General features: G+C 53.1%; 115 protein-coding genes and 16 pseudogenes (1 of these 131 only partly in view). 69 read left to right on the top strand and 62 right to left on the bottom strand.

Translation table 11 applies throughout. The annotated features are described in order from the left end of the window. A protein-coding gene (istA, locus tag HV340_RS23835) for an IS21 family transposase (RefSeq protein ID WP_032237994.1) crosses the window boundary here: on the top strand, nt 1–754 show its 3' portion. The gene continues 371 nt to the left of window position 1, outside the view; the window shows 754 of its 1,125 coding nt (coding positions 372–1,125); its start codon lies beyond the left edge, outside the window; its stop codon occupies nt 752–754. Nucleotides 755–1,023: 269 nt separating this feature from the next. Here istA and HV340_RS24370 read toward each other — a convergent pair. Then, nucleotides 1,024–1,093, bottom strand: a pseudogene (locus tag HV340_RS24370) (hypothetical protein). Nucleotides 1,094–1,229: 136 nt separating this feature from the next. Here HV340_RS24370 and fecI point away from each other — a divergent pair. From fecI to HV340_RS23790, 9 genes and pseudogenes are all read left to right on the top strand, one after another. Continuing rightward, nucleotides 1,230–1,751 carry an RNA polymerase sigma factor FecI gene (gene fecI / locus HV340_RS23830; protein WP_001572456.1) on the top strand — a complete coding sequence of 174 codons (522 nt, stop codon included), beginning with the start codon at nt 1,230–1,232 and terminating at the stop codon, nt 1,749–1,751. Next, on the top strand, nt 1,748–2,701 hold the full coding sequence (gene fecR / locus HV340_RS23825; protein WP_017146590.1) for a ferric citrate uptake sigma factor regulator FecR: 954 nt from the start codon (nt 1,748–1,750) through the stop codon (nt 2,699–2,701). The genes fecI and fecR overlap by 4 nt, the downstream gene beginning before the upstream one ends. Before the next feature lie 86 nt (nt 2,702–2,787). Further along, nucleotides 2,788–5,112, top strand: a complete 2,325-nt coding sequence (gene fecA, locus HV340_RS23820; protein ID WP_045354824.1) for a TonB-dependent Fe(3+) dicitrate receptor FecA — start codon at nt 2,788–2,790, stop codon at nt 5,110–5,112. 44 nt (nt 5,113–5,156) lie between these two features. Next, nucleotides 5,157–6,059 (top strand): Fe(3+) dicitrate ABC transporter substrate-binding protein FecB, encoded by a 903-nt coding sequence (gene fecB / locus HV340_RS23815; protein WP_004118241.1) that lies wholly within the window; start codon nt 5,157–5,159, stop codon nt 6,057–6,059. After that, entirely contained in the window at nt 6,056–7,054 is a 999-nt protein-coding gene (fecC, locus tag HV340_RS23810) for an iron-dicitrate ABC transporter permease FecC (RefSeq protein ID WP_004118243.1), read from the top strand. Before fecB ends, fecC begins: the two co-directional genes overlap by 4 nt. Next, a complete protein-coding gene (fecD, locus tag HV340_RS23805) occupies nt 7,051–8,007 on the top strand; it encodes a Fe(3+) dicitrate ABC transporter permease subunit FecD (RefSeq protein ID WP_004118246.1) in 957 nt (318 codons plus the stop codon). Before fecC ends, fecD begins: the two co-directional genes overlap by 4 nt. After that, nucleotides 8,008–8,775: a Fe(3+) dicitrate ABC transporter ATP-binding protein FecE gene (gene fecE, locus HV340_RS23800; protein ID WP_004152282.1), complete on the top strand. Its 768-nt coding sequence runs from the start codon at nt 8,008–8,010 to the stop codon at nt 8,773–8,775. It abuts the gene before it with no gap. Nucleotides 8,776–8,873: 98 nt separating this feature from the next. Next, nucleotides 8,874–9,167, top strand: a complete 294-nt coding sequence (tnpB, locus tag HV340_RS23795) for an IS66 family insertion sequence element accessory protein TnpB (protein ID WP_004118251.1) — start codon at nt 8,874–8,876, stop codon at nt 9,165–9,167. Between the two features lie 49 nt (nt 9,168–9,216). Then, nucleotides 9,217–9,468: pseudogene (locus HV340_RS23790) on the top strand (IS66 family transposase); the annotation flags it as partial. A 28-nt stretch (nt 9,469–9,496) separates the two neighbouring features. On the opposite strand, the gene HV340_RS23785 reads toward HV340_RS23790, so the two are convergent. Further along, a complete protein-coding gene (locus HV340_RS23785) occupies nt 9,497–9,694 on the bottom strand; it encodes an EAL domain-containing protein (protein ID WP_072050298.1) in 198 nt (65 codons plus the stop codon). Between the two features lie 135 nt (nt 9,695–9,829). Here HV340_RS23785 and HV340_RS24565 point away from each other — a divergent pair. The 5 genes and pseudogenes from HV340_RS24565 to HV340_RS23765 form a co-directional block, all read left to right on the top strand. Beyond that, nucleotides 9,830–9,912: pseudogene (locus HV340_RS24565) on the top strand (hypothetical protein); the annotation flags it as partial. Between the two features lie 35 nt (nt 9,913–9,947). After that, the gene (lacI, locus tag HV340_RS23780; RefSeq protein ID WP_024195772.1) at nt 9,948–11,030 is read left to right on the top strand and encodes a DNA-binding transcriptional repressor LacI; all 1,083 of its coding nucleotides are present in this window, start codon (nt 9,948–9,950) and stop codon (nt 11,028–11,030) included. 121 nt (nt 11,031–11,151) lie between these two features. Next, the gene (gene lacZ, locus HV340_RS23775; RefSeq protein WP_045354819.1) at nt 11,152–14,226 is read left to right on the top strand and encodes a beta-galactosidase; all 3,075 of its coding nucleotides are present in this window, start codon (nt 11,152–11,154) and stop codon (nt 14,224–14,226) included. Between the two features lie 51 nt (nt 14,227–14,277). Further along, the gene (gene lacY / locus HV340_RS23770) at nt 14,278–15,531 is read left to right on the top strand and encodes a lactose permease (protein ID WP_049134063.1); all 1,254 of its coding nucleotides are present in this window, start codon (nt 14,278–14,280) and stop codon (nt 15,529–15,531) included. Between the two features lie 65 nt (nt 15,532–15,596). Next, nucleotides 15,597–15,737: pseudogene (locus tag HV340_RS23765) on the top strand (maltose acetyltransferase domain-containing protein); the annotation flags it as partial. A gap of 14 nt (nt 15,738–15,751) precedes the next feature. On the opposite strand, the gene HV340_RS23760 reads toward HV340_RS23765, so the two are convergent. After that, a protein-coding gene (locus HV340_RS23760; RefSeq protein WP_100214959.1) for an IS1-like element IS1A family transposase occupies nt 15,752–16,449 on the bottom strand; the annotation gives its coding sequence in 2 pieces (ribosomal slippage) (nt 15,752–16,200 and nt 16,200–16,449; 699 coding nt in all). Nucleotides 16,450–16,541: 92 nt separating this feature from the next. Between HV340_RS23760 and HV340_RS23755 the strand changes: the two are divergent. Next, a pseudogene (locus HV340_RS23755) lies at nt 16,542–16,906 on the top strand (Tn3 family transposase); the annotation flags it as partial. 32 nt (nt 16,907–16,938) lie between these two features. Here HV340_RS23755 and repA (HV340_RS23750) read toward each other — a convergent pair. The 10 genes and pseudogenes from repA (HV340_RS23750) to HV340_RS23700 all read right to left on the bottom strand — a co-directional run. Next, nucleotides 16,939–17,559: pseudogene (gene repA / locus HV340_RS23750) on the bottom strand (plasmid replication initiator RepA); the annotation flags it as partial. Nucleotides 17,560–18,143: 584 nt separating this feature from the next. Next, the gene (locus HV340_RS23745; RefSeq protein ID WP_181216574.1) at nt 18,144–18,932 is read right to left on the bottom strand and encodes a DsbA family protein; all 789 of its coding nucleotides are present in this window, start codon (nt 18,930–18,932) and stop codon (nt 18,144–18,146) included. Nucleotides 18,933–18,960: 28 nt separating this feature from the next. Further along, complete coding sequence (locus tag HV340_RS23740) at nt 18,961–20,346, bottom strand: conjugative transfer relaxase/helicase TraI domain-containing protein (RefSeq protein ID WP_226876276.1); 1,386 nt, start codon at nt 20,344–20,346, stop codon at nt 18,961–18,963. Continuing rightward, complete coding sequence (locus HV340_RS23730; RefSeq protein ID WP_181216573.1) at nt 20,339–20,698, bottom strand: hypothetical protein; 360 nt, start codon at nt 20,696–20,698, stop codon at nt 20,339–20,341. Before HV340_RS23730 ends, HV340_RS23740 begins: the two co-directional genes overlap by 8 nt. After that, a pseudogene (locus tag HV340_RS23725) lies at nt 20,688–21,779 on the bottom strand (TraC family protein); the annotation flags it as partial. The pseudogene HV340_RS23725 and the gene HV340_RS23730, both read right to left, overlap by 11 nt. 193 nt (nt 21,780–21,972) lie before the next feature. Continuing rightward, on the bottom strand, nt 21,973–22,908 hold the full coding sequence (locus tag HV340_RS23720) for a hypothetical protein (protein WP_226876278.1): 936 nt from the start codon (nt 22,906–22,908) through the stop codon (nt 21,973–21,975). Continuing rightward, nucleotides 22,905–23,645, bottom strand: coding sequence for a type-F conjugative transfer system secretin TraK (gene traK / locus HV340_RS23715; protein ID WP_047366158.1), 741 nt, complete (start codon nt 23,643–23,645; stop codon nt 22,905–22,907). Before traK ends, HV340_RS23720 begins: the two co-directional genes overlap by 4 nt. An 11-nt stretch (nt 23,646–23,656) precedes the next feature. Next, entirely contained in the window at nt 23,657–24,238 is a 582-nt protein-coding gene (locus HV340_RS23710) for a type IV conjugative transfer system protein TraE (protein WP_181216572.1), read from the bottom strand. A gap of 5 nt (nt 24,239–24,243) precedes the next feature. Continuing rightward, nucleotides 24,244–24,546: a type IV conjugative transfer system protein TraL gene (gene traL, locus HV340_RS23705; RefSeq protein ID WP_045343954.1), complete on the bottom strand. Its 303-nt coding sequence runs from the start codon at nt 24,544–24,546 to the stop codon at nt 24,244–24,246. Between the two features lie 2 nt (nt 24,547–24,548). Beyond that, nucleotides 24,549–24,902, bottom strand: a complete 354-nt coding sequence (locus tag HV340_RS23700; RefSeq protein ID WP_045343953.1) for a type IV conjugative transfer system pilin TraA — start codon at nt 24,900–24,902, stop codon at nt 24,549–24,551. A gap of 196 nt (nt 24,903–25,098) precedes the next feature. Here HV340_RS23700 and HV340_RS23695 point away from each other — a divergent pair, with 196 nt between their 5' ends. Continuing rightward, nucleotides 25,099–25,740 carry an Arc family DNA-binding protein gene (locus HV340_RS23695; protein ID WP_111969600.1) on the top strand — a complete coding sequence of 214 codons (642 nt, stop codon included), beginning with the start codon at nt 25,099–25,101 and terminating at the stop codon, nt 25,738–25,740. A 38-nt stretch (nt 25,741–25,778) separates the two neighbouring features. Here the strand turns inward: HV340_RS23695 and HV340_RS23690 are convergent, their stop codons facing one another. Further along, nucleotides 25,779–26,165: a relaxosome protein TraM gene (locus tag HV340_RS23690; protein ID WP_023338043.1), complete on the bottom strand. Its 387-nt coding sequence runs from the start codon at nt 26,163–26,165 to the stop codon at nt 25,779–25,781. Between the two features lie 598 nt (nt 26,166–26,763). Between HV340_RS23690 and HV340_RS23685 the strand changes: the two genes are divergently transcribed. Further along, nucleotides 26,764–27,303 (top strand): lytic transglycosylase domain-containing protein, encoded by a 540-nt coding sequence (locus HV340_RS23685; protein WP_045890596.1) that lies wholly within the window; start codon nt 26,764–26,766, stop codon nt 27,301–27,303. A 28-nt stretch (nt 27,304–27,331) separates the two neighbouring features. On the opposite strand, the gene HV340_RS23680 is transcribed toward HV340_RS23685, so the two are convergent. From HV340_RS23680 to relB, 5 genes are all read right to left on the bottom strand, one after another. After that, a complete protein-coding gene (locus tag HV340_RS23680; protein WP_015572081.1) occupies nt 27,332–28,153 on the bottom strand; it encodes a DUF932 domain-containing protein in 822 nt (273 codons plus the stop codon). A gap of 16 nt (nt 28,154–28,169) precedes the next feature. Continuing rightward, on the bottom strand, nt 28,170–28,463 hold the full coding sequence (locus tag HV340_RS23675; RefSeq protein ID WP_040119777.1) for a hypothetical protein: 294 nt from the start codon (nt 28,461–28,463) through the stop codon (nt 28,170–28,172). An 879-nt stretch (nt 28,464–29,342) separates the two neighbouring features. Beyond that, nucleotides 29,343–29,501, bottom strand: a complete 159-nt coding sequence (locus tag HV340_RS23670) for a type I toxin-antitoxin system Hok family toxin (protein ID WP_008325141.1) — start codon at nt 29,499–29,501, stop codon at nt 29,343–29,345. 71 nt (nt 29,502–29,572) lie between these two features. Next, nucleotides 29,573–29,860, bottom strand: a complete 288-nt coding sequence (gene relE, locus HV340_RS23665) for a type II toxin-antitoxin system mRNA interferase RelE (protein WP_000323025.1) — start codon at nt 29,858–29,860, stop codon at nt 29,573–29,575. After that, nucleotides 29,860–30,099 (bottom strand): type II toxin-antitoxin system antitoxin RelB, encoded by a 240-nt coding sequence (gene relB / locus HV340_RS23660; protein WP_000534858.1) that lies wholly within the window; start codon nt 30,097–30,099, stop codon nt 29,860–29,862. The genes relE and relB overlap by 1 nt, the downstream gene beginning before the upstream one ends. Nucleotides 30,100–30,123: 24 nt before the next feature. Between relB and ydfV the strand changes: the two genes are divergently transcribed. Together ydfV and HV340_RS23650 are read left to right on the top strand one after the other, a co-directional pair. Next, on the top strand, nt 30,124–30,429 hold the full coding sequence (gene ydfV, locus HV340_RS23655) for a protein YdfV (RefSeq protein WP_001326990.1): 306 nt from the start codon (nt 30,124–30,126) through the stop codon (nt 30,427–30,429). Between the two features lie 202 nt (nt 30,430–30,631). After that, nucleotides 30,632–30,964: a FlxA-like family protein gene (locus tag HV340_RS23650; RefSeq protein WP_001317460.1), complete on the top strand. Its 333-nt coding sequence runs from the start codon at nt 30,632–30,634 to the stop codon at nt 30,962–30,964. A 436-nt stretch (nt 30,965–31,400) separates the two neighbouring features. Here HV340_RS23650 and HV340_RS23645 read toward each other — a convergent pair whose 3' ends face one another. From HV340_RS23645 to HV340_RS23565, 17 genes are all read right to left on the bottom strand, one after another. Beyond that, nucleotides 31,401–32,741: an IS1202-like element ISEsa1 family transposase gene (locus HV340_RS23645; protein ID WP_181216571.1), complete on the bottom strand. Its 1,341-nt coding sequence runs from the start codon at nt 32,739–32,741 to the stop codon at nt 31,401–31,403. Nucleotides 32,742–32,809: 68 nt separating this feature from the next. Beyond that, nucleotides 32,810–32,875, bottom strand: a complete 66-nt coding sequence (locus HV340_RS23640) for a DUF5431 family protein (protein WP_157844161.1) — start codon at nt 32,873–32,875, stop codon at nt 32,810–32,812. A gap of 169 nt (nt 32,876–33,044) precedes the next feature. Beyond that, nucleotides 33,045–33,419 carry a hypothetical protein gene (locus HV340_RS23635; RefSeq protein ID WP_181216570.1) on the bottom strand — a complete coding sequence of 125 codons (375 nt, stop codon included), beginning with the start codon at nt 33,417–33,419 and terminating at the stop codon, nt 33,045–33,047. A gap of 56 nt (nt 33,420–33,475) precedes the next feature. Beyond that, complete coding sequence (locus HV340_RS23630; protein ID WP_033488164.1) at nt 33,476–33,802, bottom strand: hypothetical protein; 327 nt, start codon at nt 33,800–33,802, stop codon at nt 33,476–33,478. Beyond that, entirely contained in the window at nt 33,799–34,527 is a 729-nt protein-coding gene (locus tag HV340_RS23625) for a plasmid SOS inhibition protein A (protein ID WP_033488163.1), read from the bottom strand. Before HV340_RS23625 ends, HV340_RS23630 begins: the two co-directional genes overlap by 4 nt. Further along, a complete protein-coding gene (psiB, locus tag HV340_RS23620) occupies nt 34,524–34,958 on the bottom strand; it encodes a conjugation system SOS inhibitor PsiB (RefSeq protein WP_033488162.1) in 435 nt (144 codons plus the stop codon). The genes HV340_RS23625 and psiB overlap by 4 nt, the downstream gene beginning before the upstream one ends. Before the next feature lie 37 nt (nt 34,959–34,995). After that, nucleotides 34,996–37,008, bottom strand: a complete 2,013-nt coding sequence (locus HV340_RS23615; RefSeq protein ID WP_181216569.1) for a ParB/RepB/Spo0J family partition protein — start codon at nt 37,006–37,008, stop codon at nt 34,996–34,998. 67 nt (nt 37,009–37,075) lie between these two features. Continuing rightward, nucleotides 37,076–37,441: a hypothetical protein gene (locus HV340_RS23610; RefSeq protein WP_015572064.1), complete on the bottom strand. Its 366-nt coding sequence runs from the start codon at nt 37,439–37,441 to the stop codon at nt 37,076–37,078. Nucleotides 37,442–37,484: 43 nt separating this feature from the next. Further along, nucleotides 37,485–37,757 carry a hypothetical protein gene (locus HV340_RS23605; protein ID WP_047353215.1) on the bottom strand — a complete coding sequence of 91 codons (273 nt, stop codon included), beginning with the start codon at nt 37,755–37,757 and terminating at the stop codon, nt 37,485–37,487. A gap of 279 nt (nt 37,758–38,036) precedes the next feature. After that, nucleotides 38,037–38,387, bottom strand: a complete 351-nt coding sequence (locus HV340_RS23600; protein ID WP_181216568.1) for a hypothetical protein — start codon at nt 38,385–38,387, stop codon at nt 38,037–38,039. A gap of 139 nt (nt 38,388–38,526) precedes the next feature. Further along, nucleotides 38,527–38,724 carry a hypothetical protein gene (locus HV340_RS23595; RefSeq protein ID WP_023345621.1) on the bottom strand — a complete coding sequence of 66 codons (198 nt, stop codon included), beginning with the start codon at nt 38,722–38,724 and terminating at the stop codon, nt 38,527–38,529. Between the two features lie 49 nt (nt 38,725–38,773). Then, complete coding sequence (locus tag HV340_RS23590; protein ID WP_033488160.1) at nt 38,774–39,184, bottom strand: DUF1380 family protein; 411 nt, start codon at nt 39,182–39,184, stop codon at nt 38,774–38,776. Nucleotides 39,185–39,226: 42 nt separating this feature from the next. Next, the gene (locus HV340_RS23585) at nt 39,227–39,655 is read right to left on the bottom strand and encodes an antirestriction protein (RefSeq protein ID WP_033488159.1); all 429 of its coding nucleotides are present in this window, start codon (nt 39,653–39,655) and stop codon (nt 39,227–39,229) included. 355 nt (nt 39,656–40,010) lie between these two features. Further along, nucleotides 40,011–40,433 (bottom strand): DUF1380 family protein, encoded by a 423-nt coding sequence (locus HV340_RS23580; RefSeq protein ID WP_181216567.1) that lies wholly within the window; start codon nt 40,431–40,433, stop codon nt 40,011–40,013. A gap of 55 nt (nt 40,434–40,488) precedes the next feature. Beyond that, complete coding sequence (locus tag HV340_RS23575) at nt 40,489–40,710, bottom strand: hypothetical protein (protein WP_013087144.1); 222 nt, start codon at nt 40,708–40,710, stop codon at nt 40,489–40,491. Continuing rightward, on the bottom strand, nt 40,707–41,399 hold the full coding sequence (locus HV340_RS23570; protein WP_033488157.1) for a DNA methylase: 693 nt from the start codon (nt 41,397–41,399) through the stop codon (nt 40,707–40,709). The genes HV340_RS23575 and HV340_RS23570 overlap by 4 nt, the downstream gene beginning before the upstream one ends. A 530-nt stretch (nt 41,400–41,929) precedes the next feature. Further along, complete coding sequence (locus tag HV340_RS23565) at nt 41,930–42,397, bottom strand: hypothetical protein (RefSeq protein ID WP_033488156.1); 468 nt, start codon at nt 42,395–42,397, stop codon at nt 41,930–41,932. On the opposite strand from HV340_RS23565, the gene HV340_RS23560 reads away from it, so the two are divergent. Next, nucleotides 42,396–42,590 carry a hypothetical protein gene (locus HV340_RS23560; RefSeq protein ID WP_074162140.1) on the top strand — a complete coding sequence of 65 codons (195 nt, stop codon included), beginning with the start codon at nt 42,396–42,398 and terminating at the stop codon, nt 42,588–42,590. The genes HV340_RS23565 and HV340_RS23560 overlap by 2 nt on opposite strands. 182 nt (nt 42,591–42,772) lie before the next feature. On the opposite strand, the gene HV340_RS23555 is transcribed toward HV340_RS23560, so the two are convergent. Genes HV340_RS23555 through parM form a run of 4 tightly spaced genes read right to left on the bottom strand, consistent with a single transcriptional unit; the run spans nt 42,773 to nt 44,908 of the window. Continuing rightward, the gene (locus HV340_RS23555) at nt 42,773–42,976 is read right to left on the bottom strand and encodes a hypothetical protein (protein ID WP_033488155.1); all 204 of its coding nucleotides are present in this window, start codon (nt 42,974–42,976) and stop codon (nt 42,773–42,775) included. Nucleotides 42,977–43,004: 28 nt separating this feature from the next. Then, a complete protein-coding gene (locus tag HV340_RS23550; protein WP_181216566.1) occupies nt 43,005–43,268 on the bottom strand; it encodes a hypothetical protein in 264 nt (87 codons plus the stop codon). A 3-nt stretch (nt 43,269–43,271) separates the two neighbouring features. Further along, nucleotides 43,272–43,934, bottom strand: coding sequence for a plasmid partitioning/stability family protein (locus HV340_RS23545; protein WP_033488153.1), 663 nt, complete (start codon nt 43,932–43,934; stop codon nt 43,272–43,274). A gap of 2 nt (nt 43,935–43,936) precedes the next feature. Beyond that, nucleotides 43,937–44,908: a plasmid segregation protein ParM domain-containing protein gene (parM, locus tag HV340_RS23540; protein ID WP_162489785.1), complete on the bottom strand. Its 972-nt coding sequence runs from the start codon at nt 44,906–44,908 to the stop codon at nt 43,937–43,939. Nucleotides 44,909–45,139: 231 nt separating this feature from the next. On the opposite strand from parM, the gene umuD reads away from it, so the two are divergent. The 3 genes from umuD (at nt 45,140) to repE (ending at nt 48,040) form a co-directional block, all read left to right on the top strand. Continuing rightward, nucleotides 45,140–45,571: a translesion error-prone DNA polymerase V autoproteolytic subunit gene (umuD, locus tag HV340_RS23535; RefSeq protein WP_033488151.1), complete on the top strand. Its 432-nt coding sequence runs from the start codon at nt 45,140–45,142 to the stop codon at nt 45,569–45,571. After that, the gene (locus HV340_RS23530) at nt 45,571–46,842 is read left to right on the top strand and encodes a Y-family DNA polymerase (protein ID WP_181216586.1); all 1,272 of its coding nucleotides are present in this window, start codon (nt 45,571–45,573) and stop codon (nt 46,840–46,842) included. The genes umuD and HV340_RS23530 overlap by 1 nt, the downstream gene beginning before the upstream one ends. A gap of 442 nt (nt 46,843–47,284) precedes the next feature. Beyond that, nucleotides 47,285–48,040, top strand: a complete 756-nt coding sequence (gene repE, locus HV340_RS23525) for a replication initiation protein RepE (protein WP_008502210.1) — start codon at nt 47,285–47,287, stop codon at nt 48,038–48,040. A 299-nt stretch (nt 48,041–48,339) separates the two neighbouring features. Here the strand turns inward: repE and HV340_RS23520 are convergent, their stop codons facing one another. Beyond that, nucleotides 48,340–49,698 (bottom strand): hypothetical protein, encoded by a 1,359-nt coding sequence (locus HV340_RS23520; RefSeq protein WP_181216585.1) that lies wholly within the window; start codon nt 49,696–49,698, stop codon nt 48,340–48,342. A gap of 232 nt (nt 49,699–49,930) precedes the next feature. On the opposite strand from HV340_RS23520, the gene HV340_RS23515 reads away from it, so the two are divergent. Next, nucleotides 49,931–50,557 (top strand): ParA family plasmid-partitioning AAA ATPase, encoded by a 627-nt coding sequence (locus HV340_RS23515; RefSeq protein WP_008502208.1) that lies wholly within the window; start codon nt 49,931–49,933, stop codon nt 50,555–50,557. Further along, on the top strand, nt 50,554–50,859 hold the full coding sequence (locus HV340_RS23510; protein WP_071530977.1) for a hypothetical protein: 306 nt from the start codon (nt 50,554–50,556) through the stop codon (nt 50,857–50,859). Before HV340_RS23515 ends, HV340_RS23510 begins: the two co-directional genes overlap by 4 nt. Nucleotides 50,860–50,931: 72 nt before the next feature. Here HV340_RS23510 and HV340_RS23505 read toward each other — a convergent pair whose 3' ends face one another. The 4 genes from HV340_RS23505 to HV340_RS23490 are packed head-to-tail and all read right to left on the bottom strand — an operon-like array spanning nt 50,932 to nt 53,252. Then, entirely contained in the window at nt 50,932–51,708 is a 777-nt protein-coding gene (locus HV340_RS23505) for a site-specific integrase (RefSeq protein WP_033488148.1), read from the bottom strand. After that, on the bottom strand, nt 51,708–52,526 hold the full coding sequence (locus tag HV340_RS23500) for a hypothetical protein (protein WP_033488147.1): 819 nt from the start codon (nt 52,524–52,526) through the stop codon (nt 51,708–51,710). The genes HV340_RS23505 and HV340_RS23500 overlap by 1 nt, the downstream gene beginning before the upstream one ends. A 48-nt stretch (nt 52,527–52,574) precedes the next feature. Then, on the bottom strand, nt 52,575–52,904 hold the full coding sequence (locus HV340_RS23495; protein WP_033488146.1) for a hypothetical protein: 330 nt from the start codon (nt 52,902–52,904) through the stop codon (nt 52,575–52,577). A 45-nt stretch (nt 52,905–52,949) separates the two neighbouring features. After that, a complete protein-coding gene (locus tag HV340_RS23490; RefSeq protein ID WP_033488145.1) occupies nt 52,950–53,252 on the bottom strand; it encodes a hypothetical protein in 303 nt (100 codons plus the stop codon). Nucleotides 53,253–53,928: 676 nt separating this feature from the next. Between HV340_RS23490 and HV340_RS23485 the strand changes: the two genes are divergently transcribed. Then, on the top strand, nt 53,929–56,139 hold the full coding sequence (locus HV340_RS23485; RefSeq protein ID WP_023327687.1) for an AAA family ATPase: 2,211 nt from the start codon (nt 53,929–53,931) through the stop codon (nt 56,137–56,139). A gap of 631 nt (nt 56,140–56,770) precedes the next feature. Here HV340_RS23485 and HV340_RS23480 read toward each other — a convergent pair. After that, entirely contained in the window at nt 56,771–57,745 is a 975-nt protein-coding gene (locus HV340_RS23480; RefSeq protein WP_023327686.1) for a sensor domain-containing diguanylate cyclase, read from the bottom strand. Nucleotides 57,746–58,381: 636 nt separating this feature from the next. Between HV340_RS23480 and HV340_RS23475 the strand changes: the two are divergent. The 3 genes and pseudogenes from HV340_RS23475 to HV340_RS23465 form a co-directional block, all read left to right on the top strand. Continuing rightward, nucleotides 58,382–58,606, top strand: a pseudogene (locus HV340_RS23475) (HNH endonuclease); the annotation flags it as partial. A 33-nt stretch (nt 58,607–58,639) separates the two neighbouring features. Beyond that, the gene (locus tag HV340_RS23470) at nt 58,640–59,608 is read left to right on the top strand and encodes an IS5-like element IS903B family transposase (RefSeq protein ID WP_000654804.1); all 969 of its coding nucleotides are present in this window, start codon (nt 58,640–58,642) and stop codon (nt 59,606–59,608) included. Nucleotides 59,609–59,663: 55 nt separating this feature from the next. After that, nucleotides 59,664–60,356: pseudogene (locus tag HV340_RS23465) on the top strand (HNH endonuclease); the annotation flags it as partial. 387 nt (nt 60,357–60,743) lie between these two features. Here HV340_RS23465 and HV340_RS23460 read toward each other — a convergent pair. After that, complete coding sequence (locus HV340_RS23460; RefSeq protein ID WP_000694953.1) at nt 60,744–61,094, bottom strand: DUF305 domain-containing protein; 351 nt, start codon at nt 61,092–61,094, stop codon at nt 60,744–60,746. A gap of 143 nt (nt 61,095–61,237) precedes the next feature. Then, nucleotides 61,238–61,669: a silver-binding protein SilE gene (silE, locus tag HV340_RS23455; protein ID WP_000790483.1), complete on the bottom strand. Its 432-nt coding sequence runs from the start codon at nt 61,667–61,669 to the stop codon at nt 61,238–61,240. A gap of 321 nt (nt 61,670–61,990) precedes the next feature. Here silE and HV340_RS23450 point away from each other — a divergent pair. Then, nucleotides 61,991–62,688 (top strand): IS1 family transposase gene (locus tag HV340_RS23450; RefSeq protein WP_226778077.1). Its coding sequence is split into 2 segments (ribosomal slippage): nt 61,991–62,240 and nt 62,240–62,688, totalling 699 coding nucleotides; the frame shifts between segments, so codons are not numbered across the junction. Nucleotides 62,689–62,698: 10 nt separating this feature from the next. On the opposite strand, the gene silS is transcribed toward HV340_RS23450, so the two are convergent. Both silS and silR read right to left on the bottom strand, forming a co-directional pair. Further along, a complete protein-coding gene (gene silS / locus HV340_RS23445; RefSeq protein WP_033147116.1) occupies nt 62,699–64,171 on the bottom strand; it encodes a copper/silver sensor histidine kinase SilS in 1,473 nt (490 codons plus the stop codon). Further along, nucleotides 64,164–64,844, bottom strand: coding sequence for a copper/silver response regulator transcription factor SilR (gene silR / locus HV340_RS23440; protein WP_001572351.1), 681 nt, complete (start codon nt 64,842–64,844; stop codon nt 64,164–64,166). The genes silS and silR overlap by 8 nt, the downstream gene beginning before the upstream one ends. 189 nt (nt 64,845–65,033) lie before the next feature. Between silR and silC the strand changes: the two genes are divergently transcribed. From silC to HV340_RS23405, 7 genes are all read left to right on the top strand, one after another. Continuing rightward, nucleotides 65,034–66,419 carry a Cu(+)/Ag(+) efflux RND transporter outer membrane channel SilC gene (gene silC / locus HV340_RS23435; protein WP_000475512.1) on the top strand — a complete coding sequence of 462 codons (1,386 nt, stop codon included), beginning with the start codon at nt 65,034–65,036 and terminating at the stop codon, nt 66,417–66,419. 28 nt (nt 66,420–66,447) lie between these two features. Next, the gene (gene cusF / locus HV340_RS23430; RefSeq protein ID WP_001246153.1) at nt 66,448–66,801 is read left to right on the top strand and encodes a cation efflux system protein CusF; all 354 of its coding nucleotides are present in this window, start codon (nt 66,448–66,450) and stop codon (nt 66,799–66,801) included. Nucleotides 66,802–66,914: 113 nt separating this feature from the next. Beyond that, nucleotides 66,915–68,207, top strand: a complete 1,293-nt coding sequence (gene silB, locus HV340_RS23425; RefSeq protein ID WP_001485328.1) for a Cu(+)/Ag(+) efflux RND transporter periplasmic adaptor subunit SilB — start codon at nt 66,915–66,917, stop codon at nt 68,205–68,207. Between the two features lie 10 nt (nt 68,208–68,217). Beyond that, entirely contained in the window at nt 68,218–71,364 is a 3,147-nt protein-coding gene (gene silA / locus HV340_RS23420; protein ID WP_000574021.1) for a Cu(+)/Ag(+) efflux RND transporter permease subunit SilA, read from the top strand. An 86-nt stretch (nt 71,365–71,450) separates the two neighbouring features. Continuing rightward, nucleotides 71,451–71,891: a DUF411 domain-containing protein gene (locus tag HV340_RS23415; RefSeq protein WP_008322815.1), complete on the top strand. Its 441-nt coding sequence runs from the start codon at nt 71,451–71,453 to the stop codon at nt 71,889–71,891. Nucleotides 71,892–72,017: 126 nt separating this feature from the next. After that, entirely contained in the window at nt 72,018–74,465 is a 2,448-nt protein-coding gene (silP, locus tag HV340_RS23410; protein WP_181216584.1) for an Ag(+)-translocating P-type ATPase SilP, read from the top strand. 40 nt (nt 74,466–74,505) lie between these two features. Then, on the top strand, nt 74,506–74,703 hold the full coding sequence (locus tag HV340_RS23405) for a DUF2933 domain-containing protein (protein ID WP_004388331.1): 198 nt from the start codon (nt 74,506–74,508) through the stop codon (nt 74,701–74,703). 33 nt (nt 74,704–74,736) lie between these two features. Here the strand turns inward: HV340_RS23405 and HV340_RS23400 are convergent, their stop codons facing one another. Further along, the gene (locus tag HV340_RS23400) at nt 74,737–75,474 is read right to left on the bottom strand and encodes a peptidoglycan DD-metalloendopeptidase family protein (RefSeq protein WP_004388332.1); all 738 of its coding nucleotides are present in this window, start codon (nt 75,472–75,474) and stop codon (nt 74,737–74,739) included. A gap of 288 nt (nt 75,475–75,762) precedes the next feature. Then, entirely contained in the window at nt 75,763–76,212 is a 450-nt protein-coding gene (locus HV340_RS23395) for a copper resistance protein (RefSeq protein WP_001023257.1), read from the bottom strand. Between the two features lie 234 nt (nt 76,213–76,446). Between HV340_RS23395 and pcoA the strand changes: the two genes are divergently transcribed. From pcoA to HV340_RS23360, 7 genes are all read left to right on the top strand, one after another. Beyond that, the gene (gene pcoA / locus HV340_RS23390; RefSeq protein ID WP_000925242.1) at nt 76,447–78,264 is read left to right on the top strand and encodes a multicopper oxidase PcoA; all 1,818 of its coding nucleotides are present in this window, start codon (nt 76,447–76,449) and stop codon (nt 78,262–78,264) included. Between the two features lie 5 nt (nt 78,265–78,269). Then, on the top strand, nt 78,270–79,160 hold the full coding sequence (gene pcoB, locus HV340_RS23385; RefSeq protein WP_001378118.1) for a copper resistance outer membrane transporter PcoB: 891 nt from the start codon (nt 78,270–78,272) through the stop codon (nt 79,158–79,160). Between the two features lie 39 nt (nt 79,161–79,199). Then, nucleotides 79,200–79,580 carry a copper resistance system metallochaperone PcoC gene (pcoC, locus tag HV340_RS23380; protein WP_000025662.1) on the top strand — a complete coding sequence of 127 codons (381 nt, stop codon included), beginning with the start codon at nt 79,200–79,202 and terminating at the stop codon, nt 79,578–79,580. Between the two features lie 55 nt (nt 79,581–79,635). After that, nucleotides 79,636–80,514: a copper resistance inner membrane protein PcoD gene (gene pcoD, locus HV340_RS23375; protein ID WP_080821469.1), complete on the top strand. Its 879-nt coding sequence runs from the start codon at nt 79,636–79,638 to the stop codon at nt 80,512–80,514. A gap of 54 nt (nt 80,515–80,568) precedes the next feature. Next, nucleotides 80,569–81,249 carry a copper response regulator transcription factor PcoR gene (pcoR, locus tag HV340_RS23370; protein ID WP_001188930.1) on the top strand — a complete coding sequence of 227 codons (681 nt, stop codon included), beginning with the start codon at nt 80,569–80,571 and terminating at the stop codon, nt 81,247–81,249. Continuing rightward, a complete protein-coding gene (gene pcoS, locus HV340_RS23365; RefSeq protein ID WP_002436614.1) occupies nt 81,246–82,646 on the top strand; it encodes a copper resistance membrane spanning protein PcoS in 1,401 nt (466 codons plus the stop codon). The genes pcoR and pcoS overlap by 4 nt, the downstream gene beginning before the upstream one ends. Nucleotides 82,647–82,861: 215 nt before the next feature. Further along, entirely contained in the window at nt 82,862–83,296 is a 435-nt protein-coding gene (locus tag HV340_RS23360; protein WP_004118347.1) for a hypothetical protein, read from the top strand. 74 nt (nt 83,297–83,370) lie between these two features. On the opposite strand, the gene HV340_RS24645 is transcribed toward HV340_RS23360, so the two are convergent. The 4 genes from HV340_RS24645 to HV340_RS23345 form a co-directional block, all read right to left on the bottom strand. Continuing rightward, the gene (locus HV340_RS24645; RefSeq protein WP_305956163.1) at nt 83,371–83,610 is read right to left on the bottom strand and encodes a hypothetical protein; all 240 of its coding nucleotides are present in this window, start codon (nt 83,608–83,610) and stop codon (nt 83,371–83,373) included. After that, nucleotides 83,592–84,572 carry an IS5-like element ISKpn26 family transposase gene (locus HV340_RS23355; protein ID WP_015065606.1) on the bottom strand — a complete coding sequence of 327 codons (981 nt, stop codon included), beginning with the start codon at nt 84,570–84,572 and terminating at the stop codon, nt 83,592–83,594. Before HV340_RS23355 ends, HV340_RS24645 begins: the two co-directional genes overlap by 19 nt. A 252-nt stretch (nt 84,573–84,824) precedes the next feature. After that, a protein-coding gene (locus HV340_RS23350) for an IS3-like element ISKpn38 family transposase (protein ID WP_120785296.1) occupies nt 84,825–86,356 on the bottom strand; the annotation gives its coding sequence in 2 pieces (ribosomal slippage) (nt 84,825–86,059 and nt 86,059–86,356; 1,533 coding nt in all). Nucleotides 86,357–86,477: 121 nt separating this feature from the next. After that, a complete protein-coding gene (locus tag HV340_RS23345) occupies nt 86,478–87,446 on the bottom strand; it encodes an IS5 family transposase (RefSeq protein ID WP_181216583.1) in 969 nt (322 codons plus the stop codon). Nucleotides 87,447–87,605: 159 nt separating this feature from the next. Between HV340_RS23345 and HV340_RS23340 the strand changes: the two genes are divergently transcribed. From HV340_RS23340 to HV340_RS23260, 17 genes and pseudogenes are all read left to right on the top strand, one after another. Beyond that, nucleotides 87,606–87,869 (top strand): hypothetical protein, encoded by a 264-nt coding sequence (locus tag HV340_RS23340; RefSeq protein ID WP_001295708.1) that lies wholly within the window; start codon nt 87,606–87,608, stop codon nt 87,867–87,869. A gap of 221 nt (nt 87,870–88,090) precedes the next feature. Next, nucleotides 88,091–88,372: a helix-turn-helix domain-containing protein gene (locus tag HV340_RS23335; RefSeq protein WP_004118205.1), complete on the top strand. Its 282-nt coding sequence runs from the start codon at nt 88,091–88,093 to the stop codon at nt 88,370–88,372. 34 nt (nt 88,373–88,406) lie between these two features. Further along, the gene (hsp20, locus tag HV340_RS23330) at nt 88,407–88,976 is read left to right on the top strand and encodes a small heat shock protein sHSP20 (protein WP_000350436.1); all 570 of its coding nucleotides are present in this window, start codon (nt 88,407–88,409) and stop codon (nt 88,974–88,976) included. A 105-nt stretch (nt 88,977–89,081) separates the two neighbouring features. Then, a complete protein-coding gene (clpK, locus tag HV340_RS23325; RefSeq protein ID WP_004118202.1) occupies nt 89,082–91,931 on the top strand; it encodes a heat shock survival AAA family ATPase ClpK in 2,850 nt (949 codons plus the stop codon). After that, nucleotides 91,931–92,122 carry a hypothetical protein gene (locus tag HV340_RS23320; protein ID WP_017146640.1) on the top strand — a complete coding sequence of 64 codons (192 nt, stop codon included), beginning with the start codon at nt 91,931–91,933 and terminating at the stop codon, nt 92,120–92,122. The genes clpK and HV340_RS23320 overlap by 1 nt, the downstream gene beginning before the upstream one ends. A 60-nt stretch (nt 92,123–92,182) precedes the next feature. Next, nucleotides 92,183–92,922, top strand: a pseudogene (locus HV340_RS23315) (ATP-dependent metallopeptidase FtsH/Yme1/Tma family protein); the annotation flags it as partial. Beyond that, nucleotides 92,873–93,013, top strand: a complete 141-nt coding sequence (locus HV340_RS23310) for an ATP-dependent metalloprotease FtsH (RefSeq protein ID WP_023205099.1) — start codon at nt 92,873–92,875, stop codon at nt 93,011–93,013. The pseudogene HV340_RS23315 and the gene HV340_RS23310, both read left to right, overlap by 50 nt. Before the next feature lie 87 nt (nt 93,014–93,100). Next, a complete protein-coding gene (gene hsp20-GI / locus HV340_RS23305; protein WP_001275372.1) occupies nt 93,101–93,559 on the top strand; it encodes a small heat shock protein sHSP20-GI in 459 nt (152 codons plus the stop codon). 22 nt (nt 93,560–93,581) lie between these two features. Then, nucleotides 93,582–94,496 (top strand): heat resistance protein YfdX1, encoded by a 915-nt coding sequence (yfdX1, locus tag HV340_RS23300; RefSeq protein WP_023326112.1) that lies wholly within the window; start codon nt 93,582–93,584, stop codon nt 94,494–94,496. 102 nt (nt 94,497–94,598) lie between these two features. Next, entirely contained in the window at nt 94,599–95,486 is an 888-nt protein-coding gene (gene yfdX2, locus HV340_RS23295) for a heat resistance protein YfdX2 (RefSeq protein WP_004118195.1), read from the top strand. An 89-nt stretch (nt 95,487–95,575) separates the two neighbouring features. Then, a complete protein-coding gene (gene hdeD-GI / locus HV340_RS23290) occupies nt 95,576–96,187 on the top strand; it encodes a heat resistance membrane protein HdeD-GI (RefSeq protein ID WP_001090779.1) in 612 nt (203 codons plus the stop codon). Between the two features lie 79 nt (nt 96,188–96,266). Continuing rightward, on the top strand, nt 96,267–97,412 hold the full coding sequence (locus HV340_RS23285; protein ID WP_023326111.1) for a hypothetical protein: 1,146 nt from the start codon (nt 96,267–96,269) through the stop codon (nt 97,410–97,412). Beyond that, nucleotides 97,402–97,842 carry a heat resistance system thioredoxin Trx-GI gene (gene trx-GI, locus HV340_RS23280; protein ID WP_000786816.1) on the top strand — a complete coding sequence of 147 codons (441 nt, stop codon included), beginning with the start codon at nt 97,402–97,404 and terminating at the stop codon, nt 97,840–97,842. Before HV340_RS23285 ends, trx-GI begins: the two co-directional genes overlap by 11 nt. Nucleotides 97,843–97,845: 3 nt before the next feature. Then, entirely contained in the window at nt 97,846–99,555 is a 1,710-nt protein-coding gene (gene kefB-GI, locus HV340_RS23275; RefSeq protein ID WP_023326110.1) for a heat resistance system K+/H+ antiporter KefB-GI, read from the top strand. 2 nt (nt 99,556–99,557) lie between these two features. Next, nucleotides 99,558–100,055: a heat resistance protein PsiE-GI gene (gene psiE-GI, locus HV340_RS23270; protein WP_001514138.1), complete on the top strand. Its 498-nt coding sequence runs from the start codon at nt 99,558–99,560 to the stop codon at nt 100,053–100,055. Next, a complete protein-coding gene (locus HV340_RS23265; protein WP_033147119.1) occupies nt 100,033–100,980 on the top strand; it encodes a zinc metalloprotease HtpX in 948 nt (315 codons plus the stop codon). The genes psiE-GI and HV340_RS23265 overlap by 23 nt, the downstream gene beginning before the upstream one ends. A gap of 24 nt (nt 100,981–101,004) precedes the next feature. After that, the gene (locus HV340_RS23260; protein ID WP_032629948.1) at nt 101,005–102,156 is read left to right on the top strand and encodes a trypsin-like peptidase domain-containing protein; all 1,152 of its coding nucleotides are present in this window, start codon (nt 101,005–101,007) and stop codon (nt 102,154–102,156) included. Nucleotides 102,157–102,380: 224 nt separating this feature from the next. Here HV340_RS23260 and HV340_RS23255 read toward each other — a convergent pair. Beyond that, nucleotides 102,381–102,770: pseudogene (locus HV340_RS23255) on the bottom strand (transposase); the annotation flags it as partial. A gap of 230 nt (nt 102,771–103,000) precedes the next feature. On the opposite strand from HV340_RS23255, the gene HV340_RS23250 reads away from it, so the two are divergent. From HV340_RS23250 to HV340_RS23235, 4 genes and pseudogenes are all read left to right on the top strand, one after another. After that, nucleotides 103,001–103,996 carry an IS110 family transposase gene (locus HV340_RS23250; protein WP_033147120.1) on the top strand — a complete coding sequence of 332 codons (996 nt, stop codon included), beginning with the start codon at nt 103,001–103,003 and terminating at the stop codon, nt 103,994–103,996. A 193-nt stretch (nt 103,997–104,189) separates the two neighbouring features. After that, complete coding sequence (locus HV340_RS23245) at nt 104,190–104,618, top strand: GFA family protein (RefSeq protein WP_001554382.1); 429 nt, start codon at nt 104,190–104,192, stop codon at nt 104,616–104,618. A 29-nt stretch (nt 104,619–104,647) separates the two neighbouring features. Beyond that, nucleotides 104,648–105,220: pseudogene (istB, locus tag HV340_RS23240) on the top strand (IS21-like element helper ATPase IstB); the annotation flags it as partial. A 68-nt stretch (nt 105,221–105,288) separates the two neighbouring features. Then, nucleotides 105,289–105,609 (top strand): annotated as a pseudogene (locus HV340_RS23235) (DDE-type integrase/transposase/recombinase); the annotation flags it as partial. A gap of 137 nt (nt 105,610–105,746) precedes the next feature. Here the strand turns inward: HV340_RS23235 and HV340_RS24560 are convergent. Together HV340_RS24560 and HV340_RS23225 are read right to left on the bottom strand one after the other, a co-directional pair. After that, nucleotides 105,747–105,917: pseudogene (locus HV340_RS24560) on the bottom strand (tannase/feruloyl esterase family alpha/beta hydrolase); the annotation flags it as partial. Continuing rightward, nucleotides 105,915–106,085 (bottom strand): annotated as a pseudogene (locus HV340_RS23225) (IS3 family transposase); the annotation flags it as partial. The pseudogenes HV340_RS23225 and HV340_RS24560, both read right to left, overlap by 3 nt. A gap of 250 nt (nt 106,086–106,335) precedes the next feature. Between HV340_RS23225 and HV340_RS24555 the strand changes: the two are divergent. Further along, nucleotides 106,336–106,437, top strand: a pseudogene (locus HV340_RS24555) (integrase); the annotation flags it as partial. A 488-nt stretch (nt 106,438–106,925) separates the two neighbouring features. Here the strand turns inward: HV340_RS24555 and HV340_RS23215 are convergent. Beyond that, a complete protein-coding gene (locus tag HV340_RS23215) occupies nt 106,926–107,684 on the bottom strand; it encodes a diguanylate cyclase (protein ID WP_049015821.1) in 759 nt (252 codons plus the stop codon). A 405-nt stretch (nt 107,685–108,089) separates the two neighbouring features. Between HV340_RS23215 and HV340_RS23210 the strand changes: the two genes are divergently transcribed. After that, the gene (locus HV340_RS23210) at nt 108,090–109,379 is read left to right on the top strand and encodes a PAS domain-containing methyl-accepting chemotaxis protein (RefSeq protein WP_049015823.1); all 1,290 of its coding nucleotides are present in this window, start codon (nt 108,090–108,092) and stop codon (nt 109,377–109,379) included. Nucleotides 109,380–109,890: 511 nt separating this feature from the next. Further along, nucleotides 109,891–110,217, top strand: a complete 327-nt coding sequence (locus tag HV340_RS23205; protein ID WP_023327699.1) for a hypothetical protein — start codon at nt 109,891–109,893, stop codon at nt 110,215–110,217. Here the strand turns inward: HV340_RS23205 and HV340_RS23200 are convergent. Next, nucleotides 110,192–110,998 (bottom strand): DUF4225 domain-containing protein, encoded by an 807-nt coding sequence (locus HV340_RS23200; RefSeq protein WP_023327700.1) that lies wholly within the window; start codon nt 110,996–110,998, stop codon nt 110,192–110,194. The genes HV340_RS23205 and HV340_RS23200 overlap by 26 nt on opposite strands. A gap of 950 nt (nt 110,999–111,948) precedes the next feature. Next, nucleotides 111,949–112,962, bottom strand: a complete 1,014-nt coding sequence (repA, locus tag HV340_RS23195) for a plasmid replication initiator RepA (RefSeq protein WP_181216582.1) — start codon at nt 112,960–112,962, stop codon at nt 111,949–111,951.

The raw sequence follows: 112,962 nt of genomic DNA, 5'->3' as shown, positions 1-112,962 counted from the left end.
GCAACGATGCAGGGTTAACTTCGCGGTTAACACGCTGGGGTTCTCACGTCGCTTCCATGTCTTCGCGGCACCAAAGCAGGATGCTGAACATACCTATGAGTCACTGGTCCGCGCCTTCCGCTACTTCGGCGGCAGCGTGAAAACCGTGCTGGTCGATAATCAGAAAGCCGCAGTGCTGAAAAATAACAACGGGAAGATGGTGTTCAACTCCGGGTTCCTGCTGCTGGCCGATCACTATGGCTTCCTGCCACGGGCATGCCGTCCACGAAGGGCCAGAACCAAAGGTAAGGTGGAGCGGATGGTGAAATACCTCAAGGAGAACTTCTTCGTCCGGTACCGCCGGTTCGACAGCTTCGCCCAGGTTAATCAGCTACTGGAGCAGTGGATGGCTGACGATGCCGACAGGCGAGAACTTCGCCAGTTCAGGCAGACACCGGAACAGCGCTTCACGCAGGAACAGGAGCATCTGCAGCCGTTGCCGGATACGGACTTCGATACCAGCTACTTCGATATCCGTCATGTCTCCTGGGATGGCTATATCGAGGTTGGCGGAAACCGTTACAGCGTGCCGGAAAGCCTGTGTGGCCAGCCGGTATCAATACGGATCTCGCTGGATGATGAACTGCGGATCTACAGTAATGAGCAGCAGATGGCATCGCACCGTCTCTGTTCGGCTGCATCCGGCTGGCAGACCGTGCCGGAGCATCACGCCCCGCTCTGGCAGCAGGTCAGTCAGGTGGAACCCGAAATCTGATTTATTCAACAAAGCCGCACCAAATCATCACTCGAAGATATTCAGGCATGGTACATCCGCGGCAAGCCCCTAATTTGTACTGAGGGGCAAAGTGAAAAAAGTTACTTTTTGTTGAAACGACAGTTAGCAATAACCCCCGCTTGCGGGGGCCATACCCACCAGGAGCAAACGCAGAAAGCCCGAGATACTTCTGCTGTACCGGGGGCTGGCGACATTTCAGGCAACACTCATAGTTGACATCCTCCCCGCCCTAAAGGGCGGGGAGGATGTCAATAATAGCAGACCACATCATGATGTCATTCTGACCGACAGATGCCAGAAGCAGAGGATCCATCCCATTTTATACCTACCTTATAACACTTAGAAAAACAACATGTTAAAAATGTTTATTGGAAACAATTTTATTTCCAATTGTAATGATAACCATTCTCATATTAATATGGCTACGTGATAATTAACTTTTGATGCACTCCGCATGTCTGACCGTGCCACTACCACAGCTTCCTTAACGTTCGAGTCGCTTTATGGCACCCATAACGGCTGGTTGAAAAGTTGGCTGACGCGCAAACTCCAGTCTGCTTTTGATGCAGATGACATTGCCCAGGACACTTTTTTGCGGGTAATGAGCAGCGAAACGCTCTCGACGATCCGCGATCCTCGCTCTTTCCTGTGCACTATCGCCAAACGCGTGATGGTGGACCTGTTTCGCCGAAACGCGCTGGAAAAAGCGTATCTGGAGATGCTGGCGCTTATGCCGGAGGGGGTAGCGCCTTCACCTGAGGAACGCGAAAGCCAGCTCGAGACCCTACAACTCGTCGACAGCATGCTGGACGGGCTAAACGGAAAAACACGTGAAGCGTTTCTGCTTTCGCAACTGGATGGCCTGACATACAGCGAGATTGCGCACAAACTCGGTGTTTCCGTCAGCTCCGTGAAAAAATACGTGGCGAAAGCCGTCGAGCACTGCCTGCTGTTTCGTCTGGAGCATGGGTTATGAATCCTTCGTTAACCGATTCCCGCCGTCAGGCGCTGCGTTCAGCTTCCCACTGGTATGCCGTGCTAAGCGGCGAGCGCGTCAGCCCACAACAGGAAGCGCGCTGGCAACAGTGGTATGAACAGGATCAGGATAACCAGTGGGCCTGGCAGCAGGTTGAAAACCTGCGCAACCAGCTTGGCGGTGTGCCTGGCGACGTTGCCAGCCGGGCGCTGCACGATACCCGCCTCACCCGCCGTCACGTGATGAAAGGATTACTGCTGTTGCTCGGCGCTGGCGGAGGCTGGCAACTCTGGCAGTCGGAAACCGGCGAAGGTCTGCGGGCAGATTACCGCACCGCCAAAGGCGCAGTCAGCCGTCAGCAACTGGAAGATGGCTCCCTGCTCACGCTGAATACCCAAAGCGCGGCGGATGTGCGTTATGATGCGCATCAGCGCACCGTCCGGCTCTGGTACGGTGAAATCGCCATTACTACCGCGAAAGATGCGCAGCAACGCCCCTTCCGCGTCCTGACCCGTCAGGGCCAACTCACCGCTTTAGGGACAGAATTTACCGTCCGCCAGCAGGATAATTTCACGCAGCTTGACGTGCAGCAGCACGCCGTGGAAGTGCTTCTCGCCAGTGCCCCCGCGCAAAAACGCATCGTGAACGCTGGTGAAAGCCTGCAGTTCAGCGCCTCTGAGTTTGGCGCAGTGAAACCGCTGGATGACGAGAGTACAAGCTGGACGAAGGGCATCCTGAGCTTCAGCGATAAACCGCTGGGTGAGGTGATAGCCACGCTAAGCCGTTACCGCAACGGCGTGCTGCGCTGCGATCCCGCCGTTGCCGGGCTGCGCCTGAGCGGGACGTTCCCGCTGAAAAATACCGATGCGATCCTGAACGTTATCGCTCAAACGCTTCCCGTTAAAATTCAGTCTATTACGCGGTACTGGATAAACATTTCACCGCTGTAAGAAAAATAATTCTCATTTCGATTGTCCTTTTTACCCTTCTCGTTCGACTCATAGCTGAACACAACAAAAATGATGATGGAGAAGGTATGACGCCGTTACGCGTTTTTCGTAAAACAACACCTTTGGTTAACGCCATTCGCCTGAGCCTGCTGCCGCTGGCCGGTCTCTCGTTTTCCGCTTTTGCTGCACAGGTTGATATCGCACCGGGATCGCTCGACAAAGCGCTCAATCAGTATGCCGCACACAGCGGAATTACCCTCTCGGTTGACGCCAGCCTGACGCGCGGCAAGCAGAGCAACGGCCTGCACGGAGATTACGACGTCGAGAGCGGCCTGCAACAGCTGCTGGACGGCAGCGGACTGCAGGTAAAACCGCTGGGAAATAACAGCTGGACGCTGGAGCCCGCGCCCGCGCCAAAAGAAGATGCCCTGACCGTGGTCGGCGACTGGCTGGGCGATGCGCGTGAAAACGACGTATTTGAACATGCTGGCGCGCGTGACGTGATCCGCCGTGAGGATTTCGCCAAAACCGGCGCAACCACCATGCGTGAGGTGCTTAACCGCATCCCTGGCGTCAGCGCGCCGGAAAACAACGGCACCGGCAGCCACGACCTGGCGATGAACTTTGGCATCCGGGGCCTGAACCCACGCCTCGCCAGCCGCTCGACCGTCCTGATGGACGGCATCCCCGTCCCCTTTGCCCCTTACGGTCAGCCGCAGCTTTCACTGGCTCCCGTTTCGCTCGGCAACATGGATGCCATTGACGTGGTGCGCGGTGGTGGTGCGGTGCGTTACGGACCGCAGAGCGTGGGCGGCGTGGTGAACTTTGTTACCCGCGCCATTCCGCAGGACTTTGGTATCGAGGCGGGGGTGGAAGGTCAGCTCAGCCCAACCTCTTCACAAAACAACCCGAAAGAGACGCACAACCTGATGGTGGGCGGCACAGCGGACAACGGTTTTGGCACCGCGCTGCTCTACTCCGGCACGCGCGGCAGTGACTGGCGCGAGCACAGCGCCACCCGCATCGACGACCTGATGCTGAAAAGCAAATATGCGCCGAATGAGGTGCACACCTTCAACAGCCTGCTGCAATATTACGATGGTGAAGCCGACATGCCCGGCGGCCTGTCCCGCGCGGATTACGACGCCGATCGCTGGCAATCCACCCGCCCGTATGACCGCTTCTGGGGCCGTCGCAAGCTGGCGAGCCTGGGCTACCAGTTCCAGCCGGACAGCCAGCATAAATTCAACATTCAGGGGTTCTACACCCAGACCCTGCGCAGCGGCTACCTGGAGCAAGGCAAACGCATCACCCTCTCGCCGCGTAACTACTGGGTGCGCGGTATTGAGCCACGCTACAGCCAGAGCTTTATGATCGGCCCTTCCGCGCACGAAGTGGGCGTGGGCTATCGCTATGTGAATGAATCAACGCATGAAATGCGTTACTACACCGCCACCAGCAGCGGGCAGTTGCCGTCCGGCTCAAGCCCTTACGACCGCGACACGCGTTCCGGCACCGAGGCGCACGCCTGGTATCTGGATGACAAAATCGACATCGGCAACTGGACCATCACGCCGGGTATGCGTTTCGAACATATCGAGTCATACCAGAACAACGCCATCAAAGGCACGCACGAAGAGGTGAGCTATAACGCACCGCTTCCGGCGTTGAACGTGCTCTATCACCTGACTGACAGCTGGAATCTTTATGCAAACACTGAAGGCTCGTTCGGCACCGTACAGTACAGCCAGATTGGCAAGGCTGTGCAAAGCGGCAATGTGGAACCGGAAAAAGCGCGAACCTGGGAACTCGGTACCCGCTACGACGACGGCGCGCTGACGGCGGAAATGGGGCTGTTCCTGATTAACTTTAACAATCAGTACGACTCCAACCAGACCAACGACACCGTCACTGCACGTGGCAAAACGCGCCATACCGGGCTGGAAACGCAGGCACGTTACGACCTGGGTACGCTAACGCCAACGCTTGATAACGTTTCCGTCTACGCCAGCTATGCGTATGTGAACGCGGAAATCCGCGAGAAAGGCGACACCTATGGCAATCAGGTGCCATTCTCCCCGAAACATAAAGGCACGCTGGGCGTGGACTACAAGCCGGGCAACTGGACGTTCAATCTGAACAGCGATTTCCAGTCCAGCCAGTTTGCGGATAACGCCAATACGGTGAAAGAGAGCGCCGACGGCAGTACCGGCCGCATTCCCGGCTTCATGCTCTGGGGCGCACGCGTGGCGTATGACTTTGGCCCGCAGATGGCAGATCTGAACCTGGCGTTCGGTGTGAAAAACATCTTCGACCAGGACTACTTCATCCGCTCTTATGACGACAACAACAAAGGCATCTACGCAGGCCAACCGCGCACGCTGTATATGCAGGGGGCGTTGAAGTTCTGATGTGTTAACGCCCGGCTTGCCGGGCTTTTAGCTGGAATGTGACTATGTTGGCATTTATCCGTTTTCTTTTTGCAGGCCTGCTGCTGGTGATCGGCCACGCCTTTGCCGCCACGGTTCAGGACGAACACGGCACGTTTACACTCGATAAAACGCCACAACGGATTGTGGTGCTGGAACTCTCGTTCGCCGATGCGCTGGCCGCCGTGGACGTCAGCCCGATCGGTATTGCCGACGATAACGATGCAAAACGCATCCTGCCCGAAGTGCGTGCGCACCTGAAACCGTGGCAGTCCGTCGGAACGCGCGCGCAGCCGAGCCTGGAAGCCATTGCTGCCCTGAAACCAGACCTGATCATTGCCGACAGCAGTCGCCATGCGGGGATTTACACCGCCTTGCAGCAAATCGCGCCGGTACTGCTGCTTAAGTCCCGCAACGAAACCTACGCTGAAAATTTGCACTCAGCGGCTATCATCGGCGAAGTGGTAGGTAAAAAACGAGAGATGCAGGCGCGTCTGGAACAACATAAAGAGAAGATGGCGCAGTGGGCCAGCCAGCTTCCCACAGGGACACGCGTGGCCTTTGGCACATCACGCGAACAGCTATTCAACCTGCATACCCAGGAGACCTGGACCGGCAGCGTGCTGGCTTCTCTGGGGCTGAACGTTCCCGCTGCGATGGCGGGCGCGTCCATGCCGTCCATCGGCCTGGAGCAACTGCTGGCGGTCAATCCTGCCTGGCTGCTGGTTGCCCACTATCGCGAAGAGAGCATTGTTAAACGCTGGCAACAAGATCCGCTCTGGCAGATATTAACCGCCGCGCAGAAGCAGCAGGTTGCTTCAGTCGACAGTAACGCCTGGGCGCGGATGCGCGGTATTTTTGCCGCAGAGCGTATTGCCGCTGACACGGTAAAAATCTTCCACCATCAGCCGCTTACCGATGTGAAATGACCGCGCTAAAACACCCGGTGCTGCTGTGGGGGCTTCCCGTTGCAGTACTTATTATTATTTTCTGGCTGAGTCTGTTTTGCTACTCGGCCATTCCTGTTTCCGGAGCAGACGCAATCCGCGCCCTGCTGCCTGGACACACGCCAACGCTACCAGAAGCGCTGGTGCAAAACCTTCGTTTGCCGCGAAGCCTGGTCGCCGTTCTGATCGGCGCAAGCCTGGCGCTCGCGGGCACGCTGCTGCAAACCCTGACCCACAACCCAATGGCCTCTCCTTCACTGCTCGGCATTAACAGCGGCGCGGCGCTGGCTATGGCGCTTACCAGCGCGCTGAGTCCGACGCCGGTTGCAGGCTATTCCCTGTCGTTCATCGCGGCATGCGGGGGCGGCGTGAGCTGGCTGCTGGTCATGACCGCAGGAGGCGGGTTTCGTCATACCCAGGACAGAAACAAACTGATCCTCGCGGGTATCGCGCTGTCGGCCTTTTGTATGGCCCTGACCCGCATCACCCTGCTGCTGGCCGAAGATCATGCTTACGGCATCTTTTACTGGCTGGCAGGCGGAGTGTCCCACGCCCACTGGCAGGATGTCTGGCAGCTCTTGCCGGTGGTGGTCACTGCAGTCCCTGTCGTGTTGCTGCTGGCGAATCAACTGAACCTGCTCAACGTCAGCGACAGTACCGCCCATACGCTGGGAGTGAACCTGCCGAGACTACGTTTGATCATCAATATGTTAGTGCTGCTTCTGGTTGGCGCGTGCGTCAGTGTGGCAGGTCCGGTGGCGTTTATCGGCCTGCTGGTGCCACATCTGGCGCGCTTCTGGGCAGGCTTCGATCAGCGCAACGTACTGCCGGTGAGCATGCTGCTGGGGGCCACGCTGATGCTGATGGCAGATGTACTCGCACGCGCGCTGGCCTTCCCCGGCGATCTGCCCGCAGGCGCAGTGCTGGCGCTGATTGGCAGTCCTTGCTTTGTCTGGCTGGTGAGGAGGCGAGGATGAAAATTGCGCTGGTCATTTTCATCACCCTTGCCCTGGCAGGCTGTGCGCTGTTATCACTCCATATGGGGGTGATCCCCGTGCCGTGGCGCGCGCTGCTGACCGACTGGCAGGACGGACGCGAGCATTATTATGTATTGATGGAGTACCGACTGCCGCGCTTGCTGCTGGCACTGTTTGTCGGTGCAGCCCTCGCCGTAGCGGGCGTGCTGGTACAGGGGATTGTGCGTAACCCGCTAGCATCACCGGATATTCTCGGCATTAACCATGCCGCCAGCCTTGCCTCTGTGGGAGCACTGCTTCTTATGCCATCACTATCCGTGATGGTGCTGCCGCTGCTGGCCTTTGCGGGCGGTATGGCGGGGTTGATCTTGCTGAAGATGCTGGCAAAGACCCACCAGCCGATGAAGCTGGCGCTCACCGGCGTGGCGCTTTCCGCCTGCTGGGCGAGCCTGACGGATTACCTGATGCTCCTGCACCCGCAGGATGTAAACAGTGCCCTGCTGTGGCTGACGGGTAGCTTATGGGGGCGCGACTGGCACTTTGTGAAGATTGCCGTGCCGTTGCTCATTCTGTTTTTGCCGCTGAGCCTGCGCTTTTGTCGCGATCTCGACCTGCTGGCGCTGGGCGATGCACGAGCAGCCACGCTCGGCGTGTCGGTTCAGCGCACCCGGTTCCAGGGGCTGATGCTGGCTGTCGCGATGACAGCAACCGGCGTGGCCGTCTGTGGCCCGATAAGTTTTATTGGTCTCGTCGTGCCGCACATGGTGCGCAGGATCGCCGGCGGGCGTCACCGCTGGCTGATGCCCGTTTCGGCCCTGACGGGCGCGTTGTTGCTGGTCATTGCCGATCTGCTGGCACGAATCATTCATCCGCCGCTGGAGCTTCCGGCAGGCGTGCTGACCGCCATTATCGGCGCACCGTGGTTTGTCTGGCTGCTTGTGAGAATGCGATAAATGAGATTACGTACTGAAAATCTGACCGTCAGCTATGGCGCACAAACCGTGCTGGATGGACTTTCTCTCGCCCTGCCTGCCGGAAAAATCACGGCCCTGCTCGGCCCTAACGGTTGCGGGAAATCGACGCTGTTGAACTGTTTTTCTCGCCTGTTAACACCAGACTCTGGCGAGATATTGCTTGATGAAAAACCCATAGCCGGTTTTTCCGCCCGCCAGCTGGCTCGCCGCCTGGCTTTACTGCCGCAACACCATTTATCCCCCGAGGGGATCACTGTACGGGAACTGGTTTCCTACGGCCGCAGCCCGTGGCTGTCGTTGTGGGGGCGACTCTCCGCGGAAGACAACGAGCGGGTCAACGTGGCAATGAGTCAGACCCGGACGCGCAATCTGGCTGACCGCAGGTTAACCCAGCTTTCCGGCGGCCAGCGCCAGCGTGCGTTTCTGGCGATGGTGTTGGCACAGGATACCCCACTCATTCTTCTTGATGAGCCTACGACCTACCTCGATATCAATCATCAGGTTGAACTGATGCGCCTGATGGTTGAACTCAAAAGGCAGGGGAAAACCGTAGTGACGGTACTCCACGATCTGAATCAGGCCAGCCGCTATTGCGATCATCTGGTGGTACTGGCAAGCGGTCGCGTGATGGCGCAAGGTGCTCCGGAAGCAGTGATGAAACCAGAGCTTCTAAAGACGGTGTTCAGCGTAGAAGCGGAAATCCATCCCGAACCGGTATCTGGCAGACCCATGTGTGTGGTGAAGTAGTCTGGCGAAGTCATAAGGATCATCACAGGACAGATAAAGGAAGTGATAACCACCTGCCAACAGGCACCAAAATCTGGCTGGTTGCCGGTATCACCGACATGCGCAACGGCTTCAATGGTCTCGCCGCAAAGGTGCAGACGATGCTGAAAGATGACCCGATGTCCGGCCATGTCTTCATCTTCCGGGGCCGCAGCGGCAGTAAGGTCAAACTGCTGTGGTCCACCGGCGACGGGCTGTGCCTGCTGACCAAACGGCTGGAACGCGGCCGCTTCGCCTGGCCCTCTGCCCGCGATGGCAAAGTGTTCCTGACCCCGGCGCAGCTGGCAATGCTTCTGGAAGGCATCGACTGGCGGCAGCCTAAAAGACTGCTTACGTCCCTGACCATGTTGTAGGCCTCTTTATCCTGGTTGTCGTTGAATAAGCCTGGTAAAATGCGGGCTTATGAACAACACCTACCCTGACGACATCCTTCTGCTGAAACAGCGCCTGTCCGAACAGGAAGCGCTGAACCGCGCCCTGCTGGAAAAGCAGGCCGACCGGGAGCGCGAAATAGACCATCTGCAGGCGCAGCTGGATAAGCTTCGCCGGATGAACTTCGGCAGTCGTTCTGAATAAATCTCCCGCCGCATCGCGCAGATAGAAGCCGACCTGAACCGGCTTCAGACAGAAAGCGATACGCTGACGGGTCGGGTTGCCGATACGGGCCGGGCCCCGTATCGTTTTAACCCTGAATATTCATCGCAGATATTGTTTCGGGTTTTCCGGTATACCAGCCCTGAACTAGGTAACCGGGGCCAAGAGAACGGACGAATTCAAACTGTCCTGGCGTTTCCACCCCTTCAAACACCAGTGGTTTGCCAGTACCACGTAACCCTTTCACCACAGAAACAAGTAGCGCTCGCTTCACCGGGTCATCAATATTGGCAATAAAAATACGGTAATGCTGTCAACCTGTTGATGACTATTTTAATCTGTAGTCATTCAATCCTTGTAACATCAGGATGATCCTGGTGTCAGTGAAAATACGAAATCAACACGTTGGTATCATTACCCACCTGTGAACTGACGTCGGCATTTTGAATCTCACTTCGGCGTGCCCCCTCCGAATGGCGCAAAACATTTCGTGGTATGGCATGATAGCACCCGAAGAGAGTCAATTCAGGGTGGTAAATGTGAAACCAGTAACGCTATACGATGTCGCAGAGTATGCCGGTGTCTCTTATCAGACCGTTTCCCGCGTGGTGAACAAGGCCAGCCACGTCTCTGCGAAAACGCGGGAAAAGGTGGAAGCGGCGATGGCGCAGCTGAACTACATTCCCAACCGCGTGGCACAACAACTGGCGGGCAAACAGTCGTTGCTGATTGGCGTTGCTACCTCCAGTCTGGCCCTGCACGCGCCGTCGCAAATTGTCGCGGCGATTAAATCTCGCGCCGATCAACTGGGTGCCAGCGTGGTGGTGTCGATGGTAGAACGAAGCAGCGTCGAAGCCTGTAAAGCGGCGGTACATAACCTTCTCGCGCAACGCGTCAGTGGTCTGATCATTAACTATCCGCTGGATGACGAGGATGCCATTGCTGTGGAAGCTGCCTGCGCTAATGTTCCGGCCCTATTTCTTGATGTCTCTGACCAGACTCCCATCAACAGTATTATTTTTTCCCATGAAGACGGTACGCGACTGGGCGTGGAGCATCTGATCGCATTGGGTCACCAGCAAATCGCGTTGTTAGCCGGTCCATTAAGTTCTGTCTCGGCGCGTCTGCGTCTGGCGGACTGGCATAAATATCTCACACGCAATCAAATTCATCCGATAGCGGAACGGGAAGGCGACTGGAGTGCCATGTCCGGTTTTCAACAAACTATGCAAATGCTGAATGAGGGCATCGTTCCCACTGCGATGCTGGTTGCCAACGATCAGATGGCGCTGGGCGCAATGCGCGCTATTACCGAGTCCGGGCTGCGCGTTGGTGCGGATATCTCGGTAGTGGGATACGACGATACCGAAGACAGCTCGTGTTATATCCCGCCGTTAACCACCATCAAACAGGATTTTCGCCTGCTGGGGAAAACTAGCGTGGACCGCTTGCTGAAACTCTCTCAGGGCCAGGCGGTGAAGAGCAATCAGCTGTTGCCCGTCTCACTGGTGAAAAGAAAAACCACCCTGGCGCCCAATACGCAAACCACCTCTCCCCGCACGTTGGCAGATTCCTTAATGCAGCTGGCACGACAAGTTTCCCGACTTGAAAGCGGGCAGTGAGCGCAACGCAATTAATGTGAGTCAGCTCACTCATTAGGCACCCCAGGCTTTACACTCTATGTGTCCGGCTCGTATGTTATGCGAAAATGTGAGCGGATAACAATTCACACAGGATACAACTATGACAATGATTACGGATTCACTGGCCGTCGTATTACAACGTCGTGACTGGGAAAACCCTGGCGTTACCCAACTTAATCGCCTTGCGGCACATCCCCCTTTCGCCAGCTGGCGTAATAGCGAAGAGGCTCGCACCGATCGCCCTTCCCAAGAGTCGCGCAGCCTGAATGGTGAATGGCGCTTTGCCTGGTTTCCGGCACCAGAAGCGGTACCAGAAAGCTGGCTGGAGCGCGATCTTCCTGACGCCGATACTGTCATCGTCCCCTCAAACTGGCAGATGCACGGTTACGATGCGCCTATCTACACCAACGTGACCTATCCCATTGCGGTCAATCCGCCGTATGTTCCCACGGAGAATCCGACGGGTTGTTACTCGCTCACATTTAATATTGATGAAAGCTGGCTACAGGAAGGCCAGACGCGAATTATTTTTGATGGTGTTAACTCGGCGTTTCATTTGTGGTGCAACGGGCGCTGGGTCGGTTACGGACAGGACAGTCGTTTGCCGTCTGAATTTGACCTGAGCGCATTTTTACACGCCGGAGAAAACCGCCTCGCGGTGATGGTGCTGCGCTGGAGTGACGGCAGTTATCTGGAAGATCAGGATATGTGGCGGATGAGCGGCATTTTCCGTGACGTCTCGTTGCTGCATAAACCGACTACGCAAATCAGCGATTTACATGTAGCCACTCACTTTAATGATGATTTCAGCCGCGCTGTACTGGAGGCAGACGTTCAGATGTACGGCGAGCTGCGCGATGAGCTGCGGGTGACGGTTTCTTTGTGGCAGGGTGAAACGCAGGTCGCCAGCGGCACCGCGCCTTTCGGCGGTGAAATTATCGATGAGCGTGGTGGTTATGCCGATCACGTCACCCTACGTCTGAACGTCGAAAACCCGAAACTGTGGAGCGCCGAAATCCCGAATCTCTATCGTGCAGTGGTTGAACTGCACACCGCCGACGGCACGCTGATTGAAGCAGAAGCCTGCGATGTCGGTTTCCGCGAGGTGCGGATTGAAAATGGTCTGCTGCTGCTGAACGGCAAGCCGTTGCTGATTCGCGGCGTTAACCGTCACGAGCATCATCCTCTGCATGGTCAGGTCATGGATGAGCAGACGATGGTGCAGGATATCCTGCTGATGAAGCAGAACAACTTTAACGCCGTGCGCTGTTCGCATTATCCGAACCATCCGCTGTGGTACACGCTGTGCGACCGCTACGGCCTGTATGTGGTGGATGAAGCCAACATTGAAACCCACGGCATGGTGCCAATGAATCGTCTGACCGATGATCCGCGCTGGCTACCCGCGATGAGCGAACGCGTAACGCGAATGGTGCAGCGCGATCGTAATCACCCGAGTGTGATCATCTGGTCGCTGGGGAATGAATCAGGCCACGGCGCTAATCACGACGCACTCTATCGCTGGATCAAATCTGTCGATCCTTCCCGCCCGGTACAGTATGAAGGCGGCGGAGCCGACACCTTCGCAACCGATATTATTTGCCCGATGTACGCGCGCGTGGATGAAGACCAGCCCTTCCCGGCTGTGCCGAAATGGTCCATCAAAAAATGGCTTTCGTTGCCTGGAGAGACGCGCCCGCTGATCCTTTGCGAATACGCCCACGCGATGGGTAACAGTCTTGGCGGCTTCGCTAAATACTGGCAGGCGTTTCGTCAGTACCCCCGTTTACAGGGCGGCTTCGTCTGGGACTGGGTGGATCAGTCGCTGATTATATATGATGAAAATGGCAATCCGTGGTCGGCTTACGGCGGTGATTTTGGCGATACGCCGAATGATCGCCAGTTCTGCATGAACGGTCTGGTCTTTGCCGACCGCACGCCGCATCCGGCGCTGACGGAAGCAAAACACCAGCAGCAGTTTTTCCAGTTCAGTTTATCCGGGCAAACCATCGAAGTGACCAGCGAATACCTGTTCCGTCATAGCGATAACGAGCTCCTGCACTGGATGGTGGCGCTGGATGGCAAGCCGCTGGCAAGCGGTGAAGTGCCTCTGGATGTCGCTCCACAAGGTAAACAGTTGATTGAACTGCCTGGACTACCGCAGCCGAAGAGCGCCGGACAACTCTGGCTAACGGTTCACGTAGTGCAACCGAACGCGACCACATGGTCAGCAGCCGGACACATCAGCGCCTGGCAGCAGTGGCGTCTGGCGGAAAACCTCAGCGTGACACTCCCCTCCGCGCCCCACGCCATCCCGCAACTGACCACCAGCGAAACGGATTTTTGCATCGAGCTGGATAATAAGCGTTGGCAATTTAACCGCCAGTCAGGCTTTCTTTCACAGATGTGGATTGGCGATAAAAAACAACTGCTGACGCCGCTGCGCGATCAGTTCACCCGCGCACCGCTGGATAACGACATTGGCGTAAGTGAAGCGACCCGCATTGACCCTAACGCCTGGGTCGAACGCTGGAAGGCGGCGGGCCATTACCAGGCCGAAGCAGCGTTGTTGCAGTGCACGGCAGATACGCTTGCCGACGCGGTGTTGATTACCACGGTCCACGCGTGGCAGCATCAGGGGAAAACCTTATTTATCAGCCGGAAAACCTACCGGATTGATGGAAGTGGTCAAATGGCGATTACCGTTGATGTTGAAGTGGCGAGCAATACGCCACATCCGGCGCGGATTGGCCTGACCTGCCAGCTGGCGCAGGTAGCAGAGCGGGTAAACTGGCTCGGATTAGGGCCGCAAGAAAACTATCCCGACCGCCTTACTGCGGCCTGTTTTGACCGCTGGGATCTGCCATTGTCAGACATGTATACCCCGTACGTCTTCCCGAGCGAAAACGGTCTGCGCTGCGGGACGCGCGAATTGAATTATGGCCCACACCAGTGGCGCGGCGACTTCCAGTTCAACATCAGCCGCTACAGTCAACAGCAACTGATGGAAACCAGCCATCGCCATCTGCTGCACGCGGAAGAAGGCACATGGCTGAATATCGACGGTTTCCATATGGGGATTGGTGGCGACGACTCCTGGAGCCCGTCAGTGTCGGCGGAATTCCAGCTTAGCGCCGGTAGCTACCATTACCAGTTGCTCTGGTGTCAAAAATAATAATAACCGGGCAGGCCATGTCTGCCCGTATTTCGCGTAAGGAAATCCATTATGTACTATTTAAAAAACACAAACTTTTGGATGTTCGGTTTATTCTTTTTCTTTTACTTTTTTATCATGGGAGCCTACTTCCCGTTTTTCCCGATTTGGCTACATGACATCAACCATATCAGCAAAAGTGATACGGGTATTATTTTTGCCGCTATTTCTCTGTTCTCGCTATTATTCCAACCGCTGTTTGGTCTGCTTTCTGACAAACTCGGGCTGCGCAAATACCTGCTGTGGATTATTACCGGCATGTTAGTGATGTTTGCGCCGTTCTTTATTTTTATCTTCAGGCCACTGTTACAATACAACATTTTAGTAGGATCGATTGTTGGTGGTATTTATCTAGGCTTTTGTTTTAACGCCGGTGCGCCAGCAGTAGAGGCATTTATCGAGAAAGTCAGCCGTCGCAGTAATTTCGAATTTGGTCGAGCGCGGATGTTTGGCTGTGTTGGCTGGGCGCTGTGTGCCTCGATTGTCGGCATCATGTTCACCATCAATAATCAGTTTGTTTTCTGGCTGGGTTCTGGCTGTGCACTCATCCTCGCCGTTTTACTCTTTTTCGCCAAAACGGATGCGCCCTCTTCTGCCACGGTTGCCAATGCGGTAGGTGCCAACCATTCGGCATTTAGCCTTAAGCTGGCGCTGGAACTGTTCAGACAGCCAAAACTGTGGTTTTTGTCACTGTATGTTATTGGCGTTTCCTGCACCTACGATGTTTTTGACCAACAGTTTGCTAATTTCTTTACTTCGTTCTTTGCTACCGGTGAACAGGGTACGCGGGTATTTGGCTACGTAACGACAATGGGCGAATTACTTAACGCCTCGATTATGTTTTTTGCGCCACTGATCATTAATCGCATCGGTGGGAAAAACGCCCTGCTGCTGGCTGGCACTATTATGTCAGTACGTATTATTGGCTCATCGTTCGCTACCTCAGCACTGGAAGTGGTTATTCTGAAAACGCTGCATATGTTTGAAGTACCGTTCCTGCTGGTGGGCTGCTTTAAATATATTACCAGCCAGTTTGAAGTGCGTTTTTCAGCGACGATTTATCTGGTCTGTTTCTGCTTCTTTAAGCAACTGGCGATGATTTTTATGTCTATTCTGGCGGGCAATATGTATGAAAGCATCGGTTTCCAGGGCGCTTACCTGGTGCTGGGTCTGGTGGCGCTGGGCTTCACCTTAATTTCCGTGTTCACGCTTAGCGGCCCCGGCCCACTTTCCCTGCTGCGTCGCCAGGTGAATGAAGTCGCTTAAGAAATTAATGTCGGATACGGCGCGAGCGCCTTATCCGACCAACTTATCAGGACGGAATGTTAAAAATGAACATGTCGATGACAGAAAAAATAAAAGCAGGCAAGCTATTTACCAATATGTGCGAAGGCTTACCTGAAAAAAGACTTCGTGGGAAAACATTAATGTATGAGTTCAATCACTCGCATCCATCAGAAGTTGAAAAAAGGGTAATGACTCCAACTTATTGATAGTGTTTTATGTTCAGATAATGCCCGATGACTTTGTCATGCAGCTCCACCGATTTTGAGAGCGACAGCGACTTCCGTCCCAGCCGTGCCAGGTGCTGCCTCAGATTCAGGTTATGCCGCTCAATTCGCTGCGTATATCGCTTGCTGATTACGTGCAGCTTTCCCTTCAGGCGGGATTCATACAGCGGCCAGCCATCCGTCATCCATATCACCACGTCAAAGGGTGACAGCAGGCTCATAAGACGCCCCAGCGTCGCCATAGTGCGTTCACCGAATACGTGCGCAACAACCGTCTTCCGGAGCCTGTCATACGCGTAAAACAGCCAGCGCTGGCGCGATTTAGCCCCGACATAGCCCCACTGTTCGTCCATTTCCGCGCAGACGATGACGTCACTGCCCGGCTGTATGCGCGAGGTTACCGACTGCGGCCTGAGTTTTTTAAGTGACGTAAAATCGTGTTGAGGCCAACGCCCATAATGCGGGCGGTTGCCCGGCATCCAACACCATTCATGGCCATATCAATGATTTTCTGGTGCGTACCGGGTTGAGAAGCGGTGTAAGTGAACTGCAGTTGCCATGTTTTACGGCAGTGAGAGCAGAGATAGCGCTGATGTCCGGCAGTGCTTTTGCCGTTACGCACCACCCCGTCAGTAGCTGAACAGGAGGGACAGCTGATAGAAACAGAAGCCACTGGAGCACCTCAAAAACACCATCATACACTAAATCAGTAAGTTGGCAGCATCACCCATTTTTGTGCATTACGTCGCATGTATATTCCTCGTTAAAATACAGGCGGGGCTGAATAAAGGTGAGGCTCGCAATGCCCTTGCGCGAGCGGTCTTTATGCATCGGCTGGGTGAAATCAGAGATCGGGGGCTGGAGAATCAGAGCTATCGAGCCAGCGGTCTGACGTTGCTGACTGCGGCGATCTCACTGTGGAATACGGTATATATAGAAAGAGCGATAGATTCTTTGAGACGAAAAGGGATCCCGATTAATGAGCAACTGATTACCATCTGTCACCACTGGGATGGGAACATATCAACCTGAGCGGGGATTACGTCTGGAGAACGAACCTCAAACTGGGACAGGGTAAATACCGCGCATTACGCTCAGTGAATAGTAATATGTACAAAAAACAGGCTTAGCGTAGGATAATTTCCGTTTTCCAAGCGGACCCCATATAAACATACGTTGGCAGCCAGGAGCGGGATTCACGATCCCAGGTGCGTTCTTCCGCAAGGCCCAGAACGCCAAACCGTACCTGTTCCTCAATAAGCCGTGAAAGGCGTGACACCGTCACCTCCGTTTCAGGAATGACATTGCCTTTTGCGTCCTTTGCACTGAGTTCTTTTGCAAGACGGGTGATACACATGCCAACGGTATGCTTGCCGGCATCACAGAAGCTGATGAGCACTGGCCAGAGCGCATCGAGCAGGCGCTGACGTTCCGGACGGAAGCCATATTTACGTCCCGCTTTACGGCGGCCGGCAACATAGAGAGGGTGACGGGAAACATGCATGCGCAGGCTGACCTGCCCCGTTTCTTTGTCTTTTTTCACCAGGCGATTGTAGGCATGACCGAGCTGTCCGGAGAGCTTTTTATAATGCTCAGGACGGAACCAGGACGGGTTTTCACATTTGGCTTTTGTGGAGTGTTCACCGCGCTTACGGCGGGTCCGCTTTTTGACCGGCTCAGTAAGAAAATTATCCTGTGTGCCGGCATCGACGTCCTGCCAGAAACGGATTAACTCTTCGGCCGGAAGCTCAGACCAGTGAACAGAAATCTGATTGTCATTCACGGCGGCCTGTTCTTATGGCGGCCGGGTGTTGTTTTCTATGGTGCATGCGTTATAATCCTTCACAGGCAACGCGCCTGCTTTTGGACCCCCTGATACCTGTTTCTTCCGCCAAGTTGATGACAGTTATCGGGGGGTTTGTGCATTCAGGCTCCGGGAAATATCCCGTCACCTGCTCCTGAACGTTTTAACGGACACGTCCTGTCCCTGTCTGTTTCCGGAAGTCCGCATTTCTTCCGTAAAACCATCTTCTGCCACCTACCTGCCTCACCACAAAGCAGTCAAACCGTCAGTTTGAGTTAGGTCACAAAAGTAATCTGAATCAACAATCTGTCCCACCACAAGACGATCGCTGACGATCCGAATACTACCTTCTCGCAGGCAATATTTCCAGATGTCAGGCCAGATTAGCGTTCATTGTTTGCGTGCTAATTGTCCTGAAGGGACGTTTAACCGGCAGCGCTCGCCGCAGCATCAGGCCGGCAGGCCTGATCGAGGAAGCGCAGGGGAACGGAACGGGAAGATGGCATTTACGCGCGGAACATAAAAAAACAGTCTCTGGCGGGAGACGTTCTTCGGACTGAGGATCATTTCGCCCTGGTGGCTTTCCGGATTGCAGCCTGGAGTTTTTCAGCGGTAACGGCTTCCGGGAAAACCGTGATGGTGTCAGGAGTGGCTCCGCTAACGGGCATGACGATGATCCCCGGCGTTCCGGTGAGTCCCAGCGCCTCTGCCAGGTTACTGTTTTTCTCAAGGGACGCGGTATGGTCGCCAGGAGCTGGAGTGGCCAGCCCCGCCTTTGACGCTGCCCCGTGAATATCCTCCGCCGTCAGTTTGCCTTCATTATGACCTGTGCCGTAGATGGCATTGTGATAGGTGACATAGGCCTGCGGCCCTTTCTTTTGCCAGACCGTCAGCCCCTGCTGTGCAGCCTGAAGTGAAGCTTCCCAGCGGCCTCCAAATATTGGCCACTCCTTAAAGAGGTAGCGGACGTCCGGCTGCGCTTTCATGACCTTCTCCAGCTCCGGCGCGAAGCGACTGCAGAACACGCACTGGTAATCAAAGAATTCAATCACCGCGACCTTTGCATTATCAGGCCCGTAAGCCGGTGTGTCCGGATCATGCAGAAGGTTCGCCTGATTCTCCATCACGCTGAGTGCAAACATCTTCTGCTTACGTGCCTCCTGCTGTTCCTGCAGCTTATGACTGACCGTCACCAGTATCTCCGGGTGGGACACCAGGTAGTCTGCTGCGATTTCCCCGATACGGGCCTCCTGTTCCGTGCTGAATAAGGGCTGAGGGGCCGAAGCGTGTGCCGTTGAAATAAAGCCAATGTATGTTGTAACTATAAATACTGCTAATTTGTTTGCTTTCATCGTCTGATTCTCATTGTTAAATGGGGGATTAGCGTTCTTTCTGAATGGTACGGGTGGGGGTCTGTTCTTCACGCTCCGGCATGCGGCCACGCTCACTATTTTCGGGTTGCCGGATAATATCCCGCTCGGTATTGGCCAGCTCATTCACAATGCGGCTGACTCCCGCACGTTCCGAAGCGACTTTGCTGGCCAATGGTTCCTTTTCTGCCCTGATATGACGGCTAATCTCATCGTGGCTAACGCTGTCCGAGCTGGCAACCTGAATGAGCACTTTTCCGTCAGGAATCGTCGGCTCATTCCGGTCGTCAACCTCGAGCATCCCGGGCATAATACGCACCGCGTCCTCCACCGGCACAACAATACGCTCCTGAGTCTCACTCTTTTCTTTTTCCGCTTTAGCGGCTTTGTTAAGCATATCTTTTTCTGTCTGTCGTGTGGTTTCCTCCTGGTCACGGATCAGTTTGTGTTCTGATGCGGCCTCCGTAACGATACCTCCGCTGACTTTCAGCAGATGTGCTGATGGTGGCTCATCGCCGGTCTGCCAGACCACACCGTCCTTCGGGTGATGTCGTACTGCATCAAGTGCGGCCGTCAGGTCGCTGGCCACAATCGTGTTTCCGGACTGACTCCGCTGCAGCACGGCTCCACGGGCACGCTCTGTCATGACCATTCGGGTCTCCCCCTGAGTCATCCGCCCCTCCGGGCTGGCGACCAGGGAAACCAGGGCCAGCCCCGCACTCCTGCCATTGTTGTCATACACCGGCAGCGCCAGCGCCGGTTCAGGAAAGCGCCGGGTGGCCGGGATGATTTTTGCCGTCAGTGACGCCTCCTGCATACCCTGATGGCGCACCCAGGCGCGCCCGATGGCCGTTTTATTCACCGGCTGCCCCATTGCCCAGATGGCTTTCGCCTGTTTACGCTGCGTTTCTGGTGCCAGCGCATCGTGCGCCGTTTTAATATCACGCTCCGGCGTTTTTATCGCCTTAACCCAGTCCGCTTTCCCGTCGGTGTAAATCTGGACGTGCTCCTTGACGCGTGAGGTTGAGATGTAGAAGGCACGACGTGTGGCAAGTGCCTTACGCCCGCCTTCCGTGCCTTCAAGCGCAATGACGTAATCGGTACTGGCCCCCTGTGCACCGTACCCGGTGACGGCCCAGCCGTAGTCAATATGCTGCTGAGAAGGCAGCTGCATCGAGATCAGCTGGACGTTTTTGACGGGGTTGCGGAGATAAACAGAACCGCCGGAGAAGTACCCGGCCGCCTGTCCCTGCCATGCCTGAGCCTGAGAGACGTTACCGCTGTAGCCCAGCTTGCCAAAGAAGCCGTTCAGGTCGCCGTTAACGTCTGCCTGAGCTGGCAGAGCTGCCAGACCTGAGAAGAACACAACCCCTGCCGTAATAAGCGCCTTAATCATTTGGCACCTCCGCAGCTTGCGTATCCTGACCTGTCGGGCTGTCAACCCGGCTCAGTTTGCGGCAAAGATATCTGGCCAGACTGAGCCAGCTACAGACGAGTACATTCACCGCAATAAGCACACAAATCGCGCCCATAACGCCCCACAGCAGGTACTGCGGATAGTGGATGAGAAGTGAAAGCGTAAACTGTTCGGAGCGGTCAATAGTCACCGGCTCTACCATCGTACTGAGTGTTGTACCGGCACACTTCACGTATACCCTTTCGACCACAGCGGTAAAAATTAAGGCATAAAACAGTTTCAGCGTTAACAGGTCAGTCCATTTTCGGGCTTCTGCAGTGTGCAATTTCATTGCTGTTCAGCTGTTCACGCGCCCGACGCCACTCTTCGGCTGCTTTTTTGGTGCCAGGAAAGAGTGCGGCGTAGGCTGAGTTGGCCTTTTTGGACAGGTCCGTATCTTTACGAAACGCCTCACTCTGGCTTTTGGTCTGTTCTTCCAGCTCAGTGGTCCAGGTCAGCATAAACGGACAGGGAATGCCGAGGTCAGGGAAGCGCAGATTTTGCAGATTATCTGCGCCCTGCCAGAGCGCAAAGCGGCGCGGGTTTTTGGCGAGCTGCATATTGATGATGCGGCATGCCGATGCCGGCAGGCGCGTCCCGCGCGCGTCGATAGTCTCCGGCAGCACCATCCGGATATGCGATGGATGAACCTTAAGGTCAATCCCCGGATCAACCACCTGGCGGTTGAGCCTCTCGTCCTCGCTGTAATCTCCGGAAGACATCAGCACCTGTTCCTGGCGGTAGTTCATGACTTCACGTACCGCAGACAGGAAGGCGTGAACATCAATGTTCATGCTGTCGATACGTGCGGCGCCCAGGGAGACGCGGATGGTGTTGCGTATCTGAATCAGCTCGTCAATGACCCGCTGCATCTGGGAAGAACGTTTTACCTCTTTGCCGTACACAAAAAAGATACGGTAGTTACGCAGGTAGAGCGGATATTCACGTTCGTTGGCCAGACCGTGGAGCGCGGAGCGCTGCCAGAAAGCGCGGGTGATTTTATTGAGGTGCTCAGCCATCCCGCCTTTCCACATATCATTACTCACGCCGCGATCGATACGCTCTCCGACACATTTGCTTGCGACCAGAATAACGGTGACGGGCGTCTGGCGTGGCAGCTTCTTGCGGAGCATGTCATCGAGCGCGGCCATCACCTGCTCGTTCGCGCCGGGAAGCGGGGCCGCTTCCATAATGAAACCTGCGGAGCCGGCATTGACGAAAATCTCATTCGTATCGTCGTAATACCGGTACGGCAGCGCGGCGACCAGAGAGGGATAGTCCCAGGTCTGGGAGAGGTTGTTGCGGGCCGTGGCGGCTCCGTCTTCCTGCTTCCCGTTTTTCAGCATATCCATCAGGCTGTCGACAAAACTCATTTTCGACCCTCCGCTGCGGCCCGGATTAACTCCAGGCGACGCATCTTCTCTTCGTTCATTTGCCCGGCGTGCAGCGCGTCACCGGCAGTTTTAATCTGCCAGTCACAGTTCACACTCAGAACGGCCAGCGTTTCATCGTCGGTATCGACTGACGGTGTGGCGGTGATTTGTATCGTTCCTTTCCGTGAATGGACTAGCGGATCGAGACCACCGTTACTGTTGATGTACCCTGGTAGCTGACGTGGCCATCGAATTCCATATCGACGTGCTTGCCGTTTTTCAGTACGCAACTGATTGATTTCGTCCGGACAATCCCGCGCTCGCTGGAGATGTCGCCCCAGATTTCACCCACCACAAAGCAGCCGTCAGCGCTGTATTCTTTGTTGTTCGGCATCTGGATATTGCCCAGCAGGCGGATGGTGACGGGCTGGGTGTTCTGCTGGCCGGTAACACTGGCGTTGGCGTCGGCACCTTCAATCATGATGGCGTCGGAGAAGGAGCCTGACGGAATCCAGGGGAGTTTGGTTGGCTTTTTCTTCAGGCTTTCATAGCTGAACTTTGTTGTCGACAGGCCGCCAGTCATTCTCTGACCGGAGCCGCCCGGGTAGAACGCTGCGCCCTGCCCCATATTCACACCAGTGGCGGCCGGTGTGCCTGCGGGGGTCACAGTGTATTCGGGTGGCCGGGCCTGACCGGCAGCAACGGGACCGGGGAGTGGTGTTCCGTTCTGACCTGCAGGTGGTGTCTGCTGGCCAGTGGTCTGGTTGCTGCCGGGGGCTTTCGTAAGCTGGTCATTCAGACGCTGAATTTCTTCGTCCTTTTTGGCCAGCTGTTGCTCGGTGGTGAGCTTGTTCTGCGCGAACTGCTGCGTGAGCGTAGCGAGCTTGTCTTCAAGCTCTGATGTTTTGGCCTGCTGCTGCTGCAGTGCGGCATCGTTAACCTGCTGGTTAAACGCTGCGGTAACCACGCCGGTCATATTTGGCGTTGCGACCGGGGCGGGTTGCTTCTGCTCCTGCTGATGCTGCCCGTACCAGATAACGCCGCCCGTTGCGGCCGCGCCGCCGACTATAACGGCAGCGAGAATGGCCAGCTGCTTACGGCGGGTTTTCAGGTTTTCATTCAGGTTCATGGGCGGGTGTCTCCGTCATCTGAAAACACAATCCAGGCATACCCCTCTCCGCCGGCGTAGAGCTGGTTCTGTGACAGCATTACGGCCCGGACGCCCTTGCGCCAGAAATCACGCTCGCGCAGGCTGCGGGTGATGCTGCCCGGGTTGCTCATCCGGAAGCGCACAATGCGCAGGTGGTTACCTACAAACTGGCGTTCCGGCGTCAGGCGTACATCACTGGCGGGTGTGTATGCCGGCATGCGGCTGACCGGGTACTCCTGGTAGTCGTCCGGCACCTGGCCATTGACTACAGCGCGGGACAATGCGACCAGAGTTTTTTCGTAGGTCTGTCCTTCTTCCCATGCCTTCGCGTCATCGTTCTTGCGAAGTGGTGGTGACATTGGGGTGAAGCGCAGTGTTTTGCCGTTACCCGGCTGGGGTCTGACGTTCAGGCTCAGGGATGAGCCGCGGTCAGTCTGGATAAACAGCGTGAAGTTCTGGCCTACGAGTGGAGACAGAATTAGCGCTCCGTCGTCGGTTGTGCTCTGGTCATAGGCACCGGTTGGTCCGCTGATGCTGGTTATGAGTTCTCCGTCAACAACAACCTTGCTCGGGTTGGTGTTGCTGAGTGTGACGTTAAAGGCGGCGTCGTTCTCAAACGGAATGGCTGCGGGTGCGGAAGCGGCCCGGAGGCCGCTTGTGAATAATCCCGCTGCCAGAAACACAGCAGCAGCTGCCGGTGAAATGCGAAATTTCATGGGCAGTCCTGTCAGTTGGTGGAAGGTACCGGCTGGAGTTCTTCAAAGCTGTGGAGGTTAATCACACCATTGTCATAACTCAGTTTAAGTCGGTAGGTTTTTTCCTGGTCTTTCAGTGGCGTGGTGATTGCGCCGTTGGTGGTGGATGGTTTCAGTATTCCGCTGTACTGCACGGTGTTATCGTCAATAACGCGAATTTCTTTCGTGTCGAATCGGGTGGTGATGCCCCCGTTCTTGATTCGCTCAGCTTCAATATCCAGGGCTTTCTTGAGTGCGTCCCGTTCGGCGGAGGGGACGAATCCAAGAACCATTTTCTGGTTAGTGTCGACGTTTTCCGGACTAACATTCAGCCGCCAGTAAATAAAGGAAGCGGCGAACTGTGTCAGGCCGGTGGCGTCGACACTTTTTGAATCTGATGCAAATGGGCGGTTAAACGTTAATGGCGTGGTGATGATTTTCTGGGTAGTGGCGAAATGCCATGCCAGCGAACCTGTTAATACGTTTCCCACGCCCATAATTAAAGTTAACGCTGAAAGACCAATAAACGCATAACTAAGTTGTTTATCGCGCTCTCCTTTAATTTTCAGTTTCATAAAAACTATGCCCTCCAGTGCCGGAAACTTGAATCAGGAATCTGGCGAAAGGTTACTTTGAATAAAAGTGATGGCAGGTGCCAGTAACAGAAATTAAGTAACCAGTACGACCCCTGCCCTTTCTTCAGATATCTGACGAGAAACCAGAGCAGGCCCGCTATGATGGAGAGTTCAATAGACATATTGTTGAGGATGCCCAGTATAGCCAGAGGGGCGACAATAATAATTTCATCTAATGGCAAACCAAAATAACGGTCCTGCTGGTTCAGTGTTTCCGGGAAGTAGTATTTATCCTCTTCCCCGCTCATGGTTAGCTCGCAATCGCAAAACCAATGCGTGTTGCAATGATTACCAGCGGCACGCCCAGGAATGTGAGTGGGGAGCGGGTTTTCATATAAATGAAGACACCGAAAAGAATTTCCCCGAGGTAAAACCATTTAACGATTGATGAGCCAGAACCAAAGGTTGAATTAACCGTTGTGTTCTGTGATGCGAGAAGGTCAGTACCGGATGCGAATGCCGGGTGTGTGACCAGGAATGCAAAAAGAAATGCGCCAACTGTCTTTAAGTAAAATTTAGTCAGACGATTTTCACGAGCTTTGCGGAATAAGGACGCTACCGCCCATCCCTTACCGACGTTAAGGGCACTGCCTTTGGTTAACATGCTTGTTTTCTCCGAAGTAAACAAAAGTGAATCGCGTAAGTGCTTGTTTGCGCGGGCGCAATTGTCCCATGACCCTAAAAAAAAAAAACTGTGACGCATGTCACATTTTTAGAAGGTATTCAGATTTATCCGAATATGTAAGTGAGTAGGCTTTGTTGACCAGTAAGTTCAGAAATGGCCTAAGGGATCTATAGCTATGAAAGTTAAAGAGAAAATGTGGGATGGTCGCGGCCGTCCACGGAAGTTCCAGCCAGGGGAGGCTGTGGAGTGGAGGTTGCGGGCGCCCGATAATTTGCTCATGGAGCTGAGAATATGTGCCAGAGCGGGTAACAGGAGCGTGAATGAGGAAATTATTGCCAGGCTTTTGTTGTCTCTGAATTATCAGCCGGGTAAGCCTGTCATTAAAACTGCGGAGGGTGAGCGGCTTATTGCGCTGGCGGTCAGATTTGAGGAATGGCTTGGGAAATTACTTGATGGTGAATCCGTTGAGGTTGTGAGTGAAATTAAGACCCCACACAAACAGGAGCAATTGTGGGTATGGCGGGAGGGTGAAAGAATTTTGCTTCCGGGGAAAACTACCGGCTATAGCATGCGTATTCCTGAGAATCTTGCGGATGAAATCAGGGCGATGGCGAAGGTGCATAACCGCAGTCTGAATGATGAAATGCTCACCCGGTTAATGAATACTCTCGGCTATTTTACTGAAAGATTGCTTGACCAGAACGAGGATGCTCAGGCGCTTAAAGTGCTGTGTATGGAATTTGAAGTTTTCCTGAAGGAAAAAATAAGAGAGGTGGAGAAAAGTGACCTCCCGTGGGATGAAAATCCATCCCGGTGATCGATTCTGGCCGGAGTGTTCCGGCCAAAGAAGCTAGTTTACCCTGCCAGGAAGTGGTCTTTTTCGGCTTTATCTTCCGCATCGTTAATTGCACTGATATTGGTGTTTATGAGCTCTTCCAGTTTCACGCCAGAGTCGGGGCCTTTGAGTGTAACGAAGATGTCAGAGACAAGGGCGGTCAGAATCATAATACCTTCTCGTGACCCGGAGACTTTCTTTATAAGGTCGCGCCTGAAGCCATCCAGGTCAAATGAGCTTCCTTCTTCTTTCGATTTGTAAACCATAAGCCCAAGGCGTACTAATTCGTTGACTATCGATGAGTAGTTCATCTCAGAAGATGTGGCCCCTTTTTGTAGCTCTATTTCAAGAATATCATGTATTTCTCGGTCAATTTTGTCTTTAAAGTAAATGTTCTTTCTTGGCATAATAATTTCTCGATATTCTAATGCAGTGCCTGGTGCGGCACTGCAATGGCGAACTTTAACAACTGTCAGTGGTGCAGTGTTCTGGTAACCAACTGATTTTATATATAATCCAACCCTAAATATGTGTGCTAATCAGGCACTATGGTGTGTGTGTATTAGGCACTATGCTGTGTGTGGTTCAGGCACTATCTACTTTTAAGTTACTCTATTAATTGAATACACACAATCCCCATACTTCAGAGTGCTGTATTAGCACACATTGCGGTGCCTGATTAAGCACTGCAATGTGTGTTAGTCCACACACCTTAAGCGCACATACTCAAAAATTACGAAATAATACACACATCATACCACTGAATTTAAATAAAAAATCTGCAAGACGAAGTCTTGCGTGGGGTGTGATGTTTTAAAGGGTTAGTAAAGAGCGGCATGTTAATACCGTCTACCGCTCTGGCATATTTATTTCGGACAGGTGTTAAATCCCTTCAGGAGAGCGCTCACGCGCGTTTGTAGTGAATTTACTTGATTACGACGATCCGCCGGGGTATTTTTTAAAGCGCCTCTCCAGAGCCCGTTTATTTCGCTAAAAGGCCAAACCATGAAAATATCGTTACTGCCTGCTGCTTTACTGACTCTTTCACTATCTGCTGGCGCAGCTCCGCAGATGTGCTTTGATCAGGCCGGGAAAGATTACCAAATTGATCCGCTGCTGCTTATGTCAATTTCGATTAAAGAGAGTCATCTTGTACCGGATGCGATAAATGGATCAAACAGGAATGGAACGGAAGATGTCTGCGGTATGCAGGTGAACAGTTCCCATTACGGTAAACTTAAAAACTTCAATATTACCCGTGAGCGCCTGTTAAATGATCCATGTATCTGCGTTTATACGGGAGCATGGGTACTGGCGCACAACTTTCGGTCATACGGGAAAAACTGGGACAGCGTGGGGATGTATAATACTGGACCGAGCAAAAAGCTCATTGTACAGCGCAAGGCCTATGCACAGGATATCAAAAATATATATCGTGTATTACTGGCCAGAAAAAAGTTACTTTCAGAACGTCTCGCGCCAGTTACGGGAAAGGAGCATGATATTAAAATTGCAGAAACAGCATCGTCACATAGCGTTCAGTAAAAAGCCGCTCTGTTGAGCGGCTTAATTTTCAGGCCTTCAGTTTTGCAAACTCCTCCGCCATTTTCCAGAGCACCTGATTTAATTTGATGTCACCATCTATTCCGGTGACTTCCCGCGTTCTGGTCATCTTCCCTTTTTCCGTTCTGCCACGAATTCCCCCACGGATCACATTTTCCTGCACCACGTTAAACGTGGTCCATAAATCCTGGCCTCTGTCGAGCACACGGCGAGGGTTAATAATTTGCTCCGGTGTAATCGGCGCTGGTTTTCCATCGTATTTAAGTTCCAGGGCGGTCGCACCAAAAAGGCGCTGCTCAGGCAAAGTGAGCTGAATGCTTTTCATGAGGTCTATATTTTCATCAACCGCGTCGAATGTTTTCAGCACCGTGTAAGCGCCTTCAATAACCTGCCCGACAATATCCCCTTTGTGGGGTACGCGGATTTCACCAAAATCCTTCCATGCAACCAGACCATTACTGCAAACCTGACGGAACATGCCGGGGATCATTTTATAGCTGCTTGAACCATCATGGCTATTCAGCAGAATAATTTCCGGTACTTCTTTTCCGTTAATCTGGTCATGACGGCGCAGGCGAAGCATATGCTTTGTAAAGTCGCGTTTATCCTGGTCACGTGTACGTGACTGAGTTGCATAATATGGCTGAAAACCTTCATCACGTAAGCGATCAAGAATGTTAATGGTCGGGATATACGTATAACGTTCAGAGCGTGAATCGTGTTTATCCGATGAGAACGCGCTCGGAACGATGCGCTGTAATTCATCATTCGTCAGCGGACGGTCTTTGCGGATCGAGGTAGGCATACGATAGCGGCTTGCGAAACTGACCATTTTTATTTACTCCTGATTATTTAGTAAGAGATGAAGAAATAACGCGATGAAAATTATCCAGCGGCATTGCAGCTGCCACCGGGCGACCATCTACAAACCAGACAGAGATATAATCCGGGCATTCGTCATTTATTAACGTCAGCTCAGTGGCATTCTCTGGCGGCGTAAAAATTGCCGGTTGTGGCTCCCCTTCCGATGCTGCCAGGACCCAGCAAAACAGATCCGTGAACTGGGACATGGTGAGGTTTGAATCACATCTTCCGGTAGATTCTTGAGCGGCGGTTTTGACGTTGACGTTTCGTGTGTGCATCCTGGTTTTCTCCTGTGGTGATGGTTGTCCATCTCCCTGGTGAGTTCTCTCGCGGCAAAGGGCAAAGGAGCAACGGCGAAGGGCGGAAGGAAAGGGGCGGAGACTAAAGTATTTGCGGCACGCAAAAAGTTTTGGCGGAGTGCATTTCACCCCTTGGATGACGACCCGACGGTGCTACAAGCAGCCCTCCGCGTGAGGACACACGGGGGATGGCTTCACCGGGGGAACAGGATGCACACACCCGACACGTCGGAACGGCGTGGCGCCATTAAAGCGACGGCATCAGCCGGCGCGGTGAAGGCGTTCCGGACGGCACGGCCGGAGAAGCCGCAGCCTCTGACCTTCGCCATCAGACCCTAGCGTCAGCCCGAAACCCGCAGGGGTTCGGCGGAGCCCGGCGGGTGCGCAGCGGCCGCCCTGGCGGAGTGGGGCTCGACGACCGGACAGCAGCGCTGGCCGGGAGCCGAAGGGGGCCATCGCCCTGCCCTGTTTTCGGGTTATGGCCACGGAGCTGCAGTTGAGGAAGTTAACCAGCAGGACGCCGGATATGACGCCCGGGATGAAGAACACAGGAAAAACCAGGCTGAAGCCAGGTACAGGCAGGTAACTCATGGCGCTCTGACTTCAGCAAAATCAGGCAGGAAAGGCAGGAATGTGGACAAGGCGGAGGGAGCAGAGGGGCAGCGCCGAAGGCGCGTCCCCCTTCCCCCGTTCCCCGCAAGGGAACAGACCTTCCGGGTTGTTCATGCATGCGACTGCACCCTTCGGGATGGAAAAAGGGGCTACCGGCGAACCGGCAACCCCTTCATAAAGGCGCTTCAGGCATGTCAACACAGTCTCAGCCCCTGAATGGCGGGGGTTTCCCCCCGCCGGGGTTAGCTACTTAGCGGATTCGTAAGCCATAAAAGCTGCCACCTCCCTGTTCGTGTCCCTGTACCGGATTTCGCAGAGCGATTTCCGTGTCAGGTAAGTGAATATCAGCAGTGTGAGACACACTATTAATACGCACCAGAGCAGGGTATTTCGTGGCAGTTTCATGGCCTTCTTCTCCTGTCAACGCAAAGCAGAAGTGTCACCTTCGGTGCGAAACAGAGATGTCATGCTTTGGTTCAGAGAATGCGTTTGACCGCCTCGCTATATACTTCCGAGCGTTCTCTTTTCCCAACAGAAATCACGAAAACGACAACTTTCTCGTCTATAACCTGGTATACAAGGCGATAGCCTGAAGACCGGAGCTTAATCTTGTAACAATCAGGCATACCACGGAGCTTGTTTGCTTCAATCCGGGGTGACTCAAGTACTTCAACCAGCTTCTTTTTCAACTGTTCACGTACCGTCGAGCCCAGCTTTCGCCATTCCTTTAGTGCCCGCTCGTCAAAATCCAGAAAATACGCCATCAGAGTTCATCCAGCGTCACACGTACTGGCTTAGGATTACGAAGCCGTTCTTTCACTATCTCCACAAGTTCAGCATCTTCATCACTCAGGAGTGTCTGTTTGAACGGCAAGCGTTCATTGTCAGCGATATACTCGAGCATGAGACGAAGCGCTTCAGAAGGAGTTACACCCATTTTTTCAAGCGCGGCGTAAGAACGCGCTTTAAGTTCATCGTCAATACGCAGGTTAATGCTACCCATGTCTTACACCTCTTGTAATTACAAATGTCATTACAAGTATCGCACTACAACATGCTTAGGGCAAGTCACGAAGGAAGTCAGAAAGTAGTCGTAAGAACGGTGATCACTGTCCGCTTTGTGCCAGGAGCAGCCATTGCTAAGTCCATCCTGTATTGTGCAGGTCAGCTCGTTTTTAAAGAGTCCGGCCATCATCTTACTGGTACAGACACCATATACTTTGTGACGGTCAGGCTACATATGCACAACTCAACTTATTCATCTATTTTTTGCTTTAGCATGTCAGTGTTGCTTTCTCGTCGGCGGGTGAGCGGTGACCTGACCTGTCGATAAAGGAACATAGCACGTTTTATGCAACACCCGCATGCGGCAGAAAATTATTGCCGAACGTTTACCCCTGTCAACAAGCTTTACTTTCTGAGGCGCGCCAGCCCGCGAGGAAAACAATCTGAACATCAAACAATTAATGACACAAGAAATACGATTAAAGATTTTTTTGTGCATGCCGATAGTGCTTTTTTAAAAGGAGAAATCTATGTCTGTCACAATTCAGGGAAATACCTCAACCGTTATTTCAAACAACTCCGCCCCGGAAGGAACATCAGAAATAGCCAAAATCACAAGACAAATTCAGGTGCTGACTGAAAAGCTTGGGAAAATCTCATCGGAAGAGGGGATGACGACACAGCAGAAAAAAGAAATGGCTGCATTGGTACAGAAGCAAATTGAAAGCCTCAGGGCTCAACTGGAGCAGTTGTTAAGGCAGCAGGCAGAGAAAAAGAATAAAGACGCGACAGTTCAGCCTGATAAAAAAGAAGAGAAAAAAGACGATACAAATACCGCTGGCACCATTGATATTTACGTCTAAGTGACAGCCGTATTGTGGCCCTCATCGGGCCACTTTTCGCCATCAGCCTTTTCTTTAAAGACATATTATCTTTGTATCATTTCTGATAGTTAACATTACAAGATATAAGTAATGGACGCACTCCCAATTAGTCTATTTAAATCGCCACGAGTTTCACTGACAACCCATGATCAATTATGAATTGCAACTATTTCTGTAGTCACTTTTGTGGGGACAGTCCACAAAACTGCCAACTTCCGCTTCTTGCTCTTAGCGGACATTAGCATAGGCTATTTACCATAACGCCTCATTACGCGCACCGCCCAGACTGACTCAGCGCGTTTCTGGCATATCCCCGGTAAAACAAGTAACAAACCACCCGAAAATGAACACCAGAAACGCGACTTAAGAATCTACCCTATGAATGGATATGCACTCAACCGAATCGATCTTGGTTTCAATCTTTTTTATCGGGATCAGGCTTCTTTTTAGGTAACTTCGGGGGCTTAACTTGCTGATGACTTTGCGTTCGGCGCGTAAGCCAGGGATGGTCAGCTTTAGGTTTAACATAGTATTTTGAGCGTAAATCAATACGGGCATTATCCACTCGTTCATGGACACTCTTTTCATCATCCAGTGGTATAGGCTCCGGGCCATCAACATACTTTTCCCAGCCCAGCGCTTTCCCGTCATACAGAACGTTAATTTCACCGTCAAAGTTCTCGCATACAGTAACAACCGAATGCTTAAGTCGATATCCCCGGCCCTCACTGCGTACCTGAAACGCACTGCTTTTGTACTGGAAAGTGAGATTTTTAGACAGAACGCGCTTCGCCTGTAGGCTGAAGATATAACCCAGTTCCTCTTCAGAATGGTGCACATCAAGATGAGCATTATCAGTAGTACGAGGCGACGTAGCGAACCGGTTGTTATAGGCTTCAATAAAGGTCGGCAACCATGCATTTGCTGTTTCAATATCACTGATATTCTGAAGCCGCATTTCTTTGACCAGCCTGTCCTGTAGTGTCTGATTGGCGCGCTCTACCCGCCCTTTTGCCTGCGGGCTGTTGGCATGGATTGGCTCGATGCCCAGTGTCTTTATCGCACGAGTGAACTGGGTCAGCTCACCTTCCCGCTCTGGGTTATTTACCCTGAATATACTGTGTCTATCAGAGTAGAGAGCGAGCGGTACGCCATGATCATTAAGGTAACCCCGGAGGGTTTCCATGTAAGCCCGGGTTGTTTCAGCAGGCACAAAACGCAACGCCATCAACGCACTGGTGGCATCATCAATGAAAACGATCAGTGTACATCTGGGGCCTCGATTTTCAAACCAGTCATGAGGTGAGCCATCAATCTGGATCAGTTCACCGTAAGATGGTCGTCGCATGCGGCGTTGATATATACGGGCAATTTTACGACGGCGTTCACGCCATAACCCCTCTTCTATCATCCACTTTCTGAGAGTTTCAACGGATAAAGATAAACCGTGTATCTCGCGCAATTTTTCGCACGCAAACGTAGGTCCAAAATCAGCGTAACGGCCTTTGAGGAGTGAAATTACTGTTGCTCTGAATTCAGTAGAAAAGGAATTATTAGGACGCTTTCCACGTCGGTGGGAAACCAGACCAGAAGGCCCTTCATTTCTATACCGTTGCACCAGACGTTTAACCTGCCGAATAGAAATGCCAATGCGTGCCGCAGCTTGTTCCTGAGTAATATGTCGATTAATTGACTCCTGAATAATCTGAAGTCGGTGGAGTTCCTTATGACTCATCGTAACAGTCTCTTTGATCATGAAAAATCCCCCAGAGAATTGTCTGGGGACATTTTAGAATGGTTCAAAGGGGACATTACAGCTTGGTGTTAACAATGGCCTTCTTCTCCTTGCCTTGCGGCATCTAAGAGGCTATCCTGATGTTGTCTAGGCATACAGGTGGCCTCGTGGGTTAATGAAAATTAACTACGGGGCTTTCTGCTTTCTGCCACACAACACGGCAACAAACCACCTTCACGTCATGAGGCAAAAAGCCTCAAGCGCCACGTCGATTATACCGGGCAGGTGCTCTTTCTTACCAGGTATATCCACGCTTTATGCTGCTTAACGCCTGAAATATCTCACGTATCCCCATGCCGCGATCAATACGCCCGTGACCAGCGCAAGATTGGGCAAAATCACGTCCCCGGCACTTACAAATACGGCCTCAGAATTACCTTGCCCCCAGAATGCCAGCTTGTACCCGACGCCCCAGACAAAGAAGATAATCCCGGCACTCAGAACGCCGTATTTAATTACGCAGAGCAGGACTTTATCGAACCAGCCTGGCGTATCACGCCATGTGATAACCATCGCTATCAGACTGCATATGAACAGGCCAGCATAATAGCCTGTCGTGCCTTCCCATTCTGGCGCAGCATGCCTGACGATTAAAAAGAACAGCGCGTACAGTAATATAACGAGCAACCAGTACCTCATAGTCCTGCTTTCCTTTTGTATGGCCATCTGTTCAGTCAGACAGCATTGTATCTGATTCATCGGGCAGACTTGCCATTGAAATACGCCGGACGCGCTGCCAGTTCCCGCTCGATTAACTCATCGGCAAACAAAGGGGCAACACGATTAATCCGTGCCTGCATGTTGCGCCTTCTCACCGCTGCTTTCCGTTCATCGCTCCAGCGCTGGATCTGTTTCTGACCGAGAAAATCCACGCATACAGCGTAACCTGAGCCAGCTACCCAGCGTGACATTACCTCTTCAGGTGCCGCCTGCCCTGCCTCCACGACAACTGAAACCAGCTCCAGTGGACCAGGGCAGGGCATGTGTGGCAATTTCCAGCGCAGGGAATAGCGCCACTTCATACACCGCTCCGATCAGCCAGCTTATTTGGCACCTGCCAGCGTTCAGCGACACGAACATGCTCAGGTGTTTCCCGGACAATAAACGGGATTTCATACATCACTGCATACAGCGGCTCACCGCTGATGCGAAGCCAGTCAAGTTCCTTCAGCGACGCGAACCGCGACTGCCAGCGCCAGAACGGTGCAGCAAGCTCTGCCGCGTCAAACTCGTCGCTCCACCGGGTGTACCAGGTGCAGACGGTTTCCGGTGACTGAAAATTCAGGTCGATTTTCGCCTGCTCCAGCAGGTTCTGGCGCAGTTTCCAGCGCTGTTCGTACTCACGGGACTGGCGGCGAAGCTGACGCGTGGTCTTAATGCCGGACCTGTGCAGCCGTCGCCCCGTGCGGGTGTGCATGACTTCAGGGAATAGCTCGGCCTGCACGTCAATCGTGAGCGGCAGCGGGCAGGCTTCGCCACAGGTGGCAATCATCGTGTTAAGCGCTTCCTCGACCTGTTTCAGGTTCGAATGACGGTTATTTGGCACCCAGTGCAGGCCAGGTATTTTATTGGCCACCGTGGCGTTGAGGCGTCCGCTGCCCGTGAGCAAGCGCAGAAAGATACGCACATACGGCATGGCGGGCAGTCGTGCGCCGCGTTCGCGGGCAGACTCAACATGGCTGATAGCCTGAATTGCAGCCTGACGGGCAGGCTTCAGGGAAACGAGCGCGTGTGAGGACGGGATCATGCTGTCACCCCCACGCTCATCAGGTTCACCACAGTGCTGGCTGTGCAGTTAAAGCGGCGCATACCTGCCAGCTGCGCGATAAGCTGGTTTATCCGGTCAGGCTGGAGCGTGTCGCTCTGGTAAAGGGTACGCACCACTTCACCGCCGGAGGAGAGCAGCACCAGAAGCCAGTAAGGCGAGACTTCGCCGGGGCTGCACACGCACAGATGCCAGTCATCGCTGCCTTCCGCGCTGAAGCGGCACTGGACGGGGAAGAAGCCACCGAACTCGGTGCGGAACTCGGCACAGACGCACCATCCTTCAGGTGTCGACAGAAGGCCGGTCACGGCATCGCTGAGGGCGCGGCGCGCGTCCTCGCCCTGCTGACGGATAAACTCCAGGTCTGTGGCGGTCAGGGTGTTGATTCGGTTCAGGTCATATTGCATGGTCATGTCTTTTTCCGCCGCCCGAAGGCGGCGGCCTCCGGTATTAAGCAGCGTGGTCAGTGGTATCAGCGTCGGATTCAGTGGCTTCTTCAGCCTCAGCGGCTGGCGCAGGGCGCACCATCCAGTCAGGCAGCCAGCCCTGAGCATTCAGATCCTGTTCGGCGGCCTTTGCCGCATCGCGGCGCTTGAGCTTCACAATCTCTCCGGCGCGGGCACTCAGTCCGGCTTCTTCGTAGGCCTTGCCGATCTGGGCGATGGTAAGCTTGCCGAAGTAGCTCTCTGCCCCCGGTTGCCACCACTTGCGCAGGTCAAAGTCCAGCGCCGCTTCCAGCGCGTCCAGTTCACTGGTGTCCGTGCGGTTATACAGGCGTTCCTGAATGCCGTTGATACCGTGCGCTGCACAGAATCCCAGCAGTGTGTTCACCTGCTCGGCTGACCATGACAGCAGCCAGGTGAAATCGAGATGCCAGTTTTCGGGCAGCGTTGCCTGAAGCGCCTCTTTCTGTGCTTTGAGCGCCGTCAGCGCCTTCCCTTCTTCACCGGATGGAGCCAGTGATGCAAGGTGATACTGATTCGAGGTCACATAGGCTTTCAGCGGTTCGCTGCGCTTGCCGTGGGTGCGGTCAAAGAGCGCAAGACACAGCGTCCACGTCAGGAGCGCCACCGATACATCAGGTCGACCCGCCAGTTCCGCCTGAACGGCAAGAGTGCGCTCCGCCGACATGGCCTTAACCAGCGTTGCCGGATAGGCGTCAGCGGGAATGTCAGGCGTGGTGTATCTGATAACGTTCTTTTCACGTTCCTGACGCGCCTGTTCTTCTTCTGCCCGGTCTTCGTCGGTCAGCTTGCGGATACCAGGCTGAACCTGAAAATTGCTACCGTCCCATGACACCCAGATTCCGTGCGCGGCGCGAAATTCCGGCGTGGCTTCGCGATACTCTGCCTCGCAGTAAATGTCATCGATCTGCTGCTGAAGCTCGTATTCGTCATCGCAGGTTTCAGTGGCGTCCCTTTGTTCTTCCAGCTCGCTGACGCGCTTCTGTTCTTCTTCCGTCAGGACAGCTTTCGGCATGGCAAAACGGTAAAGTTCACCGTCCTCACCACTGAAGCTTAGTTCCGTCATACGATACTCAGCCCAGCCCCAGCCCTGCTCCTGCTTAACGCGGGCGGCGAGCACGGTGAGCTTGCCAGCCAGCAGAGATTTCACCAGCGCCGCATCGGCAAAGGTGCTGTCCTTGTCGCTGAACAGGTCTGCGGTCAGCGTACCGCCAGCGGCGGTATAGGCTTCCTCGCCCACATACTCAAACATCGGGTGACTGATGGCCATCTTGTCGTCGGTCACCATTTTGCGCAGGGTCTGTACGGCAGGATCGCGCCACTGTACAACAGCCTCTTTCCAGACCTGCTCCTGACGCTCATGGGTATCAGCAAGTGTCAGGACTTCACACTGTTCAAGGGAGATTTCATCCCGCGCCAGCGCATCCAGCAGGGACGAGGCAAGATTCGCCAGCTTCAGGCAGCGCTGAACGTGGCGCGGGTGATAGCCCATCAGTGCGCCGATCTGAGAAGCCGTTTTACCTTCCTGCTGAAGGGTACGAAAACCGATAATCTGCTCGGCGGGATGCATGTTTTTACGTCGACCGTTCTCGATCATCGAGGCCGCCACAGCCATCTCCACGGGCAGGACTTTCACCGGAACAAACGGCGTGTCTGCATCGAGCACACCGCGCATCACCAGAATGCCTGTGCCTCTGCGGCGACCTTCCCCGCCGACAATGCCGATCGTACCGTCCGGCAGTTCTGCACCGATCAGGTTTTGCAGGATGCCCATTGCCTGAATGCTGTCTGCCATCTCTTCCACTTCCTGATCGGTATGCGGAATGATGCGCGTGTTTAAGCCAGTGTGTGACAGGCGGGAGTACGGGAAGATTTGTACGGGCGTATCAGCAAGCAGCTGGACGAGCTTCTGCTCGGTAGACTGCGCGATTTTTTCCGCAGATTTAGTCTGACGGGTGGTCTTGGCTGGTTTTTTTGCCGTAGTATTGGTGGCGACCATGATTTTTACCTCTCAGTGATAGTTGTGGTTAGCCGTGGCCGGAGTGCGATCCGGTCACGGCACTCGGTTAACCGGTAATGCGTTTCGGGTGTGCTGCCAGTGCTCCAAAGGACGGATAGCCATCAAGAAGCTGCATCATGACTTTTGCCCCTTCCAGCATCGCTTTATCCGTTACGCTGCCGCTGTTTTCACACACGTTGATCGTTGCCACGATCCCCGATTTCACATCTGAAAAACGCTCATACATGCGGTTGCTGAACAGGACTCGTTTGCCTCCTGCCATCACCTGCCAGTTGTTGCAGTCATTAAATCGGGTGTCCACGTTGTCAAACTCGACCACGTGGGTGTCGCTGGCCTGAATGCGCAGCAGCTTCACGATTTCGGTGCTCTGCCCGACCTTACGGGTCGCCGGACGGGTGTTAAGGTTCTGCATGTTTCCTCCTTCTCTGGGTTAAGGCCGGACATCCGGCCTCCGGTTAAAGCTGCACGTATTGCAGATTGCGTTTCAGTTCAAAAAGAAAATCCGGTTCAAACGACCAGGCGCGCCAGTTAAGCGTTCCGTTGGTGCGGATCTCCACCTGCACGTCGCCGTATCGGGATACGTCGGACAAGGTGACGGTGACCCCCGCCTTCAGCGCAGTGGCCTGAGCCACCCACTCCCGTGCGACAGAAACAGGGTTTTGTTCTTCCCCCATCTTCCTGGAAGATTCCTGAGCGGCGGTTTTGACGTTGACGTTTCGTGTGTGCATCCTGGTTTTCTCCTGTGGTGATGGTTGTCCATCTCCCTGGTGAGTTCTCTCGCGGCAAGGGCCGAGTAGCTACGGCCGGGCGGCAGGAGAAGGGCGGAGACAAAAGTTTTTGCGTCCCGCAAAAACTTTTGGCGGAGTGCATTTCACCCTTCGGATGACGACCAGACGGTGCTACGAATAGCCCTCCGCGTGAGGACGCACGGGGGATGGCCTCACCGGGGGAACAGGATGCACACACCCGACACGTCGGAACGGCGTGGCGCCATTAAAGCGACGGCATCAGCCGGCGCGGTGAAGGCGTTCCGGACGGCACGGCCGGAGAAGCCGCAGCTTTTGACCTTCGCCATCAGACCCTAGCGTTAGCCCGAAACCCGTAGGGGTTCGGCGGAGCCCGGCGGGTGCGTCAGCAGCCGCCCTGGCGGAGTGGGGCTCGACGACCGGACAGCAGCGCTGGCCGGGAGCCGAAGGGGGCCAGAAGTGGGATTCTGGTGTTTTCAGAGAATTTGCTGATCGGGTTTCAGAGCCTCCACGCCACGCCACGCCACGCCACGCCACGCCACGCCACGCCACGCCACGCCACGCCACGCCACGCAGGACCGTATCCGTGACAATTTGCCCCCACAATGCCATTCCTCTGCATTTCTCCTGACTTACACCAGGGGCGGGAGGGGGCAGCGCCGCAGGCGCTGGCCTTGCCGCCCCGTCAGCCCGAAGGGATGACTGGGTTTTCGCGCGCGAACAGGCGGCGCCTATGCCCCGCCCGGATTATTTACTTTCCATCCCCCTGACCGCCCTGGAGAATGAAGTGGCCGCAAAGATAGACGGCACACTGGCGGGTAGCCGATTCGCAGATCTCATCCAGCACTTTCGCTGTGGTTACGGGGCTGAGTCCGGATTCGCGACGTCGCTCGTTGATGAGCGTTTTATACTGGCGCAGGATGCTGCGGGTTTCCGGTGACAGTTGCATGGTGTTCTCCTTTTTTCAGTTTCCGGAGGCAATGCCTCCGGCTTCTCAGTCAGGCCTCGAGCGCAGCGCGCAGGCTCAACATGACGTCATTTTCTTCTTTCAGGGTTTCTTCTGCCGATCCGCCGCCATCCTCAGCGCATACGGCGATACGCTCCATTTCCTTCCCTGCAAGCTGCATCACCACCGCAAGCGCCGCAGCCGGAATGGTGACATTACGGTGTTTCCGTTTTTCTTCCACCATCACCTCAACAATGTTGTAGATGAGAGGGACACACCCGGAGGGATACAGCTCTGCCTCCAGTCTTTCCATCACCACGTCGATCTCTTCATCACTGAGATCCCAGTCAATGCAGAGACCGCGAATATCGTTCCGGCTCCAGCTGGCGAATACAAATTTCTCGCCGTCATTATCGTCATCACGCAGCATTTCGATGGCGATCTCTTTTGCTGTACCAATCATGTTTTTCTCCTTTAGTCGGGCGGCATCGCCGCCCATGGTCAGTCAGTCAAGGGCACGCCAGATCGTGGCGCTTTCAGGGTGGGTATCAGCAAATGCCATAAGCTGCTCATAACGGCGACAGAAGTGGCGGCACAGCTCCTCATGGTCATGGTTGCTGTGGTGCCAGCTCCGGTGATTCAGTACCAGCGCCGTGAGGATGATCCCCGCCACTTCCCCGCTGACAGTCTGCTCAAACCAGTTATCCGGATTGCACAGGGTCAGGCTCTCCACGTCAGGCGCCATAAATCCGCCCCCGTCCGGCAGCCGGTAAAACTGCCAGAATCCCCCCTGATACTCGGGGCAGTAGCGCCAGGCGTAGGCGTACACGGACGCCTCGGACGTCATAAAATCGCCGCCAAACAAATCAGGCAGGAAAGTCAGGCGCTGCGCACCCTCAAGACGAACAGCATCACAGGTCACGGTCTGGTTCATAGATCCTCCACGGTTAACATATTCTCGGTTCCGGCATCGCCGTGACGACACGACAGACCGGCGAAAAGCGGAAGACGCAGGGGCGACGCCGCAAGCCGCAGCGCAAAGCCTTCACGGGCTGAATGCACCGTGAAGGGTGCGAACGGGTGAGGACGGAGGCGTCAGCGAACCCTTGTGGTCGATGCGGCCGGGCTACAGTGAAGTCACGGCGCATGCCGTCACCGCACGGAGCTTCTGGGGAGTTTCATTGTCCCGACGTGGCCAGGCGGGCGGCGTCGGATAAAAGCGGAAGGCACTGACGTCCTTATTCGCTGTGGATGGCCACCGGTTGCCGGGGCGTTACCCCGGCGTTCTCTCAGGCGGCCAGCACCTCCTGTAGGGCGCGAACGTTATTCAGCTCATTTCTGACGGATTCCGGCTCCTGCCGCCCGGCTTCCCAGGCCATACCGATCCGGTTTTCCAGCTCGCATTCATAGTTGCGCAGGATGCGGGACAGAAGTACCGCCGGTACACTAACCTCACGGTTTGCCGCTTCGCGCTGGCGGGTCAGAAGCTCGCTGACAGTCTGATTATTTACCCCCTCCTGGCGGTATTGCGTCATTTTCATTTCGCCGAGCGCCTTCATCACCTCCCGGATTTCAGCCCCGTCCGGTTCTGGCTGGGCTTCACGGCAGGCCACGCTAATCCCCTCTTCCGTCCAGACCAGCAGGACCAGGGGTTCGTCAAACGTGAACATGTTTTCAAGCTGTACACAAAGTTCTTCGCGGGTTCCGTACATTGTTTTTTCTCTCTTGTAAGGGGTTACAGGCCGGGCCTCCGCCCGGCAGGGTCAGTCAGTCCTGAAAGGTCTCGTCCAGCACCAGGGCTTCGCGGTAGGCTTCCAGAAGCAGGGTGTTGATCCGGCGCAGGGTCTGCGCTGCCATACGTTCAGTAAGCGTTGCCGCGTCGTGCCGGTGCTGCGATTCGAGGCGGTTCAGCAGCATCCGCACATCACACATGGCATTGCTGAGCGCGGCCACATCCGCGCGCAGGTGTTCAAGGCCCGGGTAATTCATGCTGCCTCCGGCCAGTCAGGGTAAAACGCGCCGTCATTGGCCGCCGGCATCCTTCTCGCCCGTTCAACCTGTGCCAAACGGCGGACGCCGGCGGCGTGGTACTCCTCAAGCATCTCGATCCCGATATAGCGGCGGCTGGCTTCGGCGGCGGCCACGCAGGTGGAGCCGCTGCCGGCGAACGGGTCAAGGACTATGGCCCCCGGACGCGTGAGCGATTCAATCAGCGGTCGCAGGCTCTGCACCGGCTTCTCCGTCGGGTGGTGTCGGTTGCCCGTGTATTTCCAGGGGATCACGTCCGGGATAGGACGGTCCGGGGTTTGCGGCCTCCCCTTCGCCAGCAGGTAGGCGCTCTCATGGGTGTAACCCACGAACGTCGATTTTGAGGCGTAGGACTTGGCAAAGACGATATGGCCAACCACCCGGAAACCGGCCGCTTTCCACGCATTCAGAAACAGATCCGCGCGGTTCCAGGCATAGAAGCTCACCATCAGGCTGTCGTTTTTCAGCACGCGGTACATTTCATGACAGGCGGGCTGGAGCCATTCGGCAGAGTTGTCCCCGGCCAGGGTACGGCCGGTACGGTCCTTATAGCCAACCAGATACGGGGGATCGGTAAGAATAAAATCGACGGCTCGCGCCGGGAAACGGGACATCACCTGCACGCAGTCACCCAGAATATAACGGGACATAGACACACTCCTCTCTGATATGCGGCACCCTCTTGGGCCGTGCCGCCACAAAAACCCGGCTCTGAGCGGAGGACGCAGGGGCGTTCCCGCAAGCCGCAGCGCAAGCCCTTCACGGGCTGAATGCACCGTGAAGGGTGCGAACGGGTGAGGAGAACGGCGATGAGCTTCCCTTGCGGCCGCAGCGGCCGGGTTAGCGTGAAGGCACGGCGTTGAACACGCCGCCGGCTGGCGGCAATAAGGCGGAGGGAACCGACATCCTTTGTTACCGGTTCTGGTAGCTGATGAGTCAGGCAGGGTATGGCAGAATACACACTGATAATGGATCCGCGCCGTTATCTTACATGTGTGCCTTTGATTTCAGGACGTCCCCGACCGGAGACGTCTTTTTTTTGAGTAGGATATATGGCAGGTGAAAGTGAGAAGTGATTGTGCAATCATCTGTGTCGAAAACATCTGATGGGTTTTCACTTACAACGAATTTGACACATTTGAGGACGCTCTTTTCCCGGAAGGCGTCCTGTTTTTTTACGTCAACCCCCCTTCACCCTGTCGATGGCAAACTGCAGCGTGTCCCAGTTAAAACCGATGCCTGCATCGTGGCTGTGGTCGCAGATACGCATGGCTTCTGCAATTTCCTCCTCCGACAGACTGCCATCGAGGGACAGAAAATCATCTTCCAGCCAGAACGTCCCCATACACAGTGCATCCGGTGGGTACTGCTTCAGCCTGGCGATGAGCCCTGCCACCGTCACATCATCACGACATGCAGGACGCGACGGCAGGACGCGATCAGCGATGTCGTTCCAGCACCAGTCATCGTCGTCCGGTACGGGTTCCAGCAGGGTCAGTAATTCCACACCCGGCAGCCGGGAGAGCTGCTCCAGAACCTCCCCCAGAGAAAGTCGCTCTCCGCTGGCATCTTCACTCCACAGGTAATGGTGATTGATATAGACGGCAAACTCGCCGTTATCGAGTTCAATACAGGTCAGTCTGAACATGGTTGTGTCCTCAGCATCCGGCACCCTCTTGCGCCGTGCCGCCACAAAAACCCGGCGAAAAGCGGAGGACGCCAGGGCGACGCCGAAGCCGCAGCGCAAGCCCTGCACGGTGCATTCAGCCCGTGAAGGGCGCGAACGGGTGAGGACGGAGGCGACAGCTTCCCTGGCGGCTGAAGCGGCCGGGTTAGCGTGAAGGCACGGCGGCCTATCTTCCGGGACAACGTTAAACAGGGCGAGATAATTTCACATAAAATTAAAATGTGATTTACATCACAAAACAATACATTATAATCGCCGAAAAATTAAGCGTTTAGTTTTGACGGCAGGGATGAGATGTCACCCTGCCGTTTTTTTCTGAAGTGTACGGGGCCGGATTTAACGCGCAGGAGCAGCACCAATACGTCTCAGCGCATCCTCTACTTCACGCAGTCCAAAAATATCCTCAGGCGGCTGCTCTTTTCCGGACAGGCTACATACCGTAAAGACGGCATTTGATGCGGTTAATCTCTCGCGGAACAACGCCTGCAGTGCCACAACGACCAGCGTACGTTCGTCTCCTGTCAGTTCTTCAAGCTGCATACTGTTTCCTTCAGGTTAATGTTCATATTCATCCCCGCCCCTTTGGTTTTTTCTCGTCAAACGCCAGGAGAACCCCGAGGCCGATCAGTGAGGCATAGCAGACCTGCATCGCGATTGTCACCGGCAGGAAGATGTTATCAACAAGAACGCCGGGAACCACAACGGCCACGCCTGCCAGTATCATTCCCCTGCCGGTCTTTTTGACCAGATCCGGCCACTGAGATTCAGGCACGTTCCGGGCACGCAGAAAGTTATGAATGCACTGCTCTGCCTTTTGTTTAATCACTGACATGTTTTAGTCTCCGAATGCCCGTCGCATATTTTTCTTTATCCTGGTCGCATCACCGGTTACCGGTGCAGCAGGCTCTGCTGGTTTCTCCGGTACTGCAGCCTGACTCACGCCAGCCGTACCGGCCATCTGCTGGACCAGAACCTGCAGCTCGCTGACCGTGCCGGGCGGTACCGGCATGCTGGCCAGCAGACGCGGCAGCTCCGGCGCGGTCGTATGCAGGGCCAGACCGGTGATAATCAGGTTTCTCAGCAGCTCTCCGCGCAGGCGGGATGACACCCCCGTCAGCACACGTTCAACCCGCTCACTGCTCCGGTCATCCAGAAGCGTCAGGGTGTAACGCCGGCGCTGGTATTCAGTATCCGGTGACATGGCCAGAGCCGCCACGCCACCGTCAGGCTCATCAGGAAGTCCTGAGAGTGAAGACCAGGTGCCGGAGACCAGCGCCATCACGGCACAAAGCCGGATGGCGCTCAGATGCCCGTCAAAGAACACCGGGATCAGCGCCGGTAAACGGGCATCCGTCTGGTACATCACCGCCCCGGCGGTGGCGGCGGTCCGGATGAAGTCACCGCGCAGGGGCTGTGAGATGGTGCTGATGGTCGCCATCGCCGCGATGTCGGTGCGATCGTCGCTGTGCAGATAGAAAGAATACTGGCCGTCCGGCACGTTTAGTCCTCTTTATTGTAAAGGGCAATCTCTCTGGCCAGTGCCAGCTGCGGATCGCCGATAACCTCGATACGGTCAGGAGCCAGAGGCCAGGCCTGACGGATAGCCTCTTCAATGAGGGATGCCCCTCCCCCGACCAGGAATACCCGGTTAACGTTCCTGAAGGCCGTCAGCTCACTGGTGACGCGCGCGCCCAGGGAAGTGATTGCCTCTGTAATTTTGTTCAGAACATCGTCGATTTTTCCGGCATCGTTGATCACACGCTGCAGATACTGACGATCGTTGCGGTTGCGGATGACCGTGTCAGCAATAAGCGCGCTGGTTTCGCTGTCTGCAGCCCGCAGCGCGCCTGCAGCTGCGCGGGTGACCTGCGACACGCCGACAGACGGATTGCCGTGTACCGCACTGATATCGTCAAACTGTCCGACAATCACGCCGGCATCGAGCGTGGTTCCGCCGAGATCGATAATCAGGGTGGTCTCTGCGGGACCGGGCTTCAGCTCCGCGAGACGGGAGAACGCCGCCGGCAGTGATTCCGGCATCACCGTCACGTTCGTTACGGTAAAAGCCCTGCCCTTATTCAGCACCAGTTTACGCATCAGGTTTTCCCGTTTGCGTCGGATGTTCTCCTCGTTCCGCTGGCAGTCCCCGTCATAATACTCGCTCAGGGGCAGCGTCACGGTCAGGCTCACCGGCTGCGGCTCAAGTCCGCTGTTCAGCAGGGCATGATGCACGGCCAGCAGGTTGAGATCACCGTACTGATATTCCACGTTTGTTGTCGGGATGGCATCCCGGCTGACGCTGTCCCAGGTATATTTCAGCGTGCCCACCTCATAGTTGAACGTTGCAGCACTGAATTCCGCCACTTTCCAGCCATGCCGGAAGGAGTTAGCAGAAACCCGGGTCTGCAGCTCGTTTCCTTCAAACCATGCCAGCTTAACATTAGTTGAACCATCATCGCAGTAAATATTCACCATTATGCTCCGTCAATTACACTCAATTTGATACATATTATAAGAGCAAAATGGAAAAATAAAAGCCTTATTTCTCATAATGAGAAATACAAAATAATCAAAATGATATTACTGAACATTTTGAGTAGCTTAGGTTACTCACTCTGTTCATGGCGCAGGCGATCTGGATTATCCTCACGCTGTTAAATATACTGTATGCATAACCAGTATATTTAGACGTCAGGAGGAAAGATGAAACTGCAGCTTTTCAGCACCGGGAAAGAACTCTCGCCACAGGCCCATCCGTTGTTTGCAGACCTGGCCAGCTGCGGTTTTCCCAGCCCTGCAGCTGACTATGTCGAATCCGATCTGGATCTCCATGATTACTGCATACGGCATCCGAGCGCGACTTACTACCTTCGCGCCAGCGGAGACAGCATGGCCGACGGCAGCCTGTACAATGGCGATCTGCTGGTTGTGGACTGTGCCGAGAAGCCCCGGCATGGCGATATTGTTGTGGCCAGCGTGCAGGGGGAGTTTACTGTCAAACGGCTGCTGCTGACGCCACGACTGACGCTGCAGCCCATGAACGCCGCCTGGTCGCCGATTTATCCCGACCCGGACGATCTGGATATCTTTGGCGTCGTCACGCACATCATCCACCGCCCGAGGGAGATGTACTGATGTTTGCCCTGGCCGATGTGAACAGCTTTTATGCCAGCTGCGAACGCGTTTTCCGCCCGGATTTGAAAGGAAAGCCGATCGTCGTCCTGAGCAACAACGACGGAAATGTGATCGCACGCAGCGCCGAGGCGAAGCCCTGGATAAAAATGGGCACCCCGTGGTTCCAGATAAAGAACGAGCTTTACCCGGAAAAAATATACTGTTTTTCAAGCAATTATGAGCTTTACGCTTCGATGTCGGCGCGCGTGATGAGCTGTCTGGAGGAGCTGGCGCCCAGGGTGGAACAGTATTCGATTGACGAGATGTTCCTCGACCTGACCGGCGTGGAGCACTGCATGGCTCTGGAGGACTTCGGCCGGCAGCTGCGCCAGCACGTATATGACTGTACCCGTCTGACCATCGGAGTGGGGACTGCTCCAACAAAAACCCTTGCAAAATCAGCACAATGGGCCTCAAAGGAGTGGAAACAGTTTCGTGGTGTGCTCGCCCTGACTCAGGGTAATCCTCAGCGAACGCGGAAACTGCTTTCACTGCAGCCGGTCGAAGAGATCTGGGGCGTGGGAAACCGTATTGCACGCAAGCTCAATGTTCTGGGCATTAAGACCGCGCTCGACCTGGCCCTGACGAACCCGGCCTTCATCCGCAAAAATTTCTCCGTCGTTCTCGAGCGAACAGTACGCGAACTGAACGGGGAAAGCTGCATGTCGCTTGAGGAAGCACCACCGACGAAACAGCAGATCGTCTGCAGCCGCAGCTTTGGAGAGAAAATCACGGAGTACGATTCGCTCCGCCAGGCTGTCTGTCAGTACGCAGAGCGGGCCTCAGAAAAGCTGCGTAAAGAGCGCCAGTACTGCCGGCATATTTCCGTATTCATCAAAACGTCTCCGTTCGCCGTTAAAGAGCCTTACTATGGCAACGTGGCCACGGAGAAACTGCTTACCCCCACTCAGGACACCCGGGACATCATTGCGGCCGCCACAACGGCTCTGGGGCGTATCTGGAAGGACGGACACCGGTATGCCAAAGCCGGTGTGATGCTGAATGACTTCACCGGCTCCGGCGTTTCGCAGCTGCAGCTGTTCGACGAACGTCCTCCACGTCCTCACAGCGCTGAGCTGATGAAGGTTCTCGATGGCATTAATCATTCCGGGCTGGGACAGGTCTGGTTTGCAGGACGAGGTATTGCGCCTGCATGGCAGATGAAACGCGATATGCTCTCCCCTGCGTACACCACCCGCTGGAAAGATATCCCCATAGCGAGGATCGGTTAAATTTCGCCTTTCAGAGAGAGCCAGTAGTGCTCGCCGCAGCCGAACGACAGGGCGAAGCCCGCGAGTGAGCGAGGAAGCACCAGGGAACTGCACGGACAAATTCTGCTTACGCTCGGTGTTTAATGGATACCCCACTCTGTTTATCCACTTATCCACGGGCATATTTTTATAAGATCTTTTTAAAGGGTTGTTAGGTTTACCTTTTTAGAACACCTCTCAGCCCTTTATTCATGCGGGTTTGAGAAGGATCTGTGTGACAATCTGCCCTTTCAGTGTGACAAATCACCCTCAATCTCCATCTTAAAGTGTGACAGATTGCCCTTAACCCTGTGACAAATTGCCCTCATGATTTGTTGTATTCCACAAAGTTATCCCAACCTGTTGACTCTTTTTCAATTAGTGTGACAATCTAAATTCCTGTCACACTTTACACGGACCTGTCATGACGGAAGTTGCGGTTATCAACCATAAAAAACGTAAGAATAGCCCGCGAATTGTCCAGTCAAACGAACTGACTGAGGCGGCATACAGTCTATCTCGCGATCAAAAGCGTATGCTTTATCTCTTTGTGGACCAGATCAGAAAATCTGACGGTACGCTGCAGGAGCATGACGGTATATGTGAAATTCAGGTCGCCAAGTATGCGGAAACCTTCGGGTTGACCTCCGCCGAGGCAAGCAAAGATATCCGTCAGGCTCTCAAGGGATTCGCGGGTAAAGAAGTGGTCTTTTATCGGCCTGAAGAGGATGCCGGGGAAGAAAAAGGTTATGAGTCCTTTCCCTGGTTCATCAAACGTGCCCATAGTCCCTCCAGAGGGCTCTACAGCGTTCATATTAACCCGTACCTCATTCCTTTCTTTATTGGCCTTCAGAACCGTTTCACACAGTTCCGACTAAGTGAAACGAAAGAGATCACCAATCCCTATGCCATGCGCCTGTACGAGTCACTATGCCAGTACCGTAAGCCGGATGGCTCTGGCGTGGTATCCCTGAAAATAGACTGGATCATGGAGCGCTATCAGCTTCCGCAAAGTTATCAGCGTATGCCGGACTTTCGCCGTAGGTTCCTGCAGGCGAGTGTCGATGAGATTAACAGCAGAACGCCAATGCGCCTGTCTTATATAGAGAAAAAGAAAGGACGCCAGACGACTCATATAGTCTTTTCTTTCAGCGACATAATGTCGATTACACCTGAGTGAGTTTTGAGGGTGATTTGTCACAATTAGCAGGGTGGTTTGTCACACTAGAGTTAAAGCTCTCAGGGTGATTTGTCACATAACAGTTTGTCTTCCTTTGCCCTGACTGGTTTTCTGGAACTACATGGTTCCAATTTTGTGCTTTAAATACACTTAATGAGGGCAATTTGTCACATTTAGTTCAGTGCAGCTTGTCACATCTCCCCTCAGCCCTGAGTGTCGTTTGTCACACTTAAGTGCGTCCTTTCCACTTCTGGCTGAGGGTGCATTGTCACTATTTGAATTCAAAACCGCTGCCTGAACTATTTGTGCATTTTCCCTGCACTAAAGATGTGTTTGAGCAGGAAGCTGTTAAATGTCCTGTCTAAAGGTTCTGGCCAACCCGGAGGATCAGTTAAGAGCACACCTTCCTGCTCCATCCAGCTATGTGTTTGCAGTTTACGCTCGACATACTCCTCGGATTCAGAGCCCATTGTTTCGATGATGAAAGTGGTAACTATGTTTTCTTTGCTCGGAACCACATTCAGTATGAAGTCAGGATGAATGACCTCCTCCACCCCATTTTTAGTGCTTTTAGACGTGAAAAGTGGCTTGCTGAGGCTGATAGCATCCGGATGATTTTCCTGACGGCCAGCATAGCTGCTGGCGTTTATTATTACCTTCAGTGTGTCGCGTTCTTTGTTGCTATCCACAGGCACAGGATTATCAAGCGTATACGCAGCATGCGCATAGCCCTCATGGCAGTAAACCTTGCCATCCCTACCTCTGCGGTATTCCAGAATTGCCCAGTATGGGGCCCGACTGCCAGTGTTGTAGGTGCTTTCTCCATTGATACTGACTCGGGCTTCAGGCCTATGGATAAAAGTATTACTCCGAACGCTAAAGGTTACTTCTTCCCGATTGGCATCGGTCGCAATACCAATGATATACACGCATGCCTCCTTATCACTGCTATCAGTCTGCAGTGAGACTTCCAGCTGAGTCAGCATGTCGTTAATCCGTTCGAGGGACAGCCAGGGTGCGCAACTGAACAGCATATTAAGCTGTGTTCCGTTGCCCATTGTATGTTCATCCAGAACTTCTTTTATTCTTTTGACCGAACCGACTAACCCCGGACTTTTGTATTCAGGTACTAGTTCAAGTTGGTTCAGGCCAGCTGCCTGAATGAGAGTCAGCAATTTTCGGCCCAGAGCCGGAATGGGTTTAAGAGTTTTGCGTCGACGCTTACGGAGCACTACCGGCCCTTCCACAGCGGTGATTTTGGTGTCTTTCTTCTTGTCAGGTAACCAGTCATTCCCGCCAACCGGATTTAGTGGGCTGGTTTTTCCTTCTGTGATAGTGTTATCAGCATCCTTACTTTTCTTTAGCCTGAACAAAGGGCACTGTTCATCATGCTGTCTTGTCGTCTTGACGTGGCGTAACCTGGCAACGTTAACCTCGCAGTTAAAAGGACCTTCAATGTTCGGGTCATGTTCGACGCAATCGCATTTTAACCACAACTTACGGCGGTCCATTTCTTCAAGCACAGAATTTGCTATACGTAAATCAGCCTGAGCGGGTTTTCGACCGTTGCTGAACACATGCAGCAATGCCTCTCTCTCTGCCAGATTCAGTTTCCTTTCAAGCCCTCCCCTTGGATTTTTTTTCCACACCAGGTCCATTGCTTTACTCCTTCACTCAAAAGTGCGATTACGATAACAAGATAATATTTTGTTATCGTAATATCTTGTTAAGATCGTAAGATAATAATATTGTATTTTAATGCATTGAATTTAATGTAATTGTTAACATATTAAGTTAATATGATAACAAAATATCAACTCAGGCGCATATTGAAAATTAATGCTTGTTATCCTATTATCTTAATAAGATAACAAACAAGGTGTGCGGAATATGATCATTGTTCTTGGTAGTCAAAAAGGTGGAGTAGGTAAAAGTACGCTCGCAGTTTCCATCGCTGCATATCTTATGGCATTAGGAAAGCGAGTTCTCATTGTAGATGCCGACGATCAAAAATCAGTGCTAACCTGGTATAACAATCGACCAGAGAACTTGCCTCATATGCCTGTGACTGGAGCGTCCGGCAACATCAAAGCCATGCTTAAAGAGCATGAAAAGTCTTATGACTTTGTAATCGCCGATTGTGCTGGCCGTGACAGTGCAGAGATGCGAAGTGGATTAATGGCTGCAGATGTGTTTATTTCCCCTTTACGACCGTCCCAAATGGATTTGGATGTTGTACCTCATACATGCTCTGTTTTTACTGCTGCTAAAGATTTCAACGAGTCTGTACGTGGGTATTTAGTGTTGAATATGACACCAACTAACATGTTCGTTAATGAAGCTAATCAGGCGGCGGATGTTCTCAAAGACTTTCCGGAAATGAATCTGTCTAATGCTCGCGTATGTGACAGAAAAGCTCACAGGGATGCCTGGGCCGAATCAATGACTATTTTTGAAACACAGAACATCAAAGCCCAAGAAGAAATTGAAGCTCTGGTTAAGGAGATCATTCTGTGAGAAATAGAGCACATACGCCGCCAAAGGATGAAGCTTCGTTTATAAACGGAGGTTCAGCTGGCCTTACTGCAAAAAATCTTGACGAACCAAGTAATAAACCTGCGACTAGTAAAGCAAAACCAGTCAGCATCTCTCTTGCTGAAGAGAATCTTAGCTCAATTGATAATGTCATAAGGGAAGAGATGTTATCAGGGAACAGGAGAGTCAATAGATCAGATGTAGTTAGAGCTGCAGTGATGGCGTTAGAAAATTTATCGCGAGAAGAAATATCTCAACTCATTGAAAAATCTAGATTAAAATAATAACTTAATAACTTAATAACTTAATAACCCATTAAGATAGCAAGATAATAAATTACTATCTTGCTATCTTAATCATCTATTTTTTAGCAACGCTACCGCCTCATCGCCCGGCATCTGGAACTGCACCCGGTGCCGTGCCGCGACATCGAGCGCAAACACCTTCGTATACACCTCAGTCGAACTGATGCTCTTATGCCCCATCAAACTCTGCAGCACCTTCAGTGGTATACCGGCATACAGCATGTGCATCGCGTAGGAATGACGGAACGTGTGCGGGGTCACCGGCACGGAGAACGTCACCCCGTCGGCCGCTGCGGCTTCAACTGCTTCGCTGAGCCAGGTGCGAACCGTCCGGTCGGTGATCTCCCAGATGCGTGCCTTCTCGGTTCTGCCGCTTCGCTTATTACGTCGTTCAAGAGGAATTTTCAGCGTGGCCACCATCATCTCCAGTTGACCGACATAGTTCGCATCAGAAAGCGGTACCAGCCGGTGAGTCTGACTGCCGACGGGCGCACGGCCAGCCGTTCTGGCGGCTTTTTCAGCCCTTTGTTTGAGTGTGGCCAGCTGCACGAACGGGTAGGGCGGTGCCAGGGAAAAATCACTCCGGGTCAGGGCCAGTGCTTCGTTAATACGGGCGCCGGTGTTCCACAGGGTAGCAAGAAGCATCTTGCGGTGAAGGTCGGGCACATAGTGGAGCAGGGCACTCACTTCCGGGGCCAGCAGGTATTTCGGCAGTTCGTCCTGAACCAGTGCCATCTGACGCAGGGCCAGCGCCGCCGGATAGTCGATAGAAACTGGTAACTGAGTACCTGTGGCCGAATACCCTCCCAGGGTTACGAGTCCGGTCATCAGGATGATTCTCTGCCCGGGGATATGCGCAGTGCTGCCGCAATGATTTCCCGGTTTTCTTCTGTACGCGAGTTACCAAAATAGTCCACTTCCAGACGCAGGGAATGATCTGCAGCCTCTATCAGATCCGACACTTTCTGCAGGGCGCTCTGCAGCTGCGGCGCTGATATCACTCGTGGCACATCATGCTCATCCACACCGTTGCGGTGTACCAGATCGTTTCGCCAGTCTGCGATGATACCCAGCGGCTCAGTTGGCCAGACGGGCGGTATATGAAGCACAGTCTCGAAATAGCGCTCAATGGTTTTTACGTTATGAAACGTCATCCGGGAAACAAAATTCTGCGCCGCAGGCCGGAACAGAGAAAGAGCCATGTCACGGGCAGCATGTTTTACCGGATTTTTGATTTTATCGGACTTCATATAAAACTCATCCCTGAACCGTGTAAGCGGCAAGTCCTCTTCCAGCAGAGCCCTGGCGCAGTACATCAGGTACGCCTCCATGACCGTCACGGCATGGACGAAAGACATCCTGTACACCAGTTCAGGCTGCTCTGTATCGAGCAGGGTATACAGCCCCTTCAACTCCTGCATGGCGTGTAGGTAACGCTGATGAACATTGTTTAGGGAAGCCACAAACAGCCCGTGTTCATGATCCCACTGAGCCTGATCGGCGAGATACTCCTGTTCCCAGCAATAAAGGTTAGCGGCCTGTTCCCATTCTTCTGAGCCGGGGACAACATCCGGATAATTTTCCGCAAGCCATTTATCAAATCGTTCAGATTCAATATCCATCATCTGGTCTTTCATGCTTCCCATAATGCCAGTACCCTTCTGTATGGTTCTGTAAATGAAAAATCCCGCCGTTCATACTGACGCCGCGCTACCACGGAACGACTCAAAGGCCAGCAGGGCGTCCGTCCTGGAGGGCAGCTCGATACAGTCCCCGCGCTGCGGGTCGATCTCTTCATCTGTGGCCTCGTTATACCGCATACGCAGCCGCCATCCCGTCACGGGAGGTGCGTTCTGTATGGCCAGCACCATCCCTTCCGGCGACAGCAGTTCACGGAGGGTGTAGCAGGCGCCAATCCGGGTCGAATCCCGCAGCCACATCACGGGGTACTCACTGACCAGCTGGCCATACACACATTCCGGCGTATGGAAGTAATTCCCGTCCGCCCTGCATAAATCACACATAATCCCTCCTTTACTGAGAAATCCCGCCTTGCTGAAAGCGTCTTCCTACAGGCGTCGGATTATTTTCCGGGACGCATTAACATCGTGCTTCACCTTAAAAGGGTTGTCTTCAATACCAGGTTCATCACTGACGCAGTCATCGCTTTCACGCCGGCGCCATCCTCCCATAGGTTCAACGAAGATCCCGACGACGTATCCTTCCTGAGTGAGTAAATGTTTTGCCGGTGGGATCTGGGCGACCCCTTTCAGAACCGGATATTCAGTAATTCGCTCATAGATGACATCGTGTCCTTCATCATGGAGTTCCTGAATTAACGCGTCAGCTGTTATGTATTTCGATACCTGCATTCAAAGATCCTCCTGAAGCATTTGAAGAGATACTCATGGAAATAATCACCATGCGCAATCATTCCCTGCTCACACGCCTGAATGTCACGCTTGAGGATTTTCCCCTGCCGTCATCATTTTCAGGCTGATAATAAGCAGCCATATAGCCACGTCGTTAAATTACCGGATGGCCGTTTCGGTGTGATCCGATTTTTTGCGTATTCAACAGTTTCCGGAAGTGTACCACGCACACGAAATAAGCAAAGCGGCAATATCTGCCCCTGCGCGACGGGTCACGGGGAAGGGGGTAAACACAACATATAGAAGAAACAGCAGCTGACAGAGTGGCACATCTTGTGTTTCTGCGCCGCAGCGCGCCCGTGCGCCTGAGGCAGATCCGGAACTCAGGGTTTTCGGATCTTCAAGACGAAGGAAAGATACTGCTGCATATTAAGCAATAATGTAATGAGATTATTGTTATTAAGGTATTAATAACCAAAGCGCACAAAAACATTATTTTTGTTGCCAGTTCTGCATTAATACACCAAAACAAATTCCGCGATCTATCCCGTCCTGTCATGTCAGGTTTAGCGCGCAGGAGTGGTTAAGATAAATCTGATCGGGATGACATAACCCGAATGCAAAGTGGGCTACGATGGAAAGACTGGGCAAACTCAGGGACAACAAGGAGAAAAAAATGGCTCAACTCAGGATCCGGGGCGTCAGAAGCTACGCGCCTGACAGGGATATCTGCTTTGATCTCAGCAGTAAGGTGACACTCATCTATGGCCAGAACGGCTCAGGAAAATCCACGGTATCAGGCTATTTCTATGACCGGCAGGCGGATAAATACCGGCACTGCACCTTTGAGAGCCCGCACGTCAGCCACTTTCAGGTCTTTAATCAGGAATACATTGACAGTAAGTTCACCCGTTCTGACTATCAGCCCGGGATCTTCACCCTCAGCGAGGCCAATCAGGAAAGCCAGGACAAAATAAACAGTAATAATAAAGAAAGCGCAAAACTGAGTGCCCGGACAGATAAGCTGAATGAGGAGATCGCCGAGAAGGAAGGTATGAAGGAAACGGTCACTGACAGCTGTGCCAAAGATATTTTCAACCGGACAGTCAATGACAGGAAAATCCTCAGCGATTTCCTGGATGGCGCTAAAATTAAACGATCGTTTTACGAACGTATGGTGGCAACACCGCTGTCGGAGGTTAGCACCACGGCTGAGGCGCTGGCGGATAAATGGCGGATGTTAAGTCAGAGCGAAGGAACGCTTGTCGCCGAAATTCATATTCCCCCGACAACTGTTTTAACGGAAGACACCCTGACACTGATGCAGGAACCCGTGATGCCTGCAAGCAGTACGCAATTCTCTGCTCTCATTCAGAAGATCGGTAATGCTGACTGGGTGCGCCAGGGACAGCAGTATATACACGACGATATCTGCCCATTCTGCCAGCAGTCCCTGGATGTCACGGCCTTTTCGCGCGAACTCATTCAGATGTTTGATGAGTCATACCAGACGTCTCTCGGGGCGCTGAGCCAGGCCGCAGAACGACTTGCTCAGGACTGTGATGCCCTGGCCGAATTAGAACGCCGTGTTACGACCCATGCTTTCGTTGATGAGGACAGTCAGATTTTAAGCCTGGTGAAAACGGTCAATAAAGGCTTCCGGATCCTGTTACAGCAGCTCCTTACTAAAATTAAAGAGCCTTCCCGGAAGGTACAACCCGAGAACGTTCAGGATCCCCTGGTGCAGCTCCGGAAGGAAGTGGACGTTTTAAATATCCGGGTACGGGAAAACAACCGTCTTGCTGAAAACTTCAGTCAGGAAAAACAGAACCTGTATACGGAAGTTATGGCGCACCTCAGGGGAATTTGTGAGGAGTTCTTTGCCGGGCGTGACCGGCAGCTTGGCGAACTGCAGAACGAAATCGACACCAGATTGCGTGAAGTCGGCGCCCTGGCTGCCAGTAAGAAAACACTGGATGATGAGACGAACAGGCTGACCGGACAGCTCTCCGACATCCAGCCAACCATTAACAGTATCAATGCGAATCTCAGGCTGCTGGGGATCACCGGCTTTGAAATCATCTGCCATGATGCAGAGATGAAACTGTACCGTCTTCGCCGGGGAAGCGAGCCAGAAAAGGCGGAAGTCTTCAAATCCCTCAGTGAGGGTGAGAAAACAATGGTTGCTTTTCTCTATTTCATCGAATCGTGTTCGGGCAGTCTTACCCCGGAAACCATCCATCCGGAAAATAAACTCATTGTGATTGATGACCCGATTTCCAGCCTGTCACATAACTATATCTATGAAGTTGCAGCACTCATTAAGCGGAAGATAATTAAGGCCGCTGCAGCGAGACATGTGGTGATACTGACGCATAATATGTTTTTCTTCCAGGAGATGCTGCTGAACAGCGGCCGCCTGCAGGATGGCAGGAAAGCGCCAGCAAACTGGTCGCTGTTTCGCATCATCAAGTCGGATTACAGTTCCTGCGAAACGCTTTCCATGCATGAAATGCTCAATGAATATCAGGCGTTATGGCAGACACTGAAAGACGTCAGGGATGCGAAAACCCAGCCCGTGGTGCTGTTCAATACGATGAGGAATATTCTGGAGTATTATTTCAGCTTTTCCTGCAAGAATGAAAAGCTTAAAGAAGCCCTGGAGTCTCTGGCAACGGAACACAGCGATGCCGGAGAATATGATTCATTTTACCGGGCCATCAACCGCCACTCGCATTCGGACGGTAGAAATCTTTTCTCAACCGGCGTCATCGATAAGGAACGCTATCTGAACATGTTCAGGAAAGTGTTTATTCACACTGATGACCATGAACACTATCTTGCCATGATGGGTGAATCCGAAGAACGGCCGGAAACAGAGGCGTAAACAAAGAGTATCGTCACCTGCGGGTACCGTTCACTTAACGCGTCGGGAGCGAGCGCATGTGATTACGCACATGCTCTACGCGCCCGAAACGAAAACGTGTATACCGTACAACGGGTACAATTTTCGGTTTCATGGCGGGTTTCCTTTTACAGTCCGGCTACTGCCGGAAGTCCCTGTAACCATTTACAGGCGGTAAAAAGCGCAGAGGGGAACACCCGAGGTGACGACAGCTGATTATAAGCCCCGTTCCGGTTTGACGTAAATCATTTCCACATTTGAAAAAGGGAAAATCAGGGCTCCCATTCTGTCCGGGAGCTAACTGCGATGTGCATCCAGCTTTGAATAACCAAACCTAATGAAAGTCACTGCTCATGCTGTTAACGGCCGTCCCGCATTCAAGTTCCCTCCAGGCAGCCGAGCGTGATATTTCCGACTTTGCCTATTTTTCAGATCTCGGGAGAGGAAGAGAGGAATTATTGCAGCATGGACACAAAAAACGAGTAATTGTTGCGATGAGAGGATTATTGCTCCATGAGCAAATATAAATGACTTTATGCGCCATGAGGTTAAATATATTGTTCCTGCCGTCCGGCTGAACCCCGGGGCAGGGGATCAGCCGGGAAGGAAAGCGTCACGGTTCTGCTTTCCGGGAGAGGGTCTTTCGTTTTTTCTTCAGGTACATCACTTCGTCACATTTGCCGATCATTTCCGCCAGCGTCGCGTACTGGTCTGCGTTATTGATCAGTTCGCCAAAGGAATAATTGATGTTGTAGGGCTTACCCGAGGTGTCATTGTAATGATCCAAACTGGCACTCAGCGCTTGCAGAAAAGAACTCGTGTTCCCGTTTCGCCGGATCAGGGCGGCAAACTCATCCCCGCCGAGGCGGCCTGCTATTTCGCCCGGTTCGAGGTGCTGATGTAAAAAGCCGGCAAAAACCTTCAGCACCTCGTCTCCCTCTGCGTGTCCCCAGAGATCGTTCACCGGTTTGAACCTGTCCAGATCGAAATAGATGAGGCTGAACGACGCATCCTGCCGGTTCATCGCGCGGAAGAGTTTTTCGCCGGCGCGGTAAAACCCGCGCCGGTTGGGAATGCCCGTCAGGCTGTCCGTCATGGCCATGCTGATGGCCTCGAATTCGTCTTCCACGATACAGGCCAGATCCCGGAGGGACGCAATGTCATCATCCGTGAAGGCGCGGGGAACGGTGTGGATCAGGCACAGCGTGCCGGCCACCGTGCCGTCGGGCAGGTTCACCGGCTGGCCGGCGTAGAACCGGATGTGGGGCTCACCGGTGACCAGGGGATTGTCACGGAACCGCTCATCAGCAGCTGCGTCGTGAACAATGAAGGGCCCCTCCTGCAGAATGGCATGCCCGCAGAACGAGATGTTACGCGGGGTTTCGCGCACGCCGACGCCCTGGCAGGCGAGGAGCCACTGGCGCTCGCGATCCAGCAGGCTTATCAGGGCCACCGGGACCTGAAAGGCTTTGCGGGCCAGCCGCGTCAGGCGTTCAAAACGCTCATCGTCACGGGTATCAAGAAGGCCGGTAATATACAGGGACTTCAGCCTCTGTTCTTCATTCTCCGGTATACCGGGTGCCTGCATGTAATCTCCTGGTATGTACAAAGTATATATGCAGATGAAAAGGTGTTTGGATCTGACTGAGTGTAATTATAGTTCACGACTTATCTGCCAGCGGCTGAACTTCAGGTACAGGAATTCACGTTTATCACTCGTACTAGACTCTCCGGAGGACCAGGGGAATGACCGGGTCTGTTACGGTGAGGGAATCTGTAAACCTCAGGATTTTTGCCGGGAAAGTACGTACAACTGCTATCTTGATTAGTAAATGTTAAAATTTGTAGGTATCCACCCGTTAAACAAAATGATTAATATTTAAAAATACTCGTTGAACACCCGTGCCGTAATAATGAAGTACATTAAAAACGTTATCCGGTCATGTGAAGCTGAGACCGTCTCTTCGTCATGTAAAATGCCGTACTTTCTTTGTCGTGAAGAATTACCGGGTTAAGTCCATAAGGTTGAGAGGAAGTCTGCTGATGTGATACGCTCAAGGCGAGATTTATCTCAGTGAGAACTCACGGCAACAAAAAGTTTTTGGACAACAAAACACAAAGTTGTTTTGGACTGTAGGAGTCCAAGAGACAATGACATTACATACAACGCCGTGTAACGGATTTTACATTATTACAAAGCCTGTGTTACAAGAGAGTTATGGACATGATTGAAAAAATATGTGAAGTAATTGATGGTGAATACGTCTGTGATATAGATATTAGCGTTGAAGAATGGAAGATTTTATTAAGGGATAAAAAAGTTTTTGATGACAAAAGTATTGCAGCGTTAAAAAAATGGTTCATTGAGCCAGACCATTCCTGTACATGTTTCGATATCGGCAAGAAGTACGACCTGCACAGTATGAGTGCTAATGGTGTAATCAATGGGTGGCTTTGTTGAATAAATCGAACTTTTGCTGAGTTGAAGGATCAGATCACGCATCTTCCCGACAACGCAGACCGTTCCGTGGCAAAGCAAAAGTTCAAAATCACCAACTGGCCCACCTACAATAAAGCCCTCATCAACCGTGGCTCCATAACTTTCTGGCTGGATGATGAAGCTATTCAGGCCTGGTATGAGTCAGCAACACCTTCTTCACGAGGCAGACCTCAGCGCTATTCTGACCTTGCCATCACGACTGTGCTGGTCATTAAACGCGTATTCAGGCTGACCCTGCGCGCTGCGCAGGGCTTTATTGATTCCATTTTTTCTCTGATGAACGTTCCGCTACGCTGCCCGGATTACAGCTGTGTCAGCAGGCGGGCAAAGTCGGTTAATGTCAGTTTCAAAACGCCCACCCGGGGTGAAATCGCACACCTGGTAATTGATTCCACCGGGCTGAAGGTCTTCGGTGAAGGCGAGTGGAAAGTCAAAAAGCATGGCCAGGAACGCCGCCGTATCTGGCGTAAGCTGCATCTCGCCGTTGACAGTAAAACACATGAAATCATCTGCGCTGACCTGTCGCTGAACAACGTTACGGACTCAGAGGCCTTCCCCGGGTTAATCCGGCAAACCCACCGGAAAATCAGGTCAGCCGCCGCCGATGGCGCTTACGATACCCGGCTATGTCACGATGAACTGCGGCGTAAGAAAATCAGCGCGCTTATCCCTCCCCGAAAAGGTGCGGGTTACTGGCCCGGTGAATATGCAGACCGTAACCGTGCAGTGGCTAATCAGCGAATGACCGGGAGTAATGCGCGGTGGAAATGGACAACAGATTACAATCGTCGCTCGATAGCGGAAACGGCGATGTACCGGGTAAAACAGCTGTTCGGGGGTTCACTGACGCTGCGTGACTACGATGGTCAGGTTGCGGAGGCTATGGCCCTGGTACGAGCGCTGAACAAAATGACGAAAGCAGGTATGCCTGAAAGCGTGCGTATTGCCTGAAAACACAACCCGCTACGGGGGAGACTTACCCGAAATCTGATTTATTCAACAAAGCCTCAATGGGTTGGGTGGAAGAGTTCAGAAGCAGCTTGGCCGATTCGAGGTTAAAGGAGTCGGAAAGATTGCTTCCGGGACAAAATTCATTACAGTCATGAAAAGTAGAGAAATTAAAGGAAACCCAAAGCGAAATTTATGGACTATCCGTGAAGAACTTGTTCAGGCAATAAAAGAACTAGATTTTTTTAGTACGAACGAAAGCTCAAGCATTGATTTTTACTCAGATAATGATTTGATCACTGCTCTAGAAGAAAGTAATCACTTTGACGTTACTCAGACATTTGAGTATAGCGAAAAAGCGAAACCTAAGAAAGCTGCAATAGAAGTCAAAAATGGACTCTCATACCCAAGAAGTAAATCTGTTTCAAAAAATGCGCTTAACAAAGCTGATTATAAATGTGAAATTAATTGCGACCATCCAACGTTCAGAAGGCGAAACTCTCCTCTAAATTACACAGAACCTCATCACATTGCCCCGATGTCAAAGCAAGACTATTTTGAGAATTCACTGGATGTGGAAGAGAATATCATATCACTATGTTGCAACTGCCATAAACAAATTCATCTTGGCAAGGGGTTTGAAGATATGTTGAGGAAAATATATGCCGAGCGGAAAGATGTATTAAAAAAAGCGGGAATCGAGATATTATTAGAGGATTTGATTCTTTTTTACAAGATGGAAGGTAATTAATCTTCGAGAAGATGCATGCTTATTTTTATTTTTTTAGCAATGAATGTGAAATACTGCCTGACTATCAATCCTGTCATGTGGTTCAGATTTATGGGGGAGAATTTTAATATTTTACCAGCATGGCATGTCGATCAATCGGTTAAGTATAGCGCCAGGTAACCAGACGGATTTTCCCTCTCAGGCGGGAGTCGTTATCCATCGTCCAGTACCTGATTAAAAGTAGGAGTAATTACAAGAAAATTAAATTGTATGACTATTATTTCCGTTCAGAAAAGAAAGTTACATTAAAAACCCGAAATTATTAGGGTTATTAATTAGTTAAGTGCTATATATTTTCGTGTCCGGGGGTACCCTAAGAGGGTGCGCAAGACAACACTCCAGTGTTCATTATTTATGACTGTCAAGCCATTTATTCATCTGCTCAATTTCACCTTTTTGAGCTTTAATGATGTCCTGCGCAAGCTTTCTCATTTCGGGATCTTTTCCGTATTTGAGCTCGGTCTCAGCCATTGCGATTGCCCCTTCATGGTGTGCGATCATACCTTTTGCAAAGGCCTTATCGGGATTGGATTCATTAACGGCGGCCATCATTTTTTCATGCATATTTTTCATGCCAGCCATATATTCCTGTGATGATGCCGATGAGTGCATATCTGACATTTTCATTTCCGAATGTTCAGCAGAAATGGCTGGCAGGGATAACATTAATATTACAAAAAGGGTGTTTTTGATTTTCATATAATAATTCCTTTCAGACAGGTACCGGTTAAGTGTAGCTGAGTCAGACAAAAAAGCCCCCTGACGGGGGGCAAAAATGTAGCAACGTTGTTTCAGGAAAATCTATCAGGGAAAAGGTAACAGCACGGATACTACCGTCGCATTCAGCCTGCATTGATCATGCGGCGGTGCGCTTCGGCCATGGCCTGATGTGGGCCGGATTGCCCGTTATTCATGAATTCATGGGCAACCGCTGCTCTTTCATGCTCATTCATCGCCGCGTAAGACGTTGACGGGACGGTCGTGGATACCGTGTTATTTCCCATCATCTTCTGATGACTTTCCACCATTTTCTGGTGCGCATCCGCCGAGCCGTTCGTCATGGTTTCATGAGCAATAATGGCCTGTTCATGCTGGTCCATACCGGTCATACGAGGAGCAGTCCCCTGGATCCCGACAGGAGCCGCAGCAGACTGCATCTGGTGAGCAGGAGCCTGTGCATTGTTGACGCGATCATGGATATTCACGGTTTCAGTGGCCCAGGCCGATGAAATTAAACCAAAGCCCAGCAAAGATGCTAATACGATATTTTTCATGATAACTCTCCATTTCTGAATTAGTGATGTCCGGGGAAGTACAACCGGTGTTTTCAGTTCCATAACTGAAACAAGTTCGGCAGCGTTTATTTCTCCGGAAGAGGGCTGGATATTCATTTCCTGGCGTACTCTGACGCCGGGTATTGATGAAGCAATCCAGCCTTCCTGATAAGTTGCACTAATTATATCGAATGGCTTCTGTTTGCTGCATGACAGGCTAATGACATCTTTGTCATTTACATCTTTATTTTCAGCATTGGGTTTCCGGTAATGGTGCCAACTTACTGATTTAGTGTATGATGGTGTTTTTGAGGTGCTCCCGTGGCTTCCATCTCCATCAGTTGTCCCTCCTGCTCAGCTACTGAAGGCGTGGTGCGTAACGGTAAAAGTTCTGCCGGACATCAGCGCTATCTCTGCTCTCACTGCCGTCAAACATGGCAGCTACAGTTCACTTACACCGCCTCTCAGCCCGGTACACACCAGAAAATTATTGATATGGCCATGAATGGCGTCGGATGTCGCGCCAGTGCACGCATTATGGGCGTTGGCCTCAACACGATTTTACGACACTTAAAAAACTCAGGCCGCAGTCGGTAAACTCACGCATACAACCGGGCAGTGACGTCATTGTTTGCGCGGAAATGGACGAACAGTGGGGTTACGTCGGCGCTAAATCACGCCAGCGCTGGTTGTTTTACGCGTATGACAGGATACGGAGGACGGTTGTGGCGCACGTATTCGGTGAACGCACGTTGGCCACGCTGGAGCGTCTTCTGAGCCTGCTGTCGGCCTTTGAGGTCGTGGTATGGATGACGGATGGCTGGCCGCTGTATGAATCACGCCTGAAGGGAGAACTGCACGTTATCAGCAAGCGATATACGCAGCGCATTGAGCGGCATAACCTGAATCTGAGGCAGCATCTGGCAAGGCTGGGCAGGAAGTCACTGTCGTTCTCAAAATCGGTGGAGCTGCATGACAAAGTCATCGGGCATTATCTGAACATAAAACACTATCAGTAAGTTGGAGTCATTACCGGGTTTCCGGGATCATTTTCTCCAGTCTGGGCACGGATAAGATAAAACGCGTGGAGCGTACGTCTGATTCCACCTGCACTCTTCCGTGATGTGCTTCCACGATTGACTTCACAATCGCAAGGCCGATGCCGCTGCCTTCTCCTTTTCGTTGTCTGGATGGATCCACCCGATAAAAACGGTCAAACAGCCTTGATAAATGTTCTTCAGGGATCGGTTTCCCCGGATTTTCAATCACAAGGTCAAAAAAGCTCTCCTGCTCTCTTATTGAGACGGTGATTGCCTGTCCCTCCGGGGTATAACGCAGGGCATTGGATAACAGATTATTGATCGCCCTTCTGAACATTTGTGGATCTCCCTCAACCAGGCAGGGCATCCCGTCAAATTTGAGCGTGATATTGCGTTCTTCGGCCCAGGCTTCGAAAAACTCGAAGACTTTCATGACTTCCGCTCTGAGGTCAAACATGACCCTGTCAGGTATCAGCTGATTATTGTCTGCCTGCGCCAGGAACAGCATGTCGCTGACCATTTTGGTCATCCGGTTATACTCTTCCAGGCTGGAGTAGAGGACATCCTCAAGTTCCTTCTGGGTTCGATCCTGACTCAGCGCGATTTCAGTCTGTGTCACCAGATTGGTGATGGGCGTTCTGATCTCGTGCGCGATATCGGCAGAGAAATTGGCCTGGCGGGTAAAGACATCCTCAATCTTTCCAATCATATGATTGAACGAGATAACCAGTTGCTCCAGCTCAATGGGAACCCGTGTCGGTTCCAGCCGCGCATCAAGATTCTCGGAGGTGATGCTTTTAATGGCATTGCTGACATTACGAAGGGGCAGATGCCCCTGACGGACAGCGATGCGAATGATCAGAACAATCAGCAGGCTTATCACAACAGCGATTGCAATCAGATTTTTTTTCAGCGCATCAAGGTAATGGAGATGGAAATTAATGGAGAGGCCAGTCAGCATGACATAGTTCTGCTGTTTGCCCTGAAATATCGCCTGGCCAGAGGAGGCGATAATCCGGTATGTTTCCATCTTCATTCCGGACCCGGTATCCATCGGTCCCGCAGGATCCTCCACCGTCCAGAGAAAGACATCCCGTGCGCGGCTGTGCTCGCTAAAATCTGCTGAATTCACTGCCGGGCGTAGTGCCGCCCCCTGAGCTGAGCTCAAGAGCACTTCACCCCTGGGATTGAGGAGCAAAAGGGCAACGTTGCGGTAGCTGGCAATTGATTCCTTTATTTTGCTTACTTTTTTTTCATCCGGATCTGCCGGGGACTGGAGTATACGGCTCAGTGTGGTGCTGATTTGTTGCAGATCGCTGACATCCTGCTCGGCAAAATGCTTTTCAACAGAATGCAGCATAAACCAGGTGAAGGCGATAAACGCCAGTATTGTGGACAGGCTGATAAAAAAGGTCAGCCGCAGAGCGAGTGAGAAAGGTCGTCTGGACGGTTTGCTATGCATCCGGGATCTCCAGCATGTAGCCCACGCCCCGCACTGTCTGGATCAGTTTTGTCCCGTAATCGTTGTCTATTTTAGCGCGGAGTCGCTTTACTGCGACATCAATCGCGTTAGTGTCGCTGTCAAAATTCATGTCCCAGACCTGAGAGGCAATCAGGGAGCGGGGAAGAACTTCTCCCTGATGGCGAATGAAGAATTCCAGCAAGCTGAACTCTTTACTGGTGAGCACAATGCGGTTCCCGGCGCGGCTGACTTTTCTGGATACGAGATCAACCGAGAGGTCAGCCACTTTAAGCTGGCTTTCCGTGATCATCGTGTTTCCCCGCCTGAGGAGGGTTCTTACCCGGGCGAGCAGTTCAGCAAACGCAAAGGGCTTCACCAGATAATCGTCCGCACCCAGCTCAAGTCCTTTGACCCTGTGTTCAATCGTGCCAAGGGCCGTCAGCAGTAATACCGGCATCCCCTTTCCGGCACTGCGCAGCATACGGATGATATCCCAGCCGTTTACATCAGGCAGCATGATATCCAGGATGACTAAATCATACTCGGCTGTCATGGCAAGATGATATCCGGTCAGACCATTATCAGCGTGATCCACGACGAACCCCGCCTCTGTCAGCCCCTTGCTGAGATATTCACCTGTTTTAATTTCGTCTTCAACGATTAATATTTTCATCATGCTCCCCGGCTGGCTGCTAATGTCATTTTATTGCGCCCACGATCGTTATCAACGGATTACAGCAAAAATGACAACATTGTCATTATCCTGTCACCCGGCAAACAGAGAGCGTTCGGTAAAGTATCCCTATCAATACTCTGGACTTCGTTTGAACCATTTACCAGGTCTGCCTGTACGAGAAGCGTTATGTTCAAATTAAAATTACTCAGCATCAGTACCATATTCATCCTGGCTGGTTGTGTTTCTCTGGCACCTGAATATCAGCGTCCGCCAGCTCCGGTTCCCCAGCAGTTTTCATTGTCTAAAAACAGTCTGACGCCTGCGGTAAACAGCTATCAGGATACGGGCTGGCGAAACTTTTTTGTCGATCCCCAGGTCAGCAGGCTGATCGGTGAAGCCCTGAATAATAACCGTGATTTGAGAATGGCTGCCCTGAAGGTTGAAGAGGCCCGGGCCCAGTTCAACGTCACGGATGCAGATCGTTATCCCCAACTGAATGCCTCATCCGGGATCACATACAACGGTGGTCTGAAAGGTGACAAGCCGACCACACAGGAGTACGACGCGGGTCTGGAGCTCAGCTATGAGCTCGATTTTTTTGGCAAACTTAAGAACATGAGTGAGGCTGATCGCCAGAACTACTTTGCCAGCGAAGAAGCCCGTCGTGCCGTACACATCCTGCTGGTCTCCAACGTTTCACAGAGCTATTTCAGCCAGCAACTGGCGTACGAACAACTCCGTATTGCGCGGGAAACGCTGAAAAATTATGAACAGTCCTATGCTTTCGTTGAGCAACAGCTCGTGACCGGGAGTACGAACGTTCTGGCACTTGAACAGGCGAGAGGACAAATCGAAAGTACCCGCGCCGAAATAGCCAAACGAGAAGGCGATCTGGCTCAGGCAAACAATGCCCTGCAACTGGTGCTGGGAACGTACCGCGCACTTCCGTCAGAAAAAGGGATGAAAGGCGGGGAGATCGCACCAGTAAAATTGCCACCAAATCTATCTTCACAAATTTTGCTGCAGCGACCGGATATTATGGAAGCGGAATATCAGCTGAAAGCGGCTGATGCCAATATTGGCGCAGCGCGAGCGGCCTTTTTCCCCTCCATTACCCTGACCAGTGGTCTTTCCGCAAGCAGTACGGAGCTGTCAAGCCTGTTTACGTCAGGAAGTGGAATGTGGAATTTTATCCCTAAAATTGAAATTCCTATTTTTAATGCTGGCAGGAATAAAGCCAATCTGAAGCTGGCTGAAATTCGCCAGCAACAATCGGTGGTTAATTACGAACAAAAAATTCAGTCAGCCTTTAAGGATGTTTCCGACACGCTTGCGCTGCGCGACAGCCTTAGCCAGCAACTTGAGTCACAGCAGCGTTATCTTGATTCACTTCAGATAACTCTCCAGCGTGCCAGAGGATTATATGCAAGTGGTGCTGTCAGTTACATCGAAGTGCTGGATGCAGAACGTTCCCTCTTCGCTACGCAGCAAACCATTCTCGATCTTACCTATTCCCGACAGGTTAACGAAATTAATCTGTTTACCGCGCTGGGTGGCGGTTGGGTAGAGTAAATTTATTTAATTAATCAGGAAATTAAAAATGCGTAATTCACTTAAAGCCGTTTTATTTGGTGCCTTCTCTGTCATGTTTTCTGCCGGTCTTCATGCTGAAACACATCAGCATGGCGATATGAATGCTGCCAGTGATGCTTCGGTACAGCAGGTTATCAAGGGCACCGGTGTCGTTAAAGACATTGATATGAATAGTAAAAAGATTACCATTTCGCACGAAGCAATCCCTGCTGTGGGCTGGCCTGCAATGACCATGCGCTTCACTTTTGTTAATGCAGACGACGCTATCAATGCCCTGAAAACCGGCAACCATGTCGATTTCTCGTTTATTCAGCAGGGCAATATCTCCTTACTCAAAAGCATTAACGTTACGCAATCCTGATTATCAGTCCGGAGCGAATACATCCAGTGCGCCTGAACATTCATTAAGGGATTACTGTGAATGAATGATCGGGCGCATATGCCAGGTGTTTTGATTTTTCAGCGAGAAATTGTATGGCTTCTTTAAAGATAAAATATGCTGCAATAATTATCAGCAGCCTCATAGCAGGGGGGCTGATATCGGTTACTGCCTGGCAGTATGTAAACTCATCACAAAAAACAGTACAAACCGAACAAAAGGCACCGGAGCGAAAGGTACTTTTCTGGTATGACCCGATGAAACCGGATACCAAATTTGATAAACCCGGAAAATCTCCCTTTATGGATATGGACCTGGTGCCGAAATATGCTGATGAAAGTGGCGATAAAAGCAGTGGCGGGATCCGTATCGATCCAACCCAGGTTCAGAATCTGGGATTAAAAACGCAAAAAGTTACGCGAGGAATGCTGAATTATTCCCAGACAATCCCGGCTAATGTCAGTTACAACGAGTATCAGTTTGTCATTGTGCAGGCGCGTTCTGACGGTTTCGTCGAAAAAGTGTATCCCCTGACGATTGGCGATCATGTGAAGAAAGGCACTCCGCTTATCGATATCACCATTCCTGAATGGGTTGAGGCACAAAGTGAGTTCCTGCTGTTATCCGGTACAGGCGGTACGTCAACCCAGATAAAAGGGGTTCTGGAGCGACTTCGTCTGGCTGGTATGCCGGAAGAGGATATTCAAAGGCTGCGTTCAACCCGCACAATCCAGACCCGTTTTACCATTAAAGCACCTATTGATGGTGTCATTACTGCGTTTGACCTGCGCACCGGAATGAATATTTCGAAAGATAAAGTAGTGGCTCAGATTCAGGGGATGGACCCGGTCTGGATCAGCGCTGCAGTGCCAGAATCTATCGCCTATCTGCTGAAAGATACGTCGCAGTTTGAAATTTCGGTACCGGCTTATCCGGATAAAACATTCCATGTCGAAAAATGGAACATTCTTCCCAGCGTGGATCAGACAACCCGTACGCTTCAGGTCCGTCTCCAGGTTTCTAATAAGGATGAGTTTCTCAAGCCGGGCATGAATGCCTATCTGAAACTGAATACCAAGAGCCAGGAGATGCTGCTGATACCAAGCCAGGCCGTTATCGATACCGGCAAAGAACAGCGCGTGATTACTGTTGATGATGAAGGCAAGTTTGTGCCGAAACAGATCCACGTTCTGCATGAATCACAGCAACAGTCCGGCATTGGCTCCGGCCTGAATGAAGGCGATACCGTGGTGGTCAGTGGCCTGTTCCTCATTGACTCCGAAGCCAATATTACGGGCGCGCTGGAACGTATGCGCCACCCTGAAAAAACAGAAAACAGTATGCCAGCAATGTCTGAGCAGCCTGTAAATATGCATTCAGGGCACTGAGGAGACGACGATGATTGAATGGATTATCCGGCGCTCTGTCGCCAACCGTTTCCTGGTCATGATGGGCGCACTGTTTCTCAGCATCTGGGGCACATGGACGATAATTAACACGCCGGTCGATGCGCTGCCTGACCTGTCAGATGTGCAGGTCATTATTAAAACCAGCTATCCCGGACAGGCCCCGCAGATTGTAGAAAACCAGGTCACCTATCCGCTTACCACCACCATGCTGTCCGTACCTGGCGCAAAAACCGTGCGTGGCTTTTCACAGTTCGGTGATTCGTATGTGTATGTCATTTTTGAAGACGGCACCGATCTGTACTGGGCCCGTTCGCGCGTGCTGGAATACCTGAATCAGGTTCAGGGCAAACTGCCTGCGGGTGTGAGCTCTGAAATCGGCCCGGACGCCACGGGAGTGGGCTGGATATTTGAATATGCCCTTGTCGATCGCAACGGAAAACACGACCTTTCAGAACTGCGCTCTCTGCAGGACTGGTTCCTGAAATTTGAGCTGAAAACCATCCCGAACGTGGCTGAGGTCGCTTCGGTTGGCGGCGTGGTGAAACAGTACCAGATTCAGGTCAATCCGGTAAAACTGTCCCAGTACGGTATCAGCCTGCCCGAAGTGAAACAGGCACTTGAATCGTCTAACCAGGAGGCCGGTGGCTCATCCGTTGAAATGGCCGAAGCGGAGTATATGGTCCGTGCCAGCGGTTATCTTCAGAGCATTGATGATTTTAATAACATCGTCCTGAAAACAGGTGAGAACGGCGTGCCGGTTTATCTGCGGGATGTTGCCCGCGTGCAGACCGGGCCCGAAATGAGGCGTGGTATTGCCGAGCTGAACGGCCAGGGAGAAGTCGCTGGCGGCGTGGTGATCCTGCGGTCGGGTAAAAATGCGCGCGACGTTATCACGGCAGTGAGGGATAAACTGGAGACGCTGAAGGCCAGCCTGCCGGAAGGCGTTGAAATCGTGACCACCTACGATCGCAGCCAGTTAATCGACCGGGCGATTGATAACCTCAGTTCCAAACTTCTGGAAGAGTTTATCGTGGTGGCCATCGTCTGTGCTCTGTTCCTGTGGCACGTACGTTCTGCCCTGGTGGCGATTATCTCTCTGCCGCTTGGCCTGTGTATCGCCTTTATCGTCATGCACTTCCAGGGACTGAACGCCAATATCATGTCGCTGGGAGGGATAGCGATTGCCGTCGGTGCGATGGTGGATGCCGCCATTGTGATGATTGAAAATGCGCACAAACGGCTTGAGGAGTGGGATCATCAGCATCCGGGTGAGCAGATTGACAACGCCACCCGCTGGAAGGTGATTACCGACGCCTCCGTGGAAGTGGGACCCGCGTTGTTCATTAGCCTGCTGATCATCACCCTGTCCTTTATTCCTATCTTTACCCTGGAAGGGCAGGAAGGTCGTCTGTTTGGCCCGCTGGCATTCACGAAAACGTACTCCATGGCGGGAGCGGCCGCACTGGCCATCATCGTCATTCCTATTCTGATGGGATTCTGGATCCGGGGGAAAATTCCTGCCGAGACAAGTAACCCCCTGAACCGGGTGCTGATCAAAGCGTATCATCCTTTGCTGCTGCGGGTCCTCCACTGGCCAAAAACAACCCTGCTGGTTGCGGCCTTGTCCATTTTCACGGTTATCTGGCCACTGAGTCAGGTGGGCGGTGAATTTCTGCCGAAGATTAACGAGGGCGATCTGCTGTATATGCCGTCGACCTTGCCTGGCGTCTCTCCGGCAGAAGCTGCAGCGCTCCTGCAGACAACAGACAAGTTAATCAAAAGCGTTCCTGAAGTGGCTTCTGTATTTGGCAAGACCGGTAAAGCAGAGACCGCAACGGATTCCGCGCCGCTCGAAATGGTGGAAACCACGATCCAGCTCAAACCTGAGGATCAGTGGCGTCCCGGCATGACAATTGACAAGATTATTGATGAACTCGACAGGACAGTCCGTTTACCGGGTCTGGCAAACCTCTGGGTGCCGCCTATCCGTAACCGTATTGATATGCTCTCAACCGGGATCAAAAGCCCGATAGGTATCAAAGTGTCCGGGACTGTTCTGTCCGATATCGACGCGACGGCGCAGAGTATCGAGGCGGTAGCCAAAACCGTGCCTGGCGTGGTGTCTGTCCTGGCTGAGCGACTTGAGGGCGGGCGCTACATCGATATCGATATCAACCGGGAGAAAGCCTCCCGCTACGGGATGACGGTAGGTGATGTCCAGCTGTTCGTCTCTTCAGCAATCGGAGGTGCTATGGTGGGTGAGACGGTTGAAGGGGTGGCCCGGTACCCTATTAACATTCGCTACCCGCAGGATTACCGGAACAGTCCGCAGGCGCTGAAACAGATGCCGATCCTGACCCCGATGAAGCAGCAGATCACGCTGGGCGATGTCGCGGATATTAACGTCGTTTCTGGACCAACCATGCTGAAAACCGAAAATGCCCGGCCAGCCAGCTGGATTTATGTTGATGCCCGCGGCAGGGACATGGTGTCGGTGGTTAACGACATTAAGACGGCCATCAGCGAGAAAGTGAAACTGAGACCGGGAACCAGTGTGGCATTCTCCGGACAGTTTGAACTGCTTGAGCATGCCAACAAGAAACTGAAGCTGATGGTGCCGATGACGGTGATGATCATTTTCATCCTGTTGTATCTGGCATTCCGCCGGGTTGACGAAGCCCTGCTGATCCTGATGAGCCTGCCGTTCGCCCTGGTTGGCGGAATATGGTTCCTGTACTGGCAGGGCTTCCATATGTCAGTGGCGACCGGAACCGGGTTTATCGCCCTGGCCGGGGTGGCAGCAGAGTTTGGCGTGGTCATGCTGATGTATCTGCGTCATGCCATTGAAGCGCACCCGGAATTGTCCCGTAAAGAGACGTTCACACCGGAAGGTCTTGATGAAGCCCTCTATCATGGTGCCGTACTGCGTGTCCGGCCGAAAGCCATGACCGTGGCGGTGATCATTGCGGGTCTGCTGCCAATACTCTGGGGAACCGGCGCAGGTTCAGAAGTCATGAGCCGTATTGCGGCACCCATGATTGGTGGGATGATCACGGCTCCGCTGCTGTCCCTGTTCATTATTCCTGCCGCCTACAAATTAATCTGGCTGCGCAGACATAAAAAAAGCGTGTCCTGAACCTGAAAGGGCACCCCCTGTGGGTGTCCTTCTTTACTGATTCACCCTGACGTCAGGGTTTATATCGATAATATACAGAGGTGAGTATGAAAAAAGTGGTTCTAATGGCGCTGGCTCTCGGCCTTTCACTACCCGCGATGGCGAGTGAAAAAGTGATTGATATGTACAAATCTGAAAACTGTGGCTGTTGTTCCCTGTGGGGCAAAGCGATGGAAAAAGACGGGTTCGAAGTACGAACTCACGTCATGAATGATCAGGCGCTGTCAGCCCTGAAAGAAAAGCATGCTGTTCCTGCAGGACTACGAAGTTGTCATACCGCGGTTGCCGGTAATTTGATCATTGAAGGCCATGTGCCTGCGACAACGATACATAAGGCAATGCAGTCTGGTTCGGGTATATACGGTCTCGCCACCCCCGGTATGCCAGCAGGAAGTCCTGGAATGGAGATGGGAGCCCGAAAAGAGGCTTACGATGTTATCGCATTCTCACCGGATGGAAGTAAAAAAGTCTTCCAGCGAATCGAATAGTCAGCGGAACGGCTGATAACGGGACGCCGGTAGCAGGCACTCCTGTGCCGGCGATATTCGTGGTAATCGCATCCATGACATACCCTGAAGACAGAAGATGCTTCGGTATGCATAAGGAGAGTTACTGTGAAAAATGACAATGCAGTGCAACACAACAACCAGACTGCTTCTGAGCAGACATTATCCCCGGACGAGGGCCACGTATTGCATAAGGTGAGAGATCCCGTGTGCGGGATGGTCATCCTGCCTGACAAGGCGCACAGCAGCATTCGATACCAGGACCATCAGCTTTATTTCTGCTCCGCCAGCTGTGAGAGCAAATTTAAAGCCCATCCCGATCATTATTTTACCGAAGATGCCAGTGAACATTCCCATCACCATCACCACGATCATCACGAAGTCAGCCCTGATCAGATAAAACAGCCTCACAACCAGGCGGAAAAAGAGAATTCTGAAGGTGTGTGGACATGTCCGATGCACCCGGAGATACGCCGCAGTGGTCCCGGAAGCTGTCCTGTCTGTGGAATGGCACTGGAGCCGCTCGTAGCTACGGCATCCACGGGGCCGAGTGATGAACTTCACGACATGACAAGACGCTTCTGGCTGGGGTTGTTGCTGGCGTTTCCGGTTCTGGTACTCGAAATGGGATCTCATCTGTTTCCCGACTTGAGGAATACAGTACCGCCACAGTACAACACATGGCTGCAGTTGCTTCTGGCCTCCCCTGTCGTGTTGTGGTGTGGCTGGCCATTCTTCGCCCGGGCCGGAATGTCGTTACGTAACCGCTCCCTGAATATGTTTACCCTTGTTGCAATGGGGACCGGCGTAGCCTGGGTTTACAGCGTCATTGCAACCGTCTTCCCCTCCTGGTTTCCTGCATCGTTCAGAAACATGGATGGCCTGGTGGCCGTTTATTTTGAAGCCGCAGCAGTTATTACGGTGCTTGTTCTGCTGGGACAGGTTCTTGAGCTGCGGGCACGGGAACAAACCTCAGGCGCCATTACTGCGCTTCTGAACCTTGCCCCCAAAACCGCCAGACGGCTGGATCATGACGGTCATGAAACGGATATTAATGCGGAAGATGTCCTGCCTGGCGATAAGCTCCGCATCAGACCTGGAGAGAGTATTCCGGTCGACGGTATCGTGATCGAAGGCAAAACAACCGTGGATGAATCGATGGTGACCGGGGAGTCTATGCCGGTTACCAAAACGAAGGGTGACCCTGTCATTGGGGGGACGATTAATCAGACAGGTAGTCTTATCATCCGTGCAGAGAAAGTCGGTGATGAAACGATGCTCTCACGAATTGTTCAGATGGTCGCTGATGCACAGCGTTCGCGTGCCCCCATCCAGAGAATGGCAGACAGCGTTTCAGGCTGGTTTGTTCCTCTGGTGATACTTATCGCGGTTGTTGCTTTCTTGATCTGGTCTGTCTGGGGGCCCGAGCCCAGGATGGCGCACGGTCTCATTGCGGCTGTGTCGGTCCTGATTATTGCCTGTCCCTGCGCGCTGGGACTGGCCACGCCGATGTCGATAATGGTGGGGGTGGGCAAAGGCGCCCAGGCCGGGGTGTTAATCAAGAATGCCGAAGCCCTTGAGCGTCTTGAAAAAGTGGACACGCTGGTTGTCGACAAAACAGGCACGCTCACGGAAGGTTCGCCTACGGTGACAGGGATTATCAGTCTCAGTCCGGGTGGGGAAATATCTCTTTTACGTGTAACAGCTGCAGTGGAAAAAGGTTCGCAGCATCCGTTGGGTATGGCTGTTGTCAGAGCCGCGCATGAAAAGGGGATCGTGATACCTGCCGTCAGTAATTTCAATGCCCCGTCGGGGAAAGGTGTCTCAGGCGATGTCGAAGGTCAACGGGTTGTTATTGGTAATGAACTGGCTATGCAGGAAAACAGTATCGTTATTGATAATCAAAAGGCCGTTGCGGATACGTTGCGGATGGAAGGCGCTACCGTTATCTATGTGGCCACAGACGGGAACCTTGCAGGCCTGATAGCTATCTCGGATCCCGTGAAAGCAACCACGCCGGATGCGCTTAAAGCTTTGCGTCAGGCGGGGATCCGCATTGTTATGCTCACCGGGGATAACCAGCTTACTGCTGAAGCAGTCGCACGGAAACTGGGAATAGATGAGGTTGAAGCCGGGATTCTGCCGAATGGCAAAAAAGCAGTGATAACCCGACTGAAAGCGTCTGGCCATGTGGTTGCGATGGCCGGAGACGGTGTGAATGATGCCCCGGCGCTGGCAGCGGCTGACGTGGGTATAGCCATGGGAACGGGTACAGATGTGGCAATAGAAAGTGCTGGCGTTACCCTTCTCAAAGGCGATTTGATGATACTCAACAGGGCCCGTCATCTGTCAGAGATCACCATGAAAAATATCCGGCAGAATCTGTTTTTTGCGTTTATCTACAATGCTCTTGGGGTGCCTGTAGCTGCAGGTCTGCTTTATCCTGTGTATGGAATACTGCTGTCGCCAGTTATTGCGGCGGCGGCCATGGCCCTTTCCTCCGTTAGCGTCATTGCAAATGCGTTGCGTCTGAAAAGTGTCAGGCTCGGGAAATAACACTGAGTGAAGGGGCTGTTACGAACAGAAGGAGTCCGGTATGAAAAGTACAACCTATGCGCTTATTGCTGTCGCCGCGATTGCGGCATTTGCTCTCCTGCGCGAACACTGGTCACATGTGGCAGGCTACTGGCCATATCTGTTACTGCTGCTTTGTCCGCTCATGCATCTTTTCCACGGTCACGGGGGGCATGGAGATCATCAACATCACGGAAGTGAAAACGATAAAAAAAATTAATCCGGCAGACGGGACCGCGTCGCGGTCCCGTTATCAGTCCAAGTATCGTTCGTAGTCTCTGGCATGCGCAAAGGCATGCTGTTCGAGTTTGTTATCAGCGGGTGCCGCCGTCCGGAACGCCAGTGAGTTAACAGGATTGTTATTGATGACCAGCTCGTAATGCAGATGAGGACCGGATGAACGTCCGCTGTTACCGGATAACGCAATAGCGTCTCCCCGGGTAACCCTGGCCCCTTTAGTAACGAGTATTTTATTGAGGTGGAGATAGCGAGTTTTAACACCGGCTTTTCCCGTTACTTCAACAAAATATCCCATGGTACTGTTGTATTCGGCCCGGGTGATTTTTCCGTCGATGACGCTGACTATTTTCGTGTTCATGGGCATGGAATAATCAATGCCATTATGGGGACTCACTTTTCCCGATACCGGGTTAAGTCTTGCAGGATTGAAAGGCGAACTGAGTCTTGCTGTGGCCGGTAACGGATAATCGAGACTGCCTTTCCCGGAAGTATCGGAAAGGTTATAGAACTTTTTATCTGATATACGATACGCCGTGTAATTAAATGAACCGGACGTAAATTTATAGGCCACGACACGTGATTTTCCCGCTTTCTTTTGCAGTACGAGTTTTAATGATTCATTTTTTTTCAAATGCCGCAGATTAAACCGGGAAGGCAAGGAGCGCTGAAGAGTAGCGATCTCGTTCGATTCCAGCCCCGAGCGGGTGGCTGAAAGGTAGGCATTTTCTTTTACGACATCGGTAGAATACATTTACTGGAATTCGCCGTTAGCATGAACACTGCGGCGTATGCTAGGGGTTTTCAGGAGGCGTGTCATCTGTCAGTTAATCGGGAGCACCGTTGATGGTCGTCATTTTTGTAACATATCTTGTTTCCCGTTTGCTCCGGAAGCTCTGGGAACTGTATGACCAGCCCGACGGTGATGATTAACGGGACTGAAACAGGTTACGGCAGAGCAATATGGGGCTCATGTCCTGCTACGTAACCCGTCAGTAAAGCCCTGCTGCGCACCTGACGCTAAGCACTAACCCGCCTGCAGTTACCTGGTCGAATACAGCCCGCGAAGCTTTCTTGCCTGCGTCTGATGTGCTTCCGCACCGGCATTATTGACCTGCTCATGCACGAGAGCGGCTTTTTCTCCGGCATTCAGTTCGTTAAAAGAAGAAGACGAGGTCTTTGAATTTGCATCACTGCCGGACAGCATTTTTTTATGTTCCTCAATCATTTTCTGATGCGCATAGGACGCGCTGTTGTTCATAAATGAATGAGCAACAATGGCCCTTTCATGTTCATTCATTTCAGAGAATGAGGGCGTGTTGTTTTTATTAACCCTGTCCGGTAAGTTTTCATGCGTCGAGGAATTCACATGACTGACGGCTGAGGCATTATTAACAAATCGATGTGCTTCATGGGCAATATCACTGGACTGAGCAAAAGCTGCCCCACAAAATAAAGCTGTAAACGCAGTGGTCGTGATTAATATATTCATGTGTAATTACCTTCTGAGGTACATAAAAGATGTCCTTATGATCATATATAAAAATAATCAACCTGTGGGGAAGATGACGTAAATGTAATACAGCTATGTACATTACACGATTGTAATGAATTTGTTTCTTAAGGTGTGCTAGATTCATTTCATTGTAAGTGGATGAACCAGTAATTTAATTTAAATCGGTTCTCGAATTCTGTCAGTAACCATACTTTAAATAAGGGAATGCGCATGCTGTTGAAAACGTCTCGACGAACTTTCCTGAAGGGGTTAACCCTCTCTGGCGTAGCCGGAAGTCTTGGCGTATGGAGTTTCAATGCGCGTTCCAGTCTGAGCCTGCCAGTTGCCGCATCCCTGCAGGGTACTCAGTTTGACCTGACCATTGGTGAAACGGCCGTCAATATCACGGGCAGTGAGCGTCAGGCCAAAACAATCAATGGAGGCCTGCCGGGGCCCGTTCTTCGCTGGAAAGAAGGTGACACCATTACCCTGAAGGTCAAAAACCGTCTTAATGAACAGACGTCCATTCACTGGCACGGCATTATTCTTCCGGCCAATATGGATGGTGTTCCGGGGCTGAGTTTTATGGGCATAGAGCCTGATGATACCTACGTTTACACCTTTAAGGTTAAGCAGAACGGGACTTACTGGTACCACAGCCATTCCGGTCTGCAGGAACAGGAGGGGGTATACGGTGCCATTATCATCGATGCCAGGGAGCCAGAACCGTTTGCTTACGATCGTGAGCATGTGGTCATGTTGTCTGACTGGACCGATGAAAATCCTCACAGCCTGCTGAAAAAATTAAAAAAACAGTCGGATTACTACAATTTCAATAAACCAACCGTTGGCTCTTTTTTCCGCGACGTGAATACCAGGGGGCTGTCAGCCACCATTGCCGATCGGAAAATGTGGGCTGAAATGAAAATGAATCCGACTGACCTCGCGGATGTCAGTGGCTACACCTACACCTATCTCATGAACGGGCAGGCCCCGCTGAAAAACTGGACCGGACTGTTCCGTCCCGGTGAAAAGATACGCTTACGGTTTATCAACGGCTCGGCAATGACCTATTTCGATATCCGTATCCCCGGGCTGAAAATGACGGTCGTGGCTGCAGATGGCCAGTATGTAAACCCGGTTACCGTTGACGAATTCAGGATTGCCGTTGCCGAAACCTATGATGTCATTGTGGAGCCTCAGGGTGAGGCCTATACCATCTTCGCACAATCCATGGACAGGACCGGTTACGCTCGAGGGACACTGGCCACGAGAGAGGGGTTAAGTGCTGCCGTTCCCCCCCTCGATCCCCGTCCTCTGTTGACCATGGAAGATATGGGTATGGGGGGAATGGGACATGATATGGCAGGAATGGACCACAGCCAGATGGGAGGCATGGATAACAGCGGAGAGATGATGTCTATGGACGGTGCTGACCTTCCGGATAGCGGGACATCCTCCGCGCCCATGGATCACAGCAGCATGGCCGGTATGGATCATTCCCGGATGGCCGGAATGCCGGGTATGCAAAGTCATCCTGCGTCAGAAACGGATAACCCACTGGTTGATATGCAGGCGATGAGCGTCTCTCCGAAATTAAATGATCCGGGTATTGGTCTTCGAAATAACGGAAGAAAGGTTCTCACGTACGCGGATTTGAAAAGCCGCTTTGAGGATCCTGACGGACGTGAACCTGGCCGTACCATAGAACTGCATTTAACCGGCCACATGGAAAAGTTTGCCTGGTCATTTAACGGAATCAAGTTTTCAGATGCCGCACCGGTGCTGCTGAAATACGGTGAGCGGCTCAGGATCACGCTGATCAACGATACCATGATGACTCACCCCATTCACCTGCATGGTATGTGGAGCGATCTGGAAGATGAAAACGGTAATTTCATGGTTCGTAAACACACAATAGATGTTCCCCCTGGTACAAAACGCAGTTACAGAGTGACAGCAGATGCGCTTGGCCGCTGGGCGTATCACTGCCATTTGCTCTATCACATGGAAATGGGAATGTTTCGTGAAGTCCGGGTGGAGGAATGATGCGAATGAAGAGAAATTTGAAGGCCATACCTGTTCTGGTCGCCGGTTTGTTTACCTCACAGCTTTCTATTGCGGCGGGCTCCGTCTCTGCAGATCCCCACGCCGGGCACGACATGTCTGCCATGCAGATGCCAGCAGATGAGAATTTCACTGAGATGACGTCAATGGAGCCCATTGTAACTGAGAGCAGAACGCCAATTCCGCCTGTTACCGATGCCGACCGGAAGGCTGCATTCGGCAATTTACAGGGGCATGCGATTCACGACAGTGCGATTAATTATCTGGTTCTGCTGGATCAACTGGAATGGCAACGGTCGGATAACACCAACAATTTCAGCTGGAGTGTTAACAGCTGGATTGGAGGCGACACAGATCGGATTTGGCTAAAGAGTGAAGGTGAACGAAGCAATGGGGAAACGGAGGCGGCTGAAGCGCAGTTACTCTGGGGACATGCGGTTGGCCCATGGTGGGATTTGGTTGCGGGTGTCAGGCAGGATTTCAGACCTGCTTCTGCCCGGACCTGGGCTGCTGTCGGTTTTCAGGGGCTGGCACTCTATAATTTTGAGTCTGAAATTACGGGTTTTGTCAGTAATGGCGGAAAAGCAGCCCTTCGTCTGGGAGGAGAATACGACGTTTTACTGACTAACCGGCTCATACTCCAGCCATCCTATGAGGTGAATTTCTACAGTCAGGATGATGAATCGCGGGGTCGCGGCAGGGGACTGACTGACACAGAGCTGGGGCTCCGGCTGCGCTATGAAATACGCCGTGAGTTTGCACCCTATATAGGCGTTTCCTGGAATCAACTTTACGGGAAAACATCCGATATGGCGAAAAGAGAAGGTGAGAAAGACCATCAGGTAGTATTCCTGGCGGGAGCCAGAATCTGGTTTTAACGCACTGATATAAAACACTCAACTAAACAGGTAAATAAAATGTCGATTTTAAATAAAGCCATTCTTACAGGTGGCCTCGTTATGGGCGTTGCTTTCTCTGCTATGGCCCATCCGGAATTAAAAAGCTCTGTGCCACAGGCTGATTCAGCCGTAGCGGCCCCGGAAAAGATTCAGCTTAATTTCTCGGAAAATCTGACCGTGAAATTCTCAGGTGCAAAATTAACGATGACGGGTATGAAAGGCATGTCATCACATTCTCCGATGCCGGTCGCGGCAAAAGTGGCGCCAGGCGCTGACCCTAAATCGATGGTCATTATTCCGCGAGAGCCTTTACCCGCTGGCACTTATCGTGTTGACTGGCGCGCGGTTTCTTCAGATACGCACCCTATTACCGGTAATTACACCTTTACAGTGAAGTAATATTATGAACGACCTGATTATGATTGTTATTCGTTTTCTTCTTTATCTGGATTTGATGGTAATATTTGGATTGCCATTTTTTCAGATATATGGAATAAGCGGTGTCAGACATGAAACCTATAACCTGACTAATTTCAGGTCGTTTATAACCTTTGCTGTTGTTACAGGCATCATTCTTACTGGCATTAATATGCTCCTGGTATCTAATGCCATGAGTGGAGTAACTGACCTCAGAGAATTATCCATCCATGTTATCGAGATGGTGATAGAAGAAACTGATGTGGGTATTAGCTGGATTGTCAGGCTCTGTGCCCTGTTTACCACACTCGGTGCTTTGTTCCTTTACACTAATAAGAGAGTATTGTCCTGCCTGCTGATGACGATGAGTGGGGGCGTGGCGCTGGCTACACTTGCCTGGGGAGGACACGCCGTTATGCATGACGGTCTGCATTACTATCTCCATTTACTGAGCGATCTGACCCATCTCGGCGCTGCAGGTGCCTGGACAGGTGCTCTGGTTGCATTTGCTATCCTGCTGATGCGCAGAAACGAGCATAATGCACAGAGCGTCATTGTGATATCTGACTCCCTGGCAAAATTTGCCACGGCAGGAACGGTGATTGTTGTAGCCCTGATCCTGAGTGCGCTGGTCAACTATCTGTATATTGCTGAGGGTAACTTAACTCCCTTATTCAACAGTTCCTGGGGGAGGATATTGCTTGCCAAGACGGCTCTGTTTGTTCTGATGCTTCTTCTGGCTGCAGCAAACCGGTTTCACCTGGGTCCCCGGCTTGAAGTTATGGTCAGGGAAGGGAATTATGATCGCAGCGTTGCCCTGATGCGAAACAGCATCCTGACAGAATTCGTTGTTGCGATTATCATTCTGGGCGCCGTAGCGTGGCTTGGAATGCTTGCTCCGTCTCAGATCAGCTAGGGGACAGCCAAAGCTCATGCGTGAGATTTTTACTTTCATATCAGCGAGTTGACCATGCAGCGTATTTTAATCGTTGAAGACGAACAAAAAACAGGTCGTTACCTGCAGCAGGGACTGGTTGAGGAAGGCTATCAGGCCGATCTCTTTAATAATGGCCGCGATGGTCTCGGGGCCGCGTCGAAGGGACAGTATGATTTGATAATACTGGACGTGATGCTGCCTTTCCTCGACGGGTGGCAAATCATCAGCGCACTGAGGGAGTCCGGGCACGAAGAACCGGTCCTGTTTTTAACCGCAAAGGACAACGTGCGGGACAAAGTGAAAGGACTGGAGCTTGGCGCAGATGACTACCTGATTAAGCCCTTTGATTTTACGGAGCTGGTTGCACGTGTAAGAACCCTACTGCGCCGGGCACGCTCGCAGGCCGCAACAGTCTGCACCATCGCCGATATGACCGTTGATATGGTGCGCCGGACCGTGATCCGTTCGGGGAAGAAGATCCATCTCACCGGTAAAGAATACGTTCTGCTTGAGTTGCTGCTGCAACGCACCGGAGAAGTGTTACCCAGGAGTCTTATCTCGTCCCTGGTCTGGAACATGAATTTTGACAGTGATACGAATGTGATTGATGTCGCCGTGAGACGTCTGAGAAGTAAAATTGATGATGACTTTGAGCCAAAACTGATCCATACCGTTCGCGGTGCCGGATATGTCCTGGAGATCAGAGAAGAGTGAGGTTCAAAATTTCCCTGACCACACGCCTGAGCCTGATTTTTTCTGCGGTGATGCTTACGGTATGGTGGTTATCAAGTTTTATCCTGATTAGCACCCTGAATGGCTATTTCGATAATCAGGACCGCGATTTTCTGACAGGTAAACTTCAGCTCACCGAAGAGTTTCTTAAAACAGAGACGTTCAGGAACAAAACGGATATTAAGTCATTATCAGAAAAAATAAACGATGCGATGGTGGGGCACAATGGCTTATTCATTTCTATAAAAAACATGGAAAATGAAAAAATTGTTGAACTCTATGCCAAAAATTCTGTTGTTCCAGCGGTCCTGCTTAATAAGTCGGGTGATATTCTCGACTATATGATCCAGACGGAAGAAAATAACACCGTGTACCGCAGTATCTCGCGGCGGGTTGCCGTGACGCCGGAACAGGGTAAAAGCAAACATGTCATCATTACGGTTGCCACGGATACTGGGTATCACACCCTGTTTATGGACAAACTCAGTACCTGGCTGTTCTGGTTCAATATCGGTCTGGTCTTTATTTCTGTTTTTCTGGGCTGGCTGACCACACGTATTGGTCTGAAACCGCTACGGGAAATGACCAGTCTGGCTTCCTCCATGACCGTACACAGCCTGGATCAGCGTCTAAATCCCGATCTGGCTCCGCCGGAAATCTCTGAGACCATGCAGGAGTTCAATAATATGTTTGATCGCCTGGAGGGGGCATTCCGGAAACTGTCAGATTTCTCGTCTGACATCGCGCATGAGCTGCGCACACCAGTCAGTAATCTGATGATGCAGACGCAGTTTGCACTGGCTAAGGAAAGGGATGTTTCGCATTACCGCGAAATTTTATTCGCTAACCTGGAAGAACTGAAAAGGTTGTCACGAATGACCAGTGACATGCTTTTTCTGGCACGTTCAGAGCATGGTCTGCTGCGGCTGGATAAACATGATGTGGATCTGGCAGCCGAACTGAATGAATTACGTGAGTTGTTCGAGCCCCTGGCAGACGAAACAGGAAAGACAATCACGGTTGAAGGAGAGGGCGTTGTTGCCGGAGACAGCGATATGCTCCGACGTGCTTTCAGTAACCTGCTTTCCAATGCAATCAAGTATTCTCCCGATAACACCTGTACAGCGATACACCTTGAGCGTGACAGTGACTGTGTGAACGTGATGATTACGAATACGATGTCCGGCCAGGTTCCCGCTAATCTGGAACGTTTGTTTGACCGGTTCTATCGCGCAGACTCATCAAGGTTCTACAACACGGAAGGCGCGGGGCTGGGATTATCAATTACAAGGTCGATCATTCATGCTCACGGCGGCGAGCTGTCAGCAGAACAGCAGGGGCGGGAAATTGTGTTCAGTGTGCGTCTGTTAATGGATTAATACCGTTATTCAGGAGAAACCCGGAAGGTGACAAAAATGTCATCGTTCAGTCACGCGATAAACAGAGGCGGTTTTTTATAATCAGCCATAAATCAGGACAGCGTGATAATTCAATCGCCCGGTTCCTGGCGTGATGATCAACCAGCCCTGAGATCAAATGCTTTCTCTGTTATAAGCATTGATTGTTCGGGTATGAAAACACCGGAGACCCAACCATGAAAAAGATCCTTGTATCCTTTATTGCCATGATGGCTGTCGCTTCATCTGCCTGGGCTGCAGAGACAATGAACATGCATGACCAGGTAAATAATGCCCAGGCGCCTGCCCATCAGATGCAATCATCCGCTGAAAAAAGTGCAGTTCAGGGGGAGAGCATGAAAATGATGGATATGAGCGGTCACGATCAGGCCGCAATGTCCCATGAAATGATGCAAAACGGCAATTCTGCCGCCCATCAGGACATGGCTGAAATGCATAAAAAAATGATGAAAGCCAAACCTGAGAACACCCAAGAAACTGCTAAGCCATTTTCCGAAATGAGCGAGCATGAGAAAGCCGCTGTTGTGCATGAGAAGGCGAATAATGGCCAGTCTTCCGTTATTCATCAGCAACAGGCGGAAAAGCATCGCAGCCAGATCACCCAGAATTAACCCGCATCTCCACTTGTCAGACCCTCATTTGACGCCGAAGTCACTGGCTTACGCTCCCGTCCGGGAGCGTTTTTTTATAAGCGAAATGAATAATAATGAAAGAGTCCATACACAATGTTTTTTTTGGTCATGTCGACCTCACAATTAAGGAAGGTGCGAATAAGCAGGTCATTTCTTCCCAAGCTGACTCGCTGATTAAAATTTCGCGGATCTGGGCCGATTTTTTTCCCGCAAACACATCGAATCAGCCTATTTAGGCTATTTTTTCCACCATTTCTGGCGTTATTTCCGGTTTTTACTGAGATCTCTCCCACTGACGTATCATTTGGTCCACCCGAAACAGGTTGGCCAGGGTGAATAACATCGCCAGTTGGTTATCGTTTTTCAGCAGCCCCCTGTATCTGGCTTTCACGAAGCCGAACAGCCGCTTGATGATGCGAAACGGGTGCTCCACCTTGGCACGGATGCTGGCTTTCATATATTCGATGTTGATGGCCGTTTTGTTCTTGCGCGGATGCTGCTTCAAGGTTTTTACCTTGCCGGGACGCTCGGCGATCAGCCAGTCCACATCCACCTCGGCCAGCTCCTCGCGCTGTGGCGCTCCTTGGTAGCCGGCATCGGCTGAGACAAATTGCTCCTCTCCATGAAGCAGATTACCCAGCTGATTGAGGTCATGCTCGTTGGCCGCGGTGGTGACTAGGCTGTGGGTCAGGCCACTCTTGGCATCGACACCAATGTGGGCCTTCACGCCAAAGTGCCACTGATTGCCTTTCTTGGTCTGATGCATCTCCGGATCGCGTTGCTGCTCTTTGTTCTTGGTAGAGCTGGGTGCCTCAATGATGGTGGCATCCACCAAAGTGCCTTGGGTCATCATGACGCCTGCTTCGGCCAGCCAGCGATTGATGGTCTTGAACAGTTGACGGGCCAGTTGATGCTGCTCGAGCAGGTGGCGGAAATTCATGATGGTGGTGCGATCCGGCAGGGCGCTATCCAGGGATAATCGGGCAAACAGGCGCATGGAGGCGATTTCGTACAGGGCATCTTCCATGGCACCGTCGCTCAGGTTGTACCAATGCTGCATGCAGTGAATACGCAGCATGGTCTCCAGCGGATAGGGCCGTCGGCCATTGCCCGCCTTGGGATAAAACGGCTCGATGACAGCGGTCATATTCTGCCATGGCAGAATCTGCTCCATGCGGGAGAGGAAAATCTCTTTTCGGGTCTGACGGCGCTTAGTGCTGAATTCACTATCGGCGAAGGTGAGTTGATGGCTCATGATGTCCCTCTGGGATGCGCTCCGGATGAATATGATGATCTCATATCAGGAACTTGTTCGCACCTTCCCTAAAATCTAATTTTACCATTAGGTTATAGGCTGTCTCCACATGAATTTACTTCTGCAATCTACTGAGTATTGGAGGACATTTGAACTTTGCCCTGCTCCGGACATCTGAACTTGGCCTTGACAGGCTTTGTTATAACCATTTAGTAATGTCACTTTTGGGGCTGCGGATGTTTTCCTGGACTGTTATGTTGTGATCCCAAGATGCTGCCGGTACTTCACAGGACTCATTGCACCTAATGATAGCTTGATACGTTTCTCATTATACCAGCGTATGTACCTGTCCAGGAAGCAGATAAATTTTTCCAGCGTGATACCCGCCCAGTCTCTGCCATAGAACATTTCGTTTTTGATACGCCCGAAGAAGCCTTCACACGCAGCATTATCCGACGAGCATCCTTTGCGCGACATGGACCTTATAAGTCCGGAGGTGTTGATACGCTCAAGCCAGCCCGGCCACCGGTAATGGCCACCACGATCGCTGTGTATCACCGGTTTATCATGTTCGCTGAGCGTATCGAGTGCGTCATCGAGCATCGTATTCACCAGCGTCGCGTCCGGGCGTGTTCCTATCGACCAGCTTACAACCTGGCCATCAAAGCAGTCGATAACCGGCGACAGATAGACTTTTCCAGCCGGAAGCTGGAACTCCGTAATATCGGTCAGCCACTTCTCATTTGGCCTGCAGGAACTAAAATCCCGGGCGAGTAAATTTTCCGGTGCCGGACCGATTTCGCCACAGTAAGAGTTATATCGTCGTCGCCTGGTGCGCTTAACAACGAGCTGCTCTTCTGCCATCAGTCTGCGGACAACCTTTTCAGAAATAACTCTGTTGTTACTGCGAAGCATCGCGTGAAGGCGCCGGTAGCCGTAACAGCGGTAATTCTCCTCAAAGATATCGGCCATGATCACGCGTATTTCCGCATACTTATCGTACAGACGTTTGCTGGCTTTGTGGTAAAAATAACAGCTGCGGGCAAGTTGCAGAACGCTTAGCAACTCAGCAACGGGGTACTTTTTCTTAAGGGCATCAACTATCAGGGTTTTCTCCCTGTTTTTCAGTTTCAGAAAGCTGACGCCCAGATCTTTTTTTATCAGTTCATTCGCCTTTGTCAGTATGTCACGTTCGAGCTGCAGCTGATGAACCTGCTTCCTGAGACGCTGGATTTCACCGAGTAAAGTATCCTGATTTTTATCCTGAGGGGCTGCCTTTCGTTTGCGCATGGATTGATAAGCCTCGTCACTGATAAGGTCTTTCTTCCATTTGTACAGGACCGGGACGCTGACGCCTATGCTTTGTGCAACTTTACGCGCGGTTCCACGTCGGTTACAGAGCTCCCGGACGGCCTGAGACCTCTCTTCCGGGCTGAAGCATTTGCTTGTGCCTGAGCGAATGACCAGGGGACGCGCATTTGGGTAAACTCTTCAATCCAGCGCTTTAGAATTTCGTTACTGGGGTAGCCGATGGCTCGGCGAGTGTACGACAGGCAACCACCGTGAGTAAGATAATGCTCAACAGCAGCAATTTTCTGTGTACGTGAATAGCGTTCTCTTGGTTTTAATTCCCTGGGTAAATCGCCCTTCTCTTCATAAATCCGAACCCAACGGCCCAGCTGTTTTGTGGAAGGATATCCCAGCTCCATGACGACAACGGAGGCTTTCTTTCCGTACCGGTAATAGAGTTCGACGGCCCGAATCCGGTCCTCGTATGAATGCATAAATTAACTCCTGAAGGTCCAGGAATTTGTCCGCACTTCCTTGTGGCTCATTAGGAATGTCCATGGGCTTTGTTGAATAAATCAGATTTCGGGTAAGTCTCCCCCGTAGCGGGTTGTGTTTTCAGGCAATACGCACGCTTTCAGGCATACCTGCTTTCGTCATTTTGTTCAGCGCTCGTACCAGGGCCATAGCCTCTGCAACCTGACCATCGTAGTCACGCAGTGTCAGTGAACCTCCGAACAGCTGTTTTACCCGGTACATCGCCGTTTCCGCTATCGAGCGACGGTTATAATCTGTTGTCCATTTCCACCGCGCATTACTCCCGGTCAGCCGCTGATTCGCAACAGCACGGTTACGGTCTGCATATTCACCGGGCCAGTAACCCGCGCCTTTTCGGGGCGGGATAAGCGCGCTGATTTTCTTACGCCGCAGTTCATCGTGACAGAGCCGGGTGTCGTAAGCGCCGTGTGCCGATGCTGCCCTGATTTTTCTGTGAGTCTGCCGGATAAGACCCGGGAAGGCTTCTGAGTCCGTCACATTGTTCAGCGACAGGTCTGCACAGATGATTTCATGTGTGTTGCTGTCAACTGCCAGATGCAACTTTCGCCATATACGACGGCGTTCTTTGCCGTGTTTTTTGACTTTCCATTCGCCTTCACCAAAGACCTTCAGCCCGGTGGAATCAATCACCAGATGCGCGATTTCACCTCGGGTGAACGTTTTAAAACTGACATTAACCGACTTTGCGCGCTTGCTGACACTGGTGTAATCCGGGCAGCGCAACGGAACATTCATCAGTGTAAAAATGGAATCAATAAAACCCTGTGCAGCCCGCAGGGTCAACCTGAACACGCGTTTAATGACCAGAACGGTGGTGATGGCGAGATCATAATAGCGCTGAGGTCTTCCCCGTGATGAAGGCGTTGCCGACTCATACCAGGCCTGAATAGGTTCATCATCCAGCCAGAAAGTTATGGAGCCACGGTTGATGAGGGCTTTATTGTAGGTGGGCCAGTTGGTGATTTTGAACTTTTGCTTTGCCACGGAACGGTCTGCGTTGTCGGGAAGATGCGTGATCTGATCCTTCAACTCAGCAAAAGTTCGATTTATTCAACAAAGCCGCATTGAGGCTGTAGCCCAAGGCGATGTTTGCGATGGAGGCACCGGGTTCAGAACACTCCTGAATGACCTGAGCCTTGAAAGATTTGCTGTAGGTACGGCGCTGAGGGCGCATGGAAAATCCGCTTGATGGGCCATGGCCTTCGGCGGCGGTGTCGGGAAGGTGTGTTGGCCGGACGGATACTGTTGAACTACGTTGTCTGGGGCAACGGAAGTGTTTCGGCCCGACTCTGGAACGCGATCCGCAGCGACGACTGGGCAATTCCGCACGTTGGCCTGAGCAGCCTCGGGGAAATCGTCGTCTGGGCGCGCCCAGACGAGTTTCCGCCAAGGAACATGCAGACGAGCAAGGGGCTGCGGGCACTCGGCTACAACGTGAGGATCGGTGTTTGATCGAGGCGCCTGTGGTACACGCAGGCTGACGAGCCAGGCGCTGTCCATTGCCTGATCAGACCGCCCCGCTGCGCCTTGCCTGAGCAGTTGACCTGCATCAATGGGGCGGGAGAACGCTGCACATTGATTCTTGAAGTTATTCATAGTAGGTCTAATATTACAAAGTATTGCAAGGATTTCCTTGGCCGGAACCGCAAAGCGACGCGATTGGAGAGGGTGAGATGAAAGCGCACCTACAGGTGATTTTCACGCTCGATGAATTGGCTGCGTACTTGAAAGTCGGCAAGCGGACGATTTATCGGCTCGCCGCACACGGGGAAATTCCGGCTTTCAAGGTGGGCGGGACGTGGCGGCTTCGTCAAAGTGAAATCGATCAGTGCATCAATGATCAGACCCGAGCCGGAGCAAAGAAGGAGGTGATGCGCAAGCGTGAACAGCAGAAGTCATCCGAGCAGCCCGTGTCGCCTGGGCGCACTGCCCGTCGCAGCAGGCAAAGGGCTTGAGTAACTCGTTTTCCAATTTTTCTGGAGGTATGACATGGACATCGATTTCAAGAAGTTGGCTCCCTGGAACTGGTTCAAGAACGAGCAGCAAGAGCAGCAGACCGCCTCTTCCCTGCCGGTGCAGCGCAATGACCTGCCAGCGGCGAGCGGGCCAGTCAGCCCGATCCTGCAACTGCATCGGGAAATCGACCGGCTGTTCGATGACGCATTCCGGGGCTTCGGTTTTCCGGCGTTGAACATGCCGCAGTGGCCATCCGATTGGTCGGGCATGCTGAAGCCGGCCCTGGACATCCAGGAAACCGACAAGCAGTACAAGATTACCCTGGAAGTGCCCGGTGTCGAGGAGAAGGACATCCAGATAACTCTCGACAACGACGTGCTGATGGTGCGTGGCGAGAAGCGCCAGGAACAGGAGAAGAAGGAAGGTGGCTTCCACCGTGTGGAGCGCTCCTACGGCAGCTTTCAGCGTGCCTTGAACCTGCCTGACGACGCCAACCAGGATTCGATCAAGGCATCGTTCAAGAACGGGGTGCTCACGGTCACGATCGACAAGCGCGAGGTCAGCGCGCCGAAGCAGGGACGCTCGATCCCGATCAACGGCTGACGTCGCCGGCTCGTTCGTCACAAGAAAAACCCGGCACGAGACGAGGAGTCGCGGCTCGCGATGCCTCGTCGCCTCAACCTTTTCAACCTTCTCAGGAGCATCAGCATGGCCAGAAAACAATGCCAGGTCTGCGGCCAACCCGCCACCGTGCGGGTGGAAGCCAATCTCAACGGTCGTAACAGCACCATGCTGTTGTGCGACGACCATTACCGGCAATTAGTGCGCCAGCAAAAGCGCACCGTTTCGCCGCTGGAAGCCTTGTTCGGCTCGCGCAGCGGCCTGTTCGAGGACTTCCTCGGCAGTGACTTCTTCCGCATCGGCGAAGACGCGACGCCAGTTGCCGCCGATACCGATGACGTGGTCGATGCCTCGTTTGGCGAGCCCGCCACCGCAGGTTCGGGTGCGCCGCGCCGTCGCGGCAGTGGGTTGGCCAGCCGCATCAGCGAACAGTCGGAAGCCTTGCTGCAGGAGGCCGCCAAACACGCTGCCGAATTTGGCCGCTCCGAGGTGGATACCGAACATCTGCTGCTGGCGCTGGCCGACAGCGACGTGGTCAAGACCATCCTGGGTCAGTTCAAGATCAAGGTCGATGACCTCAAGCGGCAGATCGAGTCTGAGGCCAAGCGCGGGGACAAGCCCTTCGAGGGCGAGATCGGCGTGTCGCCGCGCGTGAAGGATGCGCTCAGCCGCGCCTTCGTGGCCTCCAATGAACTCGGCCATTCTTATGTCGGTCCAGAGCATTTCCTGATCGGTCTGGCCGAGGAAGGCGAAGGGCTGGCCGCCAACCTGCTGCGCCGCTACGGCCTGACGCCGCAGGCGCTGCGCCAACAGGTCAGCAAGGTGGTCGGCAAGGGCGCCGAGGATGGCCGCGCTGAGACGCCGACCAACACGCCAGAACTCGACAAGTACTCGCGCGACCTGACCAAGATGGCGCGCGACGGCAAGCTCGACCCGGTGATCGGCCGCGCGCAGGAGATCGAAACCACCATCGAGGTGCTGGCCCGGCGCAAGAAGAACAACCCGGTGCTGATCGGCGAGCCGGGTGTGGGCAAGACCGCCATCGTCGAAGGGCTGGCGCAGCGCATGGTGGCGGGTGAAGTGCCCGAGACCTTGCGCGACAAGCGCCTGGTGGAACTCAACATCAACGCCATGGTGGCCGGCGCCAAATATCGCGGCGAGTTCGAGGAGCGCGTGCAGAAGGTGCTGAAGGAGGTGACCGAGCACCAGGGCGAGCTGATTTTGTTCATCGACGAGGTGCACACCATCGTCGGTGCCGGCCAGGGCGGTGGCGAAGGCGGGCTGGACGTGGCCAACGTGTTCAAACCGATGATGGCGCGCGGTGAACTCAACCTGATCGGCGCCACGACGCTGAACGAGTACCAGAAATACATCGAGAAGGATGCCGCACTGGAGCGGCGCTTCCAGCCGGTGACGGTGCCCGAGCCGACGGTGGCCCAGACCATCATGATTCTGCGCGGCCTGCGCGACACCTTCGAGGCGCACCACAAGGTCAGCATCTCCGAGGACGCGATCATCGCGGCGGCCGAGTTGTCCGACCGCTACATCACGGCGCGCTTCCTGCCGGACAAGGCGATCGACCTGCTCGACCAGGCGGCCGCGCGCGTGAAGCTGTCGGCCACGGCCCGGCCGGTGGCCGTGCAGGAGCTGGAGTCCGAACTGCACCAGCTACGGCGTGAACAGGATTACGTGGCCGCGCGCAAGCAGTACGACCAGGCCGCCGAGCTCGGCAAGCGCATCGAAGCCAAGGAGGCCGAGCTCAAGAAGCTCGTCGAGGACTGGGAGCGGGAGCGGGCCTCCGGCAGTGCCGAGGTCAAGGCGGAACACGTGGCGCAGGTTGTCTCGCGCCTGACCGGCATCCCGGTCAACGAGTTGACGGTGGAAGAGCGCGAAAAGCTGCTGCACTTGGAACAACGGCTGCACGAGCGCCTGGTGGGACAAGACGAGGCGGTCCGTGCCGTGGCCGATGCCGTGCGGCTATCCCGCGCCGGCCTGCGCGAAGGCAGTAAACCGGTGGCTACCTTCCTGTTTCTGGGCCCGACCGGGGTGGGCAAGACCGAGCTCGCCAAGGCATTGGCCGAATCGATCTACGGCGATGAGCACGCCCTGTTGCGCATCGACATGTCGGAATATGGCGAACGCCATACCGTGGCGCGGCTGGTGGGCGCGCCTCCGGGCTATGTCGGTTACGACGAAGGCGGTCAGCTCACCGAGAAGGTGCGGCGCAAGCCCTACAGCGTGCTGCTGCTCGACGAGATCGAGAAGGCACACCCTGACGTCTACAACATCCTGCTGCAAGTGTTCGACGACGGTCGCCTCACCGACGGCAAGGGCCGGGTGGTGGATTTCACCAACACCATCATCATCGCCACGTCCAACCTGGGTTCGGACATCATCCAGCGACGGCTGAAGGCGCGTGAGGCGGCTGGCGAGGAGTACGAAAAGACCAAGGCCGAGGTCATGGACGTGCTGCGCGGCCACTTCCGGCCCGAGTTCCTCAACCGCATCGACGAGATCATCGTCTTCCATGCGCTGGGCAAGGAGGAGATCCGCCACATCGTCGGCCTGCAGCTCGATCGCGTGGCGCGCAGCGCCGCCAGCCAGGGCGTGACGCTCACTTTCGATCAGACGCTGATCGACCATTTCGCGGAAGAAGGCTACAAGCCCGAGTTCGGTGCGCGTGAACTCAAGCGCCTGATCCGCAGCGAGCTGGAAACTGCGCTGGCGCGCGAGATGCTCGGTGGCGGCATCGGCAAGGGCGATCACGCCAGCGCACGCTGGGACGACAAGGCCGAACGCGTGGTGTTCGAACGCAAAGAGCCACCGCAGACCCCGGCCGAGCCGGAGCAGCCGGATGTCGCGAAGGCGACCGAGACGCCGCACGGCGACGCTGGCAAAGACTCGAGCAAGAAGAAGTCGGCGAGCGACGCATCTTGATGGCGGGCGAGGCTGCCGTGTCCGACTCCATCAGCCTGGCATGGGCAGCCTCCCTGGCATCGATCGCGGTGGCGGTCGTGGCCGCGGGTCACGCGGTCGTCTACAAGCGTGATCCGCGGTCGGCCACGCCGTGGGGGCTGCTCATCAGCGGCGGCACTGCCCTCCCGCTCGCTGGCCATCCGTTTGCGTGACGGTGCGGCCCGTCTGTTCACCTGATCCTCTGGCAACTCGACTTTCGAGGAACACGGTCCATGGAAAAAAAGAATCAATGGAATACCGGCTACTGGATCGTTGCCCTCCTGCTGTTGCTGAGTTTGCAGAGCTACTGGCAGACGGCGAAAACCGTCGAGCCGGTGCCCTACAGCGAGTTCGAGAAGGCGCTGGACGAGGGGCGCGTGGCCGAAGTGCTGGTGTCGGATCGTACGGTGACCGGGCGCCTGAAGTCGCCGGACAGCCGGGGCAAGACGACGATCGTGGCAACGAGGGTCGAACCCGATCTTGCCGATCGCCTGTCGAAGTACGACGTACCCTATGCCCGCGTGTTGGAGAGCACCTGGCTGAGCGATGTGCTGTCGTGGATCCTGCCAGCGGTATCCTTCTTTGGCGTCTGGTTCTTCCTGTTCCGCCGCTTCGCCGAGAAGCAGGGCATGGGCGGGTTTCTCAACATCGGTAAGAGCCGCGCCAAGGTGTTCGTGGAAAAGAACACCGGTGTGACGTTCGCCGATGTGGCGGGGGGGGGGGGATGAGGCCAAGGCGGAGCTGGTCGCGATCGTCGATTTCCTGAAGAATCCGCAGGACTATGGCCGTCTCGGGGCGCGCATTCCCAAGGGCGTGTTGCTGGTCGGCCCACCGGGCACCGGCAAGACATTGCTGGCCAAGGCTGTTGCCGGGTGGCCGAATCGACCCAGGCGCGCATCGATCAGGCTATCCGCGACATCGTGATGGGCGTGTTCGAGCGCGCCTACCGGATTCTCGACATCAACCGCGCGGTGCTGGAGCGCTGTGCGCGCGAGCTGCTGGCGCGGGAAACGCTCGACGAAAGCGATATCCGTCAATTGACTCAAGGACTTGTTCGGAACTGAAAACAGTAGTAGGTGCCATTCAGAGTAAACCGACGGCTCTGTTCAGTGCGTCATCCAATTCGTCGGCATTGTTCAAGGAGAACCGATATGTCTGCATTGACTCCGTGGGACCCCTTCCGGGAACTGGATGAATTGCAAAACCGCCTGGCGACGATGTTCGGACGAATACCCCAGCGACAGGGCGCCCGTACCGGCAACGAAGCCATGACCACGGCGGACTGGGCTCCAATGGCGGACATCAGCGAGGATGAGAACGCATTCCTCCTCAAGCTGGATCTGCCGGAGGTCCCCAAGGATGCCGTGCGCGTCAGCGCGGAAAACGGTGTGCTCACCATCAGCGGCGAGCGCAAACTGGAAAAAGAGGAGCAGGGCAAGAAGTTCCACCGCATCGAACGTGCGTATGGCCGCTTTGTGCGCAGCTTTGTCTTGCCTGACAACGTTGATCCGACCAAGGTGACGGCTTCCATGAAAGACGGCGTGCTGGAAGTGCGGCTTGTCAAGGCCGAGCAAGCCAAACCGAAACAGATTGAAATCTCAGTCAACTAACTTCAATCAGGAGCCCAAGATCATGAATATCAAACAGCCACAATACACCTTCTCCGCACTTGCCCTGGCGGTCGTCGTCGGACTGAGCGGACCGGCTCTGGCCCAATCGGCGGCAGGTTCTAGCCCAGGTGCTGCAGCACCCTCTGCCGTATCCAAGGCGGCACAGCCACAGGTAGATGACAAGGCCGCCCAGGAAGCCGATAAAAAGCGTGCCGAGCTCACTCAAGACGCCATCACGGCGCTCACCAAGACCCAGGAGGCTTTGACCCTCCTTGATGCAAACAAGACCAAGGAGGCGCTTGCTGCGCTGGAACTGGCCAGCGGAAAGCTGGAACTGGTATTGGCACGCGACGCCAAACTTGCTTTGGCGCCGGTCGATGTACGCGTCATCACCCACGATATCCACGCCAACGTGGAATCGGTAAAGAAAGCGGTCAAGTTGTCTCGGGAGTTGTTGGGTGATGGCGAGGTGCAAAAGGCCCGGCCCATCGTTGCCAATCTGGCCAGCGAAATCGTAATCCAAACCGACAACCTTCCGATGGCAACGTACCCGGCAGCGATCAAGTCGGCCGCACGGCTCATCGACAGCGGCAAGATCGACAACGCCAAAGCGGAACTCGCCCGAGCACTGAACACGCTGGTGGTGACCTCGGTCGCCTTTCCTCTGCCCGTGCTACGGGCCGAAGCCGCGATGGCAAAAGCTGAAAAGCTGGCCGAGACCGACAGGCGCGATGCCAAGCAGAACGAGGAGCTCAGCACCTTGCTGTCGTCCGTGCGCACGGAGATCGAGATGGCGCAGATCCTGGGTTATGGCAAGAAGGCGGACTTCAAACCCATCTTCGATCAGGTGAAGTCCATTGAGCAAAAGTCGGCTGGTGGCAAAAGCGGCAAGGGATGGTTCGACGAGTTGAAGACGCGCATCCAAAAGCTGTTTTGAGGTGATGAAGGGGCTGACTGCTCTGTCGGTCAGTCTCGCGATGTTCGCATTCAGCCCCAATAGATTCGCCTATTTTCACTATCTCATACGAGGCATATCACCATGAATGAGCAAACACCGAATCCCAATGCGACGAACGAAGGAAAAAACGAACAGGCCGCGGTAAGCAGCCTTCCTGTCAGTCCAGAGTCCAAGCCTGAAGTCGTCACGGAGGTACAGCCTGAGGTTCAGAAAGAAACGGACTCGCAGGCGGCAGACAAACGTAAACAAGTCCTCGATGAGGCAGTCTCGGCCTTGTCGCTGACCAAATCAGCGCTGGCCGCACTTGACGGCAAGGACACTGCACGCGCATTGGCAACGCTGGCCGAAGTGACGGGAAAGCTGGAGCTGATCGTCGCGCGCGAACCCACGCTAGCCCTGGCCGGCGTTGATGTGCGCACCATCGTGCACGACTTGTTCGCCAACACGGAAACCATTGAGGCGATGACCGACGAGGCGCTGGATGCCCTCAAACATGGCGAGGTGCAACAGGCTCGCCACGTGCTGGCTTTGCTGGCCAGTGAAATCGTGATCACGGTCACCAACATCCCTTTGGCGTCCTATCCCGCAGCCGTGAAGGCAGTCGTGCCGCTGATCGATCAGGGCAAGATCGAAGAAGCCAAAGCCGCGCTGCAGTCAGCGCTCAGCACGCTGGTCGAGGAGCGCAGCGTGCTTCCGCTGCCCGTCCTGCGTGCGAAGCTGCTCCTGAAGCGCGCCGAGCCCCTGGTAGAAGATGGTCAGCGCAGCGAAGCATCCAATGAGCGCCTGGAGACATTGTTGAACGAAGCCCGGCAGCAGTTGGAAATGGCAGAACTGCTGGGCTATGGAAAAAGGAAGGACTTTGAGCCCCTGTACGCTGAACTCAAGAAAATCAAGGAAAAGACGGGAGGGGGAGGCTGCGGAAAAGGCTGGCTCGATGAAGTCAAGGCAAAACTGTCCAGGTTGTTCTGAAACCGCTGGAGAGGGGGCGCATAGCGCCCCCTCTCTTGTCCCATGAGTGTTTGATTTTTTATTTTGTATAGATCTTTAGGAGATATTGCATGAACACAGACACCATCGCCAATTCCAATGCGGATGACCCCACCAAAGCACTGTGTTCGCTGAGCCAAAATTGGTGGCTTTTTGTGCTGCGCGGTGTCTTGGCATTGATTTTTGCAGCCCTCGCGTTCTGGATGCCACAATCGGCTCTGTTGGCCATGACCATCATGTTCGGCGCATTTTCCTTGGTCAATGGCGCGTTCAACTTGTTTGCAGCGGTGCGCCATATCCAGAAAAAAGAGCGCTGGGGCTGGCTGCTGTTCAGCGGCATTGTCGGCATACTTACGGGCGTCGTCGTCCTGGTTGCTCCTTGGGTCGCCACGATAGTCTTGGCTTCTTTTTTATGGGCTAGCGTGGGCTTCTGGGCGATTTTCACCGGTGTGCTGGAGATATCCGCCGCCGTTCGGCTGCGTCGGGAAATCAAGGGTGAAATCTGGCTTGCCCTCAGTGGACTGCTCTCGATTATCCTTGGTGCTATCGTCTTGTGGATATTTTTTACCCGTCCGGTCGAGTCATTCGTGGCCGCAGGCTGGCTGTTGGGTTTCCATGCGGCAGTCTATGGCGTCACGCTTTTGTTCTTGAGTTGGAGTCTTCGCAAAACGCGCCTGGGGTAAGAGCGTGCCAAACCAAAATCTATGGATATGAGCATCCTCGATTCATGCCTCCATAGAAATGACATCGAAGGAGTCATACATGCAGATACAATATAGCTATCGAGCTATCGACAAAGAGTTTCATGAACCTTGGCAGAGAGCTTTGGGAAATGTGATCGAGCACGCCCTCAAGCCATTGCTCGACAAACACACTAAAGATTCAGCGCGACTTCAAATCGTCCTTGATCGCGACAAGATCAAGCGGCAATTTCTGGCCAGTGGCTATATGCACCTGCCCGGCAAAAAGATTGTCAGCGTTACTGCATCACATGACGAGCTGACGCCCCTCGCGCAGATGCTCGCACAGTCGTTGTTCCGTCAGGCCAAGAAGCATTTTGACCGACTGCATGCTCAGGATCAAATCAAGCGCAAAGCACGACGCGAGCGCTTGCGCGAGCTCAAGGTGCGGATTGCCGCAAAACCCGCATCAGCCGCCCATGAGGCCGAGGTGACCCGAATGCCTCTACTGTCGAAACTTGAGGCTGTCGCAAGGCGTGAGCTGGCTTATCTGCGGGCCGTCGGCGATTTACCGCGCGATTATCCGACGCTGCGCGACGTGGTGGATGAAGCGATTGTCCGAGCTAAGGTGGAATGGCAATCCGTGCCGGGGGAAAAAGAGGCTTACACCGGTCTTTTGAAGCATCTGTTCGCCGTCCTGGATAACGAAGTGGCAAGCAGCCGGCAATTTGGCGAATTCGTTTCTCTGGACGCGCCGGTCGAACCGGATGCCCAAGACGTGGCCGAGGCCATGGTGGAAGAGGAAATCTTCGAATTTTATCAGCACGATGACACACTCAAGCTGGCCGATATTTTCGCTGGCAGTCAGCATCCCGATGTCGCAACGATCGCGGAACAGGAGGAGCTGATTGATCGGTCGAGCGAGTTCGCTTTTGCATTTGACCTGCTGAAGGACATGCCGCGTTTGTGGCGGCGCATTTTTCTGCTTATCCGTGTGGACGGGCTGAATGCCAGCAGCGTCTCTGAAATCCTGCTGATTCCTAGTAAGGAAGATGCTGTCCGAAGGTGGCTCATGCAGGCCGAAGCATTCATCGCTGCTCATCTGGAAGAGGCCGGAGTAAGCAAAAACGGGAACGATTGGCTCCAAGGCGTTGATTGGTCGGCATTGTCTGTGACCCGAAACGAGGCAGCCTCACTGTGGTCCAAGGAGGCGAACCATGAAGAATGATCTTCACCTTGTCTGCCCGCATTGCCAGTCCATCAACCGCGTACCGACTGCGAAGCTATCGGAACATCCCAACTGTGGCCGCTGCCAGCAGCCCTTGTTCACGGGCGAGCCCATCGAGTTGACCACGGCGACGTTCTCGCGCCACGTGGAGCGCAGCGATCTGCCGCTGCTGGTCGATTTCTGGGCGCCATGGTGCGGGCCGTGCAAGATGATGGCGCCACAGTTCCAGCAAGCGGCGCACCAGCTCGAACCGAGGATCCGGCTGGCGAAGGTGAATACCGAGGCTGAGCCCCACCTGGCCACGCAGTTCGGTATCCGCAGCATCCCGACGCTTGCCCTGTTCCAGGGTGGGCGGGAAATCGCCCGTCAGGCCGGCGTGATGGGCGCGCAGGACATCGTGCGCTGGACGTCGACGCAAGTGGGACGCTGACCGATGCAGGGCTTGCTCGGCACTACACTAATCCTGCTGGCAGCTTGCAGCCTGGCGGCGATGGCGACGGCGGCGTTCAGAGTGCCCGCCTTGCTGGGGTATCTCTCTGTCGGCGTTGTACTGGGCCCCTCAGTCATCGGCGTGATCGCGCCGGGGGAGACGCTGAGCTTTCTGTCCGAGCTGGGCGTGGCGCTGCTGTTGTTCATGGTCGGACTGGAATTCTCCCTCGGAGACTTCTGGCTCGCCCGCAGGACGGTGCTGATGGCGGGCGCTCTGCAGATGATCGCCGTGGCCCCGCCGCTGATCCTGCTATTGATGTGGCTGGGGCAGCCCGGCCAGAGCGCCGCGCTGCTCGGCACTGCGGCGGCCATGTCGTCCACGGCGCTGGTCAGCCGACAACTGGCCGACCAAGGCGAGCTCACCACCCGCCACGGACGCAGTGCCATCGCCGTGCTGGTCTTTCAGGACCTGGCCAGCGTGCCCCTGCTGGCCTTGCTGGCGATCTGGGCGCGCGGCGAGTCGCCGAAGATCGAGCATGTGCTGCTCGAAGTATTCGGTGTGCTGCTGCTGTTCGCGGCAGCGGCCCTCGTCTCGCGCCGTCTGTTGCATGGCCTGCTGGGCTGGGTGGCGCGGCGGGGCCACGAGGAATCGTTCGTGCTCGTCTCCTTGTGCGTGGTGGTGGCTGCCGCCGCTGCTGCGCACGCGGTCGGCGTATCCGCCGCCCTGGGGGCCTTCCTCGCCGGGATGGTGCTGGGCGAGAGCGACTTCCGGCACCACATGGAAAGCCACCTCAGGCCGTTTCGCGATGTGTTGTCGGGCGTGTTCTTCGTGACCATCGGCCTGCAACTGGACGCAGCACAGATTCTTTCGGCACCGCTGGCGGTGCTGGCGTGGCTGGTGGTGCTGGTACCGGTCAAGATCCTGCTCAATACGCTGGCCTTGCGGGCGACGCGCCTGTCCGCCCTCGATGCCTGGCGCACGGGCATAGCGTTGGGGCACGGCGGCGAGTTCGCCCTGCTGTTGTTGGGCACGGTCTTGCAGCAGCATCTGATCCCCGCGACCGTCGTCCAACCCATGCTGGTCGCGCTGGTGCTCAGCATGGCCCTGGCACCGCTACTGATCCGCCATCACGATGTACTTGCCCGGTTCTTGAGCCGCACCGGCGGCGTCATTCAGCCACCCCAGGCTGAAGAAGTCGAGATCGCCGCGCAGACGACGCGATATCGAGACCATGTCATCGTTTGCGGCGCGGGCGAGCTTGGCCTGACAGTCAGCGAGATTCTTCGCCACGCCGGCGTGGCGCATCTGCTGCTGGAGGCGGACGCGCAGAAGGTAGAGGCCGCGCGTGCCGCCGGCGCGCCGGTGTTCCATGGCGATGCCAGTCGGCCCGATACCTTGCTGGCTGCCGGCTTGACGCATGCGCACTTGGTGGTGCTAACGTTCGCCCATGCCCAGCAAGCGTTGCGCATCGCCCAGGCGATTGCCGAGCGCCGTCCGGCGCTAACCTTGTGGGTGTCATGCAGAAGTACGACCGCGGCCGATGCATTTCGCGCCATGCCTAACGTGCGCGTTTATCAGCAATCCTTTGCCGCAGCTATTGGGCTGGCGGAACAGGTGATGTCGACGCTTGGCATGTCGACCGAGTTGATTGAAGGACACATCAGTGCAATGCGCCGCCGTCTTGACAGCAGCCGTTTTCCAGGGAGTTCATAGTCATGAAATCAAAACGCCTTAACCCATTTCAGGTCTTGCGTGACCAATTGGCCATCATGAGTTTTTACGAGCGCTTCGAGCAGGTCGTCGCGCTCGTGCTGTCGGCGGTGATCGCCGTCATCATCATGGTGTCGCTGTTCCAGCTCATCTCCATCGTCTTCACGCTGCTGGTTCTCGATGCCTTCAATCCCCTGGACCACAAGGTATTCCAGAGCGTGTTCGGCATGATCATGACGCTCTTGATCGCGATGGAGTTCAAGCATTCCATCGTGCGCGTGGCGCTGCGTCGGGACAGCATCATCCAGGTTAAGACGGTGGTCCTGATCGCGGTGATCGCACTCTCCCGCAAGTTCGTGATCCTCGACTCCGACGCGAGCCCCGCAAAGATAGCCGCGCTGGCAGGCGCCACGCTGGCTCTGGGTGCGACCTACTGGCTGCTGCGCAAGCGCGGCGACCGCGCCGCCGAGACCTCTGAGCATGACCCGTCATCATCCGAGTGATCCGCGCACTGCGCTCTTGCAACACCGCTGGCTCAACCGCCTGCAGACCGGGCTGTTGGTCCTGACCCTGGTCGGGATCGCAGCCGCAGCAGGGAGACTGCCATTTGGGGAAGGCTGCCTGTGGCTCGCGCTGTTTGCCGTTGCAGGTGCGTTGCTGCTGGACCCGGTAGCCGCGTCGGCGCTGAGCTTGCGCCTGTACCGCGTACGGGCCTTGCACCCGCAACAAGCCCACGAGATGTGGGCCCTGTTGCGCGAGCTGCCCGCCACGCCGGTGCCGCACTATGTGCCCAGTGCCGTCGTCAACGCCTTCGCCACCGGATCGAAGCAGGAGGCATCGATCGCCCTCACCGATGGCCTGCTGCGCAGCCTGAGCCCACGCGAGCTGGCGGGTGTGCTCGCGCACGAGGTCGCGCACATCACTAATGAGGATCTGCGTATCATGGGGCTGGCGGATTCCGTCAGTCGCCTCACGTGCCTACTGGCCCTTATGGGACAGATCGCGATCCTGCTCAGCCTGCCCGCGCTGCTGGTTGGCGCGGCGGAGGTCTATTGGCCTGGTCTATTGTTATTGGCCGCATCGCCCCAACTGGCCCTGCTCGCACAGCTCGGCTTGTCTCGCGTGCGTGAGTTCGACGCTGACCGCCTTGCGGCGGAACTGACTGGCGACCCGCAGGGGCTGGCGTCCGCGCTGGCGAAAATCGAGCGGGTCAGCCGCTCCTGGCGTGCCTGGCTATGGCCGGGATGGGGCAATCCCGAGCCCTCCTGCTTGCGCACGCGTCCGGCAACGCAAGAGCGCATCGCACGCCTGCTGACGTTGGCGCCTGGGCCAGCATCAGCGTTGCCACTCCGCGCGCCCCATTTTTTGCCGGAATCCGCTTTGGCGACGCGCCCACCGCGCTGGCGCCCGAGCGGGCTGTGGTGCTGATTGCCCATCAACAGGAGACGTCTCATGGCCTATCTCGACCCGTACCAACGCCCCGCGCCGGACCGCTTCGTCCGGCGCTGGCTCTTCATCACCGCCTGTATTGCCGCGCTCATGCTGCTGTGGCAGTTTCTGTCTGCCATCGAGGCCTGGTTCAGTCCGCGCGAGGCAGCAGAACGCACCGTGATGGCGCGTGGCGATCTGGCGGCGGACGAGAAAACCACCATCGAACTGTTCGAAAAATCGCGCGCCTCGGTGGTCTACATCACCACCGCGCAATTAGTACGCGATGTCTGGACGCGCAACGTGTTCTCCGTGCCGCGCGGCACTGGCTCGGGCTTCATCTGGGACGACGCCGGCCACGTCGTCACCAACTTCCACGTCATCCAGGGCGCGTCCGAAGCCACCGTCAAACTGGCCGACGGCCGCGACTACCAGGCCGCGCTGGTGGGGACGAGCCCCGCGCACGACATCGCCGTGCTCAAGATCGGCGTCGGTTTCAAGCGCCCGCCGGCCGTGCCGGTCGGCACCAGTGCCGACCTCAAGGTGGGTCAGAAGGTGTTTGCTATCGGCAACCCCTTCGGCCTGGACTGGACGCTCACCACTGGTATCGTCTCCGCGCTCGACCGCTCGTTGCCGGGAGAAGCGGGCGGCCCGGCCATCGATCACCTGATCCAGACCGACGCCGCCATCAACCCCGGCAATTCCGGTGGCCCGCTGCTCGATTCGGCTGGGCGGCTGATCGGAATCAATACCGCCATCTACAGTCCGTCTGGCGCCTCGGCCGGCATAGGCTTTGCGGTGCCGGTCGATACCGTCATGCGCGTGGTGCCGCAACTCATAAAGACCGGCAAGTACATCCGTCCGGCGCTGGGCATCGAGGTGGATGAGCAGCTCAACACGCGTCTGCAGGCGCTGACCGGCAGTAAGGGCGTATTCGTATTGCGCGTGACGCCGGGCTCGGCGGCGCACAGGGCCGGGCTCGTCGGCGTCGAGGTCACCGCAGGCGGCATCGTGCCCGGCGATCGCGTTATCAGCATCGACGGTATCGCCGTTGACGACGTCACCACATTACAGGCCCGGCTAGACGACAAGAACGTTGGAGATGTTGTGGTCTTGTTAGTGGAGCGGGCCGGCAAGACTCGCGAGATGCTTGTGGAACTACGACCGGGAGTTTGATGGAAAGTGGGTCATGGATCTGCACAGCGAAGCAGCCAAGCGACTTCAGCCTTGCGCCGAACTACGAGCCCTAGCTAGGGATGGTCTGAAGTAGCCCTGTATTTCCGGCTGACTTCTGCCACTGCTGATTTTGAAAGCGGTGAACCGATCAAAAACGATCGGATCACCCGCTCATTTCGGTGCTTTCAGCCGTCGCGAGCACCTTGCGACGGCCATTTTCCGCATTACAGGCGCACCTCTCCTGCGCTTGCCAGCAAATGTCGGCGGGCCATCCATAGGTTCGACAGGGCAAACAGCGTCACCAGTTGTGCAGTGTTCTTCACCAGCCCTCGGAAACGTACCTTGGTGTAGCCGAACTGCCGCTTGATCACGCGAAACGGGGGCTCTACCTTCGCTCGCACTTGCGCCTTGGCCTTCTCGATCTTGCGCTTGGCTTTGTACAGGGTGCTGCGTTTATCGAGCATCTTGTAGGTGCTGCGGCGTGCTGCGACCTGCCAGATCACTTCTCGGTCGGCATGCTCGGAGCGCTTTTCGACGCCTGTGTAGCCGTCATCGGCGCAGACGACGTTCTCGTCGCCGTGCAGCAGTTTGTCGACCTGGGTGACATCCGCCACGGTGGCTTGTATCTAACAGTTTGTGGTGATTAGCTACCACCACTGAAGCAGAGTGAGCTGCCCCCTTCCCTTAAGGTCAGAAAAGTCGGCACCGCTGAACCTTGATTTGCAGCACATGGCCCTCCGCTTCACCTTTCACGCCAGCACATAAGGTTGAACGGTTACCGGGAGCTCGACTCCGTATGTACAAGGCGAACAGGCGTGACGGTTTATGTGAGAGGAGTTTGACCATGTTTCCAGTCGGCATTGACGTAAGTAAAAAAACCCTGGATCTTTGCATGCTTTATGACGGTATCAAAGGACGCATAAAAACCCGTAACATCCAGAATAACAGACATTCAGTTGAAAATATTCTTCGCTGGCTCAGGCTTCAACATTGCAGTCCGGAAGATGTTCATGTGGTAATGGAAGCTACCGGTGTTTATCACGAACGGCTGGCCACTGAATTACATGATGCCGGTTTCCGGGTTTCTCTGGCCAACCCTCACCGTAGTCGGGAGTTTGCGCGTGGCATGGGAATCATGACAAAAACGGATAAGGTGGATGCGTATATGCTGGCCTGTTACGCATTCCTTAAGAAGCCACACCGCTGGGAGCCGCCGGCACCCGAAATCAGATATCTCGGTGCACTCCTGCGACGGCGGGATGTTCTGCTGGGTGATGCCCTGCGTGAGGAGAACAGGCTGGAAAAATACCTGTCGACAGACACACCTGCAGATATTATCAGTTCCTGCAGGCGTATGGCGCAGCTTCTGCGCGAGGAGGTAAGTAATATCGAGCGGCAGATAAAAGCACATATCAAAGCCAGCCCTGCACTGAGGCGTGATTATACACTGCTGACCTCAATTAAATCGGTTGGTCCCCAGCTGGGGATGCATATGCTGGTCGTGCTTCGCAGCCATAACTTTGTATCGGCTGAGCAGGCTGCCGCCTTTCTGGGCGTGGTGCCGATCGAGAAACGCTCAGGCACATCGGTCCGGCGCCGGCCGCGGATGTCGAAAATCGGCCCCCCTCAGTTGAGAGCGAAGCTTTACATGTCCGCCCTGTGCGGAAAAATCTACAATAAGCGAATGCGTGATATTTACGATGAGATGTGCCTGCGGGGTAAACCTAAAATGGTGGCCATTGGCGCGCTGATGCGGAAACTGGTGCACTGGTGTTATGGCGTCCTGAAGACCGGAACCGTTTTTAATGACGAAGACCTGAAACCGGTACTGTCAACCTGACTATACCAGGCTGGCATTAAACACAAGGTAACGCTCACTGCAATAAGTGAGCGCAGTCCGTTATGAGCGAAGAGCGGATATTCAGACCGACTGATAGCTGATTTTGAGTTGCCAAAAAGAGCGCTCCTATTCAGTACAAAAAAGATGGTAATGTTTCATAAAATCTCTTAGGCCTTGCAGGAATGGTTTTGAAATGAATGGATCTTGTTTGTGTGGAACAATTGAATTTGAACTTACTCATAAACCAGCAGTGTTTTATCGTTGTCATTGCTCGCTTTGCAGAAAGCAGAGCGGCGTGGGTTACAATCTCGCCACACTAGTCAAAGACAGTGAGTTTCGCTGGATTAAAGGGGAAAACTGCATTGCTTCATGGTCTAAGCCAACGGGGTACCGTACAGATTTTTGCAATGTATGTGGCTCAACTGTGCCTAACAGTCTGCGAGATGTACCTTATGTCTGGGTTCCTGTTGGTTTAATTGACGAACGTCTTGAAATGGAATGTGCAGGAGACTTCTGCACTGATGATGCAATGCCCTGGGATGAAACCCGCTCACCTAGTTGTCACGCTGGACCTGTCGAGTCTCTAGCCTCGCTTTTAAAGTACCTGAAACTCAATTCCTGAGCGTCAGCATTTGGCACAGAGCAGACTCTCAGGAAGCCCGGTTGCCGGTGGCGAAAACGCTGGGTGAGTATGACTTCAGTCAGGTGCCGGAACTGAATAACGCTCAGTTCTGGCAGCTCTGCGAAACGACAGACTGGGTTGATGCCGTAGAAAACGTCCTGTTGTTCGGTGCCAGCGGCCTGGGAAAAAGCCTTCTGGCGGAGGCGATCGTGGATGGTGTTGTAAGGCTGGGCTACCGGGCCCGGTTCTACAGTGCCGGAGAGCTGCTGCAGGAGCTGCGTAAAGCGCGGACACAACTAAAACTGAACGAGCTTCTGCTGAAACTGGATAGCTACCGGGTGATAGTGATAGACGACCTCGGGTATGTCAAACGCGACAACGCGGAAACGGGAGTGTTGTTCGAACTGATCGCGCATCGCGATGAGCGCGGCAGTCTGGTCATCACTAGCAACCATCCGTTCAGCACGTGGGGCAGCATCTTCGTGGATGAAACGATGGCTGTGGCAGCAGCCGACCGGCTGATCCATCACGGATATATTTTCGAGCTAAAAGGAGAAAGTTACCGGAAAAAGACAGCGAAGGCAGTAACCAGCGTGGCTTAAAACCACCTATCAATGGATGCGGCCAGAGTAGTTGGCGCCAGTCGGCAAAACTAGTTGACGTCTAATACGCGGTAGCAGAAAGCAATATGTGGTGGAGTTCGGACCGCTTCGAGTTCGGCTGTGACAACGGTGAAAAACTGCGGGTCACGTTCGCGCGGGACTGCTGTGGCAGAGAGGCCATAGACTGGGCGGCAAGCACCGGAGGCTACGACAGTTCGAGGGTGCAGGATGTGATGCTGAGGTCGGTGGAAAAGCGTTTCGGCGACAGGTTGCCGGATACTCCGATACAGTGGCTGAAGGATAACGGTTCAGCGTATACCGCGCATGAAACGCGGAAGTTCGCCAGAGAGCTGAACCTGAAGCCCTGCACAACAGCGGTGAGCAGCACGTAGAGTAATGGCATAGCTGCAGCAACCGGAGAACTGGTCAGCTGTAGACCATGAAAAAGAGATTCTGCTTTCATTTTGCCTTCAGACATTGTTCCCTGCGGCTGCATTGGTGGCATTGCCACTTTTTCATGAGTATCAGAGGCCAACTTGCCCGAAATCAGAACATCTGGTGCCTTATGTTGTTCGGTCCATTCCATCAGCGGAGAAAGCAAATCTATCTGATTTAACCCTTCACCACCGCCACAATGACCTACTCCCGGCAACAGGAACAGACGGACAAACTTTTCAGTATTTCTTTCTCCAAGCTCCATCGGCCAGGTCAGGCTCGGGGCATCCAGACGCAGAAGCGGAAACCGTTCAGACGCCAGCCCCTCCTGACGCAGCATCAGCCAGATGCGCCGATAACCAAAACGTCTGCGTTCAAGAGTCAGCTAGATAATATGCCCTGATAAATGTGCATCAGCGTACAGCTGCTGAAGCACATTTATCAGGGCGTATCACAAAGCTTGCGCTCGAACGAAGGCGTTTTGGTTATCGGCGCACCCGCCGGAGGGGTACGGCCAGCTGTTTCGTGCATTTGAAGCAGATGACACTAGTATCTGCATCAGATGCGGCTAGCAATGTGGATTGACAAGGTCCGGGGCGAGAGAAGTGGCGCATCAGAAGGTTGCCCCCTGACGATCGACCGCATGTCTGACTAGGGCGCTGCACGATCCAGGGATAAACTTTGCGACCGCGATGTTTGCTTATTGCGAGGAATTGATCAGCATTAAAGGCGCGATGGGCCACGCCAGCATCACCTCAACTCAGCAATATGCTCGGCGCTGAGAAACACGGTTTCGTCTAATGCATTATCTTCTCAGACTGATTGAGAACTGGCAGGAATCTGTATTAGATATCACTGTCGCAACTCAAGAGGTTGCAAGACTGCTCTGTAGTCCATGTCTATTCTAAGTTTTCAAAACAATCAAATATAGAGTTTCTGCTCCGGACTTTGTCATAAGTGCGTCGTATCGGTTCTCTCTTTTTCACCTGCACAGTCCTGTCGGGCCACATTACTGAGGTTGGAGACTGTGGTGAGCGAGTGTCTGATAATGTATAACATACCGGATCAGGATATCTCTCCATTTTTTATGGCATACATTTTCATGTCTGCCTCTTTCATTATGTCGGAAGGTACCTTATGTTTCTCTGCATTAAATTCTGCAGTACCTGCTGAAAATGATAATATACCGGATATTGTAGCGGATTGATTTAAGTTATGCACAGCTAGCTTGATTTTTTCTACAACTGATACAGCATCAGCCTCTGAGCAGTCAGTCAGTAAGTAAAATACTGAATTCATCACCACCGAGTCTGGCAATCATGTGATTGCCTGCTGTAACCTCTTCAAGGATGCGGGCGAAAGCCTTCAGCACTCTATTGCCTTCATGGTGTCCAAAGGTGTCATTGATAAATTTGAACTCATCGAGATCAATAACGATGACACTAAACACGCTCTTTTTTAATCGTGCTTTGCGGAAGGTTTTTTCAAGAAAGAGGGTATAGGAGCGGCTGTTAAATTGTTCAGTTAAAGAATCTTTAATGGCTATTTGTAATAATTCAAACTCGTCTTCTACAATTGCTGCGAGGTCCATGAGCAAAGACATTTGCTCTGGGGAAAAGATTTTTGGCGAACTGTCAAGCACGCAGATTGCACCGGCTATATCTCCGCCGGGTAAACGCACCGGATATCCTGCATAAAAACGTATAAAAGGATAGCCGGTAACCAGAGGATTTTTTAAAAAGTTTGGATTCATCAATGTGTCTTCAATGACCAAAGGCTGTCCGGTTTTTAAAATCCAATTGCAGAATGACACCATTTTATTTATTGGTTGCAGTTCCACACCACATAAGGATTTGAAGTACTGCCGTTCTTCATCAATTAGTGTAACCAGCGCTATTGGAACATCAAACAACCTTACCGCTATTCTCGTCAGTCGATCGAAACGTTCATCTGAGCCGGTATTCAAAAGTTCGATGTTATATAAAGAAAGCTGTCTTTTTTCTTCGTTTCTCTGGTTGGAATTAATCATTTAAATCGTTTATCTCACTAAAGTGATATATTTATGTATTTCTTTAAATAAAGTGGTGCTTTCAGTTAGCAGGAACAGTTTTAATAAACTTTCGGTATATGTAAATTCCTTTCTCTTGAAAAAAAAGCGCTCTTTATAACCAAATGTTATAGAAAACATTGTGGTATCGACAAAACCAACCGTCGGAGAATAAATCAACACATTAATCTTATGCTATTGAACTTAAACTCCTACTTCAATATAGTTATACAATTTTTTTTAATGTCCATGTTTATCTGTTGCCTTTTCTCCTGATAGACACTATCCTGTTGATTCCATGAATATTGTATGGCATATGCTTGTCGCCAACTCTGTTTCTTTTTATGAGCCTGACTTTTTAGATAAAAAACTATCCAGGACTAAAAAATGCTTAAAAAATTCATTCATTCTTCAGAACCTGTTCTGAAGGCGCTGCAGGATCACGCAGCTTTTATAGAGTTTTCAACAGATGGCGTCATTTATGACGTAAATAAAAAATTTCTTGATGTTGTTGGTTATGAAAGAGACGAATTGATTGGACAGCACCATCGCATATTTTGTGATGAAGACTATGTAAAAAGTACAGATTATGAGTCTTTTTGGCTAAAACTTTCTGCCGGGTACTCGTTTTCTGACAAGTTCATGCGTTATAAAAAAGATGGCTCGATAATATGGCTTGAAGCTAACTACATCCCTATTAAAAGCAGGGGGGGTAAAGTAAAAAGCATCATAAAAATAGCCAGTGATATAACAGAGCGTATTGTCATAGCTCTTGAAAAGGATGCGTTATTAAAAGCTGCAAGTCTTTCTATGGGAATGATCACATTTTATCCATCGGGACACATTATCACAGCTAATGATAATTTTTTAAATGCTGCAGGATATAGCCTGGCAGATATCCAGGGTAAACACCATTCATTATTTTGCGATAAAACTTTCAGTACATCTGCTGAGTATGCACTTTTTTGGGAAAGATTAAGTTGTGGTGAAACGCTGACCGGTGTATACCGGCGCATCACGAAACACGGTGCGGATTTGTGGCTACAGGCCAGTTACTGTCCTGTTTTTGATTTTAACGGAAAGGTAATGAAGGTTGTCAAATATGCTCAGGATATTACAAAACAGAAGTTAAAAAATGAGTTTGAAGCACAGGCGGCGCATAAGGCATATGATGTGTCATCTTTAACTGCGGAGCAGACATCACATGTCAGTGCAGCAATTGCAGAAACGTCTGTTGCTCTTGAAGACGCAATTACCACTACCACGGTGCTGAATGGGTATATTCAGCAATTATCACAGCGCTCCGCAGAAATAACTGAAATATCAAATACTATCCATGATATCGCCGTCCAGACAAAAATGCTTTCACTGAATGCCACAATCGAAGCTGCTCGGGCTGGAATTCATGGTCGGGGATTTTCTGTTGTGGCTGCTGAAGTACGTCTTCTGGCGGACAGGATAGATTCCGCTACGAAACAAATTTCGGGTATTACTGAGCAGAACAGCGAACTCTGTAAAAAGTCCGTAGTGAAAATACGTGAGAGTAATGATGCGATCATAAAATCTGTCAATACGGCAGAAAAGACCGCAGAAATAATCTCGCAAATCAGTATGAATGCCTCGGCCATGATGGCGGTTGTTGAAGAGATAAATACTGCTGTACAGGCTGAATCATAGCCCCCTGCTTTCAACTGGTATTTTTTGTGTCTGAAACTAGAGTCAGTATTTTTAACTTAAATGTCATTACATAAAAAATTGACAAAGTAGTGGACGATGAAAAATATCAGTTTTTCACTCATGCCTCCTTCCAATTTCATGCCTCCGAAATACGAAAAGCAACCTTAACGAATGGAAGGGACTTGCCATGGATGGTTATTCGATTAAGGTCAAATCCCCTGAAAATGGCGTATAGCGCAGGAGTACACCTTATCGCTATAGGTGAGCCTTTTCAAAAAACAGGCTTACCGTACAATAATTCTCTATATCCAAACTGACCCCATTATGCTTACGCCGGCCACCTGGGGATTATTGGTCTGGTACAGTCTGCTTTTGGCTTACTTAGGATGACGTGATGGCTATCAGTGAGAAAGAACTGATAGCCCGTAACCACCTGACAGGTTATCGGTCGGGCTTAACTGGTTATTAGCGCAGGGCATGTTAAACTTCCCGCAGGGAAAAGGAGAGAAGCATGAACCATGAAAGTGATCTGACGAACCACGGCTTCAGTGAAGAGGACATTGTCCGGCTGCAGGCCAGTTCAGCTAAAACGGGTACGGAGATGGATACCCTCCTGAACGATCTGGCAAACCGTTTTAAGGCCCTGATATGGGTGCTGTCAGTCATGTTACTGATTTTTGTGGTCACACTTTTGGCGGGCTCGAGGATGCATGCCATTTCCTTTGGCGTGGCTATTCTTGTTCTTGGCACTCTGTTTACGATTACCATGCCTTTGAAGCTGGCCTATAAATCATGGCATTACCGCCGGAATCTCATTTCCCAGCGTCATCAGAAGTGATCAGATCGAAAACAACCTTAGCCTTTACCCCCCATCCCACAATTTTCATTGTCAGTTTGCCCCGGGACATGGTGTCGATTTTCCGGTAAAAATCGGTGCTGATATAGTTAAACAGACGCCATGTCCCAGGTCTGGCCATTAATCCATAGACACTGTAGATATTGCCTGCAAGCGCGATCCCGTTGTATATCCCTAACCCTGTTGATCGTTCAAATCCCATGAATTTAGCGATGTTCATGGCACCATCACCAAACATACCCTGCGTGTCAGGTTCATTCAGGAACTGACGACCAACTTCACGGGTTATCGTGTTGGCCGAGTCGACAATCAGAATAGCCCCGGCAAGAACGCCTACGGGGGTCATTGAGGAAGTCAGCACGAAGCCAAATACGCCCTGCATACCTGCCAGCACCACTTTAATTCCTGAGATGACATAACCGACCATCCGGTCTTCATCCCTGACGTATTTGATCTGGGCATATAGTTTCGCATAACCGGTCTGGAGCTGCCGGCTCTGCTCAAGCAGACTGCTGTTTTCTGCCTGCAGGTTACGCAGGCAGGTCATGCACTCTTCGTCAGACTTTGCCCGCCGGGCACGCTCAAATTCGCCATTAATGACAGATTTAATTTCATCGATGAATTTGAGACGCGTCAATCCATCCCCCAGATGTCGGGCGCCAACAATATTAGCGGTATTGACGAGTTTGCGGGCCTCCAGATTAATCATGGTTTCTGCCCAGAGTCGTGCCTGGCTTTTGTTTCCCGGAAGAATTATATCCATTTTACTCATCCTGATTGAAAATCACCCGTTAAAGCTTATCGCGCTCCCGGATTTAGGCAACCCTGCTTTAAAGGGTAAAATAATAGTCTGATGCTGTCAGTAAACCTTCGCCCATGATGGCCAGCCTGTGTAGTCCAGGGTTCATGGAACATGTATGCCGCGAAGCGGCATGGAGACGCCAGCCGGAGCTGAACCGGGTGATTCTGGTGAGGGGCGTCGTAACCGGCATCAGCCGTTACGGATTGATAGGTTCTGCCAATCCCATCCCTTTCCCTGCAAAGCTATACCCGCTTAAAGCTTTCCGATTGCTAATGTGCGCGGTCGGAGTGAGTCCGTCAAGGCCGATGGCCGCTGACGGGCTGTATCTCCGCGTTAGCGCCGTCAGGCGCTTACGAGCGTGTATGAAGTGATTACCGTGACTTAACTACAGCTACTCTTGATACTAGTTACAACATCCCTCTTAAAGCGAGGGTGTTCCGGCCCTTTGGGCCGGGGCGGCGTCGGTTTAGCAGGGGTCAGGTATGTATGCGGTGCCGGGTTCTGGCCAGAAAGGGGCCCGGCGCTTGCGACGGGAGGTACTTTTGATTTTGTTCTGAGCGCGAGGCCGTGAGGCCGCTGCATGCGAAGGCATTTTTCGTTATCCACAGAGTGACTGCAGACAAAGATCTACTCTGGAATGAAATGAACAGAGAGATAAAAACGGTGAAGTAAGACTGTTTTGCGGAATGTCTTTTATTCGTTTCCGGGTTACTTCACTTATTCGTTTGCGGATTTCTGTGTAAAAAAAAGAGACAGTGGCCACTGGGGGCCATAACGACAAGCAGAACGTCATGGTGACCGGAAGGAGAACGGAGTGAAGGTTGAAAAATGAGCAGAGTGGCCGAAAAAAACCAGCACGAAAAGCCCCGGTGAGGGGCCCGTAAACAAGAAGACTGTTGTGTCGTCTGTGACTAGTCCGGGGGAGAAAGCGCCAGATCCAGCTGGTAAAGATGCTGGATGGCCAGAGCCTTCAGGCGCTCAGATGTGCACCAGTACGCTTCGTCAGGCGGGAGGGTGCGGTAAATCCATTCAGACATTGCATGGAGTCGTTCATCTGCCGGCAGCTTAATCAGATTGTTGGCACGTTTACGCTCCGCGCCTTTTTTGCGGCGGTAAACGAGTGCCTCCCGACGCTTACGGCCAGACCAGCATTTCCGCGCAGAGTGGGCCTGAACATCATCATGTTCGCTCATCACTCCTTCCCGGATCAGCTGCTCACGCTCGGCGCTCTGACGGAGCTTCTTCTCCTGCTCTTTAAACAGCTTGTCCATATCGACGCCCAGCATCTGGAATCCCACGGGGGTTATATAGACATACGTTGGCAACCAGGTGCGGGATTCACGATCCCAGGCGCGTTCTTCTGCGAGGCCCAGAACGCCAAACCGTACCTGTTCCTCAATAAGCCGTGAAAGGCGTGACACCGTCACCTCCGTTTCAGGAATGACATTGCCTTTTGCGTCCTTTGCACTGAGTTCTTTTGCAAGACGGGTGATACACATGCCAACGGTATGCTTGCCGGCATCACAGAAGCTGATGAGCACTGGCCAGAGCGCATCGAGCAGGCGCTGACGTTCCGGACGGAAGCCATATTTACGTCCCGCTTTACGGCGGCCGGCAACATAGAGAGGGTGACGGGAAACATGCATGCGCAGGCTGACCTGCCCCGTTTCTTTGTCTTTTTTCACCAGGCGATTGTAGGCATGACCGAGCTGTCCGGAGAGCTTTTTATAATGCTCAGGACGGAACCAGGACGGGTTTTCACATTTGGCTTTTGTGGAGTGTTCACCGCGCTTACGGCGGGTCCGCTTTTTGACCGGCTCAGTAAGAAAATTATCCTGTGTGCCGGCATCGACGTCCTGCCAGAAACGGATTAACTCTTCGGCCGGAAGCTCAGACCAGTGAACAGAAATCTGATTGTCATTCAC

Origin of the sequence: Enterobacter sp. RHBSTW-00975 (assembly GCF_013615235.1) — a bacterium.
GTDB lineage: Bacteria > Pseudomonadota > Gammaproteobacteria > Enterobacterales > Enterobacteriaceae > Enterobacter > Enterobacter ludwigii.
This window is presented reverse-complemented; position numbering and strand designations above follow the sequence as displayed.

Bases quoted from the DNA above. Each gene is read 5' to 3' on its own strand.
- relE (WP_000323025.1), bottom strand. From the start codon at position 29,860: ATGGCGTATTTTCTGGATTTTGACGAGCGGGCACTAAAGGAATGGCGA.
- HV340_RS23700 (WP_045343953.1), bottom strand. From the start codon at position 24,902: ATGTTAACCAAAGGCAGTGCCCTTAACGTCGGTAAGGGATGGGCGGTA.
- HV340_RS23580 (WP_181216567.1), bottom strand. From the start codon at position 40,433: ATGTACGGAACCCGCGAAGAACTTTGTGTACAGCTTGAAAACATGTTC.
- HV340_RS23265 (WP_033147119.1), top strand. From the start codon at position 100,033: ATGACCCGTCATCATCCGAGTGATCCGCGCACTGCGCTCTTGCAACAC.
- silE (WP_000790483.1), bottom strand. From the start codon at position 61,669: ATGAAAAATATCGTATTAGCATCTTTGCTGGGCTTTGGTTTAATTTCA.
- HV340_RS23730 (WP_181216573.1), bottom strand. From the start codon at position 20,698: ATGAAATTGCACACTGCAGAAGCCCGAAAATGGACTGACCTGTTAACG.
- HV340_RS23205 (WP_023327699.1), top strand. From the start codon at position 109,891: ATGAACCATGAAAGTGATCTGACGAACCACGGCTTCAGTGAAGAGGAC.
- HV340_RS23415 (WP_008322815.1), top strand. From the start codon at position 71,451: ATGAAAAAAGTGGTTCTAATGGCGCTGGCTCTCGGCCTTTCACTACCC.
- HV340_RS23685 (WP_045890596.1), top strand. From the start codon at position 26,764: ATGAAAATATCGTTACTGCCTGCTGCTTTACTGACTCTTTCACTATCT.
- HV340_RS23675 (WP_040119777.1), bottom strand. From the start codon at position 28,463: ATGCACACACGAAACGTCAACGTCAAAACCGCCGCTCAAGAATCTACC.
- traL (WP_045343954.1), bottom strand. From the start codon at position 24,546: ATGAGCGGGGAAGAGGATAAATACTACTTCCCGGAAACACTGAACCAG.
- HV340_RS23745 (WP_181216574.1), bottom strand. From the start codon at position 18,932: ATGAAAGCAAACAAATTAGCAGTATTTATAGTTACAACATACATTGGC.
- HV340_RS23635 (WP_181216570.1), bottom strand. From the start codon at position 33,419: ATGAGGTACTGGTTGCTCGTTATATTACTGTACGCGCTGTTCTTTTTA.
- HV340_RS23625 (WP_033488163.1), bottom strand. From the start codon at position 34,527: ATGATCCCGTCCTCACACGCGCTCGTTTCCCTGAAGCCTGCCCGTCAG.
- HV340_RS23690 (WP_023338043.1), bottom strand. From the start codon at position 26,165: ATGCCAAGAAAGAACATTTACTTTAAAGACAAAATTGACCGAGAAATA.
- silB (WP_001485328.1), top strand. From the start codon at position 66,915: ATGGCTTCTTTAAAGATAAAATATGCTGCAATAATTATCAGCAGCCTC.
- fecI (WP_001572456.1), top strand. From the start codon at position 1,230: ATGTCTGACCGTGCCACTACCACAGCTTCCTTAACGTTCGAGTCGCTT.
- HV340_RS23505 (WP_033488148.1), bottom strand. From the start codon at position 51,708: ATGACCGGACTCGTAACCCTGGGAGGGTATTCGGCCACAGGTACTCAG.
- hsp20 (WP_000350436.1), top strand. From the start codon at position 88,407: ATGGACATCGATTTCAAGAAGTTGGCTCCCTGGAACTGGTTCAAGAAC.
- HV340_RS23645 (WP_181216571.1), bottom strand. From the start codon at position 32,741: ATGATCAAAGAGACTGTTACGATGAGTCATAAGGAACTCCACCGACTT.
- HV340_RS23670 (WP_008325141.1), bottom strand. From the start codon at position 29,501: ATGAAACTGCCACGAAATACCCTGCTCTGGTGCGTATTAATAGTGTGT.
- HV340_RS23490 (WP_033488145.1), bottom strand. From the start codon at position 53,252: ATGCAGGTATCGAAATACATAACAGCTGACGCGTTAATTCAGGAACTC.
- HV340_RS23650 (WP_001317460.1), top strand. From the start codon at position 30,632: ATGTCTGTCACAATTCAGGGAAATACCTCAACCGTTATTTCAAACAAC.
- fecD (WP_004118246.1), top strand. From the start codon at position 7,051: ATGAAAATTGCGCTGGTCATTTTCATCACCCTTGCCCTGGCAGGCTGT.
- HV340_RS23485 (WP_023327687.1), top strand. From the start codon at position 53,929: ATGGCTCAACTCAGGATCCGGGGCGTCAGAAGCTACGCGCCTGACAGG.
- psiE-GI (WP_001514138.1), top strand. From the start codon at position 99,558: ATGAAATCAAAACGCCTTAACCCATTTCAGGTCTTGCGTGACCAATTG.
- relB (WP_000534858.1), bottom strand. From the start codon at position 30,099: ATGGGTAGCATTAACCTGCGTATTGACGATGAACTTAAAGCGCGTTCT.
- umuD (WP_033488151.1), top strand. From the start codon at position 45,140: ATGAAACTGCAGCTTTTCAGCACCGGGAAAGAACTCTCGCCACAGGCC.
- ydfV (WP_001326990.1), top strand. From the start codon at position 30,124: ATGTCATTACAAGTATCGCACTACAACATGCTTAGGGCAAGTCACGAA.
- pcoA (WP_000925242.1), top strand. From the start codon at position 76,447: ATGCTGTTGAAAACGTCTCGACGAACTTTCCTGAAGGGGTTAACCCTC.
- HV340_RS23590 (WP_033488160.1), bottom strand. From the start codon at position 39,184: ATGATTGGTACAGCAAAAGAGATCGCCATCGAAATGCTGCGTGATGAC.
- kefB-GI (WP_023326110.1), top strand. From the start codon at position 97,846: ATGCAGGGCTTGCTCGGCACTACACTAATCCTGCTGGCAGCTTGCAGC.
- yfdX2 (WP_004118195.1), top strand. From the start codon at position 94,599: ATGAATGAGCAAACACCGAATCCCAATGCGACGAACGAAGGAAAAAAC.
- HV340_RS23320 (WP_017146640.1), top strand. From the start codon at position 91,931: ATGGCGGGCGAGGCTGCCGTGTCCGACTCCATCAGCCTGGCATGGGCA.
- fecA (WP_045354824.1), top strand. From the start codon at position 2,788: ATGACGCCGTTACGCGTTTTTCGTAAAACAACACCTTTGGTTAACGCC.
- fecR (WP_017146590.1), top strand. From the start codon at position 1,748: ATGAATCCTTCGTTAACCGATTCCCGCCGTCAGGCGCTGCGTTCAGCT.
- silR (WP_001572351.1), bottom strand. From the start codon at position 64,844: ATGAAAATATTAATCGTTGAAGACGAAATTAAAACAGGTGAATATCTC.
- HV340_RS23400 (WP_004388332.1), bottom strand. From the start codon at position 75,474: ATGTATTCTACCGATGTCGTAAAAGAAAATGCCTACCTTTCAGCCACC.
- repE (WP_008502210.1), top strand. From the start codon at position 47,285: ATGACGGAAGTTGCGGTTATCAACCATAAAAAACGTAAGAATAGCCCG.
- HV340_RS23310 (WP_023205099.1), top strand. From the start codon at position 92,873: ATGGGCGTGTTCGAGCGCGCCTACCGGATTCTCGACATCAACCGCGCG.
- HV340_RS23260 (WP_032629948.1), top strand. From the start codon at position 101,005: ATGGCCTATCTCGACCCGTACCAACGCCCCGCGCCGGACCGCTTCGTC.
- HV340_RS23250 (WP_033147120.1), top strand. From the start codon at position 103,001: ATGTTTCCAGTCGGCATTGACGTAAGTAAAAAAACCCTGGATCTTTGC.
- HV340_RS23200 (WP_023327700.1), bottom strand. From the start codon at position 110,998: ATGGATATAATTCTTCCGGGAAACAAAAGCCAGGCACGACTCTGGGCA.
- HV340_RS23585 (WP_033488159.1), bottom strand. From the start codon at position 39,655: ATGAACCAGACCGTGACCTGTGATGCTGTTCGTCTTGAGGGTGCGCAG.
- yfdX1 (WP_023326112.1), top strand. From the start codon at position 93,582: ATGAATATCAAACAGCCACAATACACCTTCTCCGCACTTGCCCTGGCG.
- HV340_RS23740 (WP_226876276.1), bottom strand. From the start codon at position 20,346: ATGATTAAGGCGCTTATTACGGCAGGGGTTGTGTTCTTCTCAGGTCTG.
- HV340_RS23360 (WP_004118347.1), top strand. From the start codon at position 82,862: ATGAAAAAGATCCTTGTATCCTTTATTGCCATGATGGCTGTCGCTTCA.
- HV340_RS23530 (WP_181216586.1), top strand. From the start codon at position 45,571: ATGTTTGCCCTGGCCGATGTGAACAGCTTTTATGCCAGCTGCGAACGC.
- HV340_RS23520 (WP_181216585.1), bottom strand. From the start codon at position 49,698: ATGGACCTGGTGTGGAAAAAAAATCCAAGGGGAGGGCTTGAAAGGAAA.
- pcoB (WP_001378118.1), top strand. From the start codon at position 78,270: ATGAAGAGAAATTTGAAGGCCATACCTGTTCTGGTCGCCGGTTTGTTT.
- HV340_RS23285 (WP_023326111.1), top strand. From the start codon at position 96,267: ATGCAGATACAATATAGCTATCGAGCTATCGACAAAGAGTTTCATGAA.
- HV340_RS23570 (WP_033488157.1), bottom strand. From the start codon at position 41,399: ATGTCCCGTTATATTCTGGGTGACTGCGTGCAGGTGATGTCCCGTTTC.
- lacZ (WP_045354819.1), top strand. From the start codon at position 11,152: ATGACAATGATTACGGATTCACTGGCCGTCGTATTACAACGTCGTGAC.
- HV340_RS23630 (WP_033488164.1), bottom strand. From the start codon at position 33,802: ATGAAGTGGCGCTATTCCCTGCGCTGGAAATTGCCACACATGCCCTGC.
- HV340_RS23500 (WP_033488147.1), bottom strand. From the start codon at position 52,526: ATGGGAAGCATGAAAGACCAGATGATGGATATTGAATCTGAACGATTT.
- pcoR (WP_001188930.1), top strand. From the start codon at position 80,569: ATGCAGCGTATTTTAATCGTTGAAGACGAACAAAAAACAGGTCGTTAC.
- lacY (WP_049134063.1), top strand. From the start codon at position 14,278: ATGTACTATTTAAAAAACACAAACTTTTGGATGTTCGGTTTATTCTTT.
- HV340_RS23335 (WP_004118205.1), top strand. From the start codon at position 88,091: ATGAAAGCGCACCTACAGGTGATTTTCACGCTCGATGAATTGGCTGCG.
- silC (WP_000475512.1), top strand. From the start codon at position 65,034: ATGTTCAAATTAAAATTACTCAGCATCAGTACCATATTCATCCTGGCT.
- silS (WP_033147116.1), bottom strand. From the start codon at position 64,171: ATGCATAGCAAACCGTCCAGACGACCTTTCTCACTCGCTCTGCGGCTG.
- trx-GI (WP_000786816.1), top strand. From the start codon at position 97,402: ATGAAGAATGATCTTCACCTTGTCTGCCCGCATTGCCAGTCCATCAAC.
- HV340_RS23395 (WP_001023257.1), bottom strand. From the start codon at position 76,212: ATGAATATATTAATCACGACCACTGCGTTTACAGCTTTATTTTGTGGG.
- HV340_RS23600 (WP_181216568.1), bottom strand. From the start codon at position 38,387: ATGGCATTGTGGGGGCAAATTGTCACGGATACGGTCCTGCGTGGCGTG.
- cusF (WP_001246153.1), top strand. From the start codon at position 66,448: ATGCGTAATTCACTTAAAGCCGTTTTATTTGGTGCCTTCTCTGTCATG.
- fecE (WP_004152282.1), top strand. From the start codon at position 8,008: ATGAGATTACGTACTGAAAATCTGACCGTCAGCTATGGCGCACAAACC.
- tnpB (WP_004118251.1), top strand. From the start codon at position 8,874: ATGCGCAACGGCTTCAATGGTCTCGCCGCAAAGGTGCAGACGATGCTG.
- HV340_RS23550 (WP_181216566.1), bottom strand. From the start codon at position 43,268: ATGTCAGTGATTAAACAAAAGGCAGAGCAGTGCATTCATAACTTTCTG.
- HV340_RS23720 (WP_226876278.1), bottom strand. From the start codon at position 22,908: ATGAACCTGAATGAAAACCTGAAAACCCGCCGTAAGCAGCTGGCCATT.
- HV340_RS23560 (WP_074162140.1), top strand. From the start codon at position 42,396: ATGGTTGTGTCCTCAGCATCCGGCACCCTCTTGCGCCGTGCCGCCACA.
- psiB (WP_033488162.1), bottom strand. From the start codon at position 34,958: ATGACCATGCAATATGACCTGAACCGAATCAACACCCTGACCGCCACA.
- HV340_RS23515 (WP_008502208.1), top strand. From the start codon at position 49,931: ATGATCATTGTTCTTGGTAGTCAAAAAGGTGGAGTAGGTAAAAGTACG.
- fecC (WP_004118243.1), top strand. From the start codon at position 6,056: ATGACCGCGCTAAAACACCCGGTGCTGCTGTGGGGGCTTCCCGTTGCA.
- HV340_RS23595 (WP_023345621.1), bottom strand. From the start codon at position 38,724: ATGCAACTGTCACCGGAAACCCGCAGCATCCTGCGCCAGTATAAAACG.
- HV340_RS23405 (WP_004388331.1), top strand. From the start codon at position 74,506: ATGAAAAGTACAACCTATGCGCTTATTGCTGTCGCCGCGATTGCGGCA.
- HV340_RS23710 (WP_181216572.1), bottom strand. From the start codon at position 24,238: ATGAAACTGAAAATTAAAGGAGAGCGCGATAAACAACTTAGTTATGCG.
- HV340_RS23355 (WP_015065606.1), bottom strand. From the start codon at position 84,572: ATGAGCCATCAACTCACCTTCGCCGATAGTGAATTCAGCACTAAGCGC.
- silA (WP_000574021.1), top strand. From the start codon at position 68,218: ATGATTGAATGGATTATCCGGCGCTCTGTCGCCAACCGTTTCCTGGTC.
- HV340_RS23340 (WP_001295708.1), top strand. From the start codon at position 87,606: ATGGGCCATGGCCTTCGGCGGCGGTGTCGGGAAGGTGTGTTGGCCGGA.
- traK (WP_047366158.1), bottom strand. From the start codon at position 23,645: ATGAAATTTCGCATTTCACCGGCAGCTGCTGCTGTGTTTCTGGCAGCG.
- HV340_RS23680 (WP_015572081.1), bottom strand. From the start codon at position 28,153: ATGGTCAGTTTCGCAAGCCGCTATCGTATGCCTACCTCGATCCGCAAA.
- HV340_RS23245 (WP_001554382.1), top strand. From the start codon at position 104,190: ATGAATGGATCTTGTTTGTGTGGAACAATTGAATTTGAACTTACTCAT.
- HV340_RS23610 (WP_015572064.1), bottom strand. From the start codon at position 37,441: ATGCAGAACCTTAACACCCGTCCGGCGACCCGTAAGGTCGGGCAGAGC.
- HV340_RS23555 (WP_033488155.1), bottom strand. From the start codon at position 42,976: ATGCAGCTTGAAGAACTGACAGGAGACGAACGTACGCTGGTCGTTGTG.
- hsp20-GI (WP_001275372.1), top strand. From the start codon at position 93,101: ATGTCTGCATTGACTCCGTGGGACCCCTTCCGGGAACTGGATGAATTG.
- hdeD-GI (WP_001090779.1), top strand. From the start codon at position 95,576: ATGAACACAGACACCATCGCCAATTCCAATGCGGATGACCCCACCAAA.
- HV340_RS23565 (WP_033488156.1), bottom strand. From the start codon at position 42,397: ATGTTCAGACTGACCTGTATTGAACTCGATAACGGCGAGTTTGCCGTC.
- HV340_RS23480 (WP_023327686.1), bottom strand. From the start codon at position 57,745: ATGCAGGCACCCGGTATACCGGAGAATGAAGAACAGAGGCTGAAGTCC.
- clpK (WP_004118202.1), top strand. From the start codon at position 89,082: ATGGCCAGAAAACAATGCCAGGTCTGCGGCCAACCCGCCACCGTGCGG.
- HV340_RS23575 (WP_013087144.1), bottom strand. From the start codon at position 40,710: ATGAATTACCCGGGCCTTGAACACCTGCGCGCGGATGTGGCCGCGCTC.
- HV340_RS23695 (WP_111969600.1), top strand. From the start codon at position 25,099: ATGAAAGTTAAAGAGAAAATGTGGGATGGTCGCGGCCGTCCACGGAAG.
- HV340_RS23210 (WP_049015823.1), top strand. From the start codon at position 108,090: ATGCTTAAAAAATTCATTCATTCTTCAGAACCTGTTCTGAAGGCGCTG.
- HV340_RS23460 (WP_000694953.1), bottom strand. From the start codon at position 61,094: ATGAAAATCAAAAACACCCTTTTTGTAATATTAATGTTATCCCTGCCA.
- pcoC (WP_000025662.1), top strand. From the start codon at position 79,200: ATGTCGATTTTAAATAAAGCCATTCTTACAGGTGGCCTCGTTATGGGC.
- HV340_RS23615 (WP_181216569.1), bottom strand. From the start codon at position 37,008: ATGGTCGCCACCAATACTACGGCAAAAAAACCAGCCAAGACCACCCGT.
- HV340_RS23605 (WP_047353215.1), bottom strand. From the start codon at position 37,757: ATGCACACACGAAACGTCAACGTCAAAACCGCCGCTCAGGAATCTTCC.
- HV340_RS23215 (WP_049015821.1), bottom strand. From the start codon at position 107,684: ATGATTAATTCCAACCAGAGAAACGAAGAAAAAAGACAGCTTTCTTTA.
- fecB (WP_004118241.1), top strand. From the start codon at position 5,157: ATGTTGGCATTTATCCGTTTTCTTTTTGCAGGCCTGCTGCTGGTGATC.
- pcoD (WP_080821469.1), top strand. From the start codon at position 79,636: ATGGTAATATTTGGATTGCCATTTTTTCAGATATATGGAATAAGCGGT.
- HV340_RS23495 (WP_033488146.1), bottom strand. From the start codon at position 52,904: ATGTGTGATTTATGCAGGGCGGACGGGAATTACTTCCATACGCCGGAA.